The organism is Streptomyces sp. NBC_00104 (assembly GCF_045160825.1).
GTDB lineage: Bacteria > Actinomycetota > Actinomycetes > Streptomycetales > Streptomycetaceae > Streptomyces.
Genome location: NZ_CP108215.1, coordinates 4,717,209 through 4,830,433 on the forward strand (window position 1 = coordinate 4,717,209; position 113,225 = coordinate 4,830,433).

Below are 113,225 nucleotides of genomic sequence, written 5' to 3' on the forward strand. Positions count from 1 at the left end.
CGGCGCTGCTGAAGGCCGGCAGCTGAGGACGACGGCTGCCTACGGGCGGCTGACGGTCGGCGGCTGCCTACGGGCCACTGACGGTCGGCGGCTGTCCACGGGCCACTGACGATGGGCGGCTGACCGTCGGCGGCTGACGGTCGGCGGCTGACGATGGGCGGCTGACGGTCGACGGCTGACGGTCGACGGCTGACGGTCGACGGTCGACGGTCGACGGTCGACGGTCGACGGCTGACGATGGGCCACTGACGGCCGGCAGCTGATCCCAGCCGGTCACGTACGGCCGAGGACGGGGGCCTTCTCGTACGACTCGGGTGACGGGTCCAGGCACCAGTCGAACACCGACGGCCAGGAACCGTAGCCCGCGTCCAGGTCGAGATGGGCCTCGCCCGGCAGTACGTCGGCGGGCAGGCCCAGCGGTTCGGCGTAGACGACGGCCGCGCCGCCGGGGCAGTACGGGTCGTTGTCGGTGCCGACGACCCGGGTGTACGAGGCGGCCAGGGCCAGCCGCGCGGGCGTCAGCGGCGGCGGGGCGAACTCGGCGACCTCCGGGTGCTCCAGGAGGACCTCCGGGGCGGGCGGGGCGACGAGGAGCACGCGGTCGACGGGGCCGGACAGGACGTCGTCCCGCGCCACCGCGTGCAGCCACAGCAGGCAGGCCAGGCTGTGGCAGACCACCGTGATCCGCCGGTCCGCCAACTCGCCCAGCAGCGCGTCCAGTTCCGCCAGCCACCGCTCCAGGTCCGGGTCGTCCGCCTCCGGCAGCCGCGGGTACGCCACCTCGTGGCCCAGGTCGGTGAGGCGGTCGGCCAGCCAGTGCTGCCAGTGGGCGGCCGGGCGGTGGTTCTGCCAGCCGTGGAGGATGAGGAAGGCGCGGGTGCCGTCGGCGGGCGGGGTAGGCGGAGTCTCTGTCATCCCCCGATCGTCAGCGAAACGGATCAGTCGGTCCAGTGCGTCTCTGTGGCTGGATGGGTTGTTCGTCGGGTGCGGGTCCGGTGGGGCTTCTCGCGCAGTTCCCCGCGCCCCTGAAAGCCCAGGCCCCTGCGGGCCTGGAAGGCGACGGGCAGGTGGGCGCGGGCCGCGACCAGCCCCACCCACCCGCACCCGCCGTACCACCTCGACAACCCGGTCGCATGGCGGGTACACCCACCGCTAGCGTGCCCGCCATGACCAACGACGCACAGGACACCGAGGGCTCCGGAGCCCACCCCCGTTTCGCCGAGGCGCTCACCGCGCTGGGTCTGGGCGAACTGCACGCCGAGATCCGCCGGTTCCCGGAGGCCACCCGGACCGCGGCGGAGGCGGCCACCGCGCTCGGCTGCGAGTTGAGCGCGATCTGCAAGTCGCTGATCTTCGCGGCGGACGGCGTCCCGGTGCTGGTGCTCATGGACGGCGCGTCGAGGGTGGACGTGGAACTGGTCCGGCGTGAACTCGGCGCCGAGAAGGTCACCCGGGCCCGCGCCGACGTCGTACGGGAGACGACCGGGTACGCGATCGGCGGGGTCCCGCCCTTCGGACACCGGACGAGGACCCGCGTCCTCGCGGACCGCTCGCTCCTCGACCACGCCACGGTGTGGGCGGCGGCCGGTACCCCGTACACCGTCTTCCCCATGGATCCCAAGGCGCTGATCGCCCACGCGGGCGCCACCCTGGTGGACGTCCGGGAGGCCGCAGACACCGCAGACGCCGCAGACGCCGCAGACGCCGCACGCACCGCAGACGCCGAGGGCACCCCCGAGCGGAACGCGTGACGCCGGTCGTCACCGCGGCGGTGCTGCTCGCCGCGGTCACCCACGCCAGCTGGAACGCGATCGCTCACAAGATCACGGACAAGCTCGTCGGCTTCGCCCTGATATCCGGCGGCGGCGCGCTGATCGGGTTCGCGATGGTGCCGTTCGTGCCACTCCCGGAGGCGGGCGCGTGGCCGTATCTGATCGCCTCGGCGGTCATCCACCTCGTGTACTACGTGCTGCTGATGACGTCCTTCCGGCTGGGCGACTTCGGCCAGGCGTACCCCATCGCGCGCGGCTCCGCGCCCCTCGTCGTCACCGTCCTCGCCGCGGTCTTCGCCCACGAGGTGCCGGACGGCTGGGCGGCGGCCGGCATCCTGCTGAGCTGCGCCGGGCTGACCGGGGTCGCGCTGTGGGGCCTGCGCGGCGACCGGCCGCACTGGGCGGCCATCGGGGCGGCGCTGGCCACGGGCCTGTCGATCGCCTCGTACACGGTCGTGGACGGCCTCGGCGTACGGGCCTCCGGGTCCGCCCTGGGCTACATCGCCTGGCTGATGGCCCTGGAGGGGCTCGCGATCCCCGCGTACGCGGTCTGGAGGTGGCGCGGCGGGACGGTCGCCCTGCTCCGGCCGTTCGCCGCCGTGGGCCTGCTCGGCGCCGCGCTGTCGGTGGCGGCGTACGGGCTGGTCCTGTGGGCCCAGACGAAGGCGGAGTTGGCCCCCATCGCGGCCCTGCGGGAGTCGTCGATCATCGTGGGGGCGGCGATCGGGGCGGTGTTCTTCAAGGAGCGGTTCGGGGCGCCGCGGATCGTGGCGGCGGGGCTGGTGGTGGTGGGGATCGGGCTGATGCTGCGGGCCGGGTAGACGCGTCGCGTGCCGGCCAGGCCGTGCGTCCGCGGCCGCGGAGGAGCACTCTGGAAAGAGCGGTTCCGGAGGTGATCGTCATGATGAAAACCGCTGTCGGATGGCACATCGAGCTGGAGTTCCAGGAGGACGATCAGCGCACACGGGCGGCGGCCCTCGTACGGCTCCCCGACGGGAAGGAAGTACGCGCCAACGGCTACGCCAGCCGCCACCAGACCGACTCCAATCAACCCCGGGTCGGCGAGGAGATAGCCGGGGCGAGGGCACTGAACGAGCTCGCCATGAAGCTCCTCACCAAGGCCCACGACGAGATAGACGAGGCATCGGGCCGGACGTCCCACCCGATAGCCCTCTGAGCACGGGCACGGGCACGAGCACGGCCGACGTCGACCGCGGCCCACCCGTCCGCCCCGGCCCGCGCAGCCCCGCACAGCCGCGGGCAGTCGTGCCGCTGGGGCGGCACGGGTGGGCGCGGTGGGCGCGGTGGGCCCGCAGGCGCCGTGAGCGCCGGTGAGCCAACCCGCCCGGCCGCGGCCTTCGGGTGCCCAACAGCCGCAGTGCAGCCCTGTGGTTGACTGGCCCCGTGTTGCACGAGTCGGTCTTCCGGTCCGTGGACCTCCCGGTGGACGCCCGGTTCGAGGCCTGGGCGGAGCTGCTGCGGCAGACGCACGCGCCCATGGGCCTGGTCCCCCTCCCGCAGTCGCGACCCGGCCCCGCCGACGACTACTACGCCCACCAACGCCTCATCCCCCTCGGCGACGTGACGATCTGGCCCGCCACCTTCGACCCGATCGTCTTCCGCCGCACCCCGAAGATGATCCGCCAGTCCGACCCGGAGACGTTCCACCTGTCCCTTCTCCTCCAGGGCGAGGGCGCCGCCACCTGGGGCAGACAGCAGGTCGCGTACGAGGCGCAGGACTTCCACGTCAACTGCACCTCGATGGCGTACGAGATCCTCACCGGCACCGACCCGGTCACCACCGTCGGCCTCGAAATACCCCGCTCACTCGTCGCCCTGCCCGCGCGCAGGGCGGACCAGGTGATCGGCAGCCGCCTGTCGGGCCGGGAGGGCGTCGGCGCGCTGCTCGCGCAGTTCCTGATGCAGCTGGCGGCGGACACGGCCCCGTACCGGCCCGCCGACGCGCCCCGCCTCGGCACGGTCGTCGCCGACCTGATCACCGCGCTCTTCGCCCACGCCGCCGACACGGAGCCGCGGCTGACGCCGGAGGCTCACGGGCGGACGCTGCTCCTGAACATCAAGGCGTTCATACGGCGGCACCTGGGCGATCCCGACCTCACCCCCACGGCCATCGCCGACGTCCACCACATCTCACGCAGCTATCTGCACCGGCTCTTCCAGGCGGAGGGCCTGACCGTCGCCGCCTACGTCCGCGACCAGCGGCTGCGCAACGCGCACCGCGACCTCACCGACCCCGACCCGGTGCTGCGGGCCACGCCGATCCACGCGATCGGGGCGCGCTGGGGGTTTCCGCGCGCGGCCGAGTTCAGCCGGGCGTTCCGGGCGGCGTACGGGATGCCGCCGGGTGAGCTGCGGCGAACAGTGGACGCGTTGCCAAGTGAGAGTGGACCGTCAGCCAACGACAGCGGGCGGAATTCCGCGCATCCTGGAGATCGCCGCCGCGGCGGGCGGCCGTCCGGATCTCCGGGATCGGGCCAGGACACCAGCGGGGGAGCCCTGGGCCGGTCCGGCCGCTCGTCCGCGACGGCCGCTCCGCGGGGCGCGGCCTCCGGGTACGCCTCCTAGCCAGGGGCACCTGCCAGACCCGGGGCACCTCCCAGCCCTGGGACACCTGCCAGCCGGGGGCACCTGCCAGCCGGGGCGCGCTCCCGCCGGGCGGCTTCGGGCCTTGCGGCTTCGGGCCGGGCGGGGCTGGTTCCGCGGTTCCCTGCGCCGCTGAGGACCGGAGCGCCCTCTAGCCCAGCGCCTCCCTCACCGCCCGCACCAGCGCCTGAGCCCTCGGGTCCGCCGTCACCGACTTGCGGTAGCCGTTCGTGATGTAGCCGAGGGCGAGGCCGGAGTCGGGGTCGGCGAAGCCGAGGGGGCCGCCTCGGCCGGGGTGGCCGAAGGAGCCCGGGGCCAGCAGCGGGGAGGCGGTGCCGTGGAGCATGTAGCCCAGGCCGAAGCGGCTGTTGATGACGAGGACGCGGTCGGGGCCGGAGGATTCCTCGGCGCGGGCCGCCTCCAGGGTCGCCGGGCCGAACAGCCGTACGCCGTCGACCTCGCCGATGAGCGCCGCGTAGAAGCGGGCCAGGCCGTCCGCCGTGGCGATGCCGTTGGTCGCGGGGAGCGCGGACGCGCGGTACGCGGGGTCGTTCTGGTCGGGGAACGGCGTGATCGCGGCGAAGGCGCGACGCGTGAGGGAGTCCGGGTCGTCGTAGGCCGCGGTGACCGACCGCTTGGCGCGGACCCGCAGGCCGCCCGTGGGTTCGGGCGCCGACTCCAGCCGGCCCGCGTAGCCGACCCGGCCCGCCGCCGCCACCGAGTCCGGCAGCCCCAGCCACAGGTCCGACTCCAGGCCCAGCGGGGCGGCGATGTCCGACGCGATCCACTCGCCGGTCCCCCGGCCGGTCACGCGGCGGACCAGTTCGTCGAGCATCCAGCCGTACGTCAGGGGGTGGTACCCGTGGGCGGTGCCGGGCTCCCAGGCGGGGGACTGCGCGGCGACGGCCTCGGGGCCCCGGCGCGGGTCCAGCGCCTCGCCGGGGGTGAGGGGACGGTCGAGGACGGGAAGCCCGGCCTGGTGGTTGAGCACCTGCCTCACCAGCACCCGGTCCTTGCCGCGCGCCTTGAACTCCGGCCAGTACCGGCCCACCGGCGCGTCGAGGTCCAGCTCGCCGCGCTCGGCCAGCAGCAACGGCACGGCGGCGGCGACGCCCTTGGTCGCCGAGCGCATGATCTGGGCGGTGCCGTGCTGCCAGGGCTCGCCGCCGTCGACGTCCCGGGTGCCGGCCCACAGGTCGACGACCTTGCGGCCGTGCCGGTAGACCACGACCGCCGCGCCCCGCTCGCCCAGCGCCTCGAAGTTGCGCACGAACGCGGCCCGCACCGGCTCGAAGCCCTCGGCGACCGTACCGTTCACGTCCACGCCGGTGCTCCCTGTCCGTTCACTCACCACGACGACTCACTCCCACGACGACGGGTGCAACGTACACGCACGGCCCCGGATTCCTCGGCCCGGGGCCGCTTCGGCCGCCTCAGCCGCCTCGGCCGCCTCAGCCCAGCACGATCGTGACGTCGATGTTGTCGCGGGTCGCGTTCGAGTACGGGCAGACCTGGTGGGCCGCGTCGACGAGCTTGGCCGCGATGTCCTGGTCGAGGACCGGGAGGGAGACGCTGAGGGCGACGGCGAGGCCGTAACCGCGCTGCTTGTTGGGGCCGATGCCGACCTTCGCGGCGACGGTGGAGCCGGTCAGGTCGTAGCCCGCGCGGCGGCCGACGAGGACCAGCGCGTTGTGGAAACAGGAGCTGTACCCGGCGGCGAACAGCTGCTCGGGGTTGGTGCCGTTGCCGTCGCCGCCCATCGCCGGCGGCATCGCGACCTTGAGGTCGATCTGGCCGTCCAGGCTGCTGATGTAGCCGTCCCGGCCGCCGTGCGCGGTGGCCTCGGCGACGTACATGATCTTCGTCGGACGAGTATCGGAAAGGGTCTCCCCCGCGGCGTCGTCAGTCATTCCCTTGGCCTCCCCCAGGACGAGCGCGTGGCCTCCCCAGGACAGGCGCGCACGAATACATCGTGCACAAGGTACCGGCTGGTAGGTGCCTATCGGTTACCCGGGGGTAGTAACCACGGGTAACACAAGGTCACCGCCGATCCGGGGAAGGGGAGAGGGAGATGGAGATGGAGGGGCCGACCGGTCACCCTCGCTCGCCCCCTTCCCCTCGACCTCACCCTCGACCTCACCATCGCCCTCGCCCTCGCCCTCGCCCTCGCCCTCGCCCGCTCAGCGGCCCGCCGCCTTCGTCGCCCGCGCCGTCAGCTGCCACAGCTCCTCCCGCAGCCGGACCACCTCGGGGCCGTGGAGTCCGGTGGCGGCGGTCAGGGTGGCGGGGACGGCCGCCGCGCGGTCGCGGAGCTGTTCGCCGCGCCCGGTGAGAGCGATCCGCACCGAACGCTCGTCCCGCGGCGACCGCTCCCGGCGCAGCAGCCCGGCCGACTCCAGCCGCTTCAGCAGCGGCGAGACCGTGCCGTAGTCGAGCCGCAGGGCGCCCGCGAGTTCCTTGACGGTGGTCTCGCCTCGCTCCCAGAGGGAGAGCATGACCAGGTACTGCGGGTAGGTGAGGCCGAGTTCGTCGAGCAGCGGGCGGTACGCGGCGGTGACCGCGCGCTGTGCCGCGTACAGCGCGAAGCACAACTGCTCGTCGAGGAGTAGCGAACCGTGCCGTTGCGCATCCGCTTGATTCGTCACGGGGGCCATTGTTGCGGATGTTCGCGTGGGCCGGTCGGGGCGAGTGTGGTTGTCCGCGGGTCCGGTGGGGCTTCTCGCGCAGTTCCCCGCGCCCCTGAAAGACCAGGCCCTGCGGGCCTGGAAGGCGACGGGCCGGGGGGCCTGAAAGGCCACGGCCCCGCGGCCCCGTGGGCCTCGGCCCCGGGGGCCGTGGGCCGTGGGCCGTGGGCCGTGGGCCGTGGGCCGAAGAGCATGGGGCGTAGCCCCTGCTCTTGGGGGGCGCGGGGAACTGCGCGAGAAGCCCCACCGGACCCGCACCCGGCGAACAACCCGTACCCCCGAGCTCTATCCCGAGCCCTATCCCGCCCTCACCGCTCGCGGGTCGAACCCGAACGGCAGTTCAAGCCGATGCGCCCGCATCAGCTCGTCGTCGACGAGGAGTTCACCGGTCACCCCGTCCGCCGCGATGACCCCGTCGCTGAGGATCAGCGAGCGCGGGCACAGTTCGAGGGCGTACGGCAGGTCGTGCGTGACCATGAGGACGGTGACGTCCAACGACCGCAGGATGTCGGCGAGTTCGCGGCGCGAGGCGGGGTCGAGGTTGGAGGACGGCTCGTCGAGGACGAGGATCTCGGGCTCCATGGCGAGCACGGTGGCCACGGCCACCCGGCGCCGCTGCCCGAAGGAGAGATGGTGCGGCGGCCGTTCCTTGAACTCCGTCATGCCGACCTGCCCGAGGGCCTTGTCCACCCGGGCCTCCAGCTCGGCGCCCTTCATTCCCGCCGCGGCGGGCCCGAAGGCCACGTCCTCCCGCACGGTCGGCATGAACAACTGGTCGTCGGGGTCTTGGAAGACGATGCCGACCTTCCGCCGGATCTCGGCCATGTGCCGCTTGCCGACCGGCATCCCGGCGACGGTCACCGCGCCCGCGCCCCCGGTGAGGATGCCGTTGAGGTGCAGGACGAGGGTGGTCTTCCCGGCCCCGTTCGGCCCGAGCAGGGCGACCCTCTCCCCTCGCCCGACGGTGAAGTCGACGCCGAAGAGGGCCTGGTGGCCGTCGGGATAGGCGAAGGCCAGGCCGGCGACTTCGAGGGACGGGGGCACGGAGTCGAGGGACGGGGGCAGGAGATCCTCGGGATTCTTGGACGCGGTCACAGGCTCCATCCCAGCAGACATACGACGAGCGCGGCGACCGGGAGGGCGAAGGCGTACGACCACTGCGCCCGGGACGCGGTCACCTCGTCGATGACGGGCATGGTGCCCGCGTACCCCCGGCTGATCATGGCCAGATGGACCCGCTCGCCCCGCTCGTACGAGCGGATGAACAGCGCCCCGGCCGACGTGGCGAGCACCCCCCAGTGCCGTACGCCGCTCGCCTCGAACCCGCGCGACTCGCGCGCGATCCGCATCCGTCGCATCTCATCGGTGATCACATCGCCGTAGCGGATCATGAAGGACGCGATCTGGACGAGGAGCGGCGGCAGTTTGAGGCGCTGGAGCCCCAGGAGGAGTTCGCGGAGCTCGGTCGTGGACGCGAGGAGGACGGAGGCGGCGACGCCCAGCGTCCCCTTGGCGAGGACGTTCCAGGCACCCCAGAGCCCGCTGACGCTCAGCGACACCCCGAGGACCTCGACCCGCTCGCCCTGCGCCACGAACGGCATGAGCACGGCGAACGCGACGAACGGGATCTCGATCAGCAGCCGCCTCAGCAGGAACCCGGCGGGTACGCGGGCCACGTACGCGACCGCGCCGAGGAGCACCGCGTACAGCCCGAACGCCCACATCGCCTCCCGTGGCGTCGACACCACGACGATCACGAAGGCGAAGACGGCCGCCAGTTTGGTGTGCGGCGGCAGGGCGTGCACGGGCGAGTGCGCGTGCCGGTAGAGCTTGTGTGCGTGACCCGCGCCCATGTCAGGCGTTCTCGGGCACGGAGGTGGGGGACGTGGCGTCGCCCTCGCCGGTACGCCGCCTGCGTACGGACCAGAAGACGCCCGTACCGGCGACGACCGTGACGCCGACGCCGATCACGCCCGCGAGACCGCCCGACATCCGGGCGTCGGTGAGGCCCTCGACGCCGTAGTCGGCGAGCGGGGAGTCGGCGGCGGCGTGGTCCTCGGCCTTGGCGTCGATGCCCTTGTCGGCGGCGACCTTCTCCAGCCCGTCGGGGCTTGCGGAGGCGTAGAAGCTGACGACACCGGCGAGGAGGAGGGAGACGCCGAGGCCGGCGAGGATCAGCCGGCGGGGCGACCGGGCGGCCACGGGTGCGGGCGTCGGCCCGGGTGCGGGCGTCGGCCCGGCCGCGGGCGCGTCGACCAGCTCGCCGTTGACACGCAGCTTCAGCGGGGCGGTCAGGCCCCGGGCACCATGGACGAGGTCCGGGCGTACGGCGATGACGGCACCGACGGTGGCGGCGGTGATCGCGGCCTCGCCGATGCCGATGAGGACGTGGACCCCGACCATGGCGGTGAGAACCGAGCCGATCGGCACGTCCGTGGTGCCGCCGATCGCGTAGACGAGGGTGAAGGCGGCGGCCGCGGCGGGCACGGAGACCAGGGCGGCGACGAAGGCGGAGACGGTGACGGAGCGCCGCTTCCTGGGGAGGACGGTGACGAGCCCGCGGAAGACCGCGTATCCGACGACGGAGGTGATGACCCCCATGATCGTGATGTTCACGCCGAGGGCGGTGAGGCCGCCGTCGGCGAAGAGGATGCCCTGCATCAGGAGCACCACGGACAGGCACAGGACCCCGGTACAGGGGCCCACGAGAATCGCGGCCAGGGCACCGCCGAGCAGATGTCCGCTGGTCCCGGCCGCGACCGGGAAGTTCAGCATCTGCACGGCGAAGATGAACGCGGCGACGAGCCCGGCGAGCGGCGCCGTCCGCTCGTCCAGCTCACGCCGGGCGCCACGCAGGCTCACGGCGACCGCACCGGCGGCGACGACTCCGGCGACCGCCGAGACGGGGGCGTTGATGAATCCGTCGGGGACGTGCATACGAGGGCTCGCTCTCCTGGTCGGGGGCCGGGCCACCGGGTGGGACGCACTGGCTGGGGGGGGTGGGGCGGGGGGTCTGCGGGTGGCTGGAACCTTACGATGATAGAGCCCTATTGCGAGTCTCTTGCAAGAGCGATGCGGGACTGATTAGCGAACGGCTCGCCGAACTCCGGGGGACGGACCCCCTCCCCCTCGGTTCCCGTGCGCCCTCGCGGGGTACTCAGGACCTTGCCGCCACGCCCTGACAGGGGCCTCCGGCACCCTCACAGGGCTTCCGGGGGCGCCGGGCGGAAAATATGCGACATTGGAGAGGCAGCGGACAGCGGATTCACAGCTTCTGCTTGCGTCACTCAGCGTTGAGGAGTTGCCCGATGTCTGTCACCGTCGAGCAGTACGCCCGGGCCCATGTCGTCACGGACTCCCCCGAGGACCGGGACACCGTGCCGGTCGTGCTCCGCTACGACCCCGACGCCTCCGCCGTCCGCGTGCGCCTGCCCGGCCCTGACGAGTGGACCTTCCCCCGCGACCTTCTCGAACGCGGCCTCCGCACCCCCACCACCTCCGGCCCCGTGAGTATCTGGCCCTGCGGCCGCGTCCAGGCCGTCATGGAGTTCCACTCCGCCCAGGGGGTGGCGGTGATGCAGTTCGACACGAAGGCGCTGATCCGCTTCCTGCGCCGGACGTACACGGCCACGCCGGTGGCGCACTGAGCGGAGGGGCACACGGCGCACCTCGGCCGAGCCGAGCCGGGCCGCGGAACCGGGGGCGGCTCCGGCTCCGCGGCCCGGCAGCCGCGTCACACCGGCACGGTGAGGGTGGCCGTGTAGCCCTTGTCAGTGCTGCCCTCGGTGGTGGCGAGCTGTTGGTCGTAGCCGTCGCTGAAGATCATGTCGCTCTCCAGGGAGAGCTGGCTGAGGTTCTCGACGCTCTGGCTGTAACCGTCCGTCGCGTACACGGTGTCGCAGACGTCCTTGGGGAAGGCGAGCTGCGAGGTGGCGGCGACGTCCTGGCCGCCGGTGGCGTCGTCGAGGCTGTCGTAGACCTCGAAGTGGATGTGCGGCCAGCGGCCCGTGTAGCAGGCCGGGAAGATCGACGTGAAGGTGACCTGGCCCTTGTCGTCGGTCTCCTGGACGCCGCGCAGATAGTTCTCCTCGGTGACGCCGTCGGTGTAGAGGGAGTACCTGCCCTCCCGGTCGCAGTGCCACAGGTAGACGGCCGCGCCCTCCTTCGGGGTGTCGCAGCCGGAGGCCTGGTCGACGACCGTCAGCGTGATCGTCAGCGGGATGCCTTCGGCGACACCGTCGGCCGAGCCGAAGCTCTTGGTGATGTCCCGCCGGACGACACCGCTCTCCTTGAGGACGTTCGGGCCGTTCGAGCCGTCACCGGGGTACGGGCCGGCCGTCTCTTCCGGGATGACCTCGCAGTCCGAGCCGGAGGAGTTGCCCGAGGACGAGGAGGAGGACGAGCCGGAGGAGGACGAGTCCGACGCGGCGCCGTTGCCGGAGTCGTCCGAGGAACAGGCCGCCACCAGCGGGACCATGCTCGCGCCGGCCAGCAGTCTGATCATGCGGCGGCGGGCGAACACGGGGAGGTCGTAGGAGAGCCCTCTGTCGAACTCGTCGTCGTGGTGGTGGTGGTGGCCGTGGCTGTGGCCGTTGCCGCTGCTGCTGTTGCCGCCGCTGTTGCTCGCTGTGCTCATGATGCCGACCGCGCTTTCGGAATGTCCCGTCATGGAATGCCCGGATGCTATGAGCGATTGCTGTGTGCTTCCCAGGTGTCCGCCATGGACACCTTCTCAGGCGGCGCGGACCTACGTCACCGTGCGGCCGACAGCATCACGAGCGCGAACAGCACGACAGGCGCCACGATCATGGCGGTCAGGTCGACGACCAGCGTCCGCGTCATCCCCAGCACCGGGAAGAGAACCAGCCCGCTCAGGAGCCAGTAGCCGTAGATCCGGCCCGCGAGATGCCAGGCCTGGGTTTCCTCCTCGCTGGTGGTGGGCTCCACGAACCACACCCCGACCGCCACCAGAAGGAGCACGCAGCACAGGAGGAGGTCCCCTGCCCCCACGCCGACCGCGACCCGCGTGTCGGCGCTGCGTATCCGTCTTCGGAGTCGTATCGCGCGGATCATCGGGTGGTCAGTCCCCCTGTGATGTGGACGACGTGCCGCAACTGTCCAACTCGACATCCCCATAGGCAACTTCAGCATACTCCCGTCCCCCACACCACGCGGCGCCCGCCTGGCTCGCCCTGGACCCGGTGCGGGCACGTCGTCGCGGAACTCGCGGCCAACACGGCGACCCACGCCCGCGTGGCCGGCCGCGACTTCCGCCTCACCCTCTACGTCATCGGCGACACGCTCCGCATCGAAGCCACCGACACCCGCCCCCAACACCCCGCCCCCGACCACGAGTCCGGCCGAGGCCTCCTCCTCGTCACCGCACTGGCGGACCGCTGGGGCGTGGCGGAGGGACCGAAGCCGCGGAAGACGGTGTGGGCGGAGGTAAGCACGAGAGCGCCTATCACCCCTGCGGGTGAATACTCCCAACTCCGCCAGGTCTGAGCATAGTTGTCCGTCATATGCTCACACCCAAGAGTGACGAAAGGACCGGACACCACCCGATGGTCAGTTCCCCCCACGAAGCCATGCACCGGATCTTCCAACAGGACCCCGGTGTCTTCGCCCGCGCCGTACGAGCACTCGGCATCCCCTTCGACGATCCGGTCTCGGCCACGCCGTTCCCCACCGACCTGACGGAGAACCGTCCGCTGGAACGGCGGGTGGACACGCTGCTGAGTATCGAGACGAAGAAGGGCAAGTTCCTTCTGGCCGTCGAGGCCCAGGGAAAGAAAGTCCCCGAGAAGCCCAGGAACTGGGCCTACTACGTGGCGCACCTGCACGCGAAGTACCAGATGCCCGCCGTTCTCCTCGTGGTGTGCGACAGCCGGAGCACAGCCGCCTGGGCGTCCGAGGCCGTGGACTTCGGCCCACCCGAGTGGCCTTCCCTCACACTGCGCCCTCTGGTCCTGGGGCCGGACAACGTGCCGGTCATCGACGACCCGGTCCAGGCTCGCCGCGACATCCCACTGACCGTTCTGTCCGCTGTCCTTCACCGCCGCGACCCATGCGCCGGTGCCATACTCAAAGTACTGGTAGACGCTCTGAAGGGCCTCGAAGCCCGCGACCCCGACACCGCGACGATCTTCGTAGAACTGACATCTCAGAGGCTGGGCGAAACCTCGGCCGCCGCTACCTGGAGGGACCTCATGACCGACCTCTCGTTCTTCACGTCGCCGATCTCCGAGGAAATCCGGGCGGAGGGGAGGGCGCAGGGCGTCGCGCAGGGCGTCGCGCAGGGCGTCGCACAAGGGGTCGCGCAGGGCGTGGCCAAAGGGTTGACCGAGGCAAAGATCGAGGACATCCTGCTGCTCCTCGACGGCCGCGACGTGCACGTGTCCGATGCCGATCGCGACCGCATCACCTCCTGCCACGACCTCGACACCCTCAACCGCTGGTTCACCCGCGCGATCAGGGCCACCTCCGTCACCGAGGTGTTCGGCGAGGACCGAGCCGACACCGGGGAGTGACCCCTGCCTCGGTGCTGGTGGTCAACGGCCCCGTCGCCGTCGGCGTTCCTTGGTCAGGCGCACGGCCCAGCTTCCGATGATCAGGAACCCGGCGTAGATCGCGCTCTGGACCCAGGTGAAGGGTGGGCTCCGCAGTTGGCCCACGAGCCAGATGAGCACCAGGTAGACGGTCCAGTAGCTGAGCCAGAGCAGGCCCTCGAACCAGACCGGCAGGGTGCCGTCCCGGACGGGCGGCTGGGGAGGGTCCCAGCGAAAGCCTCCGTTGCGTGCGTAGTGGGCCTGACGGCGGCGTTCGACGCGGCAGACGAGCCACACGAAGAGCCCCAAACCCACCCCGGGCAGGGCCGCCTGAAGGAGAAGCACGGGGTCGTGGAAGGCGGACACTCCGGAGGCGACCAGCAGGCCGAAGGTGACGCCGAAGAGCAGGCCCGTGCCCACCGGGTGCCGGGCCACGAAGACCTGGACCTTCGGGGGAGGCTCCGCACCGCCGTGGCGCCGGTCGAAGTCCAGAAAGGCCCGCCGCAGTCTCTCCACCCACGCCTCCCACAGCCCCGCCTGCCGGCGCCCCACCTGTCGCCGTCCATCCCCGCGTGATCAGCTTGGACCGTGGAGACCATCATCGCCAGTGGCATAGCCGTACTCGGCACACTCCTCGGCTCGGGTCTGACGCTCGCCTTCCAGCAGCGCACCACGGACCGGAGCCACGAGTTCGCCCGCCGGGAGAGGCTTCGCCAGGAGCGCCTCGACGCCTACTCCGCGTACGCCGGCGCGCTGATCAACTACCGCCGCTGCCTCGTCCACCTGTGGTTCTGCGAGCGTGAACAGCCGCCCCCGGAGGACCCCGACACGGTCCGCGTGCGCGCGTACGACCTGCGCTCCGGCGCGCAGGAGGCCTTGTTCCGCGTGCAGATGCTCACGGACGACGAAGCCCTGAGCCTGGCCGCGGAGACCGTCCTCGCCGATGTCACCGCCGTCCACAAGGCCGACAGCAGGCCGGAGTTCGACGAGCGCCGCGTACGGACCCGGGACGGGATCGCCCGCCTGATCAGAACGGCCAAGCAGCACTTCTGAGGCCGCGTACTCACGCCCCCACCGTCCCGTCCACCCCCTCCCGCAGAAAGTCCGCGTGACCGTTGTGGCGGCCGTACTCCAGCAGCACGTGAACCATGACCATCCGCAGCGAGACCTCCTCGCCCCACCTGGGCTGGTAACCGGCGAGGTCCAGGGACTCCGCCTCCCGTTCGATACGGCGCGAGGTCTCCACCTCCGCCTCCCACGCCCCGAACGCCTCCGCCCGCGTCGAGGCGCTCGCGTCGTACGCCGCCTGGAAGTCGATCTCCTTCGACCACACCATGGGGGCGTCGTGATCCTCGAAGGCCCGGCGGAACCAGGCCCGTTCCACCTCCGCCATGTGTCGCACGAGGCCCAGCAGAGAGAGGGCCGACGGGGGCATCGACCGGCTGCGCAGCTCCTCGTCCGAGAGGCCAGCGCACTTCATGGCGAGCGTCGCGCGGTGATAGTCGAGGAAGGCGCGGAGCGTCTCGCGTTCGGTACCGAAGTGGGGCGGCCCCATGCGGTTGTCACCGCGGTCGCCGCGGTCGCCGCCCTCACCGGTCACATCAGCCACATCGGTCTCATCTCATCGGTCGCATCGGTCACCGGTCATGCCCTCGCAGTCAGAGAATCCTGTCGAAGAAGACGCGGATGTCGGTCGCCAGTGCCACCGGCTCGTCCATCCCCACGAAGTGGCTCCCCGGGTTCGACTCCGGCCAGTGCACGATCCGATTGTCGCGTTCGGCGAGGCGGCGGATCGCGGGCGGGCCGCAGTACACGCCCGTCGGGGCGTGCTTCTGCCCCTCCGGCCACGCGAACTCCCGGCGGTTGTACATGAACCAGGACGACGTGCCGGAGGTGCCCGTCAGCCAGTAGAGCGCGACGTTCGTGAGGAACAGGTCACGGTCACGGTCGCGGTCGTGGTCACGGATGCCGAAGTCCTCGAACTTCTGCATCATCCAGGCGAGTTGGGCCACCGGCGAGTCGTTCCAGGCGTACGCGAAGGTCTGCGGGGCGAAGCGGAGGAGGGTGTGGTGGTCGACGCCGCCGACCGACCACTGCTTGATCATCTCGTGGTGGGCCCGCTCGGCGTCGGTCAGTTCGGGGACGTCCTTCTCCGTGGGGAAGCCGAAGCCACCGTTGATGTGGACGCCGACGACATGCGAGGGGGCCGTACGAGCCACCGCCGGCGCCAGGTACGCGCCCAGGTCGCCGCCCTGAACGCCGTAGCGGTCGTAACCGAGGCGGCGCATCAACTCGGCCCACATGCGCGCCACGTCGTCGATGCCGAAGCCCTCCTCCCTCGGCCCCTCGGAGAAGGCGAAGCCGGGGACGGACGGGGCCACGACATGGAACCCGCGCTCCGTCAGCGGACCGATCAGACGCGTGAACTCGACGACCGAGTGGGGCCAGCCGTGAGAAAGCAGGAGAGGGACGGCGTCGGGCCGGGGCGAGCGCACATGGAGGAAGTGCACGTCCAGGCCGTCGATCTCGGTCAGGAACTGGGGGAACGCGTTGAGGCGGCGTTCCTGGGCCCGCCAGTCGTACGTCGTGCGCCAGTACTCGGCCAGCTCCCGCACCGCCGCCACCGGCGCGCCCCTGCCGAAGCCGTTCCCCTCGCCCGGCAGCTCTCGAGGCCAGCGCGTACGCGCCAACCGGTCCTCCAGGTCGTCCAGTTCGGCCTGCTGGATGTCGATGCGGAAGGGACGGATCTCGGTGTCGGTGTCGGTGTCGGTGTCGGTGTCGGTGTCGGTGTCGGTGTCGGTGTCGGTGTCGGTGTCGGTGTCGGTGTCGGTGTCGGTGTCGGTGTCGGTGTCGGTGTCGGTGTCGGTGTCGGTGTCGGTGTCCATGGTCGGTCGCTCCGGTTCCGGTGGGTGACGCGTACGACCACGCTAGGAACCGTATAGGCCGGATCTTGTCCGCTATGCCGCCTGTCCTCTATGCCCAGGCCCAGCCACCCGGCGGACCCCGGGAACGCGGAAGCCGGTGAGGGCACCCGTCCCCACGGGCCCTCACCGGCGGTCCTGCGCGGCAGCCGGTCCTGCTCAGGCAGGCCGATCCCGCTCGGCAGCCGATCCCGCTCGGCAGCCGTCCGTCGCGTCAGGCGCGGACCAGCTCCCTGTCCTCGTCGTCCTCGGCCGACTTCTTCGCCGCGTCGTCGTGGGCCCGCAGGCCCTCACCCTCGACGTCGACGTTCGGCAGCGCGCGGTCGAGCCACTTCGGCAGCCACCAGGCCTTGTCGCCCAGGAGGGCGAGGATGGCCGGGACGATGGCCATACGGACGACGAACGCGTCGAAGAGGACGGCGATGGCGAGGCCGAAGCCGATCATCTTGATCATCGACTCGCCCGAGCCGATGAAGCCGGCGAAGACGGCCATCATGATCGCCGCGGCGGCCGCGACCACCCGGGCGCTGTACTTGAAGCCGGTCACCACGGCCTGGTTCGGGTTCTCGCCGTGGACGTAGGCCTCGCGTATGCGGGTCACGAGGAACACCTCGTAGTCCATGGCCAGGCCGAAGACCACGCCCACCATGAAGATCGGCATCATCGACATGATCGGGCCGGTCTCCTCGACGCCGATGAGCCCCGCCAGCCAGCCCCACTGGAAGACCGCGACCACGGCGCCGAGCGCGGCCAGCACGCTGAGCAGGAAGCCGAGGGCCGCCTTCAGCGGAACCAGGATCGACCGGAAGATCACGATCAGCAGGAGGAAGGCGAGGCCCACCACCAGCGCCAGGTACGGGAGCAGCGCGTCGGTGAGCTTCTGCGAGAAGTCGATGTTCATCGCCGTGGCGCCGGTGACCAGCACCTTCGCGTCCGTGTCCGCCGTCACGCCGGCGCCCTCGTCACGGATGGCGTGCACCAGGTCCTCGGTCTGCGTGGAGGACGGCTTGGAGTTCGGGATCACCGTGATCATCGCGGTGTCGCCGGCCTTGTTGAACGTCGCGGGGGTCACCGTGACGACGTCCTTGAGACCCTTGATCCCGTCCGTCACCGCGGTGGCGGCCTCCTGCGGGGACGCGCTGTCCTTGGCGTCGACGACGACCATCAGGGGGCCGTTGAAGCCGGGCCCGAAGCCCTCGGACAGCAGGTCGTACGCCCGGCGCTGCGTGGTGGACGTCGGCTGCGAGCCGTCGTCGGGCAGGCCCAGCTCCAGCTGGGTGGCAGGGACCGCGATCGCGCCCAGGCCGACCACGCCGAACAGCAGCACGGCGACCGGACGACGGACGACGAAGCTCGCCCAACGGGTGCCCATGCTGGGCTTGACCACGGCGGATTCCTTGCCGGAATCCGTGGCGGAGCCCTTCGCCTTGCGGCGTCCGAGCAGCTTGCCCTTCTCACCGGCCGGCCGGACCCTGCGGCCCGCGTAGCCGAGCAGCGCCGGGACCATGGTGAGGGCGATGAGGACCGCGATGACGACCGTGCCCGCCGCCGCGAGCCCCATCTTGGTCAGCATCGGGACGTTGACGACCGCGAGACCGGCCAGCGCGATCACGACCGTGAGGCCCGCGAAGACCACCGCCGAGCCGGCGGTGCCGACGGCCCGGCCGACCGCTTCCTCGCGTTCCCGGCCCTCGGCCAGTTCGGACCGGTAGCGGGAGACGATGAAGAGCGCGTAGTCGATACCGACCGCGAGACCGATCATCAGGGCGAGGGTGGAGGTGGTGTCGCCGAGGTCGAGCGCGTCGGCGAGGGCGGTGATGGTGGAGACGCCGATGCCGACGCCGATGATCGCCGTCAGCAGCGGCAGCCCGGCCGCGACGAGCGAGCCCAGGGTGACGACGAGGACGACCGCGGCCAGGGCGAGGCCGATGATCTCGCCGGTGGCCGCCGTCTCGGGCTCGGCCTGCAGGGCGTCACCGCCCATCTCGACGGTCAGCCCGGCGTCCTGCGCCTTGTGCGCGGCGGTCTCCAGAGCCTCCTTGGAGGAGTCCTTCAGCTCCATGCCCGGGACCTTGTACGTGACCGAGGCGTAGGCGACCGTCCCGTCCCTGCTGACCGCCCTGGTGGTGAACGGGTCGCTGACGGAGACGACTTCGGAGCCGTCGCCCAGTTCCTCGACGGTCTTCTCGACGGTCGCCTTGTTCGCGGCGTCGGTCATCTTCTCGCCGTCGGGCGCTTTGAAGACGACCCGGGCGGTGCCGCCGTCGGCGCTCATGCCGGGATAGCGCTGTTCCAGCAGGTCGAAGGCCTTCTGGGCCTCGGTCCCCGGGATGGAGAAGGAGGACGAGCCGGCGGCGGGCGCGGAGGCGGCGCCGACGCCCGCGAGCGTCAGCAGTGCCACCCAGAGCAGGGCTACGAAGTGTCGTCGCCGGAAGGCGAGTCGACCGAGTTTGTAGAGGAATGTGGCCACGGGGCGGTACTCCCGTTCAGGTCGTGGAGGTGCAGAGGGCAGGACGGATCAGCCCGTGCCGCGGGGAGGGAGGAGGCAGGGCGAGGCAAGGCAGGGGTGATCGGCCCGACGACATGAGCGGGTGGCGTCAGGTGGTGCTCAGCCGCACGTCGGGCGGCTGTCGCACAGGTGGGTCAGTGGGGTGCCGGTGGGGGTGTCAGTGGTGGGTCAGCCGATCGGTACACCGAGGGCGGGGAGGACCACGGCGTCGATGTACGAGACGAGGAAGGCCTGGGTCGGCGGCAGCTCTTCGAGCAGCGTCCGGGTGACGAAGGCGCCGAGCATCATGTGCATCACGAACTCGAGCGCGGGGTTGTCCGGCCGGACCTCACCGCGGTCGACCGCGCGCTGCAGCACCCGCTGGAACTCCGCCATCTCCGGTTCGACGAGGAACTCGCGGAACGCCCCGAGCAGTTCGGGGTTGGTGTGCACCGCCATGGCCAGCCCACGCATCAGCGCGGAGCTCTGTTCCATGGCGCAGTCGTCCTCGCGCCGCACCAGGGCGTGGAAGTCGCCGCGCAGGGATCCGGTGTCGACACCGGTCCAGGTCATCGACTTCTCCTGCCGGATCGCCTTCGCGACCAGCTCGGCCTTGCCGCCCCACTGGCGGTAGAGGGTGGCCTTGCTGGAGCGGGTGCGAGCGGCCACGGCGTCCATGGTGAGGGCGTCGTAGCCGACCTCCCGGAGCAGGTCGAGCACGGCCGCGTAGAGCTCGGCCTCGCGCTCGGGCGTGATCCGACTGCGGCGCACCGTCGTGGTCTCAGTCATCCCACTCCCCTTGCTCCGGCTGCACGTTCGAGACGACAAGGCTACCGGCCGCACGGCATGGCACGGGCCGGACACACCGCCTCTCGAACGAAACGGTTTCGTACGCTTAAGACGATATACCGAGAGCTGAAGAAAACGAAACGGTTTCGTTCGTGTCGTGGGTCACGCGGTGAAGTTGCCGGGGCCTCCCGAGAGGAAAAGCATGGGAGAGGTGAGCGACACCTACGAGCAAGGGACAGGCCGGGAGCAGGGGACGGGCCGGGACACCGGCTACCTCCGCTTCCCCCACCTCAACGGCGACCGGCTCTGCTTCGTGGCCGAGGACGACCTGTGGCTGGCCCCTCTCGACGGCTCGGACCGCGCCTGGCGGCTCACCGTCGACCGTACGAAGGTCAGCACGCCCCGTTTCTCGCCCGACGGCCGGCACATCGCGTACACGAGCTGGCGGAGCATCCTCCCGGAGATCCATCTGACGCCGGTGGACGGCGGGGCACCCGCACGCCGGCTCACCCACTGGGGCAGCCCCGACACCGAGGTCCGCGGCTGGACGCCCCCGACCCCCGACACCGGGGGCCGCTCGGACATCCTGGCCGTCGCCTCCCACGGCGAGCCGTTCTCGTACTTCACCTGGGCCTACAAGGTGCGCACGGACGGCGACCCCGGCCGCAAGCTCCCCTGGGGCCCGGTCTCCGACATCCAGTGCGCCGAGATCGACGGCGAGCGCCGCACCCTGCTGCTCACCGGGACGCCCCCGCACGAACCGGCGTCCTGGAAGCGCTACCGGGGCGGAGCCATGGGCCGCCTCTGGCTGCACGGCGAGCGGCTGCTGGCCGACCTCGACGGGCACCTCCACTCGCCCATGTTCGTCGGCGGCCGGATCGCCTTCCTCTCCGACCACGAGGGCATCGGCAACCTCTACTCCTGCGCGTACGACGGCTCCGACCTGCGCCGCCACACCGACCACGACTCCTTCTACGCCCGGCACGCGGCCAGCGACGGCACCCGGGTGGTCTACCAGTGCGCCGGCGACCTGTGGCTCGTCGACGACCTCGCCGCCGACGCCGTCCCCCGCCGCCTCGACATCCGGCTCGGCGGGGCGCTCACCGGGCGGCGGCGATACCAGGTGCCGGCCGCCCAGCACGTCGACGGCATCTCCGTGGACGAGACGGGCCGGGCGAGCGCGGTCGTCGTACGCGGCAGCCTGTACTGGCTGACCCACCGCGACGGCCCCGCCCGGACCATCGCCGACACCCCCGGCGTACGCGTCCGGCTGCCCGAGATGCTCGGCTCCGGCGGCCAGGTGGCGTACGTGACGGACGCGGACGGCGAGGACGCGATCGAGATCGCCTACCTCCCCCGGGCCACCGGAGACCGCGAGCCCCGCCGCCTCGCCTCCGGCGGCCTGGGCCGCGTCCTGGAACTGGTGTCCGACCCACGCGGCGAACGCCTGGCCATCGCCGCCGACGACGGCCGCGTCCTCCTCCTCACAGTGTCCGAGGCGTCGGACGCGTCCGAGGCATCCGAGGCCCCCGATGCGTTCGACGTGTCCGATGCGTTCGACGCGTCCGGCAAAGCGGCTGCCGACGCGGGCTCCGAGGAATCGAGCGGCGAGGTCACCGAGCTCATCACATCCCTCAACGGCCCCGTCCGCGACCTCGCCTTCTCACCCGACGGCGCCTGGCTGACCTGGTCCCACCCGGGCATCGGCCGCACCCTCCGCCAGATCAAGATGGCCCGCATAAAGGACCGGATCGTCGTCGACGTCACCAACGGCCGCTTCGAGGACGAGAACCCCGTGTTCACGCGCGACGGCCGCTACCTCGCCTTCCTGTCCTGGCGCGGCTTCGACCCGGTCTACGACGTCCACACCGGCGACCTGTCCTTCCCGCTCGGCTGCCGCCCCTACCTGGTCCCGCTCTCCTCCGCCACGCCCTCCCCCTTCGCCCTGAACCCCGACGGCCGCCCGGTCGCCGGGGGCATGGACCCGACCGAGGACGAGGACACCGGCGGGACGGTGACCGTCGAGACCGAGGGCCTGGAGAACCGCGTCACGCCCTTCCCCGTCACCGCCTCCAAGTACTCGGCGCTGCACCCCGTCGCGGGCGGCGGCCTGGTCTGGCTCCGCTGGCCCATCTCGGGCGCCCTGGGCGAGACCTTCGCCAACCCGGACGACATGACCGGCCGCCCGACCCTCGAATACTTCAACATCAGCAAGGCCAAGAAGTCCGAACTCGTCGACCATCTGGACTGGTTCGCGGTCAGCGGCGACGGCTCGCGGCTCGTGGTCGTCGACGAGGGCGACCTGCGGGCCGTCCCCTCCACCGAGTCCGGCGACAGCGACTCGACCGTCTGGATCGACCTCCGGCGCATCCTGCACGAGGTCGACCCGGCCGCGGAGTGGCGCCAGTCGTACGCGGAGGCCGGCCGCCTCATCCGCGCGTACTTCTGGGACCCGAAGATGAGCGGCATCGACTGGGACGGCGTCCTCGACCAGTACCGCCCGCTGGTCGAACGGGTCGCGTCCCCCGACGAGTTCGCGGACCTGCTGAGGGAGGTCCTGGGCGAACTGGGCACCTCCCACGCCTACGTCTCCGCCGCGCGCCGCAACGAGGGCCCACCCCACTACCAGCGCCGCCAGGGCCTCCTGGGCGCCAACTTCGTCCGCCGGGACGACGACTGGACGATCCGCCGCATCCTCCCCGGCGACTCGTCCGACTCCAAGGCCCGCTCCCCCCTGGCCGGCACTGGCATCCGGGAGGGCTCGGCCCTGACCCACGTCGACGGCCGCCCGGTGGACCCGACGACGGGCCCGTACCCCCTGCTCGCGGGCGCGGGCGGCTCGACCGTCGAACTGACCTTCGCCCAGCCCGTCGCCCACCACCCTTCCGAGGAAGCTTCCTCGGAAGGCCCTTCGGGCCCCTCCGACGCCGAGGGCGCAGGCCTCTCCACCACGGAAGGCGCAGGCCTCTCCACCGCGGAGGGCGAAGGCCTCTCCACCACGGAAGGCGCAGGCCGCTCCCGCCGCGTCGCCGTGGTCCCCCTCATCGACGAACGCCCCCTCCGCTACCAGGACTGGGTCGCCAAACGCCGCGAGGTCGTCCGCGAGTTGAGCGGCGGCCACTGCGGCTACCTCCACATCCCGGACATGGGCGGCTCTGGCTGGGCCCAGTTCAACCGCGACCTGCGCATGGAGGTGTCCCGGCCCGCCCTGATCGTCGACGTGCGCGGCAACGCGGGCGGCCACATCAGCGAACTGGTCGTCGAGAAACTCACCCGCACGATCCTCGGCTGGGACCTGACCCGAAACGCCCAGCCGGTGTCGTACGCGTCGAGCGCCCCCCGCGGCCCGGTGGTGGCCCTGGCCGACGAAGCGACCTCGTCCGACGGCGACATGATCACCGCCGCCTTCAAGCTCCTCAAGCTCGGCCCCGTCGTCGGCCTGCGCACCTGGGGCGGCGTCGTCGGCATGACCGGCCGCCACCAACTCGGCGACGGCACGGTCATCACCGTCCCCATGAACGCCGCCTGGTTCGACGCGTACGGCTGGACCATCGAGAACCGAGGCGTCACCCCGGACCTGGAAGTCCTCCGCACCCCCCTCGACTGGGCCGAGGGCCGCAACACCCAACTGGACGCGGCGGTGTCCCTGGCCCTGGACCTCCTGAAGTCCCACCCCCCGGCGGACCCCCCGGACTACACGAACACCCCGAACAGATCCCGCCCGAAGCTACCGCGACGCCAGCAAGCCCCGTAGGGGCGGCGAACACAAACGCAGGGCGCCCTCCTGAAAAGGAGGGCGCCCCACGTCACGCACGACCGAAGCCGAGCCGGCACCTACCCCTCGTAGTCCTGCCGGAACCGGTCTTCCTCGTCCCGCATCAGCCGCTCGGACTCCTCGTCCCGTCGCGGCGCACCACGCTCCGGCTGCCCGTGCTGCGGCTGACGCTCACGCTGCGGCTGCCCGTGCTCGCGCCCGTTGTCACGCTCGCGCTCACGCTCACCAGGCCGCTGAGCCCGCTGGTGCTCCTCCGGCGACTGGCCGGCCTTGCGCTTGGCCTGCTGCTTCAGCTGCTCAGCCTTGTCCTGGAACTGGTCCTTCATGCCCATGTGGATTCACTCCCGTAGTGGGTGAGGGGATCGGGCCTCGACCAGACAAACACGCGCCGACATCCCACGCATTTCGATCAGTAACGCTCCGTCATCCCCACTCAGCCACCCGCCCGGGATCATCCGCTTTCCGGCGCCCCCACCCCCCGCGTCCGCTCGTCCGCGGCCCCACCGGCCCCCACCAGCCCCTTGGACACCTCACGAAGCCGCGGCTCCATCCGCCGCACCTCCCGGGGCGCGAACGTCCCTATGAGCCCGGGGAGATACCCGCGTACGCCCTGCATCCCCCGCAGCCACCACTGCCCGTACACATGACTGGACCGCCGTTCGATCCCGGCGACGAGCCGGTCCACGGCCGGCCCCAGCGGATACGTCTTGCCGGCCGGCCACGGCAGCCGCTCCCGCAACTCCCGCAGCGCCTCGTCCTTGTCGGCGCCGCGCACCATGTCCGTGTCGGTCCAGGACAGATACCCGACCCCGACGCCCACCCCCTGATGCCCGACCTCAGCACGCAGACAGTGCGCGTACGCCTCGACGCCCGACTTCGACGCGCAGTACGCCGTCATCATCGGCGCCGGAGTGATCGCGGCGAGGGAGGCGATCTGCAGCAGATAGCCCCGGCTCTCGATCAGCGCCGGCAGGAACGCCCGCCCGGTGACCGCCGATCCGACGAGGTTGACCTCGATGACCCGCCGCCAGGAGTCCGGGTCGGAGTCCACGAACGGCCCGCTGTTCGCGACCCCCGCGTTGGCGACGACGATGTCGATCCGCCCGAACCGCTCCTTCACCTCCGCCGCGACCCGCGCCATGGCCTCATGGTCGGTGACGTCGGCGTGCCAGAACTCGCTGTCCCCGTACAGCCGTTCCGACACCCGCTTCAGCTCGTCCGGTTCGAGGCCGACGAGCGCGACCTTCACCCCGCGCACCGAGAGCTTGCGCGCGAGGAGTTCCCCGACGCCCCGCGCGGCCCCGGTGACGACCGCGACCCGCCCCTCCAGGGTGCTGCCGTTGCTCATGCGCCCGCCTCCTCCAACTCGTCCCGCCCGGTCGTCGCGTACCTCGTCGCGTACGTCGTCACGAGCCCGCGTATCCGGGCGGTGACCGCCTCCGGCGCCTCCACCGGCGCCATGTGCCCGACCCCGGTCAGCTCGCTCACGCCCACGCAGTCGGGCAGCGCGGCGGCCAGCGCCCGCGCGTGCACCGGCGGGGTCATCCGGTCCGCCGTGCCCACGACGACGGCCGTCGGCACCGTCAACTCCCGTACCCCGTGGTCGACATCGAGCGAGGCGAGGACATGCGACCAGGCGTGCCGCACCCTGGCCGGGCACGCGTGCACGATCCGCGCACACGCCTCGACCATCACCGGCGACGAACCGGGGCCCATGGTCGCGTACTTGAGGATCCGCCGAGCGACGGGCGTGACCGGCCCGAGCGGCGCCCGCGAGCCGAGGACCTGCCGGGTGAGCCAGGTGCGCACGCGCCCCGGCCGCATCGGCACGACCAGCGACTCGGCGACCAGCTTCGAACTGCCCGTGCTGCACAGCAGGACCGCCGCCGCGTGCTCCCGGAAGCGCGCCCGCCCGGCCGCCGCCATCAGCGTCATCCCGCCCATGGAGTGCCCGGCCAGGACCGCCTTCTCGCCCGGCGCGAGCGTCGCCGCGAGCACCGCCTCCAGATCGTCGGCGAGGGCGTCCGCGCTGCACACGGCGGAGGCGGGACTGCGGCCGTGACCGCGCTGGTCGTAGACGACCACCCGGTGGTCGACGGCGAGGTCCCGGACCTGCGCCGCCCAGTACGCCGTCGAACACGTCCAGCCGTGCACCAGCACCACCGCGGGCGCGTCCTCGGGTCCGTGCACCTCGACGTGCAGCCGCGCCCCGTCGGCGGACACGGCCGCCAACTCTCTTACGGCGACGGGCGGCGCGTAGGGCCCGTGCTTCACATGGGTCAGTCGGGTCACGCTCCGGCCTCCACCTTCGCCGTGTCGCCCTTCCTGGGCGTCTCCTCGTTCTCCGTACCCGGCCGTGCCGGCCGCAGCACCGCGTACTCGCTCAGATCGACCCGTCGGGTCGCGCCCCGGAACTCGGACGTCGTCCCCGGCCAGACGGTCGTGTTACGGCCGTTGGCGTCGAGATACCAGCTGGTGCAGCCGCCGGTGTTCCAGACCGTGCCCTCCATGCGCTTCTGGACCCGCTCGTTCCAGGCGTCCACGGCCGCGGGCCGGGCGTCGAGGGCGGCCCGGCCGCCCAGCACGTCCAACTGCCGTACGAAGTCCGCCATGTAGTTCAGCTGGGACTCGATCATCAGGATCATGCTGGAGTTCCCGAGGCCCGTGTTGGGCCCGATGATCGTCATCCAGTTCGGGAACCCGGCGGCCGACGACCCGCGCAGCGACCGCATCCCGCCGTCCGCCCAGGCCTCGGCGAGGGTCCGGCCGTCGGCGCCCACGACCCGGTCGGCGATGGGCATGTCGGTGACATGGAACCCGGTGCCGAAGACGATCGCATCGACCTCGGCGGCGGACCCGTCGGCGGCGACGAGCGTGGAGCCGTCGACCTTGGCCAGCCCGGAGGCGACCACGTCGACGTTCGGCTGCGTGAGCGCCGGATAGTAGGTGTTGGACAGCAGGATGCGCTTGCAGCCGATGCGGTAGTCGGGGGTGAGCCGGGCGCGCAGGTCCGGGTCCTTGACGGTCCGGGCCAGGTTCCGCTTCGCCACCCGCTCCACCACGCCCAGCACCTTGGGCCGCTTGGTGAAGGCCTGCACCTGCAACTCCCGCATGCCCCACAGCAGTCCGCGCCGGGCCTGCGCGGTGAAGGGCAACTGCCGGTGCAGCCACCGCTCGACGCCGCCGATGCCCCGGTCGACCCGCGGCAGCACCCAGGGCGGGGTCCGCTGGAAGAGGGTCAGCCGGCCGACCTCGGGCTGGATCGCCGGCACGATCTGGGCCGCCGAGGCGCCCGTACCGATCATCGCGACCCGCTTGCCGCGCAGGTCGTAGCCGTGGTCCCAGCGGGCGGAGTGGAAGACCTCGCCGGGGAACGAGCCCAGCCCCGGCAGCTCCGCCTCGGTCGGGATCCTCGGATCGGAGAGCGGCCCGGTCGCGGAGACGACGACATCGGCGGACAGCGGCCCGGTCGCGGTCTCGATGTCCCAGCACAACCGCTCCCCGTCCCAGGCCATCCTCATCACCTCGGAGTCGAAGCGAATATGGGACCGCAGCCCGAAGACGTCCGTCACATGCTCCAGATAGGCCCGGATGTGCTCCTGCCCGGAGAAGGCGCGCGGCCACTCATAGTCGGTCGCGAACGAGAACGAGTACAGATGGGACGGCACGTCACAGGCGCACCCCGGGTAGTCGTTGTCCCGCCAGGTGCCGCCGACGGAACCGGCCCGCTCCAGGACGACGAAGTCGGTGATCCCCTCACGCCGCAGCCGCACGGCCGCGCCGAGCCCGCCGAACCCGGACCCGACCACCGCCACCCGTACATGCGGCCCCCGCCGCCCCTGCCCCTGCTGCCGTTCGGCCATCCGGTACCTCCACGCCTCATCGCGTGCGCACACCGCGTTCGCACCTCGTGTCCACGCCAGTAATCACTGGCGCAGTGGGAGCGTAGGGCAGGACCGTACCGATGGGTAGGGGTCGGGCCCTCTGGAGTTACCAGCGGTACGACATAGGCTGCGCGCGTGGCAGAAGACGGCGAGCGACACGAGTACCGCATGGAGGAGCTGGCCGGGAAGGCCGGCATCACCGTCCGCACCCTGCGCTTCTACCGGGAGCGCAAACTGATCCCGCCACCCCGCCGCGAGGGCCGTATCGCCTGGTACGACGACACGCACCTGGCCCGACTGCGCACGATCTCGGCGCTGCTGGAGCGGGGTCACACGCTCAGCGGCATAGCCGAGTTGGCGGAGGCCTTCGACGAGGGCCGCGACGTGGGCGAACTGCTCGGCCTCGGGGCCCCCACCGAGGAGGTCCCGGTCCGCCTCTCCCCCGAGGAACTCGCCGACCACTTCGGCGACCAGGCGACCTCGGAGAACCTCGCCGCCGCCCTCGAACTCGGCTACCTCGCCACCGACGGCGGCGAGATCGTCCACATCAGCCGCCGCCTCCTGGAGGTCTCGGCCGCGCTGGTCCGCGAGGGCGTCCCCCTCGCCGACGTCCTCACCGCCGGCCGCCGCGTACGCGAACACGCCGAAGCCCTCGCCACCCTCTTCACCGACCTGATCCTCACCCAGCCCGGCCGCACCCCCGAGGACCTCAACCGCCTACGCCCCCTGGCGAAGAACGTAGCGGAGGCGGAGCTGTCCCTGGCCCTGGACCGGCGGCTGCGGCAGGCCGAAGCGGGCGATCAGGGGCCGTAGCCGGGATCGGCCCCGACGGTCGGCCCCGGCGGTCGGCCCCGGCGGTCGGCCCCGGCGCGTCAGAGGTCGTAAACCGCCGTCACCGGCGCATGGTCCGACCACCGCTCTGCGTGCGTCGCGGCCCGCTCCACGAACCCCTTGACCGCCTTGGCGGCGAGCCCGGCCGTGGCCACCTGATAGTCGATCCGCCATCCCGAATCGTTGTCGAAGGCCCGCCCTCGGTACGACCACCAGGTGTAGGGCCCCTCGACATCGGGATGCAGGGCGCGCACCACATCGACGTACGCCCCGTCACTGGCGTCGAAGACCTGCCCGAGCCAAGCCCGCTCCTCCGGCAGGAACCCGGAGTTCTTCTGGTTCCCCCGCCAGTTCTTGAGGTCGGCCTGCTGGTGGGCGATGTTCCAGTCGCCGCACACGACGACCTCGCGCCCGTCCGCGGCGGACCGCTCCCGGAGCTCCTTCAGATAGGCGAGGAACTCCCCCATGAACCGGACCTTCTCGTCCTGCCGCTCGGTCCCGACCTCACCGGAGGGAAGGTAGAGGCTGGCCACGGTGACGCCGGGCAGGTCGGCCTCGACGTACCGCCCGCTCCCGTCGAACTCGGCCGATCCGAACCCGACCTGGATCCGGTCGGGTTCGCGGCGGCTGTAGAGCGACACGCCCGCGCGCCCCTTGGCGGCGGCCGGGGCGTGCACGACATGCCACCCCTCGGGCTGCCGCACGCCCTCCGGCAGCTGCTCCGGCTCGGCCCGCACCTCCTGCAGACACACCACATCCGCCGAGGTCCCGGCGAGCCACTCCACGAAACCCTTCTTCGCGGCGGCCCGCAGCCCGTTCACATTCACAGAGGTCACAGTCAGCACCCGGGCACGATACCCGCACCCAGGACGGCGTCCAGATCCCGACGAAGATCACACCTGACCGCAGCCCGCCTCTTGCATAGATGTACGATGCAGCACATGATTATCCGCCGCGTGTCCTTCGACCACCCCGACGCCGTCAAGCTGAACGACGAGGTCCAGGCCGAGTACAGCGTCCGCTACGGCGACGACGGCGACGCCACCCCCATGGACCCGGCGCACTTCGAAGCGCCGGCCGGGCTGTACCTGATCGCCTACGACGAGCACGGCAGAGCCGTCGCCACGGGTGGCTGGCGCAGCCAGGACACCAACGACGAGGGTTACCAGGACGGGGACGCCGAGATCAAGCGGATGTACGTCACCCCCGAGGCCCGCGGCCTGGGCCTGGCCCGCCGCATACTCGCCGACCTGGAGTCCGACGCCCGCGCCGGCGGCCGCACCCGCATGGTCCTCGAAACCGGCGCCAAGCAGCCCGAGGCCGTGGCCCTCTACACCTCCAGCGGCTACGAGCCCTGCGCGAAGTTCGGCTACTACCGATTCCACGATCTGAGCCTGTGCTTCGCGAAGCCCCTCTGACCGTGCCCTCCGTGCCCTGGGGCCCGTAAATCCCGGTGCCCGCATCGGCGTTGGCTGCCTACGGTGTCCCCGTGACGAAGAACAACCGCCTCCGCCGTCTCGTCGTGGGCGACACCACCTGGCACTGGACGGTCCGCCAACTCCCCCACCGTGTGGCCCACGAGCACTGCCGCCTCAAGCTGTCCCTCTACCCGGAGGGCCCCCGGCGCCGCCGCCTGGTCCTGCTCTTCGGCCCGTCCGAGGACCGCGTCGTCTCGAACTGCTACTTCGACTCCGGCGCCCTGGTCCGCCGTTCCGACCACGCCTACCTCAACCTCCACGAGCCCGGCACGGTCCGCCGCCTCCTGGACGCCGCCGCCCCGAACCTGGACCTCCACCCGTCGGCCCAGACGGTCGAGGTGGACGGCTGGCCGTACTTCGACGCGATCACCGAACCGGCAACAGGCGCCGCCACCCCGTCCTGACAACACGTCAGAGCCCCCAGCGGTGATCACCACTGGGGGCTCTGATCTGTGCGTGGACCTGTGGGGATTTGAACCCCAGACCCCCTCGATGCGAACGAGGTGCGCTACCAGACTGCGCCACAGGCCCTTGCAACGAGTGAAACTCTAGCATCCCCATCGCGGTGCTTGGAAATCCGTTCCCGGGGGGCCGCCGAGCGGCTCGCGGCCGGCTCGTGGCTGGTCAGCGGAGTGGGAGATCCAGGGGGCGCGCGTCACTCGTTGGCCGCGCGCGGACGGTCGCCGTCCTCGTACTGGTCGAAGAGCGGCGTGCGCCCCCGCTCGCGGGAGCGGCGTGCGGACGCGGCGCGGCGGGCGTCGGAACGGCCGCCGTCGGGTGCGTCGGCCCCGTCACCGGAGCCGGCGTCGTCCGCCGGCTCCTCGCCGCCGCGCTCCCCCTCCTGCTCCCGCCCAGGGGCGGGCGCGGAGTTCGAGGGGGCACCCGACGAGCCGTGCGGGTCGGCCGCGCTGGAGCGCGCGGAGCTCCACGCGTCCGGGGCGTTGAGGTCGACCCCGGAGGTGGCCCGGGGTGCGACCGGCGCGGTGACGTACGTCGGGAGCGGGACGGGGACCGGGTCCCAGCTGTCGCCCTGGCCGGGCCGCCGCTGGCGCTCACGCTGCTGGTCCACCCACTCGGCGTGGTCGGTCTGCTCGACGAGGGCTCGGCGGTCGGCCGCGAGCGCGGTCAGTTCGGCCCGGCCCTCCTCGTTCTCCGGTCCGTCCTCCGGCTCGTCGGTGTCCACCGGGTCCGGCGCCGGGCGCCGCCGCTGGGGCTGCCGCTCCCGCAGCCGCTGCGCCGCCACCTCGGCCTGCCGCCGGTCCATCGTGTACGCGAACCGCTTCAGCTCCTGGCGGCGCAGATGCGCGATGTACGTGCTCAACAGCACCGCCGGTACGGCCGGCGCCCACAGGAAGGCGAGTCCGCCGACCGCCGCGACGACCGCGCCGAGCGTGAAGGCGAGGAAGAGCATCACCGTCGTACGCCGCCGGCGCGCGAGCACCTTCGAGCGCTGGGCCCGCGCCTTGGCCTCCGCCGAGTCGCCCCGGCGTGCGCCCGCCGTCTGCCGGTCCGGACGCTTCACCCGGGCGGGCGCGGGCACATGGGCCGCCCCCGGCTTCGCCGACGGCCCACCGCCCTGCTGGGGCACCGCCTTCGCCTGTGCCGGTGCGTGCGCTTGTGCGTTCGCCTGTGCTTGTGCGTTCGCCTGTGCCTGTGCCTGTGCCTGTGCCTGTGAAGCCGGTTTCGCCGACTGCTGCTGCGCGTGCTGCGGCGACTCACCCCGCTCCACCGGCAGTTGCGCCTTCGTGTGCTCCCGGCGCGGAGGCATGGCGAAGGCCCGGACGTCCACCGAGTCGGTGACGCCGTCCGGATCGGCGCTGGGCTCCCCCTCTTCGGTGGAGCGCGCCCGCAGGTCCTTGGCGTATCGGCGCTCCATCCCCGCCCGGCCGGAAAGCAGCCGGATGGCGGTGCTGAAGCGTTCCGTCGGACGGGCTTCGTTCAGCTCGTCCTGCCTACGGAGCCACATCGGCACCAAGTAGGCGGCCCAGGCCCCGACGATGACTGCGTAGATGAGGCCGCTGCTGCTCACGACTCACACGGTAGAGGGGTTTGCGTGAGGCCATCCGCCAATTGAGCCGGTGTGTCGCACGATCTGGCTGATATTTCGAGCTTTTTTTGTGACCGATCCGATCAGCAGGTCACCGAGACCGCGAAATTAACGTGCCGAGAACGTCCTCGACTCGTTCAAGCCGATCGCATCCGGTCGCCGTTCGTACATTTCCTTCGAACATGCATTTCATTTATTGGGACTGTCCGGGCTTGCCCGCGTCGGAGCCCGCGTTCCGCGCCCGTTCCCGCCGCCAGCGGGCGAGCAGCCCCTCGGGGACCTCTTCGGCGGTGAGCGCGAAGACGAGATGGTCGCGCCAGGCGCCGTCGATGTGAAGATATCGTGGACGAAGGCCTTCCTCGCGGAATCCGAGTTTCTCCACGACCCGTCGGCTGGGCCGATTCTCGGGGCGAATACAGACCTCGATGCGGTGCAGTCCGACGGTCCGGAAGCAGTGGTCCACGGCGAGCGCGACCGCCGTGGGCATCACGCCCCGCCCGGCGACCGACTCGTCGACCCAGTAGCCGACATGACCGGAGCACATGGAGCCCCAGGTGATCCCGGCGACCGTCAACTGCCCGACCAGCCGCCCCTGGTACTCGATCACGAACGGCAGCATCCGGCCGGCGTTCGCCTCCGCCCGCAGTTGGCGGACCATCTGACGGTACGTCGGCCGGTGCGCGATGGGCCCGCTGGGAGTGGGCGGCGGAATGGTCGCCTCCCAGGGCCGCAGCCAGTCCCGGTTGCGGCGGTTGACCTCCCGCCAGTCCCGCTGGTCGCGCATCCTTATGGGCCGGAGGACGATCTCGCCGTCCACCAGCGCTACGGGCCAGGATGGGCTGTTCAGCTCGCACCCCCGTGACCGGGTCTGGAGTGGTCCCCGCCGCGGATCTGGTCGACGGCGTGGGTCAGCAGGGGTTCCAGTACGGCCAGGCCGTCCCGGACGCCCCCGGTCGAGCCCGGCAGGTTGACGATCAGCGTCCGGCCCGCGACTCCGGCGAGGCCCCGGGAGAGCGCCGCCGTCGGCACCTTGTCCCGGCCGTACGCCCTGATCGCCTCGGGGATGCCCGGCACCTCGTGATCGAGGACCGCGCGGGTGGCCTCGGGGGTGCGGTCCGTGGGCGAGATACCCGTACCGCCGGTCGTCACGATCACGTCGTACCCGGCGTCGACACCCGCCCGCAGCGCGGCCTCCACGGGGTCGCCGTCGGGCACGACCTGGGGGCCCTCGACGGTGAAGCCGAAGCCCGCGAGCCCTTCGGCGATCAAGGGCCCGCCCCGGTCCTCGTAGACCCCGGCGGCGGCCCGGTTGGAGGCGGTCACGACGAGCGCGCGGTACGACGCGGTGCGGGCGTCCCCGGTGGGCGCCGTCATGCCCGGCTCCAGTCGCCCGACTTGCCGCCCGTCTTCTCCTCGACGCGTACGTCCGTGATGACCGCGCCCTTGTCGACCGCCTTGACCATGTCGATCACGGTGAGGGCGGCGACGGAGACCGCCGTGAGCGCCTCCATCTCGACGCCCGTACGGTCCGTGGTCTTCACGGTGGCGAGGATCTCGACGGCGTCGTCCGCGACCGACAGGTCGACCTTGACGCCCGACACCGACAGGGGGTGGCAGAGCGGGATGAGGTCGGGGGTGCGCTTGGCACCCATGATCCCGGCGATGCGCGCGGTGGCGAGGGCGTCGCCCTTGGGCACCCCCTCACCGCGCAGCAGTTCGACCACCTGGGGCGAGACCAGGACCCGGCCGCTGGCGCGGGCGGTGCGCGCGGTCACGTCCTTCCCGGAGACGTCGACCATGCGGGCGGCGCCCGCCTCGTCGATGTGGGTCAGTCGGTCCTGCGGCGTACTCATGGTGGTGTGGCGCTCCCGATCGGGGCCCGTCGCGGTGCGGCGCGCGGTCTGTTGTGCGCGACACGGTACGCCACCCTCGATGGTTCAGCCGAGCAGGACGACCTGGACCTCCGTACCGGGCTCGACCGACTCGGCGTCCTCGGGGATCACGATCAGCGCGTCGGCTTGTGCGAGGGCCGCCACGAGGTGCGATCCGGCGCCCCCGACGGGCGTCACCTCGCCGTCGGCGTACGTCCCGCGCAGGTACTGCCGACGGCCCGCGGGCGAGGTCAGGGCCTTGGGCGCCCGGAGGGTCGCCGTGGCCGTCGGCCGGTGGACGTCGTCGAGGCCCATCAGGGTGCGGATGGCGGGCCGGACGAACAGCTCGAAGGAGACGTACGACGAGACCGGGTTGCCCGGGAGGGCGAGGAGCGGGGTGTGGTCGGGGCCGATGGTGCCGAAGCCCTGGGGCTTGCCGGGCTGCATGGCGAGCTTGCGGAAGTCGATGCCGGCACCCTCCTCGTCCTCGTCGCCGACGGACTCCAGGGCCTCCTTGACCACGTCGTACGCGCCCACGCTGACCCCGCCGGTGGTGACCACCAGGTCGGCGCGCACGAGCTGGTCCTCGATGGTGGAGCGGAGCGTCTCGGCGTCGTCGGTGACGGCACCGACGCGGTAGGCGATGGCGCCCGCGTCCCGGGCGGCGGCGGTGAGGGCGAAGCTGTTGGAGTCGTAGATCTGGCCGGTGGCCAGCGTGTCGCCCGGCGGGATCAGTTCGCTGCCGGTGGAGAGCACCACCACGCGCGGGCGCGGGTGTACGCGTACGGTGGCGCGGCCGATGGCGGCGAGGAGGCCGAGCTGCGGCGGGCCGAGGACCGTGCCCGCGGCGAGGGCGCGGTCGCCGGCGCGGACGTCGCTGCCCTCGGCGCGCACATGCGCGCGTGCCTCGGCTGCGCGGTGCACGGCGACCTGGCCGGTGGCTCCCTCGGGGCTCGCGCTGCGGGCGCGCATCCCGGAGACGGGTCCCTCGCCGAGGCCGCCGTCGGTCCACTCCACCGGGACGACCGCTTCCGCGCCGGGCGGCAGGGGGGCGCCGGTCATGATGCGGGCGGCCTCGCCGGGTCCCACCCGGGGCGGCTCGGCCTGGCCCGCCGCGATGTCCCCGATCACCGTGAGCACGGCCGGGAACTCCTCGCTCGCGCCCGCGACGTCCGTGACGCGCACCGCGTACCCGTCCATCGAGCTGTTGTCGAACGGCGGCAGTGAGACCGGCACCGTGACGTCCTCGACCAGGACGCAGCCCTGGGCGTCGAGGAGTTGCAGCTCGATGGGTTCCAGGGGGCGGACGGTGGCGAGGATGTCCTCCAGGTGCTCGGTCACCGACCAGAGGTGGCCCGGTCCGGTGGTGCGGGTCGCGGCGGTGCTCAATGTGGCTACATCTCCTCGGCTACGTAACTGCGAAGCCAGGTCCGGAAGTCCGGTCCCAGGTCTTCACGTTCGCATGCGAGTCTGACAATGGCACGCAGGTAGTCGCCACGGTCCCCGGTGTCATAGCGGCGGCCCTTGAAGACGACGCCGTGCACGGGGCCGCCGACCTTCTCGTCCACGGCGAGCTGCTGGAGGGCGTCGGTGAGCTGGATCTCGCCGCCGCGGCCCGGCTCGGTCCGGCGCAGGACGTCGAAGATCTGCGGGGCGAGGACGTAGCGGCCGATGATCGCGTAGTTCGACGGGGCGTCGGCCGGGTCCGGCTTCTCGACCATGCCCGTGACCTTGACGACATCGCCGTCCTCGGTGGCCTCCACGGCCGCGCAGCCGTAGAGGTGGATCTGCTCCGGCGCGACCTCCATGAGGGCGATGACGCTGCCGCCGTGGTGCTCCTGGACCTCGACCATGCGCTTCAGGAGCGGGTCGCGGGGGTCGATCAGGTCGTCGCCGAGGAGGACGGCGAAGGGCTCGTCACCCACGTGCGGGGCGGCGCACAGGACGGCGTGGCCGAGGCCCCTGGGGTCGCCCTGGCGGACGTAGTGCATGGTCGCGAGGTCGCTGGACTCCTGGACCTTGGCGAGCCGGTGGGCGTCGCCCTTCTTCTGGAGGGCGGACTCCAGCTCGTAGTTGCGGTCGAAGTGGTCCTCGAGGGGGCGCTTGTTCCGGCCGGTGATCATCAGGACGTCGTCGAGCCCCGCCGACGCGGCCTCTTCGACCACGTACTGGATCGCCGGCTTGTCCACGACCGGCAGCATCTCCTTGGGAGTCGCTTTCGTCGCGGGCAGGAACCGGGTGCCCAGACCCGCCGCGGGGATGACAGCCTTGCTGATCCTGGGGTTCGCCTCACTCATGGCCGCAACCCTAACGGGTGCCTTTGTGAGGAATCTGTGGCTCCGATGAATTCGCTCTCATATAAGCCGATTACGAACAAAACTGGAGCGACCGATGAGCCGGATGGGACCTGAACCGGAGCTTTCCAAGCGAATGTTGCGTCGAGAGCTCCTCCTGGTGAGGAACGGGTTGACTCCGGATGACGTCCGGAAAACGACGGACGCCCTTGCGGGCCGGGCGCTCGATCTGCCCGAACTGGCGCGGGCGCGCACGGTCGCGGCGTACGTCTCCGTGGGGAGCGAGCCGGGCACCCTCGCGCTCCTCGACGCACTCCGCGCCCGGGGCGTGCGCGTCCTGCTCCCGGTCCTGCTGCCCGACAACGACCTCGACTGGGGCGTCTACGTGGGAGAGGCCTCCCTCGCGCGCGTGCGGCACGGCGGCCGGATGGCGCTCCTGGAGCCGGCGGGCGACCGGTTCGGCCCCGACGCCGTGACCTCCGCCGAGGTCGTCCTGCTCCCGGGCCTGGCCGTCGACGGGCGCGGGATGCGCCTGGGGAGGGGCGGCGGCTCGTACGACCGCGTCCTGGCCCGCCTGGACCGCGCGGGCACCGACCCGGCGCTGGTGGTGCTCCTGTACGACACGGAGGTCGTGGACCGTGTCCCGGAAGAACCGCACGACCGCCCGGTCCACGCGGTGGTGACGCCTTCGGGGGTACGCCGCTTCCGGTGATCCGGACGCGAAAGCGGCCTCCACGCGTGCGTGGAGGCCGCTTTCCTGTTCAGGCGGGCGTCACGGTTTCAGCAGCAGCGTGTCGCTCGTGGCGGCTTCGACCGCCTTGTCCGAGAACGACCACGTCAGCAGCTCGCCCTTGACCCACTTGTCGGTCTGGTCGGTGTAGTGCGCGTTGTACGCGTGCCCGGAGGCGCCGGTGAGGTTGATCCACTTGGACTTGTCGAGGTCCCCGAGGTTCACCACCATGCGCATCGAGGGCACCCAGACGACCTCGTAGCCGCCCGCCGCGTTCCAGCCGGTGGCGTTGACCGTGGCCTCACCGCCGCCGAGCTTCCAGGGGCCGCGGTTGAGCATGTACTGGAGGAAACCGGGGCCCTCGGTGCCGAGGGTCTGGTTCTTCAGGAACAGGCGGTGCAGCCGGCCCCAGTTCCAGCTGTCGATGTCCTTGCCGAGCTTGGCGGTCAGCTCCCAGCGGGCGTCGCGCATGGCCCGCTTGAACAGCTCGTCACGGGTGTCGACGGCGACCTGGGTGCGGGTCTTCGGCGTGGACCACCAGGCGTTGTCCTGGTCGTCGATGATCCGGCGGACCACCTCGAACCAGCGGTCGCCGCCGTCCGGCTGCGCCTGGTCCGCGTCCCGCTTGCCGCACTCGCGCACCCGCTGGTCCTCGTCCGCGGGGCCCGTGGAGTTGACCGGCTCGACCGACAGGCACTGGCCCTCGACGCGCAGCTCCTTGGGCAGCTTGTCGCCGAAGGCGAGCTTGAGGATGTTGCGCCAGACCGAGTTGAAGTACGCGGCGGCGGCCGAGTCGGCGTCCTGGGTGTAGTCCCAGCCCTCCAGGAGCTTCTGCGCCTCGCGGACGTTCTTGTCGTTGACGTCGATCTTGAGCAGCAGCGGCACCAGCAGCTTGGCGATCTCGCTGCTGTTGTCCATCTGCATCTGCCGCATGTCGTCGGTGGAGATCTTGCCGCCACCCTTGATCTTCGACTCGATGAGGCTGGTGATCCGCTGCGCGCGCGTGCCGTAGCCCCAGTCCGCGGTGAGCGTGTACGGGTACTTCTCGTCGACGACGGCCTGGTTCGCGGTGACGATGTAGCCGCGCTCCGGGTTGTACTCGTACGGCAGTTCGTCCTGGTCGATGTAGCCGTTCCAGCGGTACCTGGTGTCCCAGCCCGGCGCGGGCAGCGAGCCGTCGCCCTTGCCCCGGGTGGGGATCTTGCCGGGCAGCTGGTAGCCGATGTTGCCCTCGGTGTCGGCGTAGATCAGGTTCTGCGAGGGGACGTCGAACAGGGCGGCGGCCTCGCGGAAGCCGTCCCAGTCCTTGGCCTTGTTCATGGCGAAGACGGCGTCCATGGAGGTGCCGGGGTCGAGCGCGGTCCAGCGCAGGGCGATGGCGTAGCCGTCGCCGCGGTCGGGGGCGTCCTGGTCGACCGTGGCCTTCTTGCCGACCTGGACGAGTTCGTCGTTGCGGTCGGACAGCAGGGGGCCGTTGTTGGTGGTGCGGACGACGATCTTCTTGGACGTGCCGCCGGCGACCTCGATGGTCTCCTCGCGGGTGTCGAACGGCAGGACCTTGGAGCCGTACTGGTAGCCGTCGCCGGTGAGCTTCTCCAGGTAGAGGTCGGTGACGTCGGCGCCGGAGTTGGTCATGCCCCAGGCGATGTCGGCGTTGTGTCCTATGACCACGCCGGGCATGCCCGAGAAGGTGTAGCCGGCGACGTCGTACTGGCACTTCGCGGAGACGGACTTGCAGTGCAGGCCCATCTGGTACCAGACCGACGGCAGCGCCGCCGACAGGTGCGGGTCGTTGGCGAGCAGCGGCTTGCCGGTGATGGTGTGGTCGCCGGAGACGACCCAGGAGTTGGAGCCGATGCCGTTGCCGTTCACGCCGACGGCCTCGGGCAGGTCCTCCAGGACGTTGTAGAGGCCGTCCAGCTGGGTCTGGAGGGCCCCGGAGTCCGTGGACGTTCCGGCGGTGCCCGTGTCCGTTCCCGTGCCGCCGGTGCCCGTTCCGGTGCCCTGCGTGGAGCCGTCGGTGCTCTGCGTCGACCCGGACCCGTCCGACCAGGTCTGGGTCAGCTCGTCGTACTGGCCCTCCTGCACGATGGTCTTGTTGCGGTCGTACGGGTACTGCGGGTACAGGTCGGCGATCTGCTTGGGGCCGAGGCGGCTGGTCATCAGGGCGCGGTCGATCTCGTCCTGCATGTTGCCGCGCAGGTCCCACGCCATCGCCTTCAGCCAGGCGACCGAGTCGACCGGGGTCCACTCCTCGGGCTTGTAGTCGTTGGAGAAGCCGAGGGCCGCGTACTCCAGGGAGATCTCCTCGCCGTCCTTGCCGGCGAGGTAGGCGTTGACTCCCTTGGCGTACGCGTCGAGGTACTTCTTCGTGTCGGCCGAGAGCGTCTTCTCGTACTCCTCCTCGGCGGTCCGGTGCCAGCCGAGGGTGCGCAGGAACTCGTCGTTGTCGACCTGGCTCTCGCCGAACATCTCCGAGAGGCGGCCGGCCGTCATGTGGCGGCGCACGTCCATCTCGTAGAACCGGTCCTGCGCCTGGACGTAGCCCTGTGCCATGAACAGGTCCTCGTCGGAGGAGGCGTAGATCTGCGGGATCCCCTGGCCGTCGCGCTTGACGTCGACCGGTCCCGACAGACCGTCCAGGGTTATCGACCCCTTGGTCTGCGGGAAGGAGGCGCGCACGGTGGAGACGGACCAGAACGCCCCGTAGCCGACGCCACCGATGATGGCCAGGACCAGGACGATCAGGAGAAGGCGGACTTTGCGTCCCTTCTTCCTGCCGGACTTGCCGGACTGCTGGCCGGAGGAGGCGGGGTTGTCGGTGGGCATCGCTGTCCTTGCTGTCCTAACACGAGCGGCAGGTCGGGCTGTGCTTTGTACTGAACGCTGGAGCAACCATAGGCGCAGGGCCCGACGCGACTTGACGCGGAGTCGGGAACTGGCGCGGACGACTGTTCGATCTTGCCCTCGAAAGCGTCAAGAAATCGTCAAGAGTTAGGTAAGGTAACGAAGTACTTGCACTGGCGTAACCGCAACCGCACGGTTTCCGTGATCGGCTTCGCATGCCCACACGCGCGCGTGCCCACCTCCAGTGCTCGGCATCGCCCACACTCGGAACCACGTGCGGTTCGGCGAGAAAGGTTCGGCCCTCTGACTGTCCACGACCTCAACCAGCTCCTGCTCGTCTGCTCTCTCGTCCTGTTGGTCGCGGTCGCCGCGGTCCGGATCTCGTCGCGCAGCGGGCTCCCCAGCCTGCTCGTCTACCTGGGCATCGGCATCGCCATGGGCCAGGACGGCATCGGCGACATCCACTTCAACAACGCCGAACTGACCCAGGTCATCGGCTACGCGGCCCTCGTCGTGATCCTGGCGGAGGGTGGCCTCGGCACGAAGTGGAAGGAGATCAAGCCGGCCCTGCCGGCCGCCGGCTCGCTGGCGCTGGTCGGAGTCGCGGTGAGCGTCGGCGTCACGGCCGCGGGCGCGCACTATCTGATCGGGCTGGAGTGGCGGCAGTCACTCATCATCGGCGCGGTGGTGTCGTCCACGGACGCGGCGGCCGTCTTCTCAGTGCTGCGCAAGATCCCCCTCCCCGCGCGCGTGACGGGCACCCTGGAGGCCGAGTCCGGCTTCAACGACGCCCCCGTCGTCATCCTCGTCGCCGCCCTCTCCATGGCCGGACCGGTCGAACACTGGTACGTCCTGATCGGCGAGATAGCGCTGGAACTGGCGATCGGCGCCGCCATCGGGCTCGCCGTGGGCTGGCTGGGGGCCTGGGCCCTGAGGCACGTGGCGCTGCCCGCGTCCGGCCTCTACCCGATCGCCGTCATGGCCATCGCCGTCACCTCCTACGCGGCCGGCGCCCTGGCCCACGGAAGCGGCTTCCTCGCCGTCTACCTGGCCTCCGTGGTCCTCGGCAACGCCAAGCTGCCGCACTGGCCGGCCACGCGGGGCTTCGCCGAGGGGGTCGGCTGGATCGCCCAGATCGGCATGTTCGTCCTGCTCGGACTGCTGGTCACCCCGCACGAGATGGGCGACGACATCTGGCCCGCGCTCGTCATCGGCCTGGTGCTGACCATGGTGGCGCGGCCGCTGAGCGTCGTCGTCGCGCTGACGCCGTTCCGGGTGCCGTGGCGGGAGCAGACGCTGCTGTCGTGGGCCGGGCTGCGCGGGGCGGTGCCCATCATCCTGGCGACGATCCCCATGGTGAGCGGGATCGAGGGCAGCCGCCGGATCTTCAACATCGTCTTCGTGCTGGTCGTGGTCTACACCCTCGTCCAGGGGCCGACGCTGCCCTGGCTGGCCCGCAAACTGCGTCTGGGCGGCTCCGGCGACGAGGCCGCCGACCTCGGCATCGAATCGGCGCCCCTGGAGCGGCTGCGCGGCCACCTGCTGTCCGTCGACATCCCCGAGAAGTCCCGTATGCACGGCGTCGAGGTCCACGAGCTCCGGCTCCCAGCGGGCGCCGCCGTCACCCTCGTCGTCCGCGACGGCACCTCCTTCGTGCCGCTGCCGACCACGGTGCTGCGACGCGGCGACGAACTGCTCGTCGTCGCCACCGACCCCGTACGGGACCAGGCGGAGCGCCGCCTCAGGGCCGTCGGCCAGGGCGGCAAGCTGGCCGACTGGCTGGGGACGGGGAACGGGAACACGACGAACGGGAACACGGGGAACAGGAAGGGCCAGGGCGGGACGGGGCGCTGAGGATCTCCGGAGAAGGTGGTTAAGAGCAGGTTTCACACTGTTCACACCCTCTGGAATCGGGGGTGCGGTCGCCCATGGTGCTCATTTTCACAGGTGACCCGACCGATCCCCCTGTACGATGAAGGCGCACTTGATCGGACCAACTCTGTCTGACGCAGAGCTGGCGCGACCGTATGGCGGCCGAGACACCCCCTCCGCGTGGGCCCGGCATCTACCGCAGTAGCGCAAGAGGACAGCTCTCGGCGCCCCCCGCACGGGCGCGCTACCAGGCGGCGGAAAGGCACGGCCGTGGCATCCACGGTCACCTCGAACACCTCGAAGACGTCCCGCCCGGGCTACGGGCAGCTGCTGCGCACCCGTGGCGCGTGGACGTTCCTCCTGCCCGGCTTCGCGGCCCGCCAGCCGTTCGCGATGCTGACCATCTCCATCGTGCTGCTGGTCCAGCACACCACCGGCTCGTACGGGGCGGCCGGCGCGGTCGCCGCCGTGACCGGTGTCTCCATGGCGCTGTTCGCCCCCTGCACGGGCCGTCTCGCCGACCGTCACGGTCAGCGGGCCGTCCTGATCCCCGGCATCCTCGTCCACGGGGCGGCGGGCCTCTCCCTGACGGCACTGGCACTGATGGACGCCCCCGTGTGGGCGCTTTTCGCCGCCGCCGTGCCCACGGGCGCCTCGGTGCCGCAGATCGGCCCCATGGTGCGGGCCCGCTGGGGCGTCAAGCTCCAGGACTCGCCCCTGACGAGCACCGCGGCCGCCTTCGAGTCGGTCACCGACGAGCTGACCTTCGTGCTCGGCCCGCTGGTCGCGACCGCGCTCTGCACCGCCGTGCACCCGGCCGCCGGCCTGCTCACCGAGGCCGGGCTCACCCTGATCGGCGGTCTGCTGTTCGCCGCGCAGCGCGGCACCCAGCCCAAGGTCGTCCCCGTGGCGCACGCGCGCGTGGAGCGTGTCTCCGCCCTGTCCGTCCCCGGGGTGCGCGTCCTGATCGTCACCTTCCTCGGCATCGGCTCCGTCTTCGGCGGCATGCAGGTCTCGCTCGCCGCCTTCTCCGAGTCGATCGGCGAGCCGGGACTGAACGGAGTCCTGTACGGCGTCTTCGCCGCCGGCAACATGCTCTCCGGCATCGTCTGCGGCACCCTCGCGTGGAAGGTGTCCCCTCGGCGGCGCCTGATCGTCGGCTACACGGCCCTCGCGCTGGCGACCGCCGCCCTGTGGACCGCCGACTCCGTGCTCGTCCTCGCCGTGCTCGGCCTGCTGGTCGGCATGTGCATCGCCCCGGCCCTGATCACCGGCTACACGCTGGTGGACTCCCTGGTCCCCTCCGGTGCCCGCACCGAGGCCTTCACCTGGCTGACCGGCGCGGTCGCGCTCGGCCAGGCGGCGGCCGTCACGGCCGCCGGACAACTGGAGGACCGGCTGTGGACCGGCGCCGGATTCCTGGTGCCGGCGGCCGGTACGGCACTGGCCCTGGCGACCCTGTTGGCCCTGCGTACGCGGCTGGTGGGCACCCCCCGGAGTCGTACCGTCGCGCGTGTCGTCGGTCACCGAGTGCCGGTGACAGTGGACTGATCCCCGGGGAATAGGTCACTATGGACTGTCGTTAGCACTCATCGAGTGAGAGTGCCAGGAGGAAGACCAGTGCCGACGTACCAGTACCAGTGCACCGAATGCGGTGAGGGCCTCGAAGCGGTGCAGAAGTTCACCGACGACGCCCTGACCGAGTGCCCCAGCTGCAATGGCCGCCTCAAGAAGGTGTTCTCCGCGGTCGGCATCGTCTTCAAGGGCTCCGGTTTCTACCGGAACGACAGCCGCGGCTCGTCGTCGAGCAGCAGCCCGGCGACGGCGAAGTCCTCCTCGTCGGACGCGAAGTCGTCGTCGGACGCGAAGTCCTCGTCGTCTTCGTCGTCCTCGGAGTCGAAGTCGTCCTCATCGGGCTCTTCCTCCACCAGCAGCACCTCGGCCGCGTAGCGCCTCCGTCCGGGACCCCGCCGTCGTACGACGACCGGCGGGGTCTTCGGCGGTTTCCGGGCCCCGGTTAGGGTGCGGGCATGGCGAACACGGAGCACGTGGACAACGAGGTCGGGCCGACGGTCGGGGTGGCCGACGCGGCGGCAGGGGCGAGCCTGGCGGAGATCGGCGTCATCGGCGGATCGGGGTTCTACTCCTTCCTCGACGACGTGACCGAGATACAGGTCGACACCCCCTACGGGCCGCCCAGCGACTCCCTCTTCCTCGGCGAGATCGCCGGACGCCGGGTCGCCTTCCTCCCGCGCCACGGCCGTGGCCACCATCTGCCGCCGCACCGCATCAACTACCGCGCCAACCTGTGGGCCCTGCGCTCCGTCGGGGCGCGCCAGGTGCTCGGCCCGTGCGCGGTGGGCGGTCTGCGGCCGGAGTACGGACCGGGCACGCTCCTCGTCCCGGACCAGCTGGTGGACCGCACGAAGTCGCGCGCCCAGACCTACTTCGACGGCCTCCCGCTGCCCGGCGGCACCGTGCCCAACGTCGTCCATGTCTCGCTCGCCGACCCCTACTGCCCCGTCGGCCGCGAGGCCGCCCTCGAAGCGGCGCGCAGGCGCGACTGGGAGCCCGTGGACGGCGGCACCCTCGTCGTGATCGAGGGCCCCCGCTTCTCCACCCGCGCCGAGTCGCTGTGGCACCAGGCCCAGGGCTGGTCCGTGGTCGGCATGACCGGCCACCCCGAGGCCGTCCTCGCCCGCGAACTCGAGCTCTGCTACACCTCCCTGACCCTCGTGACCGACCTCGACGCCGGCGCCGAGACCGGCGAGGGCGTCTCCCACGAGGAAGTCCTCCAGGTCTTCGCCGCCAACATCGACCGCCTCCGCGGCGTCCTGTTCGAGGCGGTCGCCGCACTACCGCCGAACGCCGGCCGGGACTGCCTGTGCACGAAGGCGCTGGGCGGGATGGATCCGGGGTTCGAGCTGCCGTAGCGCGGTGGCGGGGTGGCCGTGGCTTTAGCGGCGGGGCGTGGCTGCGGCGGTGACGTGGCGGCGACTGCGGCTGCGGTTTGGCCGCGACTGTGGCTGTGGCTGTGGCTGTGGCTGTGGCTGTGGCGGGGTGGTTGTGCCGCCGCGGCCGGTGCGGGGCGAAGGGCGGAACTCCCCGTTCGGGTGGTGGGGTTTTCCACAGTCGGTGGGTAGTCCACAGGCCTCAGCGGGCTCCGCCGCGAAGCCCCATCGTGGGACGGCAAGCCGATCTCGCACAGCAGGTGGTGGCCCCATGTCCCGTCCCTCATTCACGTCCTCGTCCGCGTCCACTCCCGTCTTTTCCTCCGCGTCCACTCCCGTCTTTTCCTCCGCGTCCGCGTCCGCATCCATGCGCCTCCCCTCCTGGGCCGGCGGACCGCCCGGCACGGACACCCCTCCCACCTGCGAGGTCCCGCACTTCGCCCCGCTACGGGTACGCGGCGGCGCCCACCGGCTCCGCCGTCTCGCCCGCTGCCGAAGGCGAGCCATGGCCGCGGGCCTGGCGGTGACCGCCGCAGCCCTCCTGGCGACGGGGGCAGGTCCGAGGGAAGCCGAACGGGTCAGGGGTCACGCCGTGGCCGACCCGGTTCCCGAGCGCCCCACCGTCGTCGAGACGGTGACCGCGCCGGTACGCATCGCCGACGCCGCGGCGGTCCGACTGCTGCGCCCCGGCGACCGCGTCGACGTGATCGCGGCCGAGGAGTCCGCGACGGGCGGCGCCGCACGGATCGTCGCCCGCGGCGCCCGGGTGGTCAAGGTGCCGACCGCGAGCGCCACCGAGAGCGGAGCCCTGGTCGTCCTGACCGTGCCCCGCCGCACCGCGGCCCGGCTGGCCGGCGCGGGCGCCACGTCCCGCCTGGCGGTGACGCTGTGGTGACCGCGGACCCCGGCACCGGCCCCCACCCGTCAAGTCCCACGATGGAGGGACCCACTTGCACACCCCGGCACTGCCCTGACGTAGGTTGCGGAGTCGTTTGTTCCACAACCAGCGCAGAGAGGCCTCGTGGTGAGCGACAAGAAGGATCCGAGCGTCTGGGAGGGCTTCAAGGCCTTCCTGATGCGGGGGAACGTCGTCGACCTGGCCGTCGCCGTGGTCATCGGCGCGGCCTTCACCAACATCGTCAACTCGTTGGTGAAGGGGGTCATCAACCCACTGGTGGGGGCCTTCGGCACCAAGGACCTCGACAGGTACAGCTCGTGTCTGGAGCACCCCTGCAAGGTGGCGGCGGACGGCACGGTCACCACAGGCATCCCGATCATGTGGGGCACCGTCCTGAGCGCCACGCTCAGCTTCGTCATCACCGCGGCCGTCGTCTACTTCCTGATGGTGCTCCCCATGGCCAAGTACCTGGCCCGCCAGGAAGCCCGCCGAAAGGCGAAGGAAGGTACGCACGAGGTCATCGAGCTGAGCGAGCTGGAGGTCCTGAAGGAGATCCGCGACGCCCTGGTGGCCCAGCGCGGCTCGGGACACGACCGCGAGTAGCGCCGCTCGAAGCCCTTGGCCGGCGGTGTCAGATGTGGTGGGGCGGCTTCTCGTCGAGGAAGCGCTTCAGGTCGGCGGCGCTGTCGCCGCCGTCCCCGGGCCGCTCGCCCCACCCGTGGTCCGTGTCGTCGGACGACGGCCGGCTGAGCGGGTCGTCGAAGACCAGCGCGGCCTTGGGGTCACGCGGTTCGGAGGCGGGAGCGGTACTCATGCCTCCAGAGTACGGCCCCGAGCACGGACGGCCTCCGGCCCCGGGCTCTCCCCCGGCCCGCTCCCACACGCGCCGGGCCTGTCGGCGCACTCCCCCGGTCCACCCGAGCCCTTGTGAACATCCGAGTGTGAACATCCGAGCGAGAATTCCACCGGCTTTTCTGGTGTGCTTGGCCCCATGACGCCCAGTTCCACGCCCCCGACCCCCTCGGCTCCGGAGCCACCCCTGGGCTCCGGCGCGGCCTCGTCGTCGGCTTCCGCCGCCCCTTCCGGCGTCGGCCGGGAGCCGGTGCGCAGGCTGGTCGCACGGGGGCGTGGGGAAGAGCATCGGGTCGCCTCGCCGCCGGAGCTCTTCTTCGACCTGTGCTTCGTCGTGGCCGTCGCCCGGGCGGGCGTCCGACCGGTGCACGGCGTGGCGGAGGCGCACGCGGCCGAGGGCATCGTGAATCACTCATGACGGCCAGGGCAGTTGACGCGTTGACCGATGTCCCCGGCCTGCGGGTCGGGCACGCCACCCGGGTGGGCGGGGGCTGGCTCACCGGTACCACGGTCGTGCTCGCTCCGGAGGGCGGCGCGGTCGCGGCCGTGGACGTGCGCGGGGGCGGCCCCGGCACCAAGGAGACGGACGCGCTCGACCCCCGCAACCTGGTGCAGAAGGTCGAGGCGGTGGTGCTGACCGGCGGCAGCGCGTACGGCCTGGACTCCGCGTCGGGGGTGATGGCCTGGCTGGAGGAGCGCGGACGGGGTGTACGGGTCGGCCTCGACCCCGCGCACGTGGTGCCGGTCGTGCCGGCCGCCTGTGTCTTCGACCTGGGCCGGGGCGGGGACTTCAAGGCCAGACCGGACGCTGCCACCGGCCGGGCCGCGGTCGAGGCAGCCGCCGCGAGCAGGCCCGGTGCCCCGGTGGCGGAGGGGTGCGTGGGTGCCGGGACGGGGGCGACGGTCGGACTACTCAAGGGCGGCATCGGCACCGCGAGCACCGTGCTGGGCTCGGGGATCACGGTGGCCGCGCTGGTGGTGGCGAACGCGGCGGGATCGGCGATGGATCCGGAGACGGGGGTGCTGTACGGGGAGTTGTTCCAGGGGCGGCCGGCGTATCCGGCGCCGGAGGTCCACGAGAACGCGCGCCGACGGGTCGCGGAGGCCGCAGCGATGAGCCCCCCTCCCCCGCTGAACACCACACTTGCCGTCGTCGCCACCGACGCCGACCTGACCCGCGCCCAGGCCCAGAAGCTGGCCGGTACGGCGCACGACGGCATCGCCCGCGCCGTACGCCCTGTGCATCTGCTCAACGACGGGGACACCGTGTTCACGCTGGCGACGGGCGCCCGGCCGCTGCCGCCCCGGGCCGGCCCGCTCGCACTGAACGAACTCCTGGCGGCGGGGGCGGACTTGGTGACCCGGGCGATCGTACGGGCGGTACGGGCGGCCGAGTCGGTGGACGGGCCGGGTGGAGTGTGGCCGTCCTACGGGGAGTTGTACGCGGGGGATGAGGGGGCGAGGGGGACGAGGGGGGCTTGAGAGGCCGGTAGTTCCAGCAGGGGTCGTCGAGGGCGATTGTCCCGGTTCTGTCACGTGATGCCACGAGACGGAGACCGGGGGAACCCGCTCGGCCGTCGTTCGCTCTATGTCCACGTACCGGAGCGGATGACGTGGATCGCCTAGACGCGAAGAAGCTGGAGCAGATCGTGACAAGGCCGAAGATTGCTGTGCGGCGTGCGGTGGGGGCCTGTGCCGTGCTGGTGGTCGGTGCGCTGACCCTCACCGGCTGCGGCGGGGACGCCAAGGCCGACGACAAGAGTGGTGGCAAGGGGACTTCGGCCGAGGACGCGGCAGCGCGGATCACGATCTCGGCGAAGGACGGTTCGACGGGTGCGTCCATCAACGCGACCGGTGTGAAGGTCAGCGGCGGCAAGCTGACCGAGGTGAAGATGACCGTCGCCGAGGGCGGCGCGGCCGTGGCCGGCGAGATAGCCGCGGACGGGCGGTCCTGGAAGCCGAAGGAGCAGTTGGAGCGGGGCACGAAGTACCAGATCTCCGCGACCGCGAAGAGCGCCGACGGGAAGACGTCGGCCGCCAACTCCATCTTCACGACCGTGTCGACGGCCAACAGCTTCATCGGGACGTACACGCCGGACAACGGCACCACCGTCGGGGCGGGCATGCCGGTGTCGTTCACCTTCGACAAGGCGATCACGGACCGGAAGGCCGTGCAGTCGCACATCAAGGTGACGTCGAACAGCGGGCAGGAGGTGGTGGGGCACTGGTTCGGGGCGCAGCGGCTCGACTTCCGGCCCGAGGAGTACTGGAAGGCCGGCTCCAAGGTCACGATGAAGATCGACCTGGACGGCGTCGAGGGCGCGAACGGTCTGTACGGGGTGCAGGACAAGACGGTCACGTTCACCGTGGGGCGCTCACAGGTGTCCACGGTGGATGTGAACACGCAGACCATGACGGTCGTGCGGGACGGGAAGACGCTCAAGACCGTGCCGATCTCGGCGGGCAGTGCGAGCAACCCGACGTACAACGGCCAGATGGTGATCTCGGAGAAGTTCCGGCAGACGCGGATGAACGGGTCGACGGTCGGCTTCGGCGGTGAGTACGACATCGCGGACGTGCCGAACGCGATGCGGCTGACGACCTCGGGCACCTTCATCCACGGCAACTACTGGTACAACAGGTCCAACCCGCCCTTCGGGCGCGAGGGCACCAGCCATGGCTGCGTCGGCCTCGCGGACGTCCAGGGGGCGAACGGCGACACGGTCTCCAAGTGGTTCTTCGACAACTCACTGGTCGGCGACGTGGTGATCGTCAAGAACTCCCCCGACAAGGCGGTCTCGCCGGACAACGGCCTCAACGGCTGGAACATGTCGTGGAGCGAGTGGACGGCGGGCGACGCCATCTGACCCCGGTGTTCCGGGAGTTCGTCGGGCCGCGCGGGAACCAACCGCGCGGCCTCCTCGTTTTACGGGCGTACGTTTTCTCGGTTCCCGGACATGATGTCCGATCGAGGGGCTACGGTATGCACCCACAAGGTGACATGCAGCAACGCCGGGAGAAACCTTGAGCGTTCCGTACGAGACGGCAGCGTACGAGCCACCCGAGTCGCCCGAGTCTCCTGAGGAGCACCTCGCGCGACTCCTCGGCCGCGCCCTGAACTCCTTCGAGCTGCCCGACGAGACGATACGACAGCTCGACTGCGCCCTCGCGCACGACAGCTCGCTGCACTCCGCGCACTACAGTTCGGGGCTGCACCGGGCGACGTACCGACACACCTGGCTGCTCGCCGACGGCTCCGCCGTCACCCTGTGGGAGCTGGTGCACAACACGGCTCCCGGCAGCGACACCCAGCACGAGGTGTACACGGACGACGAGGAGCTGCGGGCCGCCACCGCGCGCCTGCCGCTGCCGCCGGACGCCTCCGACTTCGAGCTGCCCGCCGTGGTGGAGCTGGCGGCGTTCCCCGAGCCGCGCCACGACTACGTACCGGACGACTCGGCGGACCACGCCCGTCGGCTGCTGCGCCGCGCCGAGAACCAGGACCCTCCCGGGGACGAGCTCGCCACCCTGCTGCTGCGGACCGCGTTCGCGCACGAGATCACCCAGGCCTTCGGCCGGCCGCACCGTCCCGGGCGGCACGGCCGGCCCGGCCGGCCCGGCTTGAACTTCTCGCTCTACGAGCACGCGTTCCTGCTCACCGACGGGCAGGAGATCTCCCTCTGGGAGGTCGAGCACACGGCCACACCGGACGGACGCCACATGTGCGAGGTGTACGCGACGGAGGACGCGGCCCGGGACGCGATGGAGCGCCGGGCGGGGACGCTCGGCTAGACCTCGGCCGGGAGCGCGGAGGGAAGGGCTCAGGCCCGGCGGTCGTCGCTGAACTGGCGGGCCAGGAACGCGAAGGCGTCCTGTTCCGCCGGGGTCAGCTCCACGTGCTCCACGTGCGGGCCCTTGCGGCGCTGCTGGGGCAGGCCCCGCAGCCGCTGCCCGCGCCGCCGGGCCAGCTCGGCGAAGCGGCCGCGGTGGACTTGGCGGTCGCGGTCCAGTACGCGGACGAGCACGGCGACCCAGATGACCGCCGCGAGAGCGAGGGCGACCACGCCCAACAGCTGGAGGATCGACACGTGCTCAGGCATGCCGTCCAGTAGACACCACCGGATGGGACTTTGAGCCCGGATCGTGACGTATCTCGCAGGTACGGCGTACAAGTCACACGGGTTGTAAAAGCGCCCAAAGGGGCGCACGGGGCGCCTCGCCGCCCCCGGCGCGGCCCGGAACCCGTGCGGACGCGCGCAGCTCGACCCCCGACCCGGCGGGCCCCGTCCCCCGGCCACCGCCCCCGTCCCCATCCCCGTCCCGCTCAGGGGAACGCGTACGGCCGTGGCCCGCTCGCGTGAGAGGCGGCCACGGCCGTCGTACGGTCCCGGGTTCAGGCCGCGACCGGCTCCTTCGTCTCCGTCTTGGCGGCGGGAGCGGACTCCGGTGCCGCGCCCGGCTGAGTCTTGCGCATGCCCTTCAGGACGATGACCAGGCCGGCCGTGACCGCCGTGCCGACCGCGATGGCCAGCAGGTAGAGGAGCGGCTTGCCGATCAGCGGGGTGACCCAGATACCGCCGTGCGGGGCGCGCAGGGTCGAACCGAAGGCCATGGCCAGTGCGCCGGTGACCGCGCCGCCCGCCATGGAGGCGGGGATCACGCGCAGCGGGTCGGCGGCGGCGAACGGGATCGCGCCCTCGGAGATGAACGAGGCGCCCAGCACCCAGGCCGCCTTGCCGTTCTCACGTTCGGCGGGGGTGAACAGCTTCTTGCGGATCGTGGTGGCGAGGGCCATGCCCAGCGGCGGGACCATACCGGCCGCCATGACCGCCGCCATGATCTTCATCGCGGAGTCGCTGGGGTCCTGCACCGCGATACCGGCGGTGGCGAAGGCGTAGGCGACCTTGTTGACCGGGCCGCCCAGGTCGAAGCACATCATCAGGCCGAGGAGGACACCGAGGAGGATGGCGTTGCTGCCGGAGAGGCCGCTCAGCCAGTCCGTCATGCCCTTCTGCGCCTCGGCGATGGGCTTGCCGATCACCACCAGCATCAGGAAGCCGACGACCATCGACGAGACGAGCGGGATCACGACCACCGGCATGATGCCGCGCATCACCGGCGGGATCTTGATCCGCTGGATACCGAGAACGACCGCACCGGCGATCAGACCGGCGACCAGACCGCCGAGGAAGCCGGCGTTGATGTTGGCGGCGATCATGCCGCCGACGAAGCCCGGGACGAGACCCGGCCGGTCCGCCATGCCGTACGCGATGTAACCGGCGAGGACGGGGATCAGGAAGCCGAAGGCGACGGCACCGATCTGGAACAGCAGGGCCGCCCAGCTGTCGACCTGGAGCCAGTCGAACTGCTCGGTGACCGGCTTGGCGTTGTTGATCTCCCAGCCGCCGATCGCGAAGCCGAGGGCGATCAGCAGACCGCCCGCCGCCACGAACGGGACCATGTAACTCACGCCGGACATCAGCCACTTGCGCAGCTTGGTGCCGTAGCCCTCGCCGGGCTCGCCCGCGCGGTCGACGGGGGTACCGGGGCGGGCGGCGGCCGTGACCTCACCGCGCTCGGCCTTGCCCCGGACCTCGGTGATCAGTTCGGCGGGGCGGTTGATGCCCGCCTTCACGCCGACGTCGACGGTGGGCTTCCCGGCGAACCGGTCCTTCTCCCGTACGGGCACGTCGTGGGCGAAGATCACGCCGTCGGCTGCGGCGATGACCGCCGGGTCGAGGCGGGTGAAACCGGCCGAGCCCTGGGTCTCGACGACGATCTCGACGTCATCGGCGTCCCGGCCCGCGTTCTCCAGCGACTCGGCGGCCATGTAGGTGTGCGCGATGCCGGTGGGGCACGAGGTGACGGCGACGATACGGAACGGGCGGGCGCCGGGGGCAGGGGCGGGGGCGGAGGCGGGCTCGTCGGTGGCGTCCGGTGCCGGGGAAGCGGCGGCGGTGGTGCTGACCGCGGCGGCGTCGGGGGAGGCCGTTCCGCCCGACACCGCCGCGGAGTCTTCGGTGCCCGAGGTGGTCTCGGTGGGCTGTGCCGTCTCGTCGCCCCGGATGAGCGCGGCGGCGTGGGCCGCGTCGTCCACGGCGCGGAGGGCGTCCGTGAACTCGGTGTTCATCAGCTGGCGGGCGAGGGAGGACAGGATCGTCAGATGGGCGTCGTCCGCGCCCGCCGGGGCGGCGATCAGGAAGATCAGGTCGGCGGGACCGTCGGGCGCGCCGAAGTCGATGCCGGCCGTGCTGCGACCGAAGGCGAGGGTCGGCTCGGTGACGTGCTCGCTGCGGCAGTGGGGGATGCCGATGCCGCCGTCGAGGCCGGTCGGCATCTGCGCCTCACGGGCTGCCACGTCGGCGAGGAAGCCGTCCAGGTCGGTGACCCGGCCCTTCGTCACCATGCGCTCGGCGAGGGCACGCGCCGCCGCTTCCTTCGTATCGGCGGACAGGTCGAGGTCGACCAGGTCCGCGGTGATCATCTCGCTCATCGCGGGCTCCTTCGCACGCGTATCGCCCAGGGGATGTGACGGGCGGGGGTGGGGACAGAAGAGTGGGGGGTGCGGGCCACGGGGGCCGACCAAGGGAGGGAGAGGCGGAGGGGGACGGAGGGGGCGTGGGGTAAGGGAAAACGAAGGTTCGTTCGCGGGGCGCGGGAGCCGGTGCCGTGAGGTACCGGCCGGCCGCCAAAACGAGGGTTCGTTCGCGGAGCGCCCAGACCATCAGGCCGAACCCCACCCCCGCCGCCAAAACGAAGGTTCGTTCGCGGTCTTCCGCTCATGAGACCGGTTCCTTCAGCACCCGGTCCGCCGGTACCTCCGACGTCACCGTCACCGCCGCCGGGTCCAGGTGGGCCGGGGTCGGCATGACGCTGCCGGGGAGTTGGACGGCGGCGGCGCCGTGGGCGACGGCGGAGGCGAGGGCTTCGGGGCCGTGGCCGCCGGCGATGAGGAAGCCGGCGAGGGAGGAGTCGCCGGCGCCGACGTTGCTGCGGACGGCGTCGACGCGGGCGGTGCCGAACCAGGCGCCGGAGGCGTTCACGAGGAGTTGCCCGTCGGCGCCGAGGCTGGCGAGGACCGCGTCGGCGCCCATCGCGCGGAGTTCCTCCGCGGCCTTGACGGCGTCGCCGACCGTGGCGAGGGGGCGGCCCACGGCTTCGGCGAGTTCCTCGGCGTTGGGCTTGACGACGTCCGGGCGTTCGCGGAGCGCGGCGAGCAGGGCCGGGCCGGAGGTGTCCAGGGCGATGCGGGTGCCGACCGCGTGGGCGCGGGCGACGAGTTCGGCGTACCAGGACGGGGCGAGGCCGCGCGGGAGGCTGCCGCAGCAGGCGATCCAGGAGGCCTCGGCGGACTGGGCGCGGACGGTCTCCAGGAGGAGTTCCTGTTCGGCGGGGGACAGTTCGGGGCCGGGTGCGTTGATCTTCGTCAGGACGCCGTCGGCTTCGGCGAGGGCGATGTTGGAGCGGGTCGCCCCGGCCACCGCCACGCGTGCGACCTCGATGCCCTGCGCGTCGAGCAGGTCCGCGACCAGCGCGCCCGGTGCTCCGCCGAGCGGCAGTACGGCCACGGTGCGCCGGCCGGCGGCGGCGACCGCGCGGGAGACGTTGACGCCCTTGCCGCCCGGGTCCATGCGTTCGCCGGTGGCCCGGATGACCTCGCCGCGGTCGAGGGAGGGGACCTCGTACGTGCGGTCGAGGGACGGGTTCGGGGTGACGGTGAGGATCATGAGTGGTCTTTCCGGCCGTTGATCGGGCCGTTTGTCCGGGGGTCGTCCGTCCGGCCCGTGCCGGAGCCGCTGATGCGCTCGGGGCCCGGGACGCGCAGCACTTCGGTGCCCTTGCGTTCGATAGCCAGGGCGTCTTCGGGGCTCAGCCCGCTGTCGGTGATCAGCAGGTCCACGTCGCTCAGGTCGCCGAAGCGGGCGAAGTGCTCCTGGCCGTGCTTGGAGGAGTCGGCGAGCAGCACCACGCGCCGGGCGGCGGCCACCGCCGCCCGCTTCACGGCGGCCTCGGCGAGGTCGGGGGTGGTCAGGCCATGGTCGGCGGAGAAGCCGTTGGCCGCCACGAAGAGGACGTCGGCGCGGATCTCGCCGTAGGCCCGCAGCGCCCAGGCGTCCACGGCAGCGCGGGTGCGGTGGCGGACGCGGCCGCCGACCAGGTGGAGCTGGATGCCCGGGTGGTCGGCCAGGCGGGCCGCGATCGGCAGGCTGTGCGTGACCGCGGTGAGCGCGGCCTCCAGCGGGATGGCGGCGGCGAGGCGCGCGACCGTCGTACCGGCGTCGAGGACGACGGTGCCGTCGCTCGGCAGTTCGGCCAGGGCGGCCTGGGCGATGCGGTCCTTCTCGTCGGCCGCGGTGCCCTCGCGTTCGGCGAGGTCGGGCTCGAAGTCCAGGCGGCCGGCGGGGATCGCGCCGCCGTGCACCCGCTGGACGAGGCCGGCGCGGTCGAGGGTCTTCAGATCCCGGCGAATCGTCTCCGCCGTGACCTGGAACTCCTCCGCCAGCGACACCACGTCCACCCGGCCGCCGTCACGGGCGAGCCGGAGGATCTCCTGCTGCCGCTCCGGTGCGTACATGTCCGTTCGCCTCCGACTGATGCCCGATTCTGTGGTTTCGCTGGGAGGCTACGCCCGGATTTCCAGAAAGTAAACAGGTTCGGGCGAGATTCGGACCGACTCGGACATGATCGGGCGTACGCCGAGAGCGGGGCCCCGCACCTCGGAGGTGCCGGGCCCCGCTCTCGCCGCCGGTCGGCACTCCGTCCTGCCGCCGGTCAGCGCGCCCTTCCGCCGCCGGTCAGCGGGCCCTCCTGCCGCCGGTCAGCGCGCCCTCCTGCCGCCGGTCAGTGCGCCGACTCGTCGGTCTCCGCGGCTGCCCGCCCCGGCAGGGCGAACATCAGCAGGAAGATCGCGATCAGGACCGCGGCCACCCAGCCGAGGGCGTACTCGAAGGCGTCCACGAAGGCGGGGCCGATCGCGGCCGGGGCGAGGTGGTCGTCCATGACGCCGAAGAAGATCACGGCGACCAGGCCGAGACCCAGCGCGTTGCCCATCTGCTGGACGGTACTGATCAGCCCGGACGCGGAACCGGCGTGCTCACGCGGCACCCCGGAGAGGATCGCGTCGGTCAGCGGGGCGACGATGAGCCCCATGCCCGCCCCCATCACGACCAGCGGGAACGCCATCTGCCAGGGGGTGATGGCGAGGCCGTACCATGCGGACTCGGCCAGGTAGAGCAGCACCCCGGCCGCCATCAGCAGCGCGCCCGCCTGGAGGACCTTGCGGCCGAAGCGCGGGACGAGCTTCTGGACCGAGACCCCGGCCGCGACCGACACCGCGAGGGAGAACGGGATGCCGGTGAGGCCGGCCCGCAGGACGCTCCAGCCGAGGCCGGTCTGCAGGTAGAGGGTCCAGACGAGGAAGAAGACGCCGAGGGCGATACCGAAGACGGTCTGTACGGCGATACCGGCGGCGAAGCTCTTCACCCGGAACAGCGACAGTTCGATCAGCGGGGATCCGTCGCGCGCGGTCTTGCGCCGTTCGTACGCCACCAGCGCCGCGAACACGGCCGGTGAGCCGGCCATCGAGACGTACCCCCACAGCGGCCAGCCCGTCTCATGGCCCCGGGTGAGCGGGTAGAGCAGCATCAGCAGGCCGGCGGTGACGAGGACGACGCCGACGAGGTCCAGCTTCAGGGCGTGCGGGGCCTTGGACTCGGTGATGAAACGGCGGCCCAGGATCAGGCCCGCGATGCCGACGGGCAGGTTGATCAGGAAGATCGCCCGCCATTCGAGGCCGAGCGGGTTCCACTCGATGAGCAGGGCGCCGAGCAGCGGGCCGGAGACCGCGCCGAGACCCACGATCGCGCCGAACAGCCCGAACACCTTGCCGCGTTCGTGCGCCGGGAAGGTCGCGTGCACGATCGACAGCACCTGCGGCACCATCAGCGCGGCGGTCGCGCCCTGCGCGATCCTCGCCGCCACCAGCATCTCCGGGTTCGCGGCGAGACCGCAGAGCGCGGAGGCGAGGGTGAAGCCGCCGATGCCGAGGAGGAAGATCCGCCTGCGGCCGTGGATGTCGCCGAGCCGGCCGCCGGTGACCAGGCCCGCGGCGAAGGCGAGGGCGTAGCCGGCGGTGATCCACTGGATCTGGCTGAACGTGGCGCCTTCGCTTCGCTGGATGGAGGGGATCGCGATGTTGACGATGGTGACGTCGACCAGGTCCATGAAGGCGGCCGTCATGACGATGGCGAGGGCTATCCAGCGGCGGCGGTCGGCTCCGCCGGGGGACGCGTCGAGCGCCGTTCGGGTTTCTGTCGTCGGGTCACTGACGGTCGTCCGTGGCTGGTCGCGCCCACGCGACGAAGTCGCAGATGTAACAGCCCCGCGCCCCTTCAGGGCGCTCGTTGTCGAGGTCATGCATGGAAAGTAGAGGTCCAGTAGGTCAGATCGTGTCCTACTTCTCCGGCATGCTCGGGTCATGACGACACCAGGGAAACCATCGGACGGAGAGGGGCTCTCATGACCACCGACACCCCCGGCCGGCTCCTTCAACTCCTCTCCCTCCTCCAGACCCCCCGCGAGTGGCCCGGCGGTGAGCTCTCCGACCGGCTCGGGGTGTCGCGGCGAACCGTTCGGCGGGACATCGACCGGCTGCGGGAGCTGGGGTATCCGGTGCAGGCGACGAAAGGGGCGGAGGGCGGGTACCGGCTGGTGGCGGGGAAGGCGATGCCCCCGCTCGTGCTGGACGACGAGGAGGCCGTGGCGATCGCGGTGGGACTGCGGGCCGGGGCCGGGCACGCGGTGGAGGGGGTGGACGAGGCGTCCGTACGGGCGCTCGCCAAGCTCGAACAGGTGCTGCCGTCGCGGTTGCGCCACCGGGTCTCCACGCTGCAGGCCGCCACCACTCCCCTGACCAGCGGCGACGGGGCGACCGTCGCCCCCGAGACATTGACCGTGATGGCCTCGGCGGTGGCGGGTCGGGAGCGGCTGCGCTTCGCCTACCGTTCCGGCGACGGGACGGACTCGCGGCGGCACTGCGAGCCGTACCGGCTCGTCTCGACCGGCCGCCGCTGGTATCTCGTCGCGTACGACCTCGACCGCGCCGACTGGCGCACCTTCCGGGTCGACCGGGTCGAGGAACCCTTCGCCACGGGCGCCCGGTTCACACCGCGCGAGCTGCCGAAGGGGAGTGCGGAGGAGTATCTGAAGCAGTCGATGTACCGGCGGCAGGAGGCGTACGCGTTCGACGTCACCTTCGCCGCGCCCGCCGAGTTCATCGCGGCCCGGCTGCCCCGCTGGTTCGGTACGCCCGAACCCGTCGACGAGCGCAGCTGCCGGCTGCGGGCCTCCGTCGGCGACTCCATGGAGTGGCTGGCCGTACGGCTCGCCGTCGTCGACTGCGACTTCACGGTGCACGAGCCGCCGGAACTGGTGGGCTACGTACGGGAGTTGGGCTCGCGACTGGCTCGTGCGGCGGGCGGCGCGGAGGGGTGAGGCGAGGGGCTCCGGGCCTCTGACGTGCGGGGATGACGCTCGCCACGGCTCGGGCGGAGGTCGCCTCTGTGGCACAATCTGCCGTTCGGGTCACCCCGGGGTTCAGGTCCGGGGTGGCCCTTCGGTCTGCCTGCCCCGAGCACCTTCGGGTCGGCCCGTGCCAGCCCGCGCCTCGGCCCGTGCCTCGGTCCCGCGTCTCGGTCCTGCGCCTCGGCCCCGCGCCTCGGTAGCGGAAATGGAGCCGGGCTCCGGCGCCGGGGGGGGAGGCGCCGAAGCCCGGCTCTGGGAGAGTCCCGGCGCTGGGGGGAGAGCGTCGGGACTCGGCTTCGGATGGCTGCGGTCGTGATGGTCGCAGCCGTGGTCGTGGGGGCGGCGGTTGCTGTGGTTCCCTCGAACTCCGGGTCCCGGGCCTGACGGCTCCGGGCCGGTGAAGTCGTGGGCCCTGAAGTCTTGTGCCCCGGGAACGCAGAGTTGAAGCGGCACAGTACGGCCAAGTAGCGGCGTAGTACGGCCAAGGTGTGGTCGAGGTACGACCATACGCCGGGCCAGGCCCCGCATCGGCCCCAGGGGTTGGGCCGTACGGGGCCTTGGTCTGTACCGGCCGTGATCCGTACCCGTTGCGTTATCCGTTGCGTTATCCGTTGCCTAATCCGTTGCCGTATCCGCTGTTCCTCGGGCGGATCAGGCGACGGCGTCGAAGCCCGTGTCGCGGGCGAGCTTCTTCAGTTCGAGCAGGGCGTGCTTCTCGATCTGGCGGATCCGCTCGCGGGTGAGCCCGTGCTCCTTGCCGACCTCGGTGAGGGTCCGCTCGCGGCCGTCCTCGATGCCGTACCGCATCTTGATGATGGACGCGGTGCGCTGGTCGAGGCGCCCGATGAGGTCGTCCAGCTCCTCGCTGCGCAGCAGCGTGAGCACGGACTGCTCGGGCGAGACCGCGGAGGTGTCCTCCAGCAGGTCGCCGAACTGGGTGTCGCCGTCGTCGTCCACCGACATGTTCAGCGAGACCGGGTCGCGGGCCCAGTCGAGGACGTCGACGACGCGGTCCGCGTTGGAACCGAGTTCGGCGGCGATCTCCTGGGGCTCGGGGTCACGCCCGTGCTCGCGGTTGAACTCGCGCTGCACGCGGCGGATCCGGCCCAGTTCCTCGACGAGGTGGACGGGCAGCCGGATGGTGCGCGACTGGTCCGCTATCGAACGGGTGATGGCCTGACGGATCCACCAGGTGGCGTACGTGGAGAACTTGAAGCCCTTGCGGTAGTCGAACTTCTCCACCGCGCGGACCAGGCCGGCGTTGCCCTCCTGGATGAGGTCGAGCAGGGGCAGGCCACTGCGCGGATAACGCCGGGCGACCGCCACGACGAGCCGCAGGTTCGACCGGATGAAGATGTCCTTGGCCCGCTCGCTGTCCGCGACGAGGGCCTCGAGCTCTTCGCGGGTGGCGTCCGCCCTGGCCGCCTCCTCGCCGTCGAGGATCTGCTGCGCGAACACACCCGCCTCGATGATCTGGGACAGCTCGACTTCCTTGGCGGCGTCGAGCAGCGGCGTACGCGCGATCTCGTCGAGGTACATGCCGACCAGGTCGCGGTCGGCGATCTCGCCGCCAGAGGCGCGAACGCTGCGAGCCGCGTCGGCCCGGCCGGAGGCGGACGAACGACGAGCGGCGACGGCACGGGTTGCCATGCGTGCTCCCTTGCGATGGTGGGCTGGCAGGGTCGTGTCTGGTCCTACGTGTGTCTTGTGCGGCCGCTCGGACACTCTCCCGAGTGCCCTGCTTCCGAAGGAAACAACGACTGGAATCAGGACAGAATTCCCCACCCGTCCCACTATTTTTCTGATCTTGCAGTACCCTGTGCCGCCACAGGAGGAGGCGGGATGTCGGCGGAGTCCGCAGAGGTGCAGGTCAGACCAGGAGTCGAGACCGACCTCGCCGCCCTCACCGACATCTACAACCACTACGTCCGTGAGACGCCCATCACATTCGATACCGCTGTCTTCACTCCGGAAGAGCGCCGCCCTTGGCTGCTCTCCCACCTTGAAGACGGACGGCACCGCCTGATGGTTGCCGCCGGCGCCGACTCACAGCGGATTCTCGGGTACGCCACGAGCAGCGCGTTTCGCGCGAAACCGGCGTACGACACCTCGGTGGAGGTGTCGGTGTACCTCGCCCCGGACGCGGGCGGCCGGGGCGTGGGCACGCTGCTGTACAAAGCACTGTTCGAGGCGCTCGCCGACGAGGACGTCCATCGCGCCTACGCCGGCATAGCGCAGCCGAACGAGGCCTCCACCCGGCTGCACGAGCGGTTCGGGTTCCGGTACGTCGGGACGTACCGGGAGGTCGGGCGGAAGTTCGGGCGGTACTGGGATGTGGCCTGGTACGAGAAGGGGCTGTGAGGCGGGATCTCCTAGTCGGCGGCCAGGGACTCCCGCATGACCTTCGCGGTGGCGGTGGGGTCGTAGTCGTCCGGTACCCCTTCGACCAGGATGATGTCTCCCGCGATGTGCCGTGACCGCAGTGGGGCGATCTCCTGGTACGCGGGTGAGTCCCACCAGCTCCGCGCCTCGGCGATCCCGGGGAAGCCGATCACCACGACGGCTCCGGGCCAACTCCCCTCCTTCACCTCGTGCCGGGCGACATGGACGAGGAAGCGGCCGCCGTACGGCTCGAAGGTGGCGGGGATGCGCTCGATGTACTCGGCGATCTCCGGGTGCGGGGCGGCGTCCTTCAGGTGGGCTATGGCATAGGCGGGCATGGACATGGGCATGGCGTCCTTCCGGTCGGTCGGGCTCCGTACGCCGACGAGCCTGGCAGCCGGACGGGCCGGAGTCGATGACCTGCCAGGTAAGCGACCCCGACCCGGGGGCCCGGGTAAGTGGGCCCGACCCGGGGGCCCGGGTAAGTGGGCCCGACCCGGGGGCCCGGGTAAGTGGGCCCGACCCGGGGGCCCAGGTAAGTGGGCCCGACCCGTGGGCCCAGGTAAGCGACCCCGGTCCATGGGCCCGCGCGAACCGACCCGCCCCGTCGTCGGCGGGACGCCGTCCGACCGCTCCGTCAGCGGCTAGCCGAACTGCACCGACCGCTTCGCCAGCCCCAGCCAGAAGCCGTCGATCACCGACTTCTGGGCGTCCAGTTCGCCGGAGGCCTCGGCCGCGCCCATCGTGACGAAGAGGGGCGCGAAGTGCTCCGTGCGGGGGTGGGCCAGCTGCCCGGCCGGGGACTTGTGGAGGAAGTCGAGGAGGGCGTCCCAGTCGCGGGACTCGAGGGCGCGGTGGCCCCAGTCGTCGAACTCGGTGGACCAGGTGGGGACGCCGGCCTGGCGGAGGGCGGCGAGGTTGTGGGTGAAGAACCCGGAGCCGACGATCAGCACGCCCTCGTCACGGAGGGGGGCGAGCTTGCGGCCGATGTCCATCAGCTTCAGCGGGTCCAGGGTCGGCATGGAGATCTGGAGGACCGGGATGTCGGCGTCCGGGTACATCTCGACCAGGGGGACGTACGCGCCGTGGTCGAGGCCCCGGTCCGGGATGTCCTGGACGGGGATGCCGGGGGCCCGGAGCAGCTTGCGGACCGAGGCGGCCAGCTCGGGGGCGCCCGGGGCCCCGTAGCGCACCTGGTAGTAGTGCTCGGGGAAGCCCCAGAAGTCGTAGACCAGGGGGACGCGGTCGACCGCGCCGAGGGCGAGGGGGGCCTCCTCCCAGTGGGCGGAGACCATGAGGATCGCCTTGGGGCGGGGCAGGGTCGCGGACCAGGCGGCGAGCTCGCCGGGCCAGATCGGGTCGTCGGCGAGCGGCGGGGCCCCGTGGCTCAGATACAGGGCGGGCATGCGCTCGGCGGTGGCGGCGGACATAGGGGTGACTCCCTCAACACACACGCGACGCACACGACACATACGCCTCGGCGGGCTCGGTGGTCGCTTCTGTCTCCTTGGTGGCGCCTGACGCTCCAGGCACTTGAGACTCCCCCTGACTCCCCAGTAGTTGAAGTCTCAATATTTGTTGTTTCACCTTACATCTCTATAGTTCAATTTTCAAGAAGGAGCCTCGTACAGTGGGGGTATGAAGACCCCATCCGCCGAGGAAGAACCCCGCTGGCTCACCGAAGAGGAGCAGCGCACCTGGCTCGCCTATGTGCACGCCACCACCCTGCTGGAGGACCATCTCGACCGCCAGTTGCAGCGCGACGCGGGCATGCCGCACCTCTACTACCACCTGCTCGTGGTGCTGTCCGCCGAACCGCAGCGGCGGCTGCGGATGACCGAGCTGGCGATGCGGACGAAGATCACGCGGTCGCGGCTGTCGCACGCCGTGGCCCGGCTGGAGAAGAACGGGTGGGTGCGGCGCGAGGACTGCCCCGTGGACAAGCGGGGACAGTTCGCGGTGCTCACGGACGCGGGGTTCGAGATGCTCTCGAAGAGCGCGCCCGGGCATGTGGCCGCGGTGCGGCAGGCGCTGTTCGACCGGTTGTCGGCGGAGCAGCAGAAGGCCCTCGGCGAGATCATGGGGATCATCGCGGAGGGGCTCCAGCCGTCGGAGGCGGGTGCGGACCTGCCCTGGCTGCGGTAGCGCTCCGCAAGGGGAGCCGTGGGTCGCCGTGGGACTGCCGGGTGTGTGCGGCTGCCGGGTGTGTGCGGCTGCGGCCGCCCGGTGGGCGTGGCTGCGGCCGCCCGGTGGGCGTGGCTGCGGCCGCCCGGTGGGCGTGGCTGCGGCCGCCCGGTGTGCGTGGCTGCGGCCGCCGGGTGGGCGCGGGCCATCTGCGCCCGCGGGCCGTCTTGGGCTTGGCTGGTCGCGCGGTTGCCCGCGCCCTTGGAGGGGTCGGGCAGGGAGCTTCCCCCTGCCACGCCCCGGAGGGGTGGGACAAGGGCTCCGCCCCTGTCCCACCCCTCCGGTGTCAAGCGTCAGACCGGTGCCTCAGTGGGCGATCACCGGGACCTTGACCTCGTTCGTCGCGTCCTCGCCCTCGCCCGTGGTCGCCGTCATGTCGGGCTTGCCCGTCGTGACGAGGGTGAAGGCGATGGCGGCGGAGGCCACGAGGATGGCCACGGCGAACCAGATGGCATTGGTGTAGCCGTTGACCATGCCCTGGAGCTGGACCAGCTGGGCGGCCGGCTTCGAGGTGGCCGCGCCGATGTGGTCCTCGATGTAGGACGTGGTCGCGGAGGCGGCGATCGTGTTCAGGAGGGCCGTGCCGATGGCGCCGCCGACCTGCTGCGAGGTGTTGACCATGGCGGAGGCCACGCCCGCGTCACGCGGTTCGACACCGTAGGTCGCGAGGGACATCGCCGGCATGAACGCCGTACCCATGCCGAGGCCGAGCAGCAGCTGGGCCGGCAGGAGCAGACCGACGTACGAGGAATCGATCTCCATCTGGGTGAGCAGGAGCATGCCGAGGCCGGCGACCAGGAAGCCGGGGGCCATCAGCAGGCGCGGCGGGACCCGGGTCATCAGGCGGGTGCCGATCTGGGTCGATCCGGTGATCATGCCCACGATCATCGGCAGGAAGGCGAAACCGGTCTTGACCGGCGAGTACCCCTTCACGATCTGCAGGTAGTAGGTCAGGAAGAGGAACAGACCGAACATCGCGATGATCGCGAGGCCGAGGGAGAGGTAGACACCGCCGCGGTTGCGCTCGGTGATCACGCGCAGCGGCAGCAGCGGGGCCTTGACCTTGGACTCGACGAACACGAAGGCCGCGAGGAGCGCCGCCGAGGCGACGAACAGGGTGATCGTCATCGAGTCGCCCCAGCCGTCGGACTCGGCCCGGGTGAAGCCGTAGACCAGGGAGACCAGGCCCAGGGTGGACAGGACCACGCCGGGGATGTCGAGCGGGGAGCGGTTGCGGCCGCCCGCCGGCTCACGGATGACGAAGTACGCGCCGGCCGCCGCGATCACCGCGAACGGGATGTTGACGAAGAACGTCCAGCGCCAGTCCAGGTACTCGGTGAGGAAGCCGCCGAGAATCAGGCCCACGGCGCCGCCGCCACCGGCGATCGCGCCGTAGATGCCGAAGGCCTTGGCGCGCTCCTTGGCGTCGGTGAACATCACGGCGAGGAGGGAGAGCGCGGCGGGCGCGAGCAGCGCGCCGAAGGCGCCCTGGAGCGCGCGGGCGCCCAGCATCATCGCCTCACTGGTGGCCGCGCCGCCCAGTGCGGAGGCGCCGGCGAAGCCGATCAGACCGGTGACGAAGGTGCGCTTGCGGCCCCACAGGTCGGAGATACGGCCACCGAAGAGGAGCAGACCGCCGAAGGCCAGCGCGTACGCGGTGATGACCCACTGGCGGTTGCCGTCCGATATCCCCAGGTCCTGCTGGGCGGAGGGGAGGGCGATGTTCACGATGGTCGCGTCGAGCACGACCATCAACTGGGCGAGGGCGATGAAGACGAGCGCTTTCCAGCGGCTGGCGTGAGCGTCGTTGTGCGGATCGTCCACCGATCCGGGGACGCTGCGGACTGTTTCGGACATGGAGGTACCCACTTCGGGACTTCGTGACGGAAAGTTCGGTAGGGATCGGTAGGGAGTGGCAGGAAAAGGGCGCGGTAAGGGAGAGCGAGGACCGAGGGCACGTCCCAGGGCGTCCTGGGGTCACGGCTCGTCGTCATCGACGGCCGTGAGCCCGGTGGTTCAGGTCGGGCGGCCCGATCGGTCAGGTCGAGTGGATCAGTACGAGTGGATCAGGACTGGTTGCTCGGAACTGGTTGCTCGGAACTGGTTGCTCGGGACTGATTGCGCAGGACTGGTTGCGCGGGACCGGTTGCGGAGGACTGGTCGCTCAGGGCGAGTGGCTCAGGGCGAGCAGGGCCTCCGTAGGTCCTCCACGGTCACGGGAGCACCGGGCAGTCGGGAGGGGGCCGGGGCGCGCAGGCCGTCCAGGAACAGTTGCAGGTGGCGGTGGAGGAAGCGGTCGGCGCCCGCGCACTGGGTGCCGGCCGGGGGCCTGCTGAGCTGGCTGACGGCGATCATCAGGTCGCCGACACCCACGTCGGCGCGGAGCTGCCCGGCGTCCCGGGCGCGCTTCATGATGCCCACGACCTGCTCCTCCAGGCGCTCGCGTGCCGCCTCCAGGTCGGGGTGGTGCTTGTCGAACGTACTCTGGACCATCGGGCAGAGGGCGCTGACCCGTTCGTCGGCCGAGGTGTGCACGAAGCGCGAGAGCGCCTCGAACGCGTCGCCGGTCTCGGCGAGCGCGGCCTCGGCCGCGAGGGCCGTACGGTCCAGGACCGAGCAGACGACCTCACGGACGAGAGCGTCGCGGTCCGGGAAGTTGCGGTACAACGTGGCGTTGCCGACGCCGGCCCGGCGGGCGATCTCGTCGAGCGGCACCTCGGGGCCGAACTCCACGAACATCTCCCGGGCGGCGGTGACGATCCGCTCCCGGTTGCGCACGGCGTCGGCCCGAGGGCGGGACACCTTGCGCTGCACGGCGGTGGCGGTCTCCACGGCGTACTCCTCTTCCTGTGTCCAGTGGCATGGGGGGAGCCCGGTGACTATCCGGGGATGGAGTCCCCGTTTCGCTCGGACGCATGGTTAAACGGGGAAACGATCCCCGGTTATTTCCCGTCTCCGAAGTCTTTTCCCGTGACCTGGGTCACAGTGCGACGAGGTGCCCGGCCGAACTCCTCCGCCCCGGCCCCACCCGCAGGTGAAACCCACGTTCGGCCCTTCCAGCGCGCGCCCGCGCACCCCTCGACACAGGGTGATCGAAAGGGCGCAGCCTCGTCACCGGGCGGCTGCCGTGGAAGCGAAGGGCGTGTGCATGCTGCAGCCGTTCCGCCGAGGCGGGATACCTCCGCGCCGGATACAGCCGCGCCGGATACCTCCGCGCCGGATACGGCCGCGCCGTGTCGTCGCGCTCGCCTCCGTCACCGCCCTCACGCTCGCGGTCAGCACCTCCGCGGGCACCGGGCATCTGACGGCGAAGGGGACGACGACGGCCGCGGGGGCCACCGCCCTGGCCCGCGGTTCGGCGCTCGGTCCCTGCATGATCCGCGGCCCGCTCGGCACCCAGATGTCCGAGGGCGTCCCGACCCCGCCCGGCTACTCGCGCTCCACCGGCACGGTCCGTGCCCTCAACCTGATGGTCGACTTCTCCGACGCGCCCGGCGAGGGCAGCGCGATGGACCGCTTCGCGGAGTTCGCCCCGCAGACCCAGAAATGGTTCAGGACCAGCAGTTACGGCCGTATCGACTACCGCCCCGAGGCCCCGCTCACCGAGTGGCTGCGGATGCCGAGATCCTTCCGCTCGTACGGCATAGAGCGCGGCGCCCCCTTCGAGCCCGGCTACCGCCGGCTGGTCCAGGACATGGTGCGGGCCGCCGATCCGCTGGTGGACTTCCGGTCGTACGACCTCATCAACGTCCTCGTCACCCCGAACGCCGGCCCGTCCGCTCTCGACACCGTCCTGTCGGTGACCTTCGCCGGCAACCGTGAGGCGCCGGTCGCGGACGGCGTGCCGGTCGCCAACGCGTCGTTCGTCTACAGCCGCCAGGACGACGGCTCGGGCACGTACGGGGAGACCGGATACCGGGTCCTCCCCCACGAGAACGGCCATGTCTTCGGGCTGCCCGACCTCTACACCCACGAGGGCGGGGGCGCGGTCGGGCACTGGGACATCATGAGCGAGGACTGGGGCGTCGACAACGATCTGCTGGGCTGGCACAAGTGGAAGCTCGGCTGGCTCGACGAGAAGCAGGTCGCCTGTGTGGCAGCCGTCGGCACCGCCGAGTACATGCTGACCCCGCTCGCCACCGCCGGCGGCGGCAAGCTGGTCGTCGTGCCGCTCAGCCCCCGGACGGCGTACGTCGTCGAGCTGCGGACGCGGGCGGGGAACGACGCGGTGGTGTGCCGGCCCGGTGTGCTCGTCTACCGGGTCGACGCGACCGTCGACACCGGGAACGGCCCCATCAAGGTCCACGACTCCCGCCGTGACAGCGGAGGGTGCACCCGCAGCCCCAACGTCCACGCGGAGCTGTCCGACGCGCCGTTCGTGCCGGGTGAGACCTTCAAGGACGTGCGGGCGGGGGTGGAGATCGCGGTGGCGGGGGTGGATGTCGGGGGGAACCATCGGGTGGTGGTGAGTCGACGGTGACGGTTTTTCTTGTCGGTCCCGAACCCGGGCTCGTTCCGGACCCCGGACCCCGGACCCGGCATCGTTCCGGACCCCGGACCCGGCATCGTTCCCGAACCCCGGACCCCGGCCCCGGCATCGTTCCCGAACCCCGACCCCCGACCCCCGAACCCCGAACCCCGAACCCCGAGTCACAAGGCGCCCGGCGCGGTGGTGCGGCACGGTCGCATTAACGTGACCCCATGCTCCCGAACGTCCCGCACGCGGCCACCGACCCCGCGCCCGCCGAAGCCGTCGCACCCCTGATGCGGGGGATCACCGTGCTGCGCCGGCTCACCGAGGCGGACGGGACGCTGAGTCTGAGCGGGCTGGAGAAGGCCACGGGGCTCGCGCGGTCCACGGTCGACCGGATCACGGCGACGCTGGCCCGCATGGGCTACGTACGGCTGGACGGCCGCGACGCGGTCCTCGCCCCCCGCCTGATGGAGCTGGGCAACGCCTATCTGGCCGCCATCCGCCTCCCCCGTCTCCTCGACGCCCACGCGGACGCCCTCGCCGACGAGTTGGACGAGTCGGTGTCCCTCGCGGTCGGCGACCGGGACGGGGTCCGTTTCATCCACCAGGCCACCCGGCGCCGCGCGATGTCCCTCAGCTTCCGCATCGGCGACCTCCTGCCCGCCGAACGCACCGCGCCGGGCCCGCTGTTCGCCACCGAGTGGCAGCCGGCGGACTGGGCCCGGTGGAACGCCCGCCGCGCGGCCGACCCGGAGGGCCACGGCTTCCCGGCGGTGCCTCCGCGCAGCGGCGCGTACGACGACTTCGAGGACCGTACGGCCCGGGCGGGCGCCCAAGGGTGGGCACTTGATGACCAGTTGATCGAGCCGGGGCTGGTGGCGGTGTCCGTACCCGTGCGGGATCCGCGTACGGGACGGGTCGTGTGTGTGGCGAGCGTCGTCAGCCATACGAGCCGGCACACGGCGGAGTCCCTGCGGACGACGCTGCTGCCACGGCTGCGGGCGACCGTCGCGCGGATGGAACGGGAGTTGCGGGAGCCTCGGACGGCCACGGCCACGGCCACGGCCACGGCCACGGCCACTGCCACTGCCACTGCCACGGTCATGGTCATGGCCACTGCCGGGGGCGGCTCCTCGGGTCCCTCCGGACTGGCCGCCTGGACCGGCGCCTCCAAGCAGGAACTGGGCCGGGAGTTCGTCGAGTCGCTCGCCCGGGGGCTCACCGTGATCACCTCCTTCGGCGAGGGGCGAGCCGAACTCACCCTCACCGAGGTCGCCCAGGCCACCGGGCTCGCGCGGGCGACGGCCCGGCGAGCACTGATCACCCTCGAACACCTCGGCTACGTCGAGTCGTACGACCGGGTCTTCCGCCTCACGCCCCGGGTGCTGGGCCTGGGCTTCCCGCCCCTGTCGATGCTGCCCCTCCCCCGGATCGCCGCGCCGCACCTGGCCGAACTCTCCGCGCGGGTCCATGACTCGGCGTCCCTCGCGATCCTCACCGGGGGCGGGGACGAGGTGCAGTACACCGCACGGGTCGCCACCAGCCGGATCATGAGCGTCAACATCACCCTCGGGACGCGGCTGCCGGCGTACGCGACGTCCTTGGGGCGGGTGATGCTCGCCGATCTGCTGCCCGAGGTCTCCCTCCCGGAGCGTCTCGTCCGGCTGACCCCGCACACGGTCACCGAGCGGCGGGAGCTGCTGGCCGTCCTGGAGCGCGTGCGGGACGCCGGTTACGCCCTCGTCGACGGGGAGTTGGAGGAGGGGCTGCGGTCCATCGCCGTGCCGGTGCGGGAGCGGGGCGGGCGGGTCGTCGCCGCGGTGAATGTCGCGATGCACAGCAGCCGGCGGTCGGTCGAGGAGTGCGTGGCGGAGGTGCTGCCCGAGCTGCGGGACGCGGTGGGGCGGATCGAGGGGGAGCTGAGGGTGGCGGGCATGTTCCGGCGGGTCCCGGAAGTCTGACCGGGAGTCCGGCCGGGAGCCCGGCCGACGTCTGACCGGGAGCCCGGCCAGCGTCTGACCGGGAGTCCGGCCACCGATGGATGCGAACATCGTGCGCTGATAGCGCCAGCCGTACGCAAGCCACATCGCCCGTACGCTGGTGGCGTCACCCGTACGCAGGCGGCATCGCCCGTACGCTGGCGGCGTCAGCCGTACGCAGGCAGAGGAGAGGCGTCCCATGGCACCCGAGAAGCAGGTCAGGAAGCCGGAAGGGTTCCAGTCCGTGTGGACCCGGCCCCGGACCGGGCGGGAGCAGCCCGCGCTGAGCCGGGAACACATCGTGGCCGAGGCACTGCGGCTGCTCGACGAGGAGGGCATCGACGCGCTGAGCATGCGCAAGCTCGGCGCCCGCCTGGGCGCCGGCGCGACCTCCCTCTACCGCCATGTCGCCAACAAGGACGAGCTGCTGGAGCTGGCCGTCGACGAGATCTACGGCGAGATCGAGGTCCCCTCCTCCCCCGATCAGGCGAACTGGCGTACCGACACGGCCCGTTGCGCCCACGAGCTGCGCGCCACGATCCTGCGCCACCCGTGGCTGGCCTCCGTGCTCGGCGAGTTGGGCATGTCCTATCTCGGCCCGAACTGGATGCGGATCTCCGAGGCCATGCTGAACCTGCTGACCACCGCCGGGTTCCCGGCCGACGAGGCCGACCGGGCGCTCTCGACGCTCGTCGCGTACGTCACCGGCATGGCCACCAGTGAGGCCGCCTGGCTCAACGTCCTCGCCCGCAGCGGCCAGGACGAGCGGACCATGGTCGAACGGCTGTGGCCGGCCGCCGAGGAGGCCGCCCAGGACTACCCGCTGCTGCGCGAGGGCTACGCCGAACAGCGCGGCACGGATCCGCGGGAGGCCCGGGAGGAGGGGTTCCGGTACGGGCTCGACCGGGTGCTCGACGGGTTGGAGACGCGGCTGAAGTGACCCGCCGGTCCAGGGTGACTCCGACGCGACCGCACCTCCAACTCCCTTTTCCCGCTACTCGCTTACTCGCTTACTCGCTTACCCACATAACCGCCTTCCCGCCTTCCCGCCTTCCCGCTGTCTCGCTTACCCGTTGACGCCCGTGTACTTGCTCAGGCTCCAGTTCCACAGCAGCCGCGACAGGACGAAGGCGGTCAGGCCGATGAAGGGCGAGGCGACCGCGAGCGCCTCCGGTACGCCCATCGCGTCGCCGTGGCCGGTCAGCACGCCGGCCGGGAAGTAGGCGATGAAGGCGAGCGGTACGACGAAGGTGAACGCGGCGGACGCCGCCTTCGGCAGGATGCTGAGCGGATAGCTGCCGAAGGTCGCCATCAGTTCCTCCAGCCACTGGCTCCAGTACGAGGTGGCCGGGAAGTGGAACGCGGCGGCGGCCAGCGCCGTGAAGAGCGCGGCCTCGACCAGCATTCCGCCGAGCACACCCGCCACCACGTACGTGACCCGGCCCGCCGTCCAGTCGAGGGAGCTGCGCTGGAGGGCGGCGACGAACAGCCCGACCGCGACGACCAGGTCGCCGATGGCGTTGACCGGGAAGAAGGCCAGCTGGATCTGCCGGTAGACCGGCATCGGGCGGATCAGGCAGGGGTCGACGATCCCCTCCTGGACGAGGATGTTCATGTACTGGACGCGGCCGAGGAACAGCACGTACAGCCCGTGGGCCAGCATGCGCATGCTGGCGATGAGCAGCACGTCGGTGCTGGACCAGCCCCCGAGGCCGGGGAACCGGGTGAGCAGGACGGAGGCGAAGACGACGATCGAGACCTGCCAGATCGCCCCTACGGCGACACCCATCAGGAACTCGCCCCGATACTCCAGCCGGGCCTTGAAGTTGAGCTTGGTGATCCGCCAGACGACACGCCAGGCGTGCGCGGGCCCGTGTGGGGTGGTCATGGTCATCCTCCCTGGGCCACGACACGTCGGCCGGCCCGGTCCCAGAGCCGGCGGGTGAGCAGTGCGAGCAGCACGATCCAGACGGCCTGGACCGCCATCTGCCCGAAGGCGTCGCCGACGCCGATGCGCCCGACGTAGATGGAGAGCGGCACACCGAGAGTCGCCTGGAACGGCAGGAACGAGCTGAGCGTGATGAACCAGTCCGGGAAGTACCAGAGCGGCGCGTACACACCGGAGAGCAGGTTCTGCGCGAAGACGAGGATCATCAGGGCCGCCTCGTTGCGCAGGGTCCAGAAGCACAGCAGGTCGACCAGCATCATCACGTAGTACAGGACCAGTTGGCCGAGCAGCATGCTCACCGCGAAGACCCCGGCCACCGAGGGGGAGGCGGGCGGGGCGACGACCCCGACGGCGAGACACAGCACGTATCCGGCGAGCACCCAGCCGAAGCCGTACAACTGGTCGCCGAGGGCGCGCAGCGCGTAGTAGCGCTGGGGCTTCATCGGCCGCAGGTACCAGTAGACGATCGTCCCGAAGTGCAGATGCTGGATCACCGTGTCGCGGCCCGCGCGCCGGTCGAGGCCGCGGATGCGGTTCGCGAGCACGGCGAGTACGGCGTAGCCGACGGCCTGGGTCTCGTTCAGCCCTGCGCTGGAGGCGGTGTTCGCGTACAGCCCCCGCCAGAGGTAGACGACCAGGCAGACCTGGACGAGGAGCCGTACGGCGGTGGCGGTCATCCGTGGTGGTGCGAGCAGTTCGCCCCGCGGCGTGATCCAGGAGACGCGGCGGGCACGGGAGAGGGTTGCGGCGAGGGTGGGGGTGGAGCTGGGGACGGGGTCGGGGGTGAGAGTGGGAATCGGGGTGGGGGTGGGGGCTTCAGGTGGCTTGGCCGGGGTTCCGGTGGGGGTGGGCATGGGTCAGCCGCTCTGGGGGGTGGTGGTGGAGGAGGTGGAGGTGGTGGCAGAGGGGGAGGCGGAGGCGGCCGGTTCCTGGGCCGTTACGCCGGACCGGGCGTCGTCCTGACCGCCGTCTTGCGGACCGTCTTCCGGGCCGTGCTGCGGACCGTGCTGCGGACCGTGCTGCGGACCGAGCTGCCCGTCCTTCCCTACGTCCTGCGGTACGTCGCTGAGGTAGGCGGCGCGCATGACGTCCTCCAGGTCGTTCTCCTCCAGCGCGAGGTCCGCGACCCGGTACTTCCCGATGATCACCTTCAGCGCCTCGTGGACGGTGGGCGCGTCCTCCCCCACCGGCCCGAACACGACCCGCGGCCCTTCGCGCCGCAGCACACCCACACCGGCGAACCCGGGCAACGGCACGGGGGCCCCGGCCCTCGCACCGCGCTCGACCTGCTCGACCTGCTCGACCTGCTCAATCTGCTCGACGTCGGCCGGGTCGGCGAGTGTGGCCCGGACCTGCCAGGTGCCGCCGAAGCGCCGCCGGATCTCCTGGAGCGAGCCGTCGAGGACGATCCGACCGTGGTTGATCAGCACGACGCGCTCGGCGAGCCGTTCCACCTCGGTCATGTCGTGTGTGGTGAGCAGGACGGTACGGTCGCGCTCCTCGACCTGGTGCCGCAGAAACCGCCGTACCTGCTCCTTCACCACCACATCCATGCCGATGGTGGGTTCGTCGAGGAAGACGACGGGCGGGTCGTGCAACAGCGAGGCGGCGAGATCGCAACGCACGCGCTGCCCCAGCGACAGATGCCGGACCCGGGTGTCCCAGAACTCGGAGAGCTCGAGCAGCCCGTCGAACTCCTCGATACGGGCCCGGAATTGTCCCTCCGGAACCCCGTAGATATCCCGGAGGATCTCGAACGACTCCCGGGCGGGCAGATCCCACCACAACTGCGTCCGCTGCCCGAACACGGCCCCGATGTTGTGGGCGTTGCGCTCCCGGTCCCGGTGCGGGACGACCCCGGCGACGAGCGCCTCGCCCGAGGTGGGCGTCAGAATGCCGGTGAGCATCTTGATCGTGGTGGACTTGCCGGCCCCGTTGGGACCGAGCAGTGCGAGCAACTCCCCTTTGCCCACACTGAATTCGACGTCCTGCACCGCCACCTTGTCCACACGCCGCGGACTGACGAGCGATCTGAGCGCCCCCGCGAAACCGGGCTGCCGCACGGTCGTCTGAAACACCTTGGACAGCCCACGCGCCTCGATAACCGCAGACAACGGCATCACATCCCCTCACACTCACTCGTTCGAAATACCGAACACCATTCGGAGCAACGGCGGAATGCTAGGCCCGCCGACCACACGAGAAAACCGATTTGTTGGCCACCCCGCGATCGCCCCCGCGACACCCCGATGCGATCGGCCCCGCGTCACCCCACGCGACCACCGCCCCGACCAACCCCACCCGACCACCCCGGATGCCTACCCCCCACCCACTCGCCCACCACCCGCTACACTGACCGGGCACCTTGCCTTCGTTGCCTTCGTGGGGCTTGTAGAAAACCCCATCGCCGCAGGTCAGCGGGTGGCCAGGAGATCGCTCCGGAACGCACACCGTCGGATTCGGAAACGCTCAGCTGATCGCTGCAGGTCAGGGCCTGTCCTCGGTTGCGTCGGCCAGCGTTGCAGCATCAACAGCCAGACGTCGTCGTAGCCAACGTCCCGCTTCAATGAATGGCCCATTTTTCTCGGCTTCATTCCTTTCCGGCTCAGCGCAGGCGTATGTACCGGTTCTGACTGATGCTCAAGGCATGAGGACCGCATTCAGAAATAGGTCGCGGCACACCGCTCTGGCTGTGATCGACCGCGAAGATCGTGTACTGCTGTACAGGGTTCATGGCGAGTCCTCCTGGCGACCGGTCGCTTCTCGCGTGATCCGCATCCTGCCGTCACGATTCTCTGTCATTCATGTCCTGGACCCACTCTTCTCCCACTGGTTCCTTGCTCGCACTCCGGTTGTCGGAAATTACAACCCGCTACCAGAGCGAGACAGTTCGGACGAATCGATGCGCATCTTTGTCGTCCGTCGCAGCAAAATGAGATCGATCCGTCTTCGCGCCCGCGCCCGCGCCCGCGCCCGCGCCGCCACGGACGCCTATTACGTATGGCATCCACTGTCGAATGTCGAGGGCGAGGAATTCGATTCGTACCCACGCGAGCTCGGCCCATTTCTACGTGGATATATCGAGGGCTGGATTCCTGACGGCATCATCACTCTCGTCGAATGACTACTTTCCCAGCCAAGGAGCATGCCTCGTGACAAGTGCTCAGCATCGACTCCAGCCGCCAGGCCGCGGTCCGCTGCGGTTGGAGATCCGGACGCTGCTGGCTGCCGCCGGGCTGCCCGAAGCGGACAACGACGACCGATACCGTGCCCACGGTGTCGTGGTGACCGATCGCGGAGAGTCAGTCGGCGTGGAATGGTTCGTCTCTCGCAGCCTCCGTCGCGCCGCGGCCGACGAACAGCTGCGGGGCTGGCCCATGGGCCCGGCGGATCGCGCGCAGGAAGCCGCCCGACGCCATCTTCACGCGGCTCTGTTCGGCATTTTGACTGAAGTGGGATACCTGGTGGAAGCTGATCCGCCTGACACTCCGGGCGCTATCTCCGTTCGAGTCGGCAGGGTCTCGACACCCACGACGTTGACCGCGGACATCAAGCGGATCCTGGCAGACCTCCGCAGCCCCGCGGACAGCTCGGAGGATCCCGGCCTGTCATCGTGAGTGGAACAACGCTCCGCGATCACGCCACTACGCGAATCGAGTTTCTCCGCTCCTCGGCCCCCCAAGGCCGCCCTTCCTATACTTGCCGCATGGACCAGGAGCTGGAGCGAGCCGCCCTCGTCGCACTCTTGCGGCGCGGCGATCGCCCCTGGCCCGAGCTGACTGACCAGGTCGAGACGGTTGGGAGCGCACGCGAGGTCTTGGACAACGTGCTCGATGCCTCAGGTCAGGGCGCCCTGTTCGACACCGAGCCCGCAGCAGACCTGGAAGCCGTCGCCGCGGAAATCGCCGCCTGGGAGCGCGAAGGCATGCGGCTGGTGACGATTCTGGACGAGGACTATCCGCTCTACCTGCGGCTGGTCCACCAGCGCCCACCGTTCCTGTTCCTGCGCGGAATGTCGGTCGAGAACGATCTGCGGGTCGCGGTCGTCGGCACCCGCAATCCCACCCCGGAGGGCATCGCCCAGGCCCGTGCCATCGCGGGCGGCCTGGCCGAGCGGGGCGTCACCGTGGTCAGCGGTCTCGCCGCTGGAATCGACACGGCCGCGCACGGCACCGCGCTCGCCGTCGGCGGCCGCACGGTCGCCGTCATCGGCACCGGCCTCCGGCGCACCTATCCGGCGCAGAATGCCCGGCTACAGCAGGAGATCGCCGAGCGGGGACTCGTGATCTCCCAGTTCTGGCCAGATGCTCCGCCCTCGAAAGCATCTTTCCCCATGCGCAATGCCGTGATGAGCGGCTACAGCCTGGCCACCGTCGTGGTCGAGGCCGCCTACCGCAGCGGTGCCCGCATGCAGGCCCGCCTCGCCCTGGAGCACGGTCGACGCGTTTTCCTGATGCGTTCCCTCATGACCCGCGAATGGGCGCGCGAGTACGCTTCCCGGCCCAACACCACCGTCATCGACGGCCCGGACGACGTCTTCTCCGAACTCCACTCCCTCGTTCCGGCCACGGGCGAGCTCACCTGGGCATAACCAGCGGCCGGGGTGGCAACCGTCGGCGAGCTGTCCGCCCGCTACACCAACTTCCTCGTCCACCCACTGCTGCCCGGCCCCGGCGTCTGCCAGGTCTGCCGGGGCGTGGCGAACAACGGCTACCCCACGTGCTGGCCCTGCCAGCAGGCGACGAAGATCCTCGGAACGGAGGTCGCCGATGCCGTGGTCCCCTACGGGACATCGTCGCCGACATGGTCGCCGTCACCCGAAGCCGCTACCGCGACCTGCTCAGCCCGATGCCGGATGCGGCAGCTCTCGGCCGCGTGGCTTCCTCCCAGCGCTACACGTCATCGGCGTTGTGGGGCGACAACGTGCTACTCATCGACGACACATGGACCACGGGCAACCACGCTCAGTCTGCGGCGGCAGCTCTGAAGTCGGCCGGCGCGGGAAGTGTGGCAGTCGTCGTTGTCGGCGTCATCTCAACACCTCCTACGGTGACACCGCGGCACACGTGCGACAGGCGCGGCTACGTCGCTTCTCCTGGGGCGCCTGCACGCTCAAGCCCTGGGATCACGTACAGGCATGACCATTTCCACTTCGCCAGCGGTCCTTGCATCCGCGGCTGCGGCCGACCGCACTGCGGACGGCCCCGGCCAGAGCTGATGGTCGAGGGCGTCTTCCAGGCGCGTGAGAGTGCCGATGTCGGGAAGCACGTCACCGTTGACCACACGGGCGACGGTGGAATGGGCGACGTAGGCGACCTCGGCGAGTCCCCGCAGGGACAGACCACGTGACCGCATCGTCCAGCGCAGGTCCCGGGCCAGCAACAGGCCGCAGTGAGCGCTCAGCGGAGCATCCGAGGCGAGGGTCACCTCAGGCCAGGTGCCGTCCGCCACATAGAACAGAGGGGGCTTGTCGTTGTTGCTGCGTGGCATGGCCCGATCGTGCCACGCACAGCACTGCCCCTGGCGGGCTCTGCGAGCGCTGCAACACCTCGAAGTGCGGTCCGGACCCAGGACGCCACGCTCATCCAGCGTCCCCCACGATGCCGGAAACCGTCGTCTGCGGGTCACATACGACGACTGGGTATCTACGTCTCCCCTTCCTCCAGCAATTGCCGACGCGCCACTCCCCGGCCACGGAACCACCCTCGGAATCAGGCGAGTTGCCACTACACGCCGCTGATCTGATGCATCAACTCACCTCACTATCCGGCATGTTGAGCGAAGCCCCGGGACTCAAGACATCTCAGATCACCATGAACCCACCTACCCGACCGGAGCAGACGGACCATCAGATGCGTTTTGCTCACGGAGCATTCAGCTACTTGCTGCGCTTGGCTACGACGGCAGGTAGGGTGATCCACAAGTCGCTCCGGGACAGCCGAGGAGGGTGTGGTGGGTAACGCGACGAGCACTCCTGCTCAGCCGCTCATCGCTCGCCTCCGGGAGCTGGCAGATGTAGAGCGAGCCCGCCGCGAAGCGGCCGATCTGGCCGTGACGGAAGCTGAGCGGGTGCTGCAGGAAACCCAATACATTCAGCGTGTCGCGGCTGAACGCCATGCCGCTGTCCTGGCGACCGTCGAGGCCGCCGAGGCATACGCGGGGCAGCAGGCACAGGGCGCATCGGACACTGTTTCCCACGCCGAACAAACGGAGCAGGTTGCCACGGACAGGACTGCCTCTCCGAGCGCTTCAGGGCGCTCCCTGAAGCACCTCGTGGTGGACGCGCTCAACGTCGGAGAGATCACTCCACTGACGCTGATCTACGAGCGCGTACGAGAGGTCCGGCCGGACTCGACCGCGAGTGCGATCCGCGCCGCCCTGGCGACCCTGCACAAGAAGGAGACGGTGGAAATCGTCCGCCGGGGCGCCTACCGGCTGCTGGAGATCCCGGAGGGGTACCGCACAGACATCTAGAGGTCACAACCTCACACCCAGCAGCAACGTGCGCGTGGCGCCGCCAGAGAGTACTTGGCCGTTCTCCTCCAGCGGCGCCGGTGACACGTCAGCTGAGGGCCCACGCATCGAACACCACCCTAGGGCATAGCCCCTGTTCCGCGTCGGGCCCTGATCAGAAACCCCTGTAGTAGGACACGAACTGAGGGCCCGTTATGCCATTTCTGACGTCGTACATCAGCAAATGCCGCTCCTCCGCACTTCCTGTGACCTGGTGCCCCCTGCACACAGGAGGTGCGTGATGGCGCTCTCCGATTCCTCGCGATCGCGGATTCTTCCGACCGAGCGCCTCACCCCGCGCCGGCAGCTTGAAGTCATCGACGCCATTGCCGAACTCGGCGGCCCCGGCCGGTCTGCCGTCAGGGCCACGACCGTCGGCAAGCGGCTCAGTATCTCTCCGAGGTCCGTCAGCGGGACGGCAGGTTTCCTCGCCCAGGCCGGGATCTTCCGGGCCGACCCCGGCTCCTTGGCACTGACCAAGCTCGGTTTGACCCTCGCACAGTTGCGAAGCACCGATTCGGCACGCGCCCGGCTTCTGCTGCGGGACAGCTGGCAAGGCCAGTGGTTCCAGCGATCCGCCGTACAACACCTGTCCTCCGGGCCCTTGGAGGAGGCCGAGCTGGCCCGACGGCTCAAGGCCGGCGCCCCGGGCCCCGCGGAACGCGGCCTCTACCTCACGGAGTGGCTGGTGTACGCCCTGCTCGTCGACCGCGACGAGCAGGGACGGCTCACACTCCCCGCCACGCAGAAGCCTCCCACGGCCTCCGCGCCGAAGAAGCCGGAGCCATGGGGAGTCCTGGACCCCTTGATGAGCGCCACTCCCGCCCAGATCTCCGCACTGCCCGATGACCAGTTCATCGCATTGATGGGCGCATACCAGACCGTGTTCGCCTCACTGGCTCCGCGGATTCCACAGCAGACCAGAGGCTGACCGAGCCCTCTCCTCGGGCGCTGCGTGGCCTCCCCACCGTGGCGCCTCCCCACCGTGGCGCCTCTTCACCCGCCTGCACGCGTCTGAGCCAGGTGGTCAACGGTCGTGCCGCCACGGCGCGCTCATGTCGGCATCGCGCTTGAGCGTGTCTACGTCCTGCCAGCGCGGCCGCTGTGTCCGTCACCCCTTTCGCCTCCCTCCTGTTGCCGCGGAGATCATCCATGCCCAAGGTGTCGCATGTATGGAACACCACGCTTTCAACCGATTCGCACCCTTCGTTCACACACCCCGCAACTCGGGGATCGCAGCCGGTTGTGCTGGTGCCACCCCAGCGAAGGGCTCTCACCGTGGGAAGCGACCCATCCCTCACACTCGCTCTCGACCGTGTCCAGGACGCCTGGCAGTCCATGGCTGCCCGCGGCGAGTTCACCGAGCAGACCTTGGACAAGTTCGGTCTGCTGCTCAAACGGTTCGAGCGTTACATGCAGCTGCGCGGCGCCGTCGTCCTGGGCGACGTCACCGCCGATCTGACGGAGGACTTCGTCACCGCTCGCGGCCGTAGCCGCCACGGCCGTGTCACCGACTCTGCGGCGGCCACGATGCGGCTACGCCGCTCGGTAGTCCGCACCGCCTACCGCACCATGCGCGAACTCGGTCTGAGCGACGCCGACCCCGCCCGGGACATCGTCCTGCCCGCTCGCGCGGTCGGTGGTGTGCGACCGCTGGCCGAGGACGAGGTCATTGATCTGCGCCACCGCGCCTCGTTCGTCACCCGCCCCAGCCGTCATGGAGCCGCCGCCGCGCTCGCGCTGGCCGGCGGTCACAGCGGGGAGATCGGGCACATCCGCGTACGAGACCTCGACGTCAGCCACCGCCGCGTGTGGATGCACGGCTCCACCAAGGCGGACGCACGCTGGTGCCCCCTGGACGACTGGGGCCTCAACGTCCTGACCAGCCGCGCCAAGTTCGTCAGCGCACGGCAACTCCGCAGGGAGTCCGCACCGAACGCCCGCCTGGCCGTGTCCGACCGGCACGGCTCCGACGCCTACCTGCAGGCCCGCGCGTGCGTCGCCCTTGGCGACCTCCTCAAACGCATCGGTCTGGGCGACGAAGAGGACATCAAGCCATCCTCGGTCACCGCCTGGGCCGCCGTCGCGGAGTTCGAACGCACCGGGCACATCGAGGACGCCGCCCGTCGCCTCGGCCTGCGCTCCCTGGACCGCGCCGCAGCCGTTATCGGCCACACCTGGCGCACTCCCGGCCCTGAGGACGGGCAGGAGGCGCTCGGTGCCTGACGACGTCTTCGGCGACCCCCTCTCTCAGCACCTCCGGCCAAGCCGAAAGCGCCAGCTGAACGACTCCGAACAGCGCACGCAGCCACAGCGGATCGCGGACTGCCTCGATGAACCTCTGATCTACGAGATGGCCGAACTACTGCCCGCACCGAGCAGCCGAGGATGCCCCCGCCAGTACCCAGCCGTCATCTACGTCCTACTCGCCGCTCTGATGACCGTCACAGGTTCCAAACGGTCCGCCGTCGGCACACTCGACAACAGACAGTGGCGTGCCGTCCGCGCCTCCATACGGCGGAACGCCGGACGCACGTCAGCGGCCTTGCTGCCGCTCACCCCGCCGAGCCGTGGCCAGTACCTGTACGCCGAAGAGAAACTCCTGGCCCCCAGCATCGAGCCGCTCCAGGATCTCTTCGAGCAGCAAGCCGTCCAACAAGCCCTCAAACAGGGCCTGTTCCCAGGCGATGCCGCACGGAACTGGGTGAGACCCGAGCGCCGTCAACTCCTCGTAGGTGACGCCACTGTCCCCAAAGCGCCCTCCAAGGCGGAACACGCCTTCACCGTCGACACCACCACCGGGGAGATGCGCAGGCACCGTGTAGACCCCGCGGCCCGCCTCTACTACGAGAACGGCGAGAAGGAGAAGCGTCTCGCACGAGGCACGAAGTGGTTCTTCGCCTCGGCTCGTGACAACGGCTACTGGCAGCGCGTCATCCTGGCGGTCCGGCACGTCGCGGGCGGTGACTACGAGGACGAAGCCGCCGTCGCCGTACGTTCCTTCGCTCAGCTCAGCAGCCAGTTGCCCGGCTGCATGGGTGTCATCTACGACGGAGCGTTCCGCGGCGTCCACCGCGACGCCCTCGCCCGCCGCGGACTGCTGGTCATCAACCGCCAGCACGGCTCGGTCAAACCCCGGGCCTACGAGCTCGTGCGCTTCGGCCGTTGCCGCCATGACCTGTGGTGCGACCAGGGCCGCATCGCCGAGCGTGTTCTCCTCGACGACGGCACGAGCACGTTGATCCCTGTCCCTGTCAGCCGTCTGGAACACCGACAGGGACGTACGAAGTCACGCTGGTACCACCTGTTGCTCATTCCCTGCCGTCACGGCGCCCACTCGTACCGCGTCCAGGTCGCGATCACCACGACCCCCCATGACCGCACCGGCACGGATCCGGCCACCGGCCGCAGACTCAAGAGCGACAGTGAGCGCGACTTCCACCGCGCCGAGTATCTTCAGCAGATCCCGGAGTCCACCCTCACCCACCAGCAGCTCTACCCCTACCGCAGCGACTCAGAGTCGGTGCACAGCCAGTTCGACCAGAGCTTGTGGAACAACCGGATGATCTCCTACGGCCTCGATCGCCAGAAGGTCTTCGCTCTCGGCTTCGCTCTCGCCCAGAACGCCACCAGCCGACGCTTCTTCCTGGAGCGATCAGGGGCGCTGCAGGCGTTGGGTACAGGGCGTGAGCCGGCGTAGCACTGGGGCTGGCCCTCTCGGGCGCCCCCGTCCGCGTGACCGGCTCCGATGGCGGAGACCGTCCTCAGGGCGCGGTCACCAGAGTCGAGGCGTCGATGGAGAAGCGGTAGCGCACGTCGGAGGCGAGGACGCGGTCGTACGCCTCGGTGATCTGCTCCGCCGGGATGACCTCGACCTCGGCACCGGTGCCGTGCTCGGCACAGAAGTCGAGCATCTGCTGGGTGGTGCGGATTCCGCCGATCTGGGAGCCGGCGAAGGCCCGCTGGTTGCGCACCATGCTGAAGCGGTCGAGGGAGAACTTCGGGGTGACACCGACGATGGCCAGGGTGCCGTTGACGGTGAGCAGGGACAGATAGGCGTCGACGTCGAGTTCGGCGCTGGTGATGCCGACGCGTTCGGACGCCTGCTCTGGGCCTCACCTGCCCTGCCAGGTGCCGTCCACGACATCAAGGCCGCACGCACCCACGGCATCATCGAAGCGCTCACCCAAGCCGGCATCCGGACGTGGGCAGACAAGGGATATCAGGGAGCTCAGGGGACGATCCGAGCCTTACCGGGGCCGCTGGAGCACGCTCCCAGCCGGGAAGCGGGCGGTGAACTCCTCCCCCGCCAGGATCCGAGCCGGGCGCAAACTCCGTTGCAGCACCACCCGCAGCACCGACATCGTCAAGGCCGTCCTGGCCTTGCACCTCGCCACGGCAGCCGGAGGTTGCTGAGGCCGGAGGCATGGACAAGGACAGCGCCACCATCAACGACACCAAGGGAGACCGCTCACCGTGACAGACGTCAGAGTCACCTACGACAAGACCGTGAACGCAGCGTACGTATACCGCACCGAACCGCAGGCCCGCGTGAAGTCCGCGCGCATGTATCCCTGCGATCCAGTGGACGTCGACGGCGTGATCAACCTCGACTTCGACGAGCAGGGCCGCCTCATCGGCATCGAGGTGTTGGCGGCCAGTTCAAAACTGCCCGAGTACCTGCTCCAGTCCGCGGAACGACTGGACACCGAAGGTGCATGACCAGTCGAGCACCACGCTCGCGGCGAGCAGGGTTGGAAAAGGCTCACTCCTCCAGATCCTGAACGGACGACTCGCCGGCGAAGCGGGTGTACCGGGCCTTCTGCTCTCCTGAAAGATAGTCAACTGCCACAGGTGATGACGTTAGGCAGCAGACACCTCACCAGTCCCAGCAGTGATCCAACCGAGATCCAAGATCAATGCGTGCGACGGGGAGGTGACCTGCTCGCGATGACCGCCGACCCGGCCGGTGCGGGTGACGCTGGTGTGCACCAGCGAGGTCAGCCTGCCGTTGCGGTCCGCTCCCAGCGCAACCCGCGGGATGGACGGGTGCGCCCGCCCACCGTCCGGTAGACCGCCTCCCGCGAAAGCACCAGCCGCACGGGCCTGCTGGTCGCCCGTGCCGCTAGCGCCGCCAGCGCCGCCAGGATCGTGCCGGGCCGCATCGCGAACTTGCCGCCGAAAGCGCCGCCGACGAAACGCTCAACGGATTTACGTGATGAGGGGGTCGGCCGCCGATGGCGGGGTAGTGCCGTCGAGGCCGGCCCCCTTCTGTGCGCGTTCCTGCGTCCGTCAGCCGGCGGCCCACGGGTCGAAGGGGATGCCGGCGGCGGCGTCCCTCTTGGCCCTGCTGAGCTCTTCGCTGAAGCGGCCGTCCTTCAGCGGGAAGTTGGCGTCGCCCCAGGTGGCCGAGTTCATCTTGCCCCGGAGATCCACACTGCTGCCGTTGTTGAAGTTGTCCCAGCTGACCAGGCGCGGGAAGTCCCAGCCGCCGTTGCCCCAGGCCTCCGCGACCTCGCCCGACTGGGCGAAGCGGAAGACGTGGGTGGACACGCCGTCCTTGTGGTAGACGACCTTGAGGCGGACCCCGTCCCTCGGGAGCGCGCTGAACTGCGAGGTCGTGTAGCTGCCGTGGTGGGAGACGGACGCGTACTCGGGCGTGCCCGCGCCCTGCCGGATCCAGATCACCGCGGACTCCCAGTCATGGCGGTGCGACGTGGCGGTGCAGTTGTCGCAGCTCATGTCCTTCTCGAAGTACAGGGTGTAGACGATCCCGCACCAGCCGTTGTTGCACTTGGCCCGCGAATAAGTGTTGGCGTTGCCGAGGTGGCCGGAGCGGCACTGGCCGGTGACGGGCCCGCTGTCGTCGAGGCCGCCGTTGAGGTTGCCGTTGTTGTCGATGGCCGCCACGGGGAGGCAGCCGTCCGAGTCGTAGTCGAAGACCGGCTGGAACTGTCTCTGGAACGTGGTGGCGCGCTCGGACAGCGGGGTCAGCACGCCGGCGTGCGCGCTGCCGGTCAGGCCGATGGTCAGCGCGGCGGCGCTGACCGCGACGAGCGCGGCCCGCCCGAGGCGGCCGAGACGGGACTTCCTGCTCTTCATCAGTGCTTGCGGCATGCGGGGTTCACTCCACTTGGCTCTGCGCGGGGGGATGCCGGTGATCCGGCTTGGCGGGAGCGAGACTGACAAGCGGAGAGTTGATCGGCACCTGACTTCACCAGGGCAATCAAATCCGGGCAGCGGTTCCGGGTTGTTCGGCGGCGCGTACCGCCGCTGTCATCAACGCCACACTCTGCGGCCGCAGGGTTTCAACTGGTCAGCGGGATACGTAGGGCCTTGGCCCCTGATCTTGGACACACGAGACACTGGATCTTGAGGATCTGAGAACGGACATCTCGTGGTCATGAAGCACTACCCGCCGGAGTTCAAGGCGGACGCGGTCGCGCTGTACCAGTCGCGGCCCGGAGCGACGATCAGGTCGGTTGCCGCTGATCTGGGTGTCAATCCGGAGACGTTGCGGAACTGGGTACGGGCGGCCGGGGCAAGCCGGCCCCAGGGACGCCAGGCAGAGATACCCGCCGAGCCGCCCACGCCCCTGGAGGCGGAGAATGCGGCCCTGCGCAAGAAGGTCCGCGAGCTGGAGGAAGAGCGCGACATCCTGCGCAAGGCGGCGAAGTATTTCGCCGGGGAGACGCGCTGGTGAACCGCTTCCAGTTCGTCGCAGACCACCAGCGCCGCTTCGGCGTGAAGCGGCTGTGCACCATCCTCGGCATCGCCCGCTCCAGCTTCTACTACTGGCGCAAGACCGCGGCCGACCGGGAGGCCCGCCAGGCGGCCGATGCCAGACTCGCCGCCCGGATACGCACGGTTCACCGTGACTCGGACGGCACCTACGGCGTCCCCAGGATCACCGCCGAACTGCGTGAGGCAGGCGAGTTGGTCAATCACAAGAGGGTCGCCCGCCTCATGCGCCAGGCCAACCTGGCCGGACTGCGGCTACGCAGGAGGCACCGCACCACCATCGCGGACCCGGCCGCCGCGAAGGCAGCCGACCTCATCGGCCGCGACTTCACCACAGCCGCGGTGAACACGAAGTACGTCGGCGACATCACCTACCTCCCGCTGGCCGGCGGGAAGTTCCTGTATCTATAAGTTACGTGGAATCACGCTGACGGATGGACCTTACGGCCGGGGCGGTACGACGGTGCCAGTGTCGCGTTGAACGTGTCCGTGACGGTGTTGTCGGAGAAGTGGCCGGTCCTGGGGCGGCATGAGCGGGCGGCCGAGTGGCTGCAGATCTGGTCGGATCTGGGGCGGGCGCCTCGGACGATCGACGCCTATGCCCGGGGACTGGGTGAGTTCCTGCTGGTCTGTGAGCGGGAGGGGATCGCCCCGGAGGCGGCCAGTCGCGTCCATGTTGCCGCGTTCGTACGGGAGTTGAGGACACGACCGAGTCGCGGTGGTGCGAACGTTCTGGCCCTGGACTCGGGAGCGGGCCTGTCCAACGCCACCCTGCAGCAGCGGCTCGTGCCGGTGCGGCTGTTCTTTGACTTCCTCGTCGAGGAGGGCGTGCGGGAGTCGAATCCGGTGGGCCGCGGCCGCTACACCCCCGGCCGGACCGGTGGCGGGACGGCGCGGGGGCTGGTGCCGCGGATGGTGAAGCTGCCCTGGATCCCGTCGGAGGACGAGTGGTTGCGGATCTTGGAGGTCTTCCGGGCCGAGCCGGTGCGCAACCGGCTGATGCTGGCTCTCGCCTACGACTCGGCGCTTCGCCGCGAGGAGTTGTGCTCGCTGCGGACCGACGACATCGATCCGGCCCACCGCACACTGCGGGTGCGGGCGGAAACGACCAAGACGCGTCAGGAACGGGTGGTGCCCTACTCGGCGTCCACCGGCGTGCTGCTCGGCGAGTATCTGCGGCACCGTGCTTCGTTGTCGCGGGCGCGGGGGCCGTTGTTCCTGTCGGAGTCGCGGCGCAACGCGGCCCAGCCACTGACCTTGTGGACGTGGTCCAAGGTCGTACGCCGGATCGCGCTCACCGCGGAGGTGACACGGTTTTCCACGCACACCACGCGGCACCTGTGTCTGACGGATCTGGCCCGGATGGGCTGGGAGGTGCACGCGATCGCCTCGTTCGCCGGACATCGCAGCACCGAGTCGACCCTGCGTTACATCCACCTCTCGGGCCGGGAGCTCTCCGCCCGACTGAACGCCTCGATGTCGCATCTGCACGCCTGGCGGGTCGAGACACTCACCACTGCGGGAAGGTCCCCGTGGTGATCCCGTCCCAGGTCAGGCCGCTGATCTCGACACCCGAGGTGGGGACGCAGCGGCTGAGGGTGTTCGCGCTGGACGGCTTCGACTGCCGTCCGCAGCTGCTCGGCCGGGAGCGGGATGCGCTGGCGGCCATGGACCTGCGGGCCTTGCGCCGGCAGCGGGCTCACGGCGGGATTCCGCGTCGGACCGCCGTGCACTGGAGGGCCCTGACCCGGCTGGTGGACCCTCTCGACCAGGCCCGCGGCGTCCTGCACCACGACGGTGAGGTCAGCCACCGCCGGGCCGGAGCCCAGGCCGTGGCGATCGTACTGGCCAACTGCCGCACCCTGGACCGTTCTTGGTGGGGGTGGACGCCCTGGGACTGGGCCGGGCTGTGTTCCACCGGCAGTACCGCGTTCCGCACAGCCCAGCCACTGCCGACGGACACCGCAACCCGCCCGTTCCTGATCGCCCTGGCCCATCTCCTCGGCGGCTTCACCGACTACCAGCACCTGGGCTACTTCAACCGGTTCTACCTGGCCGAGCTGCTGTTCGGGCCACAGATGCTGCAGACGGCGATGGCCGAGGTCGCGAAGGTCTCGGAGGGCTGGGGCTACCGCAGCCAGAGCCGCGAGGATGGCCGCTACCGGCTGCCCGGAGTGCTGGCCCAGGCGCTGCTGATCAACCGCAGCCCCCGCCTCGAGGACTTGACCACCGAGGCGTTCGCCCGCCTGCAGGCCCACCCGGCCACCGGCCCCCGCTATGCCTCCGGGTTCTACGCACTGCAGAAGGTCCTGGCCGATCTCGGGCACTGCCGGGTCCCGGTCCGACCCGGCTTCAACCACGCTCCGGGCCTGGCCGGAGTGCCCGAGCCGTGGGCCGGCTATCTGCAACGCTGGTACGACACCTCCACGCTCACCACGGCCGTTCGCAACAACATCCGTACGAACATGGCCAAGACCGGCCGCTGGCTGGCTGCCGAACATCCCGACGCCGTCGATCCGGCCCACTGGACGCGGTCGACCTGCGCGAACTGGGTCGCCGCAGTCGACAAGATGGCCGTCGGAGACTACGTCCAGCGCACCGACCACCTCCACGAGCGTCTCGGCGACCCGATCGCCCCACGCACCAAATCCCACATCCTGATGGGCACCCGCACGTTCCTGCGCGACCTGCAGGAATGGGAATGGATCCCCAGGCGTTTCGACACGAACCGAGCCCTGGCGGTGCCCCGCACGATCGCCGCCCTGATCTCCACCGACCCTCGCGTCATCGCCGACGAGGTCTGGGCGAAACTGCTGTGGGCCGGACTCAACCTCCAGGCCAGCGACCTCCCCGGCACCTCAGCGGGCAGCTACTACCCCCTGGAACTGATCCGCGCTCTCGCTCTGACCTGGCTCTTCTCCGGCCTGCGCAGCGACGAGATCTCCCGGCTCCGGGTCGGCTGCGTCCGCTGGCAGCACGACGGACACCCCATCGACGGTGCCTCCCGTGAGGTCCTGGCCGAACAGGCTGTCTGCCTCCTCGATGTCCCCGTGAACAAGACCAGTACGGCGTTCACCAAGCCCGTCGACCCGATCGTCGGCCAGGCCATCGAAGCCTGGCAGGCCCAGCGGCCCACCCAGCCCAAGCGCCTCGACGCCAAGACCAACGAGCGCGTTGACCTGCTCTTCTCCGTCCGGGCCCACCCCGTCGCGAAGAACTACATCAACCGCACCCTGATCCCCTCGCTCTGCGAGAAGGCCGGAGTGCCCACCGCCGACGTCCGCGGCAACATCACCAGTCACCGGGCACGCTCCACCATCGCCAGCCAGCTCTACAACGCCAAGGAGCCGATGACGCTCTTCGAACTGCAGGCATGGCTCGGGCACCGCAGCCCGACCAGCACCCAGCATTACGCGAAGATCACACCGAACACGCTGACCAGGGCATACACCGAGGCCGGATACTTCTCCCGGAACCTGCGGACCATCGAGGTCCTCGTCGACCGCGACGCGGTCGCCTCGGGCGCCGCCGCAGGCGGCGAGCCCTGGCAGCACTACGATCTCGGCCACGGCTACTGCACCTACAGCTTCTTCGAGCAGTGCCAGCACCGCATGGCCTGCGCACGCTGTGACTTCTACACGCCCAAGGACTCCAGCCGGGCTCAACTCCTGGAAGCCAAAGCCAACTTGCAGCGGATACTCGTCTCCATCCCGCTCACCGATGACGAACGCGCCGCCGTCGACGACGGCCAGGCAGCCCTCGACTCCCTCCTCGACCGGCTCGCCGACACCCCCACACCCGCCGGCCCGAGCCCCCGCGAGCTGAGCGGACCCATCACCGCCCAACTGCTACCGATCATCGAAGTCCGGCAAAGCTCCCAGAACTGAAGTCGCAGGTCACAGATTCCACAGAATGGCCACGGTCATCGACCTCGCCTCCCGGCGCCTGGCCGGCTGGGCGATCGCCGGCCACATGCGCGCCGACCTCGTCATCGACGCGCTGGCCGCCGCCGAGCGGTGCCGCGGCAGCCTCGCCGGCGCTGTCATGCACACCGATCACGGGGCCCAGTACACGAGCAGAGCGTTCGCCGACGCCTGCCGCCGGGCGGGCGTGATCCAGAGCATGAGCGCCGTCGGCAGTTCGGCGGACAACGCGCTCGCCGAGTCCTTCAACGCCACCTGCAAGCGGGAGACCCTCCAGGGCCGCAGGGCCTGGGCCGACGAGCACGAAGCCCGCCTCGACCTGTTCCGCTGGCTGCACCGCTACAACACCCGACGCCGACACTCCAGCCTCGGACAACGCAGCCCCATCACCTACGAGACAGCACTCCAAACAACATCAACTACCCTGGCCCCAGCCGCATAGCCCGTGTCCAAGATTCCGGGTCAAGGCCCGTATGTTGATGCCTCCTGATCGCGCTCTACTTGACGCATCAAGAAATGCATACCAGGCCGTGTATCGAAAGTGGATTTTGGGCTGCGAATGATCACGGTTCATGGGGCGGGGAGATCTTAGGGACGAGCAGTGGGCGGTGCTGGAGCTGTTGTTGCCGAAGGGTGCCAGGGCAGGGCGGCCGCCCGTCTGGTCTCGGCGGCGGCTGATCGACGGCATACGGTTCCGGGTTCGTACCGGTGTTCCGTGGCGGGACGTGCCCGTCGAGTACGGGCCGTGGGGCCGGGTTTACGACCTGTTCCGCCAGTGGCAGCGGAACGGTACCTGGCACCGGATCCTGACCCGGCTCCAGTCCTTGGCCGATGCGGTGGGTGCGATCGTATGGGACCTGAGCGTCGACTCCACGGTCTGTCGCGCCCATCAGCATGCGGCCGGGGCCCGCAAGCAAGGCGACCTGCAGAAGGAACCACCGGGGCGTGTTCACCGAGCCGGTCGATCACGGGCTGGGACGGTCGCGCGGCGGGTTCACCACCAAGCTGCACTTGGCTGTCGAGCAAGGTCAGAAGCCCTTGTCGATCGTGGTGCGGCAGGGCAGCGTGGAGACTCGCCGCAGTTCGAACGGGCCTTGACCCGGGCCTTGCCCCAAGGCCGGGTGAATCGTGAGCGAGGAGGTGGCGCCGTGAGCCGCGTCAAGGCCGTGCTGTTCGAACGTGACGGCACCCTCGTGGAGGACGTCCCGGACAACGCCGCCCCCGACCGCGTCCGGCCCATCGCCGGGCCCGTGAGGCGGTCGATCTGCTGCGGCTGCACGGCATCGGCACCGAGTTCGTCACCGAACAGTCCGGTGTGGCGCGCATAGTGCTCACCGACGCCGAGGTCCGCCGTGTCGACCGGCGGGTCGACGACCTGCTCGGCCCGTTCGACGTGGGGGTGCCTCTATCTGTTTCGTCAACCCCGATGGAGGTTGTTCAGAGTGGTTTGGTCTGGTTCTCGGGAAGAGTCCGGGAAGCAGGATGTTCCCGGCGGATCGGATGCCTGGCGGGCAGTGTGAGGGCCGGCATGGCGAGGGCGGCCGTGCCGGTGCGCGGGCGTGATGGATCGGGCAAGGTTGGGTGGGTGTGTAAGAGGTCCTAACAGAAGTTGTTGATCATGTGACTTTCGGCGCGGGTGGTCGTTGGTCTGGCCGTGGGGAAACGTCAGTCGCGGCCGTGGATCGTGTCGGATGAACTGTGGTCGCTCATCGAGCCGTTGCTGCCCGAACCGGGGCCGAAGCTGGTGGAGGGCCGGCCGCGGGTCCCGGACCGGCAGGCGTTGTGCGGGATTCTGTTCGTGCTGCACACCGGCATCCAGTGGGAGTACCTGCCCCAGGAGCTGGGCTTCGGTTCCGGCATGACGTGCTGGCGGCGTCTGGCCGCGTGGAACGAGGCCGGGGTCTGGGAGAAGCTGCACGTGGTGCTGCTGAGGAGGTTGCGGGCCGCGAAGAAGCTGGACTGGTCGCGGGCGGTGATCGACTCCTCCCACGTCCGGGCGGCACGGCGCGGCCCAAAAGCGGGCCCAGCCCGGTCGACCGCGCACGTCCGGGCAGCAAGCACCACGTCCTCACCGACGCACAGGGCATCCCGCTCGCAGTGTCGCTGACCGGCGGGAACCGCAACGACGTCACGCAGTTGCTGCCCCTGCTGGACAAGGTTCCGGCCGTGGCCGGCGTCGTCGGCCGGCCCAGACGCCGACCCGACGCGCTCCTCGCAGACCGCGGCTACGACCACGACAAGTACCGGCGCCTGCTGTGGCAACGCGGCATCCGCCCCGTCATCGCCGAACGAGGCCAGCCACACGGCTCCGGCCTGGGCATCTTCCGTTACGTGGTCGAGCGGACGATCGCCTGGCTGCACGGCTTCCGCCGACTGCGCATCCGCTGGGAACGACGCGACGACATCCACGAAGCCTTCCTCGGCCTCGCCACCTGTCTGATCACCCACCGCCACGTCCAACGCCTTTGTTAGGACCTCTAAGGCGGCGAGGTCGAGGGTGCGGGGTTCGTAGCGGGGGCCGTTGCGGATCACCGCGTGGACGACGTTCACGCGGTGCCGGGCGAGCCGGAGGATCGCCCGGGTATTTTGCCACGCTCTCGTTGGCGGTCGTAGTAGATCCGGGAGGCGGGGTCACTCTTGCAGCCGATCGTGGCGAGCGCGGCCCGGAATAGGGCGCGTTTGAGGAGCCGGCTGCCGCGGTGGGGTGCATGTTCGCCGCGGACGGAGGTGCCCGAGGACTTCGTTGTGGGGGGGGCGAGTCCGGCGTAGGAGGCGCGGTGTCCGGCGGTGGGGAAGTCGGTGCCGTCGCCGGTGGCGACGATCACGGCGTCCGTGGTCCTGGCGTCCATGCCGGGCAGCGACGTCAGGAGGTGGAAAAGAGGGAGGGCCTCCAGCAGGGCGGCGATCTCGGTCCCGGTGGCCTGGCGCTGGGTGTGCCTCGATCTCGTGGTCAACGTGGATCCGCCCGGCGACCACAAGGACTACGTGCTCCGAGGTGGCCGTACCGCTCGCGACGGTGAGTCCGGCAGAGTCGTCACCCTCGTACTGCCCGGCCAACGCCGTGCGGTAGCACATCTGATGGACAGCTCACGTACGGCGACATCAAGGCCGCCGCCGAACGGATCGCCGGACGGGTCCGCGCCGTCACCCTCGCCCCGGTCGACCCCGGCGCCGTCCGTACCGCCCACCGCGACGCGCTCGACGGCCACGAACCGGAGTCGTGCCAGGTCTGGCCGGCGCTGGAGTACATGCAGCACACCGGCAGTTTCAAGGCTCGCGGCGCGCAGAACTTCATCCAGGCCCACCGCGACGCCGGCACCCTCCCCGAGGCAGGGGGTGACATTGCCTCGGGGAGGGTGCCGGCGTCGCCGGACTGGCGGGCGGCAACGCCGGACCAGCCTGGGCGTGGGCCGCCCGGCAGCAGGGCGGCCCGGCCACCGTCTTCGTGCCCGAGACGACTCCGGCGATGAAGGTCGCCAGGCTCCGTTCATATGACCGAGCGGCCGGGCGCGCACATCGCGTGCGGCCCGGCCGCTCGGCACCGGTATGTCGTCGATCTGCCGGTCGCCCGGGTCGTCGCTAGGGGATGGATACGGTAATCGCTATCCCGAGCAGCGCGACGGCCACGCCCCGGGAATCGGTTATCCCGAGATCACCCAGGACGCCCGCGTGCGTGCGCATGAGTGTGTTGATGACCTCGTCGTTGGGGTTGTTGACATGCCGGTTGGCGATCTCGGACATGGGGTCCCAGCTGTTCTCGAGCTCCACGATGGCCGGCGTCGGAGTCGCCGCCTCGGTGGTGAAGGTGTTGCGGACCAGCTCCTCGATCGGGCGGAACCGGGCGGCCTCGGAGATCACCTGGATGAGAACGATCATGCCGCGGGCCTGCTGGGCAATGGTGGACCCGCTCCTGGACAGGTCGCGGACCGCCTGCCGGACCGAGTTGGGAGAGAGCGGGATGTTCGCGCGGTCGCCGACCTGGCGCTCCAGAGAGACGTAGCTGCCGTTGAAGGTGGTGTCGTTCAGCGTGGTCGGCGTGCAGGCCCCACCATTCGGTGCACAGTCCAGGAGGGCGGGAGGTTTGGTCTCGAGCCGGTTGTAGATGGCTTCGTTCTGGTTGAGCCAGCCGACGACGAACAGGTCGCTGGCGCGGATGTGCACCCGGATCCGGTTCGGGGTGCTCGTTCCCTCGTCCTGCACGCTGATGTCGACGCTGAAGAAGTCATCGATGGCGTCGGGGCGGGTGCGGTGCGTCCTGTCGAGCACGAACCGGCCCTGCGACGCGCGCTGCCGCACCGCCTCCAGCATGGCGGTGTAGCGGGACGCGCCGGCGTTTCCGTTGCCGATGTCCCAGGTGATGTCGTTGCCGTCGTTGGCCGCACTGGCCTTCTCCTGGAGCTGGGGGATTACCGCGGCGGCGCCGCCCAGCAGGGTGGCGACGGCGAGGAAGACGACCAGGAACTTCCCCTTGAACCACCGGGAGCCGCGCTTGTGCCCGCGGCGGCCCGCCCTCGGCGGCGTGGCTGGATCGGAGACCGAGCTCATCTGCGTGTGGCCCTTCTCTGCATGCCCGTCCCTGTAGGCCAGGGCCCTGTCGGGCAGGAGGCTTCTGTACGCCTCACTTTTCACAGAGACCTCAAAGGTTCACTAGGGTCAAATATCCCTACCGGTGCGTAATCCCTAAGATTTCGGGATGTCCGGGCACGACGCGCCCGGCAGTGTCGACGCCGACCGTGAGCAGGGAACACACCACCAAATGCGTCGGCTGGTAGGTCGGATCGCCACGGTCGGCGGCGGCCCGGATCTGCGCGCCGAAGCCGTCCTCGCTCCGCGCCTCCCGTTCACACTGGGCGTTCACCCGTGCCGACAGCTCGACCATCCGGTGCGCGGCCGCCGACGCCGGTGCCGGAGGCCATGTCGGCGACGAAGCGACCTTGCCGGTGTGGATCTCGCGGTCCGGTGAGGGAAGATGACGAGATTGCCCCACGGCGCGTAGTAGGCGGGGCCTCTATGCCCTTCGTCAACCCTGCCGTGTCTGCCTTGTTCCTGAATGTGCAGGTCGTGCGGCGACTGCTTCGGGGGCGCGGGATTCGTAGAAGGTGCCGTCGCGGAGCATCGCGAACAGGACACTGATGCGGTGGCGGGCGAGGCGGAGGAGGGCCTGGGTGTGGGTCTTCTTGCGGTCGCGTTGTTTGTCGTAGTAGGCACGGGAGGCCGGATCGTGCAGGGCGGTGAACGCGGACAGGAACATCGCGCGTTTGAGCTGCCGGTTGCCGCCTCTGGGGGCGTGTTCGCCGTGGATCGACGTTCCGGACGACTTCGTGGTCGGGGCGAGTCCGGCGTAGGAGGCGAGGTGGGCGGCGGTGGAGAAGCTGGTGCCGTCGCCGACGGTGACCAGCAGGACGGCGGCGGTCCTGACGCCGACGCCGGGCATCGAGGTCAGGACGTTGGAAAGAGGGTGGGCCTCCAGCAGGGCGTTGATCTGGGCTTCCAGGGCCCGGCGCTGTTCGTGGACCGCGGCGAGCGAGCGGGCCAGGGAGGGCACGACGATGTCGAGGGTGCCGGTCCCCCGGGACCACGACGGTCTGTTCGTCCAACGCGTCGAAGACGTCGTCGATCAGCCGGGCGGCCATGCGCGGGGCCTTGGGCCGGATGAGCTCGACGAGCCTGCGGCGGCCGGCTTTGCGCAGCGCGGCCGGGGAGCCGTAGCGTTCCAGCAGCCAGGTGACGGCCGGGTGGTCCAGACGCGGGCCCAGGACGCGTTCCACGGGTGGAACTGGGTGAGCAGGCCGCGTATCCGGTTGGAGGCGCGGGTGGCCTCGGCGGCGAGGTCCTGGTCGAAGCCCACGAGCACGGTCAGTTCTGCGGTGATCTCGTCGGTGAGTTCCAGCGAGCGCAACGCGTGGGGCAGGGTGCGGGCGGCGTCCGCGATAACCGCGGCGTCCTTGGCGTCGGCCTTGGCCTCGCCGGGGTAGAGGTCGGCGATCCGTCGCATCGCGAGTCCGGGCAGGTAGGCGACCTTGCAGCCCGCGTCGCGGGCGACGGTGAGGGGCAGGGCGCCGAAGGAGGCGGGCTGGTCCACGATCACCAGGACGGTGCCGAACTTGGCGGTGAGCTTGTCGAAGACGGCCCGCAGTTTCGGCTCGCTGTTGGGCAGCTGCTTGTCGAGGACCTTCTTGCCGGCCGGGGTGAGCCCGTGGCCGTGATGGGCACTCTTGCCGACGTCCAGGCCGAGGAACACGCCCACGTCTGCGGTGTCGAACATCGCGCCCTTCCCAGGGTGTTGAACGTTCCGGCCTCGGCAGCGGTGTCGTACGCGCGCATCCACGTTATGCAGACCTGCCATCCGCGAGCTGTCCGGCGTTGCGCCGGACCGGGTGGTGGCCGGACCTCTGATCAGCGTCTCCGACGGCACCTCCCGGGCCCGGTGACACCACCCCCCAGGTCATGCCTTCGACAGGGGGCAACAGTCATGCCGCGCCCAGAGGCCAGCGGCCCCGTTGCGGAGCCGCGGAAAACATAACTGTGAGAGTTCTTCTGCGGCCCGGGATGGGTTGCTGCCAGGCTCGACGCTCGTGATCCGGCATGACTCGCAACATAACTGGCGTCCCGTCAGGGACTGCCGTTCCCCCGAGATGTCTGCCGGACGCGGGCGTCGGCCCGGCCCACCCGTTGGCTTGATCAGCAGCTTGTCCGCCTTCCGGCGTGACTCATCACAGTTCCGCCACGTGGTGACTCCACCCAGGCCGACGCCGTCACGGCCGTCCGTCCGTCCGGAGGAGAGCAACCGCATGACCATGCTCGCAGAACAAGTCGATGGCGTCATCGGCGTCGACACCCACCGCGACACCCTCGCCGCAGCCGCCGTCAGCCCCATCGGCGCCGTTCTGGCCAGTACCGATTCCCCGGCCAACGCCCGCGGCTACCGGCGACTGCTGGACTTCGCCCGCCAGCAGGTTCCCGGCCGCCGCTGCTGCTGGGCCCTGGAAGGTATCGGCAGCTACGGCGCCGGCCTCGCGGTCTTCCTGGATCAGGCCGGCGAGCAGGTCGTCGAGGTCTGCCGCCCGAAACGAGCCGCCAACCGCGGAGGCCGCAAGACCGACATGCTCGACGCCATCCGGGCCGCCAAAGAGGCCCTGGCCACCGAGCATCTGATCCAGCCCCGCCTTCGCGGCGAACGCGAGGCACTGCGGGTGCTGCTTGCCACCCGTCACGGCGCGGTCCTCGCTTCCACCGCCGCGATCAACCAGCTCAAAGCCCTGATCGTCTCCGCGCCGGACGACCTCCGGGCCGAGCTGCGGAAGCTCAAGCGCCCCGCCCAGATCGCCTACTGCGCTCAGTTCCGTGACCGCCCGTCCCAGGACCTCGAGCACCGAATGACGGTGCGGGCCATGCGGTCCACGGCCCAGCGCGTCCAGGCCCTGCAGGCCGAGGCCAAGGAACTCGAAAACGAGATCCTCACCCTGGTGCGGCAGCAGGCTCCCGAGCTTCTCGACCTGCTCGGAGTCGGACCGATCACCGCCGCCCAAATCTTGGTCAGCTGGTCTCATCAGGGACGATTCCGCTCGGAAGCCGCCTTCGCCTCCTTCGCCGGTGTCTCGCCGATCCCTGCCTCATCCGGGCTGACCAACCGTCACCGTCTCAACCGTAGCGGCGACCGGCAGCTCAACCGGGCCATGCACACGATCACCTTGATCCGGATGCGGCTCGATCCCCCTACGAAGACGTACGTCGCACGCAAGATCGCCGAAGGGAAGACCTCCCGTGACGCGCAGCGATGCCTCAAGCGGGTGGTCTGCCGCCAGATCTTCAAGATCCTTGAGCGCGTCGACCGGAACCGACTTGGAAACGTCGAAGAACTCGCTCAAGCGGCTTGACACGACATAGCAGCCTCGGGGGTGTCCGCACGCTCCCGACGACGGCTGCCACTGCCGGGTGCCCGAGCCGGGGCTGATCCTCTGGCGGTCGCACGGGTGTGCACGGCCCCGTCGGAGTGCGTGGTCGTCAGTGACCTCGGCGCGCACGTCGAAGCCGCCCGCCGGGCGGGCGGCCACGGCCCCCGCCGTCTCCTCCGGCCGGACCCGGCCGGAGGAGACGGCGGGGGCCGGCCATGTGGCCCCGGACGTCCTGACCGCAGTGCGCGCGGTACTGAACGGCCCGCCCCAGGGCTGCGTCTCGGTCGACGAGCGCCCCGGCGAGGCTGCCTACGACGCCGGTCCGCGTCTCCGGTGAGAGCCGTCCGCAGGTGTTACTGGGCGTAGAACGTGGCGTCCGCCCGGTCCGTGGCCGTGCTCGGCGTCTGCACGTACAACAGGTAGGTGTAGTGGCGGACGTAACGACCGGGGGATCCGTACGACTCGTAGGAGATGCCGGCCGAGTCGGACAGACCCGCCCGCTGGTAGAAGGTAGCGTCGGACGCGAACTGTGCCGTGCCGTCGTTCTTCTCCAGCCGGACCTCGAAGCTCGCGTTGCTCCGCAGGTAGTAGCCGGGGAAGTTGGTCGACTCCAGTGACACGGTGCCGCTGCCGGTCAGGCCGGTGACCACGCGGAACTGCGAGTCCGCGAGCGGGCTGACGTTGGCGTCGATGCGGCCCCGGTAGTCGAAGTGGCGGATGAAGCGGTCCGCGAAGTTGTACGACGAGAAGCGCTGCGGGGTGATCCCGTCGGCGACCGGGATGCCGAAGTCGGGGGTGCCGTCGGCCTTCCAGTACACCTTCTGGACGCGGGTGCGGCGGTTGGGGTCGTTCAGCGGGTCGCCGGTGATGTCCTTGTAGCTGCGGTCGTGGTAGACGAGGATGTCGGACTTGCCGTCCTCGGAGACGGTGAAGGAGTTGTGGCCCGGCCCGTACTGCGAGGTCGCGTCGCTGGACTTGAACACCGGCTGGGAACCCTTGGTCCAGGACGCCGGGTTGGTCAGGTCGGCCGTCGCGGAGGCGGTGAGCATGCCGAGGCAGTAGTTGGCGTCGGTCGCGCTGGCCGAGTAGGTCATGAAGACCTTGCCGCCGTGCTCGATCACCGCCGGGCCCTCGTTGACCTTGAAGCCGATCGTCTCCCAGGACAGCGTCGGCTGGGAGATCTCCGCCGGAGTGCCGGTGATCGTCCAGGGGTCGGACATCTTGGCGATGAACAGGCTGGTGTTGTTGTTCTCGGCCGGGTTGCGCTGAGCCCAGGCGAGGTAGCGGACACCGCCCACGACGAAGGTGGTGGCGTCGAGGGAGAAGCTCTCCCACGTCGTCCTGATCTGGCCCTTCTCGGCCCAGGTCGCGGTGAGCGGGTTGGCTCCGGTGCCCTCCAGAACGTACATCCGGATCGCCCACTGGTCACTGGTGGAGCCCGCGGCGAAGTACACGTACCACTTGCCGCCGATGTAGTGGATCTCCGGTGCCCAGATGTTGGCGCCCATCACACCGCTGGCGTGCTTGGTCCAGATCGTGGTCTCGGGGGCCGTCGACAGACCCTGGATGGTGGTCGCCCGGCGCAGCACGATCTTGTCGTACGCGGGCACGGTCGCGGTGAAGTAGTAGTAGCCGTCGGTGTGCTTGAAGATGTGCGGGTCGGCGCGCTTCTCGGCGAGCGGGTTGGTGTAGGTCACGGCGGGGGAGGCGGGAACGGCCGCGTGGGCGGTGGTGCCGGGCCCGGCGAGACAGCCCACCAGGGCGAAGAGGACTGCCGTGAGCAGCCGTACGGCGTTGCGTCTCAAGGGGTTGCTCCAGATTGCGGATGCGGGGATGCGAAGGGAAGTCAGGTCGTGGGGACGAGGCGCCACTGCTGGCAGTTGTTGTTCAGCCAGGTCCACAGCCGTACGTCGGTCCCGTTCAGGGTGCCGCAGTTCGCGACGTCGGCGACCTTGCCGCTGTTCTCGTTCACGATCCGCACGTAGTCCCCGGTGGCCGTGTAGACCAGACGGAACTTCTGGCAGTTGTTGTTCAGCCAGGACCACTGGGCGATGTCCGTGCCGTCGTGCGTCGTGCAGTTCGCGGTGTCCATGACCTTGCCGGTGGCGACGTTGACCAGCCGGCTGGTGTCGTTGCCGAGGTCCTCGACGCGCCACTTCTGGTTGGCGCCGCCGGTGCAGGTCCACTGGAAGATGTTGGTGCCGTCCTGGGTGTTGCCGCCCTCGACGTCCAGGCACTTGCCGCTGTTGCGGTTCACGAGTGTGTACGCGGTCGGGGTCGTCGCCGTCTCGCCCGCGGGGCCGGGCAGCGTCGTGCCGAGCGCGACCGGGGTGCCGAAGTTCGGCGTGCCGTCCGCGTTCCAGGTGAACTTCTGCGCCCGCGTGGTACGGGCGTTGCCGCAGCCGCCGGTCGCGGTGTTGTTGGCGTGGTAGACGATCCAGTTCTCGGTGCCGTCCGGCGAGCTGAAGAAGCCGTTGTGGCCGGGGCCGTAGACGCCTGCTGCGTCATCGCGCTGGAAGACCGGTGTGGACTTCTTCGTCCAGGAGGCGGGGTTCAGCGGGTCGGTGCCGGTCAGTTCCAGCTGGCCCAGCTTGTAGTCCGCGGTGGTGCAGTGGCTGGCGGAGAAGGTGAGGAAGGTGCGGCCGTTGTGGTAGAGCGGTTCGGGGCCCTCGTTGACCGGGCCGCCCGAGGTCTCCCAGCTCGCGGTGGGGCTGGAGATGATGGTGAAGGTGTTGCTGGCCAGCGTGTAGGGGTTGCTCATCGGCGCGATGACCAGGCTCTGCGTGCTGCCGTTGATGAAGCCGCTGCCGATCAGGTACAGGTTGTTGTTGTTCTGGAGGACGGTGGCGTCGATGAGCCAGCCGCCGGGGGTGAGGTTGGAGCCGCTGAGCTGGTTCTTGTAGGTGTACGGGCCCATAGGGTCGGTGCCCGCGCTCTCCAGGACATGGGTGCGCTGGGAGTCGCAGCAGGCGACTCCGCTCTGCCCGGCGGAGTAGTACAGGTACCAGTGGCCGTCGAGGAAGTGGATCTCGGGCGCCCAGATGTTGGTGTTGCGGGTGGAGGTGGTGTCACTCCAGATCTGGACGCTGGGGGCGGTGGAGAGCCCGGCCAGGGTCGGTGACTTCCGCATGGTCAGCACACCGGTGAAGGACGTGGTGACCAGGTAGTAGTTGCCGTTGTAGTACTCGAGCCAGGGGTCGGCTCCCTTGGCCGTCTTGACCGGGTTGGTGTACGGGCGGCCTTCGGCGGCGGCGGCCGGGGTCGTCGCCGACACCATGGCGATCAGTACGGCGAGCACGCACAGGATCAGGGATCTGCGGTGTCTGGCGGGGGGCTGCTCTGACATCTTTGGCATGCGGGACCGTCCCTGTCCGTAATTTCGAACCTTGTTCGCAAATTCGGTCAGAAGATAAGCGGGGGCACTGATTCCGTCAACGGTTTCGTCACATGCGCTTCACCTGCGTGATTTCATCCCGTGAACCGGACCGAGACGCGGCCTGTCAGCGCTCCGAGGAGGAAGCCGCGACGTTCGACCGGTGGCGGGCCGAGCTGGACGGCGATGCGCCCGCCTCGGCGCGGTTTCCCGCGGAGACCGACGGGGCCGCCGGGTCCGACGGGGCCGCCGCCCATGGGTCCAGTGACGCCAACGGGCCGGACGCTGCGGAACGGGCCCGGCGCGCGCACGTGGTCGTCCTGAACTGCGCCATCAAGGCACGCGATGACCGCAGCCGCCACCCGGACCCGGAGCTGTTCGGGGCCCTGTGCGACTTCTTCACCCGCGCCGTGGTCTCCCCCGGCCAGATGGACCCCGACGACGGGCAACGCCACACCAGCGGAACCCGCCGCAGAGTCCGTCAGTGAGCGTCTTCAGCGGTGCCGCTCCAGGTGAGGACGGCTTTGGCGATTGACGTCATGCGATGTGGGCCGCACCGGGATCTGCGGAGGACGCGGATGCGGATGATCCGGTGGGTGCGGGCGGCGGTCAGGTCGTGCGCCCGGCCCGGCGGTGCGGGTGAGAGCCACAGCAGCTGGCCGCCCGGATCGGTGACCACCTGCACGTTCACCCCGTGCCGGCGGTGCTTGGCCGAGTAGTCGGCCCGCCCGTCGCCGACCCGGTCGCACTTGGCGAGCGTGCCGTCCAGCAGGACGAAGTCCGACTCGGCCTCGCGCAGGACCTTCGGCAGACCCGGCGCACGTTCAGCGAGCAGGTGGACGACCGCGCTGGTGTAGGCGTGGGCGGTGGACTCGCTGATCCCGAATCCGGCAGCGATCTTTACCAGGGTGGTGTGTTCGCGGAGGTACACCAGTGCCACCATCGCGCGCTGGGACGGGCGGAGCTTGCAGCGGCGGTCGCCTTCACAGGTGACAACGAGCACGGTGACCCACTCCACGAGCACATGGGGCAGGTCGAGTGCGGCAGGATAGATGGCCAACGAGGCCCCCGAGCAGCGTGGTTGAGACGTCAGACGCCGCGTCAACAGCCCGGGCCGGTGAGGATCGTCGGAAAAGGCCCTGTTCAGCGGGGATCTCGCAGGCCGCCTACCCAGCGCCACATCCGGTTCGGTGGGAGGCCACGCGGAAAAGGACCTGCCCGACGAGAGGGCAGGTCCTTTTCCGCGTGGCCGACCCGACCACCGTTGTTCTTACAGGCCGCGCTCCGGCGGACGATGCGACATTCCACCCGCCGAGCACAGGCCAACCATGACTGCCCTACGGAACATTCCGGGTCGGGCTAGCTGAGCGGCACGTCCACGACAGCCTTGAGGTGGCTGAACGTCTCGAGGGAGTACAGGCCGTGGTAGTGGCCCATGCCGCTTTCGCCGACGCCACCGAAGGGCAGGCCGGGCACGAGCACCTGAATCCCCGGAGAGCCCCAGGCGACGGCGCCGGAGGACGTCTCGTTCACCAGGCGCGACTTGGTGGCCTCGGAAGTGGTGAGGGCGTAGAGCCCCAGCGGCTTGTCGCGTTCGTTGATGAAGGCGATGGCGGCATCGAGGTCGGCGACTTCGATGATGGGGAGGATCGGACCGAAGATCTCCTCCTGCATGACCGGCGATGCGGGGTCGACATTGGTGAGTACCGTCGGTGCGATGAACAGGTCGTCGCGGTCGTGCCTGCCTCCCACCGCCACCTGGCCGGAGTCCAGCAGACGGGTGAGCCGGTCGAAATGCCGCTCGCTGACGATCCGTCCGTAGTCGGGGGCGGTCTGCGGCGTGGACCCGAACTGGGCTTCGACCGCCGCGCGGAGGGCGGGAACCAGCGCGGCAGCGGTGGCCGAATCAGCCAGAACATAGTCCGTGGTTCCGCACGACTGTCCCGCGTTCACCGAGAACTTGCCGCCGACCAGCCGCTTCGCAGCCTCGTCCACGTCAGCGTCGGGCGCCACGAAAACCGGGTTCTTGCCCCCGAGTTCAAGCGTGACCGGGGTGAGGTTCTTGGCCGCCGCGGCCATGATGATCCGGCCGACGGTGCCGTTACCCGTGTAGAAGATGTGATCGAAACGCTGTGTCAGGAGGGCCGTGGTCACCTCGGCGCCTCCCTCGACCACAGTGAGGACGTCGGCGTCGAAGTACTGTCGCAGGAGGCGGGAAAGCACCGCCGAGGTGTGCACCGAGATCTCGCTCGTCTTGGCCACCACGGTGTTTCCGGCGGCCAGCGCGCCGATGACGGGGTCGATGAGAAGGTGCACCGGGAAGTTCCACGTGCCGATCACCAGGACGACCCCGAGCGGGTCGTACTTGGTGTAAGCCGTTGTCGTGGGACCGAGGAAGGCAGGAACCCCCACCGGGCGCGGCTGAAGCCAGCCCTCGAGACCCGCCAGCGTCTCGTCGATGTGACCGACGGTGAGGTCGATCTCCGCCATCTTCGCCTCGGCGGCGTTCTTCCTCAGATCCGCCCAGAGCGCTTCGAGCAACTCCTTCTCGTTTTCGACCAGCAGTGCCCGCAGTCGCTGCAACTGGTCGATACGCCAGTCCAGTCCGCGGGTGACGCCGGTGTTGAACGTCGCACGAAGGCGGCCGACGGCCTCCGCAGCCGGTTCGCTCTGGTGCGTCGTCGACTCTTTCGTGTTTGTTGCGGTCATGGGGTGTGCTCCGTTCTTGATGTAATTCACATGTCAAAGCGGGTGCGGCGGGTGCGGCGGGTCTCAGATCGTCGCGTTGTCGATCACGAACCGGTAGCGCACGTCGCGGGCTTCCCTCCGCGTGAACGCCTCGTTGATCTCGGAGGCGGCGATCAGTTCGATCTCTGCGCCGAGGCCGTGCTCGGCGCAGAAGTCGAGCGTTTCCTGGGTCTCGGCGATGCCGCCCATCACTTCAGCGGGGAGTACATGGTGATGCCGGCGCACAGCAGCGGTGCGGCCACGTCGAGGGAGAGACCGTCGGGGATGCGCACGACGTAGTTCTCGTCGACGACGACCTTCTGCGAGTAGCCGCCGTAGGTGACTTCGCCGTCACGGCCGATGGCGCCGAACGTGGGGTTTCATACCGCCGTTGGTGCACATCTGTTCAAGGGCGGCCTGCAGTTGTCGCACTCGCGGCAGGAGTCGACCATGCAGCCGACGCCCACGCGGTCACCGACCTTGTACTTGGTGACACCGGGGCCGACCCCGGAGACGACTCCTGCGATCTCGCGGCCCGGGACCATCGGGAAGATGGCCTTGCCCCAGCCCTCGCGGGCCTGGCTGACGTCGGTGTAACAGACGCCGGTGAACTTGATGTCGATCAGCACGTCTGCTCACGGACCGCGCGACGTTCGATGGTGGTGCGCTCCAGCGGAGCCTTGGCGGCAGGGGCTGCGTATGCGGCGACAGTGGTCATGCCGTGGTTCTCCTTGCGGGGAGGGGGAAGGGCACGCCCGGCGGCCTTCTTCCGGCCGGGCCTGCTCCTTCACCGTAACGCATGTTCGCGTGAACGCGAACATGAAGGGGCGTTACCCTTCTCTCATGGCCAGCCGTACCGCATCTCCGCTCGTTCACCCCGACCCGGATGACTTCGACCTCTTCAAGGTCATGAGTGCGCTGACCGACGAGACGCGGCTCGCCATCGTCGTCGGACTCGCCGCCTCTCCTGGCCTGGCCTGCAGCGTCTTCAGGCAGGACGCCACCGCGTCCGTGCTCACCCGCCACTTCCGCGTCCTGCGCGAGGCCGGCGTCATCCGGCAGCACGACGTCGGCACCCGTCGCTTCAACACGCTGCGCAAGGAAGAACTGGACCAGCGGTTCCCCGGACTGATCGACCTCGTCCTCAAGGAGGGCGCCGCCCGCGTGACACCCCGCGCGGACACCGACAGCGCCTGACACTCCGAGGCGCCCCCGCGTGGACGCGATCGGGACGACCCGCCGATCGGCGGACACCTCCCGGACCAGTGCCGACCCGGCCTTCCGCAGCGGCCAGACCGGGCTCCCTGGAAACGCATCCCGGTCTGTGTGCCGAAGCGGGCCTGCCTGGATCGCCGGTTTGGAAGACCGCGCCTCCTGGGGTCAACCATGAGGCTTTTCACCCAAGGCTTGCCTGCCCGGACAGTGTGGGCAGGTTTCCGCGGGAACCTGATGCCGAGCCAAATGCACAGAACCCTGGCCCGGCGCATCGCCCGTCGACCTGGTGGACCTCGCATACCGGACAGCCCACAGGCGGGGGCGAGGCGGTGACGGGCAGACCCAGGAAGGTTCCCTAGCCTAGCGGCCTGGCCCGACCGTCGATACGGCGGGCGTAGATGGTGCGCCATCGCCTCGGCGGCGGCCAGTCGTACGGGTTCCGGCGAAGCGCGGCGTCAATGCGACGCCGAGCGGTGCAGTCGGCGGGCCCGTCTCCCGCCGGCGGGCCTGCGGGATGTGTCCGCCGGTCGCCGGGCCGTCCCGCCCGGGTCCGGGCCGGGCTTCACGGGGTGTCAGGCGCTGTCGGCGTCCGCGCGGGGTGCCACGCGGGCGGCGCCCTCCCGCCTTGAAGAGGCCGAAGTCGTCCGGGTCGGGGTGAACGAACGGGGACGAGGCGCGGCTGGCCATGAGAGAAGGGTGCCGATGTCTCATGTACGCGTTAGTGCGTACATGGGCTACAGTGAAGGACCGGAATGACCTTCCCCCTTTGTCCACCGCACTGCAGAAGGACACCCATGCCCGCCAACACCTCAGAAGTTTCCCCTGTTCCGTCACTCTTCTCCCCGGTCACCCTCGGGAAGACCGAGCTCTCCAACCGCATCGTCATGGCACCGCTGACGCGGGTCCGGGCCGGTTCCTCCGGCATTCCCGGGGAACTGATGGTCGAGTACTACCGGCAGCGGGCGAGCGCCGGAATGATCATCACCGAGGGCACCTACCCCGACCACGCGTCGCAGGGATGGGTCGGCGCGCCGGGTATCGCCACCGACGAGCAGGCGGCCGGCTGGCAGCGGGTGTTCGAGGCGGTGCACGCCCAGGGCGGCCACATCTTCCTGCAGATCATGCACGCCGGCCGCGCCGCTCACCCCGACACCAACGGCGGGCGGCGCGTGCTCGCCCCAAGCGCGATCGCCATCGACGGCAAGACGTTCACGGAGAAGGGCGAGCAGCCCTACCCCATACCGGAAGCGATGACCAGCGCCGAGACCCAGGCAGCCCTGGAGACCTTCGTCGCCGCGGCCCGCCGGGCCATCGAGGCGGGAGCGGACGGCGTGGAGATCCACGGCGCCAACGGCTACCTGCTCCACCAGTTCCTCTCCCCGGCGGCCAACCAGCGCACTGATGAATACGGCGGCTCGCCGCAGAACCGCGCCCGCTTCGTCGTCGAGGTCGTCACGGCGGTCGCCCAGGCCGTCGGTGCCGAGCGGGTCGGGCTGCGGATCTCGCCGGAGATCAGCCTCGCGGACGTCTTCGAGACCGACCGGGATGACGTCCTGGCCACCTACGGCACCCTGGTGGACCAACTGCGCCCGCTGGGCCTGGCCTACCTCTCCGTCCTGCACACCGAGCCGGGCGGCGAGCTGGTCCAGGAGCTGCGGCAGCGCTTCGACGGCAAGCTGCTCGTCAACAGCGGCTTCCTCGGAGGGCAGACCACCCGCGAGGACGCGATACAGCGGATCGAGGCCGACCACGCCGACGCCGTGGTCGTGGGCCGGGCTCTCATCGCCAACCCCGACCTGGTCGAACGCTGGCGGAACGGACACCCCGAGAACGAGCCGCGGCCGGAACTGTTCTACGTACCGGGCGCAGAGGGCTACACCGATTACCCCTTCCTCCAGGCTGACTGAGGACTCACGGTTGCGCCTGTCCATGCTGCGGCCCGCCACTTCGACGAGTTCGCCGCCCTCGCTGGACAGGTCCCCGTGTTCCGGTTCGACGGCCGGCCGGGTCTTCAGGTCCGATCTCCGCGCCGGTAAAGGCCGGTTCCGGCACGGCGCCGGCGCCGGCGCCGCCCGTGACCACTGCACGACATGGCCCCCTCCCTCAATCCAAAGCAGGAGCAGACATGACCACCCTCGGCATCATCGGAAGCGGAAACATCGGCGCCGCCGTCGCGCGCCTCGCGGTCGCGACAGGCATCCCCGTCGTGGTGTCCAACTCCCGAGGCCCGCAGAGCCTCACCGACCTCATCGCCGAGCTGGGCCCGCTGGCCACGGCCGGCACGGTCGAGCAGGCGGCCCAGGCTGGTGACCTCGCCCTGCTGTCTGTACCGCTCACTGCGCACACCGCCGTCCCGGCCGCACTGCTCGCGGGCAAGACAGTGCTGGACACCAGCAACTACTACCCTTCCCGCGACGGCCGGATTACCGAGCTCGACGATGACAAGGTCACCACCAGTGAGCTGGTCCACCGGCACTTCGAGGGAGCCCGGCTGGTCAAGGCCTTCAACAACATCCTGGCCCATCACATCCCCCAGCTGGCCCGCCCCTCGGAGAGCCCGGGGGCCGCCGACCGCACCGCACTGCCGATCGCCGGTGACGACGCCGGCGCGAAAACCGACGCGGCGACGCTGATCAGCCGACTGGGATTCGACACCGTCGACACCGGATCGCTCGCGCAGAGCTGGCGCTTCGAACCCGATACCACCGCCTACACCCGCCTCTACCTCGCCGATCCCTCCACGCCCGATACGCAGATTTTCACAGCGCATGGCCGCCCCGTTCCCGCCGCCGAGCTGCGAACCGCGCTCCAGGCGGCCGAGCGGGTACGGGTGGCCGACCGCGTCATCTGACCCCGGGGGCAACCAGTACGCGGCACTGTCGTGGCTCCACGCGAAGCAACTGATATCCCGTGCCGACAACGACGCTACTGCCCGCCGGGGCGCACCTTGGCGCATGACCTGGTGCGCAAGTTCGCCGCCATGCTCGACGTCCGTGATGCCCCACGTCGCCTGACTGGCTCGGCATGCTCACGACCAACGGCCTGGCCCCACTCGATGGCGTGGTACGCACTGCGCGAGGACCACTCCGGATCAAGTCCTGATCTGCATGAATGCTGGTCAGGACTTTTTACGCAGAGGGCTGACCGTCGTCGCGGACACCTTCGACACGATCGGAAAGCCGGTCTCAAGCCGGCGGCCCGACCCGGCTGGTTCCGTCCTTGAGCTTGCACCTGGAAACCGATCGGTTTACCGTAGTGGAAACCGATCGGTTTCCTAGTCTTCGGAGGTAGCCATGACCGCATCGAAGGACAAGATGCCCAGCCACGTGTCCCGTCCCACGATTCACATCCCGGGGACCACCAGCCACACCATCGCCCCCCGCGAGGGACGCGACAGCCGTGAGGGAACGCTGCGCTACCTCAAGGCGGGCACCGGTGCCCCCCTGATCCTGCTGCACACCGTGCGCACGCAGGCCGAGCACTTCCGCCACCTCATCCCGCTGGTCTCGGACCAGTACACCGTGTACGCCCTCGACCTTCCCGGGATGGGCTACTCCGAGATCGTGCCCGGTGCCGCGTACGACGAGCCGGCGATGCGCGCGGGCGTCAAGCGGCTCCTCACCGAACTGGACCTCCACGACGTGACGTTGGTCGGGGAATCCATGGGGGCGGTGCTCGCCCTGACCACCGCCGCCGATCTCCCGGAGCGGGTACGACGCGTCGTCGCGGTGAACACCTACGACTTCCGCGACGGAATCGCCCGGTCGAGCCTTCTCGCCCGTGTCGTGGTCACGGGTGTCCTCGCCCCGGGGGTGGGTCCGGTGATCGCCGGCGTGGAGCCCAAGCCCGTCCTCAGCAAGATCCTGCAGGGCGGCCTCGGCGACAAGAGCGCACTGCGCGAGGACTACATCGACGAGCTCCTCCAGGTGGGCGGCCGCCCCGGCTACTCCGCCGTCGCCCGGGGCGTGTACCAGGCCCTGCCCAGCCTCATCGCGGCCCGCTCGCGCTACACGCAGGTCAAGGCGCCCGTCCACCTCGTCTACGGGGAGAACGACTGGTCGCGACTCTCGGACCGGGAAGCCAACAAGGAACTGCTGCCCGCCGCCGACTTCACACAGGTCCCGAAGGCCGGCCACTTCATCGCCCTGGAACGGCCCGACGTGCTGGCCGACCTGCTGACCGCGCTGGCGTGACTGCCCCGAGAGTGCCGTGGCCACCCCCGTTCCGAGAGGAGTGAGCCGGTACTCGACCGAGTCGCGCATGTCTGTGAAGCGGTGCGGTCCGCGGAGGAGCTCGCGCACGATCAGGGCGGCCCACGGCCCTTCGAGCAGGGTGATGAACCGGGCGACGCTGCACTCCGGGAGCCGCGGACATGTACCGGGCCCTCGGTACGAGGCCGGACCGCTCGATCACAGCCGAGCGCTCCGCCCAGAAGCGCCTCGGCGTGACACCCCGGACCCCGAGTCAGTGGCTGGCCTGTATCGGTCTCTGCCACGGATCGGCGACGCTGTCGGGACACCACCGTCAGAGCGGGTAACGCCGTGAGATCCCCCGCCAGGACAATGCTCTCGCAGACGGGCGGGTGAGAAGCGACATGATGTCCGGGTCGCCGCTGTTCGCGGCGGAATGGAAACGGTTCAGCGTCGCTGTGCGCCTGTCGCCACGGCTGCCGACACGACGAGATCACCACGAAGTAGGGCATGGGACGGAGCCCGCCTTCACCACCGGCCCGGCCGGCCGCACACCCTTCTGTACGGCGCGTCAGGTACGTACGTGCTCCACTCCGCTCTCGTCAGGTCGACGTTGCCGACGCGGGCGCAGATTTCGGCTACCGCGCGGCTCGGGTCGACCGTGTAGCGGCGGAGGGGGACGCGGCTGCCGGCGACGAGGAGGGTGGTGTTGTCGGGGCTGAAGGCGAGGGAGCGGATCGGCTCGCCGGGGGTGGGGAGGGGTGCGCCGAGTGGCTGTTGGCTGGCGGTGTCCCAGAGCTGGAGCGTGCCGACCTCGCCGCCTACAGCGAGGGTATGACCGTCGGGGCTGAGGGCGAGGGCAGCGACCGCCTCGGGGGTGTCGCCGAGCGGCCGGGGGAAGACGTTAGGCAGGATTCCGGCGCGGCGGTGCAGTCGGCCGTCCCACAGGGCGGCGCGGCCTGTGCGGTCGCCCGCCGCGAGGCTGTGGCCGTCCGGGCTGAACGCCAGCGCGGTGATGTGCTCGCCCTGGACGAGGTCCAGCGCGACGCTCCGGCCGAAGTCGTCTCGGGCGACACGATTGTCACCGACGACCAGCTTCTCGCGGGGGCTGAGCGCCAGCCGGGCGCCGGCCAGGTCGGGACCGTCGATCCGGCGGCGGGTCGTGGTGTCCCACCGTTCGTTGCCCGGTTCGCCGGTGGCCGGGGTCCGGGTGATGAACAGGGTACGGCCGTCGGAGGTCACCGCCAGCGCGGTCACCGCCGTCGCCGATACGGTTCCCGCCAGGTCCAGCGTGCTCTGCTCGCGGTCACGGGTCAGGTCCCAGACGGTGAACCGCTGGGGTGCGGAACGCCCGCCCGACGCGGTGACGCCGTAGACGAACCTGCTGCCGTCGGGGCTGAACGCCATCTGCGGGACGGCCCCGTCTCCGGGTACGGCCGGACCGCCGTCCCTGGAGACGGGCAGGGGCCGGGACGGGGAGGGAAGCGTACGGATGAGGCGGCCGTCCTCGGTGCCGAGCAGTTGGAAGCGGAAGCCGGCCCCGACCCGTTCCGCCGTCACGAACACCCGGCCGTTCGGGCTGATCAGTGTGCCGTCCATCGGGCTCGCTCGCCACGCGGCGGTGACCGTCGTCGTCAGGTCGAGAGTGTGGACCGTGCTGCCTTCGAGGTAGCGGAGGACGCGTGGGCCGGGGTCCCAGGCCAGGCCGCCGTGCAGGTGCTGGTTGTTGACGGAGTGGCGCAGGGCGGGTGCGGCGGGGTCCGACAACCGCCATACCCGGATCTCGTCGGAGGATCCGGCCGTCGCCAGGAAGGTGCCGTTGCGGTCGAACGACGCGTGCCGCACGCCGGGGTCACGGATCTCGGCGACGAGGTCCCCGGAGCGCACGTCCCACACCCAGACCTCGTCCTCGGACACGGCTGCGAAACGGCCACCTCCCCCGAACAGCACGGCCGATTCCTCACCGCACACCTCTGGGGCCCGCTCCCACGACCCGTGCACGACAACTGCATGCCGCCGCCCGTCGAGCTCCCACACCTGCGGCGTCTTCCCGGCGGGACACACCGCCACCAGCCGGTCATCAGCACTCGGCACCACGTTCACCGGCCCGGCCTTCGGCGTCTCGAACAGCACCCTGCCGTCGGCGATGGACCGCAGCCACACATGGTCACCATCGGCCTCACCCACCACGTAACTGCGCCCGCTCGCGCCAAACGCGAACCCCTCCTGCCCCGGCGGCGACGCCTCGCCCCCCGCCCAGTGGCCCGTGTGTGTGTCCCACAGGCGTACGGAGCCTTCTTTCCCGGCGATGGCCAGGAGACGGGCGTCCGGGGCGGCGGCCAGGACCTCGCCGTCGGGGAGGCGGCCGGAGGCGATGGTACGGCGGGTGCCGAGGTTCCAGGTCTGCCAGGTGTGGTCGTCGACGCTGAGCAGGGTGCGGCCCGAGTCGGCGAGGAAGCGTTGGGAACGGCGGCCCGAGGCGGCGTCGCTGAAGGCGTCCTGTTCGGGTTGGGCGAGGGAGCCGAGGAGGGCGCGGCGGGTCTCGGGCAGCGGAGCGATACGCCAGGCGGCGACGCTGAGGAGGAGAGCGGCGCGGGGGTCGGTGGTGCGCAGCCCGTCGGCGACGGCGGCGATCCGCCGAGCGGAGTACTCCGTGCGCTGCCGCTGGTTGTGGTCGTGCTGCCGCCAGGCGGCCAGGCCGGTGACCAGCGCCACCGCGAGGACGGCCGAGACGGCGCCGACGAGTTGGCGGGACCGCCGGGTGGAGCGGGCGGCGGCCCGCCTCTCTGCCTCGCGGGCTTCGCACGCGGCGGTGAGGAAGGACCGTTCCACCGCCCCCAGAGCGGGGTCGCTGTCGTGGCCGGGAAACATCTCCTCGGCACGCGCCAGGCGGGTGCCCCTGTAGAGGGTGCCGGGGTCACGGTCGTGCTCCAGCCAGGCGCGGACGGCTTCGGTGAGCTGCCGATGATGACGCAGTCGTTCGCGGTCCCGCTCGACCCAGCCGTGCAGCCGGGGCCAGCAGGTGATCAACGCCTCGTGGGCGAACCGGACGACCTCGTCGTCGACGGTCAGCAGGCGGGCCCGGGCCAGCCGCTCCACCACGACCGGTGTCTCGGAGTGCCTGCACTCCCGGAGTTCAGCCGCGGTGAACGGGCGCCCCGTGTCGACGGTGCCCCTCCCCGGCTCGACCAGCCGCAGCAGCACCAGCCGGGCGACGACGGCCTGGGACGCGGACAACTGCCCGTACACCTCCTCGGCGGTCGTCGCGATCGCGCCATTCAGTCCGCCCGCCGCCTCGTACGCGGCCGTCGTCAGCATGCGGCCCTTACGCCGCCGCCAGGTCTCCAGCAGGGCGTGCGAGAGCATCGGCAGCGCGCCGGGACGGTCGAGCACCTCTTCGACGATCCTCGTAACCAGCGACCGCTCCACCAGGACACCGGCCGCCAGCGCGGGTTTCACCACCGCGTCCCGCAGTTCGTCCGCGGTCATCGGGCCGACCGCCAGCCCGGCGCGGCGCAGCGCGTCCGCCAGCTCCGGGTGGTCGGCACAGCGCGGGCAGAAGTCGGCGCGCACGGCGATGACCACCCGTAGCCGGAACGCGGGGTCGCGGGCGGTCAGCAGCAGCTCGATGAAGCGGGCGCGCTCTGCCTCGTCCTGGCACAGGGTGAAGACCTCCTCGAACTGGTCCACCACCACCCAGCGCTCCGGCTCGCCCTCCGCCGGTGTCAGCAGATGCCCGTAGGTCTCGGCCGGCCGGGCTCCGGGCGTGAAGACGCGCACGGCACCCACGCTTCCGGCCATCTCCTTCCTGACACGCGGGAGGAAGCCGGCCCGCAGCAGCGAGGACTTGCCACTGCCGGAGGCGCCCTGAACCGCCGCGAACCGGTGTACGGACACGAGCCGGCAGAGCTCTGCCAGGATCCGGTCGCGGCCGAAGAACAGCTCGTGGTCGTCCGATTCGAACCGGGCGAGGCCTCGGTACGGCGCCGCCCCGTCCCCCTCGTCCTGAGCGAGAGCGGCCGCGACCGCCGCCTCGGCCTCCTTCCAGCGCGTCTCCCACTCGCCCGTGTCGCCACCGCAGGCACGCGCATACCCCTGGACGACGGCCCGCGACGGCAGCCGCTCCCCGGCCGCCGCCTGCGACAGCGTCGTCGCGGAGAAGCCCGCCTCCTCGGCCATCGCACGGTACGACGGACTGCCGGCCACCCTGCGCAACTCCCGCAACTCATGGGCAAGTTGCTGCACAGGGCCGGCAGCAGGGTCAACGGGTCTTTCGGGACGCCCCATAGGTCCACCCATTCACACGGAGATCAGACGCAACGATCTTCATGACGCACCCATCACCATAGGTTGCACCTTCAACTATCGAAAGCCCTGGGTGAAAGCAGGTGCCGTTCAACTCACCACTTGCCAGCGTCTGTTGAGCCACGGCGGATCACCGGCGCACCCCGCGTAGCGAGTGGAGAAACCGCTGATACCCCACGCAGTCATGAGCCGCGGCAAGAACCGCGGCACGTCCCTTCTCGGCCGCCTCGGCCGGGCCGTCATCGTCGCGGGAGCACCGCCGCGCTGCTCATCGGTATGACGAGCAGTGCCCACGCCGGCGTAGTGACTCCCTGCCCGAGAGCACCACCACGTTCCAGAAGACCTTCCAACCGGTCTTCGACTACGACGGGGGCGGCTGTCTCCCGGTCGCCGCCATCGACATCAACGGCAACCTCAACGGCGGTCTCGACGGCAGCGGATCCGTCACCGGCCAGTGCCGCTCGGGCCACCTCGGCAACGTCGCACCGCCATGACTGGGAGTTGGCGGTGATCTGGGTGCAGCAGGGCTCGGGCACGCTGGCTGATGGTCGACGGACTGCGCCCCAGCTCGGCCGCGATCGACCGGACGGACTCTTCTCGCGCCGCAGGTCAGCGATGCGTATGCGCTGCTCCTCGGACAGAGAGCGCACAGAGACCGCAGGTCGGCGTCCGACTCGCTCGTCCCTGCGCGGATGCGCCCAGAAACCCGCGCCGAACGCCGACCAACGGCTGCACCGCTGCTCGCACTGCCTGCCGGCCCGGCTTCGTGGTTTTCACGCGCTCGCCGCGTCCGCTGATCCACTCTTGCCCCGTTCGACGGTTGATGTCGACGATGCGGCTGGCTCCTCTGATACTCACACCTTCGTGTATCAGTTCGAGAAACCTCTGCTTCACCTCAAGGGGCATCCACTTACCGTTCGGGCGCCCCCCGGCAGTGCCGCTTCTGTTTTCCATCGCCTACCCGGACGTCGGGTGTGGCGACGTTGATCAGAACCCAAGACCTGGGCGGTGGGGCGAAGGGTGCTCACACGTACCGTCGCTTCCGGGTCAGAGGATCATGTCCTCGCCAGTGGCTCGGACGGTGATGTCGGAGATGGACACGCCCCACGGCTGGTCGATCGCGTAGATCACGTTCTCGGCGAGTTCCTTCGGCGTGGGAACCCAGTAACGCGGGTCGTCGGAGTCGGCGTACTCGGGTGGCAAGGTGCCCGCGGTCGCCTGTGCTGTGCGGGCCTGGAACCGTGCCATGTTGTGGCCGATGATCCCGAGGATGGCCTCGGGGTTGATGACCGAGTTCACAAGACCTGTGCCGGGTATGCCGGTCGGCCGGACGATGGTGACCTTGATCTTTCCCTGGGACTCGACGCGCAGAGAATCGGAGAGCACGTTGATCGCCGCTTTGGTGGCGGAATAGACGCCGCTGCCCGCAGACCCCGCGTTGCCGTAGATGGAGGAGAGGTTGACGATGTGGCCCCGGCCCTGGCGCGTCATCTGGTCGTAGACCGAGCCGATGCCGTGGACGACGCCCTTGAAGTTGATGTCGATACAGGCGTCCCAGGCACGCCAGGCCTGCTCGTGATCTGCGAAGAAGGCGAGTGGCATGATCCCGGCGCAGTTGACCAGGACGTCGATGCTGCCGAACTGCTCGACGGCGAGCCGGGCGACGGCGTCTGTCTGCTCTTTGTCCGTCACGTCCGTGACCTGGTGGACGAAGGCG

General features: G+C 70.3%; 101 protein-coding genes, 1 tRNA gene and 10 pseudogenes (2 of these 112 cut by a window edge). 55 read left to right on the top strand and 57 right to left on the bottom strand.

The window, feature by feature from the left end:
- Window positions 1-26: the final stretch of a penicillin-binding transpeptidase domain-containing protein gene (locus OG272_RS20530; RefSeq protein ID WP_328223285.1), read on the top strand. 1,708 nt of this gene lie to the left of the window's left edge; 26 of the gene's 1,734 nt are visible here — the last part of the coding sequence; its start codon lies off the left edge, out of view; the stop codon is at window positions 24-26.
- A gap of 247 nt (window positions 27-273) precedes the next feature.
- On the opposite strand, the gene OG272_RS20535 is transcribed toward OG272_RS20530, so the two are convergent.
- A complete protein-coding gene (locus tag OG272_RS20535) occupies window positions 274-915 on the bottom strand; it encodes an alpha/beta hydrolase (RefSeq protein WP_327729319.1) in 642 nt (213 codons plus the stop codon).
- Between the two features lie 251 nt (window positions 916-1,166).
- Here OG272_RS20535 and OG272_RS20540 point away from each other — a divergent pair, with 251 nt between their 5' ends.
- The 4 genes from OG272_RS20540 to OG272_RS20555 all read left to right on the top strand — a co-directional run bounded on the left by OG272_RS20540 (window position 1,167) and on the right by OG272_RS20555 (window position 4,358).
- A complete protein-coding gene (locus OG272_RS20540; protein WP_405894347.1) occupies window positions 1,167-1,751 on the top strand; it encodes a YbaK/EbsC family protein in 585 nt (194 codons plus the stop codon).
- Entirely contained in the window at window positions 1,748-2,593 is an 846-nt protein-coding gene (locus tag OG272_RS20545; protein ID WP_326582197.1) for a DMT family transporter, read from the top strand. Before OG272_RS20540 ends, OG272_RS20545 begins: the two co-directional genes overlap by 4 nt.
- Before the next feature lie 80 nt (window positions 2,594-2,673).
- Entirely contained in the window at window positions 2,674-2,949 is a 276-nt protein-coding gene (locus OG272_RS20550) for a DUF1876 domain-containing protein (protein WP_045556434.1), read from the top strand.
- Between the two features lie 227 nt (window positions 2,950-3,176).
- The gene (locus tag OG272_RS20555) at window positions 3,177-4,358 is read left to right on the top strand and encodes a helix-turn-helix domain-containing protein (RefSeq protein WP_328223287.1); all 1,182 of its coding nucleotides are present in this window, start codon (window positions 3,177-3,179) and stop codon (window positions 4,356-4,358) included.
- 169 nt (window positions 4,359-4,527) lie between these two features.
- Here the strand turns inward: OG272_RS20555 and OG272_RS20560 are convergent, their stop codons facing one another.
- The 6 genes from OG272_RS20560 to OG272_RS20585 form a co-directional block, all read right to left on the bottom strand.
- The gene (locus OG272_RS20560; protein ID WP_405894349.1) at window positions 4,528-5,700 is read right to left on the bottom strand and encodes a serine hydrolase domain-containing protein; all 1,173 of its coding nucleotides are present in this window, start codon (window positions 5,698-5,700) and stop codon (window positions 4,528-4,530) included.
- A gap of 127 nt (window positions 5,701-5,827) precedes the next feature.
- Window positions 5,828-6,286, bottom strand: a complete 459-nt coding sequence (locus tag OG272_RS20565; protein WP_327729299.1) for an organic hydroperoxide resistance protein — start codon at window positions 6,284-6,286, stop codon at window positions 5,828-5,830.
- A gap of 270 nt (window positions 6,287-6,556) precedes the next feature.
- On the bottom strand, window positions 6,557-7,030 hold the full coding sequence (locus tag OG272_RS20570) for a MarR family transcriptional regulator (RefSeq protein ID WP_326582193.1): 474 nt from the start codon (window positions 7,028-7,030) through the stop codon (window positions 6,557-6,559).
- Between the two features lie 327 nt (window positions 7,031-7,357).
- Complete coding sequence (locus OG272_RS20575; RefSeq protein ID WP_327729298.1) at window positions 7,358-8,164, bottom strand: ABC transporter ATP-binding protein; 807 nt, start codon at window positions 8,162-8,164, stop codon at window positions 7,358-7,360.
- Complete coding sequence (cbiQ, locus tag OG272_RS20580; RefSeq protein ID WP_327729296.1) at window positions 8,152-8,913, bottom strand: cobalt ECF transporter T component CbiQ; 762 nt, start codon at window positions 8,911-8,913, stop codon at window positions 8,152-8,154. Before cbiQ ends, OG272_RS20575 begins: the two co-directional genes overlap by 13 nt.
- A gap of 1 nt (window position 8,914) precedes the next feature.
- Window positions 8,915-9,997 carry an energy-coupling factor ABC transporter permease gene (locus OG272_RS20585; protein ID WP_328223289.1) on the bottom strand — a complete coding sequence of 361 codons (1,083 nt, stop codon included), beginning with the start codon at window positions 9,995-9,997 and terminating at the stop codon, window positions 8,915-8,917.
- Window positions 9,998-10,368: 371 nt separating this feature from the next.
- Here OG272_RS20585 and OG272_RS20590 point away from each other — a divergent pair, with 371 nt between their 5' ends.
- Complete coding sequence (locus OG272_RS20590) at window positions 10,369-10,707, top strand: SsgA family sporulation/cell division regulator (RefSeq protein ID WP_326582189.1); 339 nt, start codon at window positions 10,369-10,371, stop codon at window positions 10,705-10,707.
- An 86-nt stretch (window positions 10,708-10,793) separates the two neighbouring features.
- Here the strand turns inward: OG272_RS20590 and OG272_RS20595 are convergent, their stop codons facing one another.
- Window positions 10,794-11,696 carry an intradiol ring-cleavage dioxygenase gene (locus tag OG272_RS20595; protein WP_405894352.1) on the bottom strand — a complete coding sequence of 301 codons (903 nt, stop codon included), beginning with the start codon at window positions 11,694-11,696 and terminating at the stop codon, window positions 10,794-10,796.
- Window positions 11,697-11,812: 116 nt separating this feature from the next.
- Entirely contained in the window at window positions 11,813-12,040 is a 228-nt protein-coding gene (locus OG272_RS20600; RefSeq protein ID WP_405894354.1) for a hypothetical protein, read from the bottom strand.
- Between the two features lie 169 nt (window positions 12,041-12,209).
- On the opposite strand from OG272_RS20600, the pseudogene OG272_RS20605 reads away from it, so the two are divergent.
- Both OG272_RS20605 and OG272_RS20610 read left to right on the top strand, forming a co-directional pair.
- Window positions 12,210-12,565 (top strand): annotated as a pseudogene (locus tag OG272_RS20605) (ATP-binding protein).
- Between the two features lie 59 nt (window positions 12,566-12,624).
- On the top strand, window positions 12,625-13,590 hold the full coding sequence (locus OG272_RS20610) for a hypothetical protein (RefSeq protein ID WP_405894355.1): 966 nt from the start codon (window positions 12,625-12,627) through the stop codon (window positions 13,588-13,590).
- Window positions 13,591-13,611: 21 nt separating this feature from the next.
- Here the strand turns inward: OG272_RS20610 and OG272_RS20615 are convergent, their stop codons facing one another.
- Window positions 13,612-14,160, bottom strand: a complete 549-nt coding sequence (locus OG272_RS20615; RefSeq protein ID WP_327729290.1) for a hypothetical protein — start codon at window positions 14,158-14,160, stop codon at window positions 13,612-13,614.
- Between the two features lie 36 nt (window positions 14,161-14,196).
- On the opposite strand from OG272_RS20615, the gene OG272_RS20620 reads away from it, so the two are divergent.
- The gene (locus OG272_RS20620) at window positions 14,197-14,661 is read left to right on the top strand and encodes a hypothetical protein (protein WP_326582183.1); all 465 of its coding nucleotides are present in this window, start codon (window positions 14,197-14,199) and stop codon (window positions 14,659-14,661) included.
- 10 nt (window positions 14,662-14,671) lie between these two features.
- On the opposite strand, the gene OG272_RS20625 is transcribed toward OG272_RS20620, so the two are convergent.
- The 4 genes from OG272_RS20625 to OG272_RS20640 all read right to left on the bottom strand — a co-directional run bounded on the left by OG272_RS20625 (window position 14,672) and on the right by OG272_RS20640 (window position 19,806).
- The gene (locus tag OG272_RS20625) at window positions 14,672-15,163 is read right to left on the bottom strand and encodes a DinB family protein (RefSeq protein WP_405896045.1); all 492 of its coding nucleotides are present in this window, start codon (window positions 15,161-15,163) and stop codon (window positions 14,672-14,674) included.
- Window positions 15,164-15,266: 103 nt separating this feature from the next.
- A complete protein-coding gene (locus OG272_RS20630) occupies window positions 15,267-16,493 on the bottom strand; it encodes an epoxide hydrolase family protein (protein ID WP_405894358.1) in 1,227 nt (408 codons plus the stop codon).
- A 250-nt stretch (window positions 16,494-16,743) separates the two neighbouring features.
- Window positions 16,744-18,999, bottom strand: a complete 2,256-nt coding sequence (locus tag OG272_RS20635) for an MMPL family transporter (protein ID WP_405894360.1) — start codon at window positions 18,997-18,999, stop codon at window positions 16,744-16,746.
- Between the two features lie 207 nt (window positions 19,000-19,206).
- A complete protein-coding gene (locus OG272_RS20640; RefSeq protein WP_327729284.1) occupies window positions 19,207-19,806 on the bottom strand; it encodes a TetR/AcrR family transcriptional regulator in 600 nt (199 codons plus the stop codon).
- A 202-nt stretch (window positions 19,807-20,008) separates the two neighbouring features.
- Between OG272_RS20640 and OG272_RS20645 the strand changes: the two genes are divergently transcribed.
- Window positions 20,009-23,560 carry a S41 family peptidase gene (locus OG272_RS20645; RefSeq protein WP_405894361.1) on the top strand — a complete coding sequence of 1,184 codons (3,552 nt, stop codon included), beginning with the start codon at window positions 20,009-20,011 and terminating at the stop codon, window positions 23,558-23,560.
- Window positions 23,561-23,640: 80 nt separating this feature from the next.
- On the opposite strand, the gene OG272_RS20650 is transcribed toward OG272_RS20645, so the two are convergent.
- The 4 genes from OG272_RS20650 to OG272_RS20665 all read right to left on the bottom strand — a co-directional run bounded on the left by OG272_RS20650 (window position 23,641) and on the right by OG272_RS20665 (window position 27,444).
- On the bottom strand, window positions 23,641-23,913 hold the full coding sequence (locus OG272_RS20650; RefSeq protein ID WP_326582178.1) for a hypothetical protein: 273 nt from the start codon (window positions 23,911-23,913) through the stop codon (window positions 23,641-23,643).
- Window positions 23,914-24,032: 119 nt separating this feature from the next.
- A complete protein-coding gene (locus tag OG272_RS20655) occupies window positions 24,033-24,929 on the bottom strand; it encodes an SDR family oxidoreductase (protein ID WP_327729282.1) in 897 nt (298 codons plus the stop codon).
- On the bottom strand, window positions 24,926-25,873 hold the full coding sequence (locus tag OG272_RS20660) for an alpha/beta fold hydrolase (protein WP_327729281.1): 948 nt from the start codon (window positions 25,871-25,873) through the stop codon (window positions 24,926-24,928). Before OG272_RS20660 ends, OG272_RS20655 begins: the two co-directional genes overlap by 4 nt.
- Entirely contained in the window at window positions 25,870-27,444 is a 1,575-nt protein-coding gene (locus tag OG272_RS20665; protein ID WP_405894363.1) for a flavin-containing monooxygenase, read from the bottom strand. Before OG272_RS20665 ends, OG272_RS20660 begins: the two co-directional genes overlap by 4 nt.
- A 156-nt stretch (window positions 27,445-27,600) precedes the next feature.
- On the opposite strand from OG272_RS20665, the gene OG272_RS20670 reads away from it, so the two are divergent.
- The gene (locus tag OG272_RS20670) at window positions 27,601-28,278 is read left to right on the top strand and encodes a MerR family transcriptional regulator (protein WP_327729279.1); all 678 of its coding nucleotides are present in this window, start codon (window positions 27,601-27,603) and stop codon (window positions 28,276-28,278) included.
- A 59-nt stretch (window positions 28,279-28,337) separates the two neighbouring features.
- Here OG272_RS20670 and OG272_RS20675 read toward each other — a convergent pair whose 3' ends face one another.
- Window positions 28,338-29,132 (bottom strand): exodeoxyribonuclease III, encoded by a 795-nt coding sequence (locus OG272_RS20675; protein ID WP_326585785.1) that lies wholly within the window; start codon window positions 29,130-29,132, stop codon window positions 28,338-28,340.
- A gap of 105 nt (window positions 29,133-29,237) precedes the next feature.
- On the opposite strand from OG272_RS20675, the gene OG272_RS20680 reads away from it, so the two are divergent.
- Together OG272_RS20680 and OG272_RS20685 are read left to right on the top strand one after the other, a co-directional pair.
- Window positions 29,238-29,714: a GNAT family N-acetyltransferase gene (locus tag OG272_RS20680; RefSeq protein WP_327729278.1), complete on the top strand. Its 477-nt coding sequence runs from the start codon at window positions 29,238-29,240 to the stop codon at window positions 29,712-29,714.
- 71 nt (window positions 29,715-29,785) lie between these two features.
- Entirely contained in the window at window positions 29,786-30,178 is a 393-nt protein-coding gene (locus tag OG272_RS20685; protein ID WP_327729277.1) for a hypothetical protein, read from the top strand.
- Between the two features lie 53 nt (window positions 30,179-30,231).
- Here the strand turns inward: OG272_RS20685 and OG272_RS20690 are convergent.
- The 7 genes from OG272_RS20690 to galU all read right to left on the bottom strand — a co-directional run bounded on the left by OG272_RS20690 (window position 30,232) and on the right by galU (window position 35,989).
- Window positions 30,232-30,305 (bottom strand) — tRNA-Ala (locus tag OG272_RS20690).
- Window positions 30,306-30,429: 124 nt separating this feature from the next.
- A complete protein-coding gene (glpR, locus tag OG272_RS20695; RefSeq protein ID WP_405894364.1) occupies window positions 30,430-31,803 on the bottom strand; it encodes a gephyrin-like molybdotransferase receptor GlpR in 1,374 nt (457 codons plus the stop codon).
- Between the two features lie 211 nt (window positions 31,804-32,014).
- Window positions 32,015-32,638: a GNAT family N-acetyltransferase gene (locus OG272_RS20700; protein ID WP_405894366.1), complete on the bottom strand. Its 624-nt coding sequence runs from the start codon at window positions 32,636-32,638 to the stop codon at window positions 32,015-32,017.
- Between the two features lie 26 nt (window positions 32,639-32,664).
- The gene (locus OG272_RS20705; RefSeq protein ID WP_405894367.1) at window positions 32,665-33,195 is read right to left on the bottom strand and encodes a molybdenum cofactor biosynthesis protein B; all 531 of its coding nucleotides are present in this window, start codon (window positions 33,193-33,195) and stop codon (window positions 32,665-32,667) included.
- The gene (gene moaC / locus OG272_RS20710; protein ID WP_326582165.1) at window positions 33,192-33,674 is read right to left on the bottom strand and encodes a cyclic pyranopterin monophosphate synthase MoaC; all 483 of its coding nucleotides are present in this window, start codon (window positions 33,672-33,674) and stop codon (window positions 33,192-33,194) included. Before moaC ends, OG272_RS20705 begins: the two co-directional genes overlap by 4 nt.
- An 84-nt stretch (window positions 33,675-33,758) precedes the next feature.
- The gene (gene glp / locus OG272_RS20715; protein WP_327729273.1) at window positions 33,759-35,081 is read right to left on the bottom strand and encodes a gephyrin-like molybdotransferase Glp; all 1,323 of its coding nucleotides are present in this window, start codon (window positions 35,079-35,081) and stop codon (window positions 33,759-33,761) included.
- A 5-nt stretch (window positions 35,082-35,086) separates the two neighbouring features.
- Window positions 35,087-35,989 (bottom strand): UTP--glucose-1-phosphate uridylyltransferase GalU, encoded by a 903-nt coding sequence (gene galU, locus OG272_RS20720; RefSeq protein ID WP_326582163.1) that lies wholly within the window; start codon window positions 35,987-35,989, stop codon window positions 35,087-35,089.
- 94 nt (window positions 35,990-36,083) lie between these two features.
- Here galU and OG272_RS20725 point away from each other — a divergent pair, with 94 nt between their 5' ends.
- The gene (locus OG272_RS20725; RefSeq protein WP_327729272.1) at window positions 36,084-36,698 is read left to right on the top strand and encodes a 5-formyltetrahydrofolate cyclo-ligase; all 615 of its coding nucleotides are present in this window, start codon (window positions 36,084-36,086) and stop codon (window positions 36,696-36,698) included.
- A 60-nt stretch (window positions 36,699-36,758) separates the two neighbouring features.
- Here OG272_RS20725 and OG272_RS20730 read toward each other — a convergent pair whose 3' ends face one another.
- The gene (locus tag OG272_RS20730) at window positions 36,759-39,545 is read right to left on the bottom strand and encodes a penicillin acylase family protein (protein WP_405894369.1); all 2,787 of its coding nucleotides are present in this window, start codon (window positions 39,543-39,545) and stop codon (window positions 36,759-36,761) included.
- A 249-nt stretch (window positions 39,546-39,794) separates the two neighbouring features.
- Between OG272_RS20730 and OG272_RS20735 the strand changes: the two genes are divergently transcribed.
- From OG272_RS20735 to mscL, 6 genes are all read left to right on the top strand, one after another.
- Window positions 39,795-41,417 carry a potassium/proton antiporter gene (locus OG272_RS20735; RefSeq protein ID WP_405894371.1) on the top strand — a complete coding sequence of 541 codons (1,623 nt, stop codon included), beginning with the start codon at window positions 39,795-39,797 and terminating at the stop codon, window positions 41,415-41,417.
- Between the two features lie 288 nt (window positions 41,418-41,705).
- Window positions 41,706-42,986, top strand: a complete 1,281-nt coding sequence (locus OG272_RS20740; protein ID WP_327729269.1) for an MFS transporter — start codon at window positions 41,706-41,708, stop codon at window positions 42,984-42,986.
- Window positions 42,987-43,055: 69 nt separating this feature from the next.
- A complete protein-coding gene (locus OG272_RS20745; RefSeq protein WP_326582158.1) occupies window positions 43,056-43,385 on the top strand; it encodes an FmdB family zinc ribbon protein in 330 nt (109 codons plus the stop codon).
- Window positions 43,386-43,465: 80 nt separating this feature from the next.
- Window positions 43,466-44,368 carry an S-methyl-5'-thioadenosine phosphorylase gene (locus tag OG272_RS20750; protein ID WP_327729268.1) on the top strand — a complete coding sequence of 301 codons (903 nt, stop codon included), beginning with the start codon at window positions 43,466-43,468 and terminating at the stop codon, window positions 44,366-44,368.
- A gap of 385 nt (window positions 44,369-44,753) precedes the next feature.
- Window positions 44,754-45,281, top strand: coding sequence for a hypothetical protein (locus OG272_RS20755; protein WP_405894374.1), 528 nt, complete (start codon window positions 44,754-44,756; stop codon window positions 45,279-45,281).
- A gap of 129 nt (window positions 45,282-45,410) precedes the next feature.
- Window positions 45,411-45,887 carry a large conductance mechanosensitive channel protein MscL gene (gene mscL / locus OG272_RS20760; RefSeq protein WP_326582155.1) on the top strand — a complete coding sequence of 159 codons (477 nt, stop codon included), beginning with the start codon at window positions 45,411-45,413 and terminating at the stop codon, window positions 45,885-45,887.
- Window positions 45,888-45,915: 28 nt separating this feature from the next.
- On the opposite strand, the gene OG272_RS20765 is transcribed toward mscL, so the two are convergent.
- Complete coding sequence (locus tag OG272_RS20765; RefSeq protein ID WP_327729267.1) at window positions 45,916-46,098, bottom strand: hypothetical protein; 183 nt, start codon at window positions 46,096-46,098, stop codon at window positions 45,916-45,918.
- A 177-nt stretch (window positions 46,099-46,275) separates the two neighbouring features.
- Here OG272_RS20765 and OG272_RS20770 point away from each other — a divergent pair, with 177 nt between their 5' ends.
- From OG272_RS20770 to OG272_RS20785, 4 genes are all read left to right on the top strand, one after another.
- The gene (locus tag OG272_RS20770) at window positions 46,276-46,554 is read left to right on the top strand and encodes a hypothetical protein (RefSeq protein WP_405894377.1); all 279 of its coding nucleotides are present in this window, start codon (window positions 46,276-46,278) and stop codon (window positions 46,552-46,554) included.
- Window positions 46,551-47,618, top strand: a complete 1,068-nt coding sequence (locus OG272_RS20775; RefSeq protein ID WP_327729266.1) for a P1 family peptidase — start codon at window positions 46,551-46,553, stop codon at window positions 47,616-47,618. The genes OG272_RS20770 and OG272_RS20775 overlap by 4 nt, the downstream gene beginning before the upstream one ends.
- A gap of 167 nt (window positions 47,619-47,785) precedes the next feature.
- Window positions 47,786-49,003, top strand: a complete 1,218-nt coding sequence (locus OG272_RS20780; RefSeq protein ID WP_326585784.1) for an Ig-like domain-containing protein — start codon at window positions 47,786-47,788, stop codon at window positions 49,001-49,003.
- Between the two features lie 157 nt (window positions 49,004-49,160).
- Window positions 49,161-49,928 carry a DUF6227 family protein gene (locus OG272_RS20785; RefSeq protein ID WP_326582152.1) on the top strand — a complete coding sequence of 256 codons (768 nt, stop codon included), beginning with the start codon at window positions 49,161-49,163 and terminating at the stop codon, window positions 49,926-49,928.
- A gap of 29 nt (window positions 49,929-49,957) precedes the next feature.
- Here the strand turns inward: OG272_RS20785 and OG272_RS20790 are convergent, their stop codons facing one another.
- The 5 genes from OG272_RS20790 to OG272_RS20810 form a co-directional block, all read right to left on the bottom strand.
- Window positions 49,958-50,236, bottom strand: a complete 279-nt coding sequence (locus OG272_RS20790; protein ID WP_326582151.1) for a hypothetical protein — start codon at window positions 50,234-50,236, stop codon at window positions 49,958-49,960.
- A gap of 293 nt (window positions 50,237-50,529) precedes the next feature.
- The gene (locus OG272_RS20795; RefSeq protein WP_327729264.1) at window positions 50,530-52,629 is read right to left on the bottom strand and encodes a fructose-specific PTS transporter subunit EIIC; all 2,100 of its coding nucleotides are present in this window, start codon (window positions 52,627-52,629) and stop codon (window positions 50,530-50,532) included.
- Window positions 52,630-52,915: 286 nt separating this feature from the next.
- Window positions 52,916-53,863 (bottom strand): 1-phosphofructokinase, encoded by a 948-nt coding sequence (gene pfkB / locus OG272_RS20800; protein WP_327729263.1) that lies wholly within the window; start codon window positions 53,861-53,863, stop codon window positions 52,916-52,918.
- Window positions 53,860-54,711: a DeoR/GlpR family DNA-binding transcription regulator gene (locus tag OG272_RS20805; protein WP_327729262.1), complete on the bottom strand. Its 852-nt coding sequence runs from the start codon at window positions 54,709-54,711 to the stop codon at window positions 53,860-53,862. Before OG272_RS20805 ends, pfkB begins: the two co-directional genes overlap by 4 nt.
- A 266-nt stretch (window positions 54,712-54,977) precedes the next feature.
- Window positions 54,978-56,552, bottom strand: coding sequence for an MFS transporter (locus OG272_RS20810; protein ID WP_405894381.1), 1,575 nt, complete (start codon window positions 56,550-56,552; stop codon window positions 54,978-54,980).
- A gap of 102 nt (window positions 56,553-56,654) precedes the next feature.
- Between OG272_RS20810 and OG272_RS20815 the strand changes: the two genes are divergently transcribed.
- The gene (locus OG272_RS20815; RefSeq protein ID WP_405894383.1) at window positions 56,655-57,629 is read left to right on the top strand and encodes a helix-turn-helix transcriptional regulator; all 975 of its coding nucleotides are present in this window, start codon (window positions 56,655-56,657) and stop codon (window positions 57,627-57,629) included.
- A 681-nt stretch (window positions 57,630-58,310) separates the two neighbouring features.
- Here OG272_RS20815 and OG272_RS20820 read toward each other — a convergent pair.
- Window positions 58,311-59,309: an RNA polymerase sigma factor RpoD/SigA gene (locus tag OG272_RS20820; protein WP_405894385.1), complete on the bottom strand. Its 999-nt coding sequence runs from the start codon at window positions 59,307-59,309 to the stop codon at window positions 58,311-58,313.
- Between the two features lie 192 nt (window positions 59,310-59,501).
- On the opposite strand from OG272_RS20820, the gene OG272_RS20825 reads away from it, so the two are divergent.
- The gene (locus OG272_RS20825) at window positions 59,502-60,020 is read left to right on the top strand and encodes a GNAT family N-acetyltransferase (protein WP_405894387.1); all 519 of its coding nucleotides are present in this window, start codon (window positions 59,502-59,504) and stop codon (window positions 60,018-60,020) included.
- An 11-nt stretch (window positions 60,021-60,031) separates the two neighbouring features.
- Here OG272_RS20825 and OG272_RS20830 read toward each other — a convergent pair whose 3' ends face one another.
- A complete protein-coding gene (locus OG272_RS20830; RefSeq protein WP_326585783.1) occupies window positions 60,032-60,379 on the bottom strand; it encodes a DUF1330 domain-containing protein in 348 nt (115 codons plus the stop codon).
- 306 nt (window positions 60,380-60,685) lie between these two features.
- Entirely contained in the window at window positions 60,686-61,471 is a 786-nt protein-coding gene (locus OG272_RS20835; protein WP_326582143.1) for a class III extradiol ring-cleavage dioxygenase, read from the bottom strand.
- Window positions 61,472-61,679: 208 nt separating this feature from the next.
- Here OG272_RS20835 and OG272_RS20840 point away from each other — a divergent pair, with 208 nt between their 5' ends.
- Window positions 61,680-62,186, top strand: a complete 507-nt coding sequence (locus OG272_RS20840; RefSeq protein WP_327729258.1) for a MarR family transcriptional regulator — start codon at window positions 61,680-61,682, stop codon at window positions 62,184-62,186.
- A 345-nt stretch (window positions 62,187-62,531) separates the two neighbouring features.
- Here OG272_RS20840 and OG272_RS20845 read toward each other — a convergent pair whose 3' ends face one another.
- Together OG272_RS20845 and OG272_RS20850 are read right to left on the bottom strand one after the other, a co-directional pair.
- Window positions 62,532-64,082 (bottom strand): MFS transporter, encoded by a 1,551-nt coding sequence (locus OG272_RS20845; RefSeq protein ID WP_326582141.1) that lies wholly within the window; start codon window positions 64,080-64,082, stop codon window positions 62,532-62,534.
- A 321-nt stretch (window positions 64,083-64,403) separates the two neighbouring features.
- The gene (locus tag OG272_RS20850) at window positions 64,404-65,057 is read right to left on the bottom strand and encodes a helix-turn-helix domain-containing protein (RefSeq protein WP_327729255.1); all 654 of its coding nucleotides are present in this window, start codon (window positions 65,055-65,057) and stop codon (window positions 64,404-64,406) included.
- Between the two features lie 316 nt (window positions 65,058-65,373).
- Here OG272_RS20850 and OG272_RS20855 point away from each other — a divergent pair, with 316 nt between their 5' ends.
- The 3 genes from OG272_RS20855 (at window position 65,374) to OG272_RS20865 (ending at window position 69,618) form a co-directional block, all read left to right on the top strand.
- On the top strand, window positions 65,374-66,705 hold the full coding sequence (locus tag OG272_RS20855) for a M6 family metalloprotease domain-containing protein (RefSeq protein WP_328223298.1): 1,332 nt from the start codon (window positions 65,374-65,376) through the stop codon (window positions 66,703-66,705).
- Window positions 66,706-66,926: 221 nt separating this feature from the next.
- On the top strand, window positions 66,927-68,660 hold the full coding sequence (locus tag OG272_RS20860) for an IclR family transcriptional regulator C-terminal domain-containing protein (RefSeq protein ID WP_328223299.1): 1,734 nt from the start codon (window positions 66,927-66,929) through the stop codon (window positions 68,658-68,660).
- A 217-nt stretch (window positions 68,661-68,877) separates the two neighbouring features.
- A complete protein-coding gene (locus tag OG272_RS20865) occupies window positions 68,878-69,618 on the top strand; it encodes a TetR/AcrR family transcriptional regulator (protein WP_326582137.1) in 741 nt (246 codons plus the stop codon).
- Window positions 69,619-69,744: 126 nt separating this feature from the next.
- On the opposite strand, the gene OG272_RS20870 is transcribed toward OG272_RS20865, so the two are convergent.
- The 3 genes from OG272_RS20870 to OG272_RS20880 form a co-directional block, all read right to left on the bottom strand.
- Entirely contained in the window at window positions 69,745-70,566 is an 822-nt protein-coding gene (locus OG272_RS20870) for an ABC-2 family transporter protein (protein WP_327729251.1), read from the bottom strand.
- Window positions 70,567-70,568: 2 nt separating this feature from the next.
- Window positions 70,569-71,303: an ABC-2 family transporter protein gene (locus OG272_RS20875; RefSeq protein ID WP_326585782.1), complete on the bottom strand. Its 735-nt coding sequence runs from the start codon at window positions 71,301-71,303 to the stop codon at window positions 70,569-70,571.
- A 180-nt stretch (window positions 71,304-71,483) separates the two neighbouring features.
- Window positions 71,484-72,746 (bottom strand): ATP-binding cassette domain-containing protein, encoded by a 1,263-nt coding sequence (locus tag OG272_RS20880; RefSeq protein WP_405894392.1) that lies wholly within the window; start codon window positions 72,744-72,746, stop codon window positions 71,484-71,486.
- Window positions 72,747-73,393: 647 nt separating this feature from the next.
- On the opposite strand from OG272_RS20880, the gene OG272_RS20885 reads away from it, so the two are divergent.
- The 3 genes from OG272_RS20885 (at window position 73,394) to OG272_RS20895 (ending at window position 75,217) form a co-directional block, all read left to right on the top strand.
- On the top strand, window positions 73,394-73,750 hold the full coding sequence (locus tag OG272_RS20885) for a hypothetical protein (RefSeq protein ID WP_405894394.1): 357 nt from the start codon (window positions 73,394-73,396) through the stop codon (window positions 73,748-73,750).
- A 28-nt stretch (window positions 73,751-73,778) separates the two neighbouring features.
- Window positions 73,779-74,243 carry a hypothetical protein gene (locus tag OG272_RS20890; RefSeq protein ID WP_405894396.1) on the top strand — a complete coding sequence of 155 codons (465 nt, stop codon included), beginning with the start codon at window positions 73,779-73,781 and terminating at the stop codon, window positions 74,241-74,243.
- Between the two features lie 89 nt (window positions 74,244-74,332).
- Window positions 74,333-75,217, top strand: coding sequence for a DNA-processing protein DprA (locus tag OG272_RS20895; RefSeq protein ID WP_405894398.1), 885 nt, complete (start codon window positions 74,333-74,335; stop codon window positions 75,215-75,217).
- Between the two features lie 521 nt (window positions 75,218-75,738).
- Here the strand turns inward: OG272_RS20895 and OG272_RS20900 are convergent.
- Entirely contained in the window at window positions 75,739-76,116 is a 378-nt protein-coding gene (locus tag OG272_RS20900; RefSeq protein WP_405894400.1) for a helix-turn-helix domain-containing protein, read from the bottom strand.
- A 462-nt stretch (window positions 76,117-76,578) separates the two neighbouring features.
- Between OG272_RS20900 and OG272_RS20905 the strand changes: the two genes are divergently transcribed.
- The 4 genes from OG272_RS20905 to OG272_RS20920 all read left to right on the top strand — a co-directional run bounded on the left by OG272_RS20905 (window position 76,579) and on the right by OG272_RS20920 (window position 80,839).
- Window positions 76,579-77,100 carry a hypothetical protein gene (locus tag OG272_RS20905; protein ID WP_405894402.1) on the top strand — a complete coding sequence of 174 codons (522 nt, stop codon included), beginning with the start codon at window positions 76,579-76,581 and terminating at the stop codon, window positions 77,098-77,100.
- A gap of 280 nt (window positions 77,101-77,380) precedes the next feature.
- A complete protein-coding gene (locus tag OG272_RS20910; protein WP_405894404.1) occupies window positions 77,381-78,070 on the top strand; it encodes a hypothetical protein in 690 nt (229 codons plus the stop codon).
- Between the two features lie 347 nt (window positions 78,071-78,417).
- Window positions 78,418-79,365, top strand: a complete 948-nt coding sequence (locus OG272_RS20915) for a hypothetical protein (RefSeq protein ID WP_405894405.1) — start codon at window positions 78,418-78,420, stop codon at window positions 79,363-79,365.
- Window positions 79,358-80,839, top strand: coding sequence for a hypothetical protein (locus tag OG272_RS20920; protein ID WP_405894407.1), 1,482 nt, complete (start codon window positions 79,358-79,360; stop codon window positions 80,837-80,839). The genes OG272_RS20915 and OG272_RS20920 overlap by 8 nt, the downstream gene beginning before the upstream one ends.
- A gap of 64 nt (window positions 80,840-80,903) precedes the next feature.
- Here OG272_RS20920 and OG272_RS20925 read toward each other — a convergent pair whose 3' ends face one another.
- Window positions 80,904-81,116, bottom strand: a complete 213-nt coding sequence (locus OG272_RS20925; protein WP_405896147.1) for a hypothetical protein — start codon at window positions 81,114-81,116, stop codon at window positions 80,904-80,906.
- 108 nt (window positions 81,117-81,224) lie between these two features.
- Here OG272_RS20925 and OG272_RS20930 point away from each other — a divergent pair.
- Window positions 81,225-81,555, top strand: a pseudogene (locus OG272_RS20930) (transposase family protein); the annotation flags it as partial.
- A 60-nt stretch (window positions 81,556-81,615) separates the two neighbouring features.
- Window positions 81,616-81,861, top strand: a complete 246-nt coding sequence (locus OG272_RS20935) for a DUF2283 domain-containing protein (RefSeq protein WP_405894409.1) — start codon at window positions 81,616-81,618, stop codon at window positions 81,859-81,861.
- 278 nt (window positions 81,862-82,139) lie between these two features.
- Here OG272_RS20935 and OG272_RS20940 read toward each other — a convergent pair whose 3' ends face one another.
- Both OG272_RS20940 and OG272_RS20945 read right to left on the bottom strand, forming a co-directional pair.
- The gene (locus OG272_RS20940; protein ID WP_405894411.1) at window positions 82,140-82,304 is read right to left on the bottom strand and encodes a hypothetical protein; all 165 of its coding nucleotides are present in this window, start codon (window positions 82,302-82,304) and stop codon (window positions 82,140-82,142) included.
- 127 nt (window positions 82,305-82,431) lie between these two features.
- Window positions 82,432-83,256 (bottom strand): NPP1 family protein, encoded by an 825-nt coding sequence (locus OG272_RS20945; protein WP_405894413.1) that lies wholly within the window; start codon window positions 83,254-83,256, stop codon window positions 82,432-82,434.
- A 280-nt stretch (window positions 83,257-83,536) separates the two neighbouring features.
- Here OG272_RS20945 and OG272_RS20950 point away from each other — a divergent pair.
- From OG272_RS20950 to OG272_RS20980, 7 genes and pseudogenes are all read left to right on the top strand, one after another.
- A pseudogene (locus OG272_RS20950) lies at window positions 83,537-84,288 on the top strand (IS3 family transposase); the annotation flags it as partial.
- Between the two features lie 75 nt (window positions 84,289-84,363).
- Window positions 84,364-85,419, top strand: coding sequence for a tyrosine-type recombinase/integrase (locus OG272_RS20955; RefSeq protein WP_405895966.1), 1,056 nt, complete (start codon window positions 84,364-84,366; stop codon window positions 85,417-85,419).
- On the top strand, window positions 85,413-87,767 hold the full coding sequence (locus tag OG272_RS20960) for a tyrosine-type recombinase/integrase (RefSeq protein ID WP_405892062.1): 2,355 nt from the start codon (window positions 85,413-85,415) through the stop codon (window positions 87,765-87,767). Before OG272_RS20955 ends, OG272_RS20960 begins: the two co-directional genes overlap by 7 nt.
- Before the next feature lie 25 nt (window positions 87,768-87,792).
- Window positions 87,793-88,245 (top strand): annotated as a pseudogene (locus OG272_RS20965) (transposase); the annotation flags it as partial.
- A 130-nt stretch (window positions 88,246-88,375) separates the two neighbouring features.
- Window positions 88,376-88,855: pseudogene (locus OG272_RS20970) on the top strand (IS5 family transposase); the annotation flags it as partial.
- 96 nt (window positions 88,856-88,951) lie between these two features.
- Entirely contained in the window at window positions 88,952-89,131 is a 180-nt protein-coding gene (locus tag OG272_RS20975; RefSeq protein ID WP_405896148.1) for a hypothetical protein, read from the top strand.
- 353 nt (window positions 89,132-89,484) lie between these two features.
- Window positions 89,485-90,275 (top strand): IS5 family transposase gene (locus OG272_RS20980; protein WP_405896046.1). Its coding sequence is split into 2 segments (ribosomal slippage): window positions 89,485-89,815 and window positions 89,815-90,275, totalling 792 coding nucleotides; the frame shifts between segments, so codons are not numbered across the junction.
- A 9-nt stretch (window positions 90,276-90,284) separates the two neighbouring features.
- Here OG272_RS20980 and OG272_RS20985 read toward each other — a convergent pair.
- A pseudogene (locus tag OG272_RS20985) lies at window positions 90,285-90,772 on the bottom strand (transposase); the annotation flags it as partial.
- A gap of 132 nt (window positions 90,773-90,904) precedes the next feature.
- Between OG272_RS20985 and OG272_RS20990 the strand changes: the two are divergent.
- A pseudogene (locus OG272_RS20990) lies at window positions 90,905-91,296 on the top strand (pyridoxal-phosphate dependent enzyme); the annotation flags it as partial.
- A gap of 86 nt (window positions 91,297-91,382) precedes the next feature.
- Here the strand turns inward: OG272_RS20990 and OG272_RS20995 are convergent.
- The 3 genes and pseudogenes from OG272_RS20995 to OG272_RS21005 all read right to left on the bottom strand — a co-directional run bounded on the left by OG272_RS20995 (window position 91,383) and on the right by OG272_RS21005 (window position 94,068).
- Window positions 91,383-92,348, bottom strand: coding sequence for a ribosome-inactivating family protein (locus tag OG272_RS20995; protein ID WP_405894415.1), 966 nt, complete (start codon window positions 92,346-92,348; stop codon window positions 91,383-91,385).
- Between the two features lie 118 nt (window positions 92,349-92,466).
- Window positions 92,467-92,790, bottom strand: a complete 324-nt coding sequence (locus tag OG272_RS21000; protein ID WP_405894417.1) for a hypothetical protein — start codon at window positions 92,788-92,790, stop codon at window positions 92,467-92,469.
- 33 nt (window positions 92,791-92,823) lie between these two features.
- Window positions 92,824-94,068: pseudogene (locus OG272_RS21005) on the bottom strand (IS110 family transposase).
- 526 nt (window positions 94,069-94,594) lie between these two features.
- On the opposite strand from OG272_RS21005, the gene OG272_RS21010 reads away from it, so the two are divergent.
- Both OG272_RS21010 and OG272_RS21015 read left to right on the top strand, forming a co-directional pair.
- Window positions 94,595-95,680, top strand: coding sequence for an IS110 family transposase (locus tag OG272_RS21010; RefSeq protein ID WP_405894418.1), 1,086 nt, complete (start codon window positions 94,595-94,597; stop codon window positions 95,678-95,680).
- A gap of 130 nt (window positions 95,681-95,810) precedes the next feature.
- A complete protein-coding gene (locus OG272_RS21015) occupies window positions 95,811-96,035 on the top strand; it encodes a hypothetical protein (protein WP_405894419.1) in 225 nt (74 codons plus the stop codon).
- 16 nt (window positions 96,036-96,051) lie between these two features.
- Here OG272_RS21015 and OG272_RS21020 read toward each other — a convergent pair whose 3' ends face one another.
- On the bottom strand, window positions 96,052-97,503 hold the full coding sequence (locus OG272_RS21020) for a family 43 glycosylhydrolase (RefSeq protein WP_405894420.1): 1,452 nt from the start codon (window positions 97,501-97,503) through the stop codon (window positions 96,052-96,054).
- Window positions 97,504-97,544: 41 nt separating this feature from the next.
- A complete protein-coding gene (locus tag OG272_RS21025) occupies window positions 97,545-99,053 on the bottom strand; it encodes a family 43 glycosylhydrolase (protein ID WP_405894421.1) in 1,509 nt (502 codons plus the stop codon).
- Window positions 99,054-99,160: 107 nt separating this feature from the next.
- Between OG272_RS21025 and OG272_RS21030 the strand changes: the two genes are divergently transcribed.
- The gene (locus tag OG272_RS21030) at window positions 99,161-99,559 is read left to right on the top strand and encodes a hypothetical protein (RefSeq protein WP_405894423.1); all 399 of its coding nucleotides are present in this window, start codon (window positions 99,161-99,163) and stop codon (window positions 99,557-99,559) included.
- Here OG272_RS21030 and OG272_RS21035 read toward each other — a convergent pair.
- The 3 genes and pseudogenes from OG272_RS21035 to OG272_RS21045 form a co-directional block, all read right to left on the bottom strand.
- Window positions 99,553-100,131 carry a transposase family protein gene (locus OG272_RS21035; protein WP_405894425.1) on the bottom strand — a complete coding sequence of 193 codons (579 nt, stop codon included), beginning with the start codon at window positions 100,129-100,131 and terminating at the stop codon, window positions 99,553-99,555. The genes OG272_RS21030 and OG272_RS21035 overlap by 7 nt on opposite strands.
- Window positions 100,132-100,430: 299 nt before the next feature.
- Window positions 100,431-101,780, bottom strand: a complete 1,350-nt coding sequence (locus OG272_RS21040) for an aldehyde dehydrogenase family protein (RefSeq protein ID WP_405894427.1) — start codon at window positions 101,778-101,780, stop codon at window positions 100,431-100,433.
- A 63-nt stretch (window positions 101,781-101,843) separates the two neighbouring features.
- Window positions 101,844-102,516, bottom strand: a pseudogene (locus OG272_RS21045) (alcohol dehydrogenase catalytic domain-containing protein).
- Window positions 102,517-102,641: 125 nt separating this feature from the next.
- Between OG272_RS21045 and OG272_RS21050 the strand changes: the two are divergent.
- From OG272_RS21050 to OG272_RS21065, 4 genes are all read left to right on the top strand, one after another.
- On the top strand, window positions 102,642-102,995 hold the full coding sequence (locus tag OG272_RS21050) for an ArsR/SmtB family transcription factor (RefSeq protein ID WP_405894429.1): 354 nt from the start codon (window positions 102,642-102,644) through the stop codon (window positions 102,993-102,995).
- An 812-nt stretch (window positions 102,996-103,807) separates the two neighbouring features.
- Complete coding sequence (locus OG272_RS21055; protein ID WP_405894431.1) at window positions 103,808-104,920, top strand: alkene reductase; 1,113 nt, start codon at window positions 103,808-103,810, stop codon at window positions 104,918-104,920.
- Between the two features lie 218 nt (window positions 104,921-105,138).
- Complete coding sequence (locus OG272_RS21060; protein WP_405894432.1) at window positions 105,139-105,864, top strand: NADPH-dependent F420 reductase; 726 nt, start codon at window positions 105,139-105,141, stop codon at window positions 105,862-105,864.
- Between the two features lie 463 nt (window positions 105,865-106,327).
- The gene (locus OG272_RS21065; protein ID WP_405896047.1) at window positions 106,328-107,206 is read left to right on the top strand and encodes an alpha/beta fold hydrolase; all 879 of its coding nucleotides are present in this window, start codon (window positions 106,328-106,330) and stop codon (window positions 107,204-107,206) included.
- Window positions 107,207-107,731: 525 nt separating this feature from the next.
- On the opposite strand, the gene OG272_RS21070 is transcribed toward OG272_RS21065, so the two are convergent.
- Window positions 107,732-111,382, bottom strand: coding sequence for a WD40 repeat domain-containing protein (locus tag OG272_RS21070; RefSeq protein WP_405894434.1), 3,651 nt, complete (start codon window positions 111,380-111,382; stop codon window positions 107,732-107,734).
- A gap of 437 nt (window positions 111,383-111,819) precedes the next feature.
- Between OG272_RS21070 and OG272_RS21075 the strand changes: the two genes are divergently transcribed.
- Window positions 111,820-112,002 (top strand): NPP1 family protein, encoded by a 183-nt coding sequence (locus OG272_RS21075; RefSeq protein WP_405896048.1) that lies wholly within the window; start codon window positions 111,820-111,822, stop codon window positions 112,000-112,002.
- On the opposite strand, the pseudogene OG272_RS21080 reads toward OG272_RS21075, so the two are convergent.
- Together OG272_RS21080 and OG272_RS21085 are read right to left on the bottom strand one after the other, a co-directional pair.
- A pseudogene (locus tag OG272_RS21080) lies at window positions 111,953-112,108 on the bottom strand (helix-turn-helix domain-containing protein); the annotation flags it as partial. The gene OG272_RS21075 and the pseudogene OG272_RS21080 sit on opposite strands and share 50 nt — an antisense overlap.
- Before the next feature lie 447 nt (window positions 112,109-112,555).
- Window positions 112,556-113,225 carry the 3' portion of an SDR family oxidoreductase gene (locus tag OG272_RS21085; RefSeq protein ID WP_405894435.1) on the bottom strand. The gene runs 167 nt beyond the window's last position, so only the last 670 of its 837 coding nucleotides appear in the window; the start codon falls outside the window, past its right edge — the gene reads right to left on this strand; its stop codon occupies window positions 112,556-112,558.

Excerpts from the sequence above, each read along its gene's own strand:
- OG272_RS20535 (WP_327729319.1), bottom strand. The coding sequence starts at position 915 with ATGACAGAGACTCCGCCTACCCCGCCCGCCGACGGCACCCGCGCCTTC.
- OG272_RS20540 (WP_405894347.1), top strand. The coding sequence starts at position 1,167 with ATGACCAACGACGCACAGGACACCGAGGGCTCCGGAGCCCACCCCCGT.
- OG272_RS20550 (WP_045556434.1), top strand. The coding sequence starts at position 2,674 with ATGATGAAAACCGCTGTCGGATGGCACATCGAGCTGGAGTTCCAGGAG.
- OG272_RS20565 (WP_327729299.1), bottom strand. The coding sequence starts at position 6,286 with ATGACTGACGACGCCGCGGGGGAGACCCTTTCCGATACTCGTCCGACG.
- OG272_RS20570 (WP_326582193.1), bottom strand. The coding sequence starts at position 7,030 with ATGGCCCCCGTGACGAATCAAGCGGATGCGCAACGGCACGGTTCGCTA.
- OG272_RS20575 (WP_327729298.1), bottom strand. The coding sequence starts at position 8,164 with ATGGAGCCTGTGACCGCGTCCAAGAATCCCGAGGATCTCCTGCCCCCG.
- cbiQ (WP_327729296.1), bottom strand. The coding sequence starts at position 8,913 with ATGGGCGCGGGTCACGCACACAAGCTCTACCGGCACGCGCACTCGCCC.
- OG272_RS20585 (WP_328223289.1), bottom strand. The coding sequence starts at position 9,997 with ATGCACGTCCCCGACGGATTCATCAACGCCCCCGTCTCGGCGGTCGCC.
- OG272_RS20590 (WP_326582189.1), top strand. The coding sequence starts at position 10,369 with ATGTCTGTCACCGTCGAGCAGTACGCCCGGGCCCATGTCGTCACGGAC.
- OG272_RS20595 (WP_405894352.1), bottom strand. The coding sequence starts at position 11,696 with ATGAGCACAGCGAGCAACAGCGGCGGCAACAGCAGCAGCGGCAACGGC.
- OG272_RS20610 (WP_405894355.1), top strand. The coding sequence starts at position 12,625 with ATGGTCAGTTCCCCCCACGAAGCCATGCACCGGATCTTCCAACAGGAC.
- OG272_RS20625 (WP_405896045.1), bottom strand. The coding sequence starts at position 15,163 with ATGGGGCCGCCCCACTTCGGTACCGAACGCGAGACGCTCCGCGCCTTC.
- OG272_RS20630 (WP_405894358.1), bottom strand. The coding sequence starts at position 16,493 with ATGGACACCGACACCGACACCGACACCGACACCGACACCGACACCGAC.
- OG272_RS20640 (WP_327729284.1), bottom strand. The coding sequence starts at position 19,806 with ATGACTGAGACCACGACGGTGCGCCGCAGTCGGATCACGCCCGAGCGC.
- OG272_RS20645 (WP_405894361.1), top strand. The coding sequence starts at position 20,009 with ATGGGAGAGGTGAGCGACACCTACGAGCAAGGGACAGGCCGGGAGCAG.
- OG272_RS20650 (WP_326582178.1), bottom strand. The coding sequence starts at position 23,913 with ATGGGCATGAAGGACCAGTTCCAGGACAAGGCTGAGCAGCTGAAGCAG.
- OG272_RS20655 (WP_327729282.1), bottom strand. The coding sequence starts at position 24,929 with ATGAGCAACGGCAGCACCCTGGAGGGGCGGGTCGCGGTCGTCACCGGG.
- OG272_RS20665 (WP_405894363.1), bottom strand. The coding sequence starts at position 27,444 with ATGGCCGAACGGCAGCAGGGGCAGGGGCGGCGGGGGCCGCATGTACGG.
- OG272_RS20680 (WP_327729278.1), top strand. The coding sequence starts at position 29,238 with ATGATTATCCGCCGCGTGTCCTTCGACCACCCCGACGCCGTCAAGCTG.
- OG272_RS20705 (WP_405894367.1), bottom strand. The coding sequence starts at position 33,195 with ATGACGGCGCCCACCGGGGACGCCCGCACCGCGTCGTACCGCGCGCTC.
- moaC (WP_326582165.1), bottom strand. The coding sequence starts at position 33,674 with ATGAGTACGCCGCAGGACCGACTGACCCACATCGACGAGGCGGGCGCC.
- galU (WP_326582163.1), bottom strand. The coding sequence starts at position 35,989 with ATGAGTGAGGCGAACCCCAGGATCAGCAAGGCTGTCATCCCCGCGGCG.
- OG272_RS20725 (WP_327729272.1), top strand. The coding sequence starts at position 36,084 with ATGAGCCGGATGGGACCTGAACCGGAGCTTTCCAAGCGAATGTTGCGT.
- OG272_RS20730 (WP_405894369.1), bottom strand. The coding sequence starts at position 39,545 with ATGCCCACCGACAACCCCGCCTCCTCCGGCCAGCAGTCCGGCAAGTCC.
- OG272_RS20750 (WP_327729268.1), top strand. The coding sequence starts at position 43,466 with ATGGCGAACACGGAGCACGTGGACAACGAGGTCGGGCCGACGGTCGGG.
- OG272_RS20755 (WP_405894374.1), top strand. The coding sequence starts at position 44,754 with ATGCGCCTCCCCTCCTGGGCCGGCGGACCGCCCGGCACGGACACCCCT.
- OG272_RS20765 (WP_327729267.1), bottom strand. The coding sequence starts at position 46,098 with ATGAGTACCGCTCCCGCCTCCGAACCGCGTGACCCCAAGGCCGCGCTG.
- OG272_RS20770 (WP_405894377.1), top strand. The coding sequence starts at position 46,276 with ATGACGCCCAGTTCCACGCCCCCGACCCCCTCGGCTCCGGAGCCACCC.
- OG272_RS20775 (WP_327729266.1), top strand. The coding sequence starts at position 46,551 with ATGACGGCCAGGGCAGTTGACGCGTTGACCGATGTCCCCGGCCTGCGG.
- OG272_RS20790 (WP_326582151.1), bottom strand. The coding sequence starts at position 50,236 with ATGCCTGAGCACGTGTCGATCCTCCAGCTGTTGGGCGTGGTCGCCCTC.
- OG272_RS20795 (WP_327729264.1), bottom strand. The coding sequence starts at position 52,629 with ATGAGCGAGATGATCACCGCGGACCTGGTCGACCTCGACCTGTCCGCC.
- pfkB (WP_327729263.1), bottom strand. The coding sequence starts at position 53,863 with ATGATCCTCACCGTCACCCCGAACCCGTCCCTCGACCGCACGTACGAG.
- OG272_RS20805 (WP_327729262.1), bottom strand. The coding sequence starts at position 54,711 with ATGTACGCACCGGAGCGGCAGCAGGAGATCCTCCGGCTCGCCCGTGAC.
- OG272_RS20810 (WP_405894381.1), bottom strand. The coding sequence starts at position 56,552 with ATGACCTCGACAACGAGCGCCCTGAAGGGGCGCGGGGCTGTTACATCT.
- OG272_RS20815 (WP_405894383.1), top strand. The coding sequence starts at position 56,655 with ATGACCACCGACACCCCCGGCCGGCTCCTTCAACTCCTCTCCCTCCTC.
- OG272_RS20820 (WP_405894385.1), bottom strand. The coding sequence starts at position 59,309 with ATGGCAACCCGTGCCGTCGCCGCTCGTCGTTCGTCCGCCTCCGGCCGG.
- OG272_RS20825 (WP_405894387.1), top strand. The coding sequence starts at position 59,502 with ATGTCGGCGGAGTCCGCAGAGGTGCAGGTCAGACCAGGAGTCGAGACC.
- OG272_RS20830 (WP_326585783.1), bottom strand. The coding sequence starts at position 60,379 with ATGCCCGCCTATGCCATAGCCCACCTGAAGGACGCCGCCCCGCACCCG.
- OG272_RS20835 (WP_326582143.1), bottom strand. The coding sequence starts at position 61,471 with ATGTCCGCCGCCACCGCCGAGCGCATGCCCGCCCTGTATCTGAGCCAC.
- OG272_RS20840 (WP_327729258.1), top strand. The coding sequence starts at position 61,680 with ATGAAGACCCCATCCGCCGAGGAAGAACCCCGCTGGCTCACCGAAGAG.
- OG272_RS20845 (WP_326582141.1), bottom strand. The coding sequence starts at position 64,082 with ATGTCCGAAACAGTCCGCAGCGTCCCCGGATCGGTGGACGATCCGCAC.
- OG272_RS20855 (WP_328223298.1), top strand. The coding sequence starts at position 65,374 with ATGCTGCAGCCGTTCCGCCGAGGCGGGATACCTCCGCGCCGGATACAG.
- OG272_RS20860 (WP_328223299.1), top strand. The coding sequence starts at position 66,927 with ATGCTCCCGAACGTCCCGCACGCGGCCACCGACCCCGCGCCCGCCGAA.
- OG272_RS20865 (WP_326582137.1), top strand. The coding sequence starts at position 68,878 with ATGGCACCCGAGAAGCAGGTCAGGAAGCCGGAAGGGTTCCAGTCCGTG.
- OG272_RS20870 (WP_327729251.1), bottom strand. The coding sequence starts at position 70,566 with ATGACCACCCCACACGGGCCCGCGCACGCCTGGCGTGTCGTCTGGCGG.
- OG272_RS20875 (WP_326585782.1), bottom strand. The coding sequence starts at position 71,303 with ATGACCGCCACCGCCGTACGGCTCCTCGTCCAGGTCTGCCTGGTCGTC.
- OG272_RS20880 (WP_405894392.1), bottom strand. The coding sequence starts at position 72,746 with ATGCCGTTGTCTGCGGTTATCGAGGCGCGTGGGCTGTCCAAGGTGTTT.
- OG272_RS20895 (WP_405894398.1), top strand. The coding sequence starts at position 74,333 with ATGGACCAGGAGCTGGAGCGAGCCGCCCTCGTCGCACTCTTGCGGCGC.
- OG272_RS20900 (WP_405894400.1), bottom strand. The coding sequence starts at position 76,116 with ATGCCACGCAGCAACAACGACAAGCCCCCTCTGTTCTATGTGGCGGAC.
- OG272_RS20910 (WP_405894404.1), top strand. The coding sequence starts at position 77,381 with ATGGCGCTCTCCGATTCCTCGCGATCGCGGATTCTTCCGACCGAGCGC.
- OG272_RS20925 (WP_405896147.1), bottom strand. The coding sequence starts at position 81,116 with ATGGTGCGCAACCAGCGGGCCTTCGCCGGCTCCCAGATCGGCGGAATC.
- OG272_RS20940 (WP_405894411.1), bottom strand. The coding sequence starts at position 82,304 with ATGCGGCCCGGCACGATCCTGGCGGCGCTGGCGGCGCTAGCGGCACGG.
- OG272_RS20945 (WP_405894413.1), bottom strand. The coding sequence starts at position 83,256 with ATGCCGCAAGCACTGATGAAGAGCAGGAAGTCCCGTCTCGGCCGCCTC.
- OG272_RS20995 (WP_405894415.1), bottom strand. The coding sequence starts at position 92,348 with ATGAGCTCGGTCTCCGATCCAGCCACGCCGCCGAGGGCGGGCCGCCGC.
- OG272_RS21010 (WP_405894418.1), top strand. The coding sequence starts at position 94,595 with ATGACCATGCTCGCAGAACAAGTCGATGGCGTCATCGGCGTCGACACC.
- OG272_RS21025 (WP_405894421.1), bottom strand. The coding sequence starts at position 99,053 with ATGCCAAAGATGTCAGAGCAGCCCCCCGCCAGACACCGCAGATCCCTG.
- OG272_RS21040 (WP_405894427.1), bottom strand. The coding sequence starts at position 101,780 with ATGACCGCAACAAACACGAAAGAGTCGACGACGCACCAGAGCGAACCG.
- OG272_RS21050 (WP_405894429.1), top strand. The coding sequence starts at position 102,642 with ATGGCCAGCCGTACCGCATCTCCGCTCGTTCACCCCGACCCGGATGAC.
- OG272_RS21055 (WP_405894431.1), top strand. The coding sequence starts at position 103,808 with ATGCCCGCCAACACCTCAGAAGTTTCCCCTGTTCCGTCACTCTTCTCC.
- OG272_RS21060 (WP_405894432.1), top strand. The coding sequence starts at position 105,139 with ATGACCACCCTCGGCATCATCGGAAGCGGAAACATCGGCGCCGCCGTC.
- OG272_RS21065 (WP_405896047.1), top strand. The coding sequence starts at position 106,328 with ATGCCCAGCCACGTGTCCCGTCCCACGATTCACATCCCGGGGACCACC.
- OG272_RS21070 (WP_405894434.1), bottom strand. The coding sequence starts at position 111,382 with ATGGCCGAGGAGGCGGGCTTCTCCGCGACGACGCTGTCGCAGGCGGCG.